Below are 115,343 nucleotides of genomic sequence, written 5' to 3'. Positions count from 1 at the left end.
AACTCGTGATGCGCGAGCTCAAGAAGCTCGACAAGGTGGCCTACGTGCGCTTTGCCTCCGTGTACCGGAGCTTCGAAGACGTGGACGAGTTCAGGCAGCTGCTGCGGGATATCTGAGCGGGACCGGTCCGCCGTTCGCGTTTGGCGGGTTCATTGGCCGTCCTTGCCGCAGGCGCCGCTCCCGCAATCACCCTTGAGGTCCGGGTTGCAGACTCTCGCGCGCCCCGAGGCCGACACCACGATGGAGGCCCTCCGGCCCGAATCCGCCTTCAAGGTCAGGCAGCCGGCGCCAAAGCCCGATCCGCCCGCCCGGCGCGAGAAGCCGTTGCTGTCGTAGTCCAGGCCCTGGACGAAACCGTCTCCAAGCCCCGCATCGATGCCGACGCCTGTCGGGAGCTTTTCGAATTTGCGCACCGTCTGCGGTGCGGCGTCCGTGCCCGCCCGCACCGCCCATCCGCTCGACCAGTCGCCTGCGGTCAGCGCCACGACGTGAACCCTCTGCGAACGTTGAATGGCTTCGGTGCGGGCGAGATTCAGCGCGGCCACGAAACCGCCGGATGCGGATGCAAGGCGCTGATTGAGCAGCAGGTCGCGAAATGCCGGAACGCCGAGCGAGCCGAGAATCACCGCGATGGCGATGACAGCCATCAACTCCACCAGCGTGAAGCCGCCGCGCGGCCTGCGCAACGGCCCGCAACGCTTCACTGCCAGCACCTGCTTGGCGCGGTGCCGTCACAGCCCTTGTCGCCCGTGCTGTCGAGCCAGAGCACCCCGACCTCCGGGTCGGAAAGGCTCTCGTTTGGCGTGGCGGTCAGGCGGATGCAGCGATCGATGCTTCCCTGCCCTTCGCAATTGCCGCTCTGAATGAGGTATTTGCCGCCTGCGCCGCCTTCGCCGGAGCCGCCTTCGTAGCGCTTGTACTGTCCGGCCAAGGTGTAGGTGCGCTCCTGCTGCTGCATCTGCTGCACCAGAGCCGACCGCGCCTCGGTGCGCCAACCCTTGCGCATGAAGCCTATGTATGACGGATAGGAAATGGCAGCCAGGATCGCGAGGATTGCAACCACGATCATCACCTCGATCAACGTGAAGCCACGCGTGGTCTCGGTACAGCTTTTCACGGCCGTCATGGTTTCGCGCTCCGGTAATCAGCGATCTGGCGCCAATTCAGGCGTCCAGACACCTGGGAGACTCGGCCGCCCTCCGTGGGCCGCACAGTCGAAATGCGGGCGGCACCCGCACCGCCCGGAACACCGACGTTGACGACGGACAGCTTCTTCGTTTCCGTTCGGCGTCCGAACGCATCGGTGGCCGAGTAGGCGCTCTCGCCCAACTCGACCAGCAATGGCGACGACAGCAGCCCAACTGTCGAAGAAACGCAAGTACCGCCTTGCGAGAGTCCGGTCATCGCATTGACCGCACAGCTGCGGCCGCCGGCGCTGGCGCCACACGCTTCGGCGCCTGGTATCAGCGTGTTGAAGAACAGGAGACCGTGGCGCAGCGCGAGCCGTGAGACCTGACGTTCGCCCGATTCGAGCGCGCCCGGAAAGTCGAAATACCAGCCGCGGCGGCTCGCGGCGGCGGTGGTTGCAGCGCCGTAGACGAAGGGCTCACCCACGATGGCCGGCAATGACTGGCCTGCGGCGGCAACAGCCCGGCGCGACTGGAGCTGCACACGTGTCTCGCCGGCCGGAATCGACGTGCCGCTGTCGTACACGCCGTACAAGGTCTGCACGCCGCGGCTGGCACGGCCCATGTCTTCGGCACTCACGAACTTGCCGGTACCGAACAGCACGATGGCACCGCCGTTCGGCCCGACGCCGACTTCGGGCGCCACGGTGATGGGCTGGCGCTTCGCATCCGAGCCGCCTGAAGTTGCTACCATCAATGGAACGCCTCCCAGCGCCAGCGCGTTGGTTTCGCTCCACGGCGCGTTGCCGGTGAAATCGAACTTCCAGAGGTTGCCTTGCGTGTCGCCGGCGTACAGCCAGCGCGCCCAGCCGTCCGCAGCGGCAAAGTCGCCGGGTGTGGCCAAGGCATTCACGAGCGCGCTGTCCGCCGGCGCGGGCAGCATGATCTTGTGATAGTTGAGGCCGCGCTTCCATGCGGCGCTGGCCGGCTTGTCGAGCGAGAGCAGGAACAGCGCGCTCCGCTTTTCGAGATTTGCGTTGTTGAAGCCGGAGGGAACAAGCGCGAACCAGGCGTACACCGCTGGCTGGGTGCGAGTCGCTGAGGACACACGGAACTTCATGACGCGCGGCGCCTGGAGCACATGGCCCATGTCCCCATCGTCCGCGCCGGTGAACTCCCACAACACCTTGTCGGCGGAAAACGCAGCGGGGTCCGTGACATCGAGCGCAAAAACGCCGGTCGCCCCTGCCCCGGTCCCAGAGACCAGCACGGTCTTCCAGGCACCGTTGGCCATTCGTGCCTCAGAGGCCGTGGGCGAGCCGTCGACATAGGCCTGATGCGCATAACCGGGCGAGGTGTAGCCGGGCAGCTTCGAAGACACCGCGCGGGGAACATAGGCGAATAGCTCGTTGCCCGTAGCGGTCGAGAACGCATGCAGCATGCCGTCGTTGGCGCCGACGTACACGGCATGCGGCCTTCCCTTGTACGTCGCGAGAAATTGCTCGTAGCCAACGCCCCGCAGGTTCAGGCTCGGCGCTCCGACGAAGAGCGGGTTCGAATTGGCCACGTCGCCCATCACCGAATCGCGCACGCGGAACACGCCGCCGGGCGCGGACAGCTCCTTGCGCCGGTCGCCGCGCAGGTAGCCCACCCGATCGGCGCCCAGGCCATCGGTTGCCGCTGGCACCGCATAGGGCACGGCGTTCAATTGGCTTTGCAATGGCTTGTCCAGCACGTCCCATTGAAAGGGCGTGCCGATGCCTGCGGCCGAGAGCGTGAAGATGCGCCGGTCCGGCGGGTCGCGCGCAGGCACCGCGGGCTGGGCCGATGCATTGCCGGTCAGCAAGGCTCCCGCGTCCCACATCGGTTCGTCGCTCTGGCGAACGGTGCCCGAACTCGCTTCGTACGCCAGCGGATAAGCCATCAGCGTGCCAGACCATCTGCGCCCGCTGAACCGGGCCACATAGAGACTGCTTCCCGCCGCCCCGATGCGGTTCGACGAAATGGCCGGGTCCGCCGTGCTTCCGCCCGTTGGCGCGGCGGCCGACTGGAACACCTTGCGGATTGCAGCCAGTTGCTGCTGAGGCTCGCCGGCCAGGAAGTAGTTGGACGGCTTCGGCTGGCCGTCGTCGTCGATGCCTTCGGCCCATTCGGCATTGCTGGCCATGCCCGCCCCGCCGCTGCCTCCCGATGCGCGGAACGGATTGCCGTCGGCGTTGCTGTCGACGAATCCGCCGTACTTCGATGCGAGGTACAAGGCGCTGCCGCGCTGGCGCTGTGTGATGGTGCCCTGCCCGCCGGCATCCAGATCGATGCCGAAGGTCTGGACTCGAACGTCGGGAAAATCGGCACGGATCTTCTGCGTGTTGGCCCAGTAGGCCAGCCCCGCCATGCCGAACGAGCCCCGGTCCGCGCCGGTTTCTGCATTGGCGATGTTGCTCGAGCCCAGTTGCGCGCCGCCCTTGTAGTTGAAGGCCGGAAGTCCGCGGTTGCCAGTGGTGGCAAGGCCGGTCTTGCCCGAGGGGTGCGTGTAAGAAAGCGACTCGCGGTTCTCGAACGCGCCGACGAGGCGTGTCCAGTAGGCGGTGTCGGGCACGAACGATGCGCTGCTGGATCCTGGGCCGGACATGCCAGGCAGCGAACGGTCATCGTGCGTTTCGAGATCTCCGATCGCAAGGATGTGGTTCTTGCGGCAGCTGGCCACCACCGGGTCCCAACTGCTCTTGCGGCTCTCGTCGCCCCACCGGGCAGTGCCGTTGAAGACCGGCAGCCCGTCCTTGCGCGGATCGTCCGATACGGCCACGCCCGCCATGGCTTCGGGCGTGGCCGCCTTGGCCTGCAAATAGCGCAAAGACTCGTAGTAGAGCTCGCCCGCAGGATCGAACTTCTTGTAGGCGCCGCGACGCCCGAAGCGGTTGAGGTAGCTGACGACGCCGCTGTAGCGGCCGCCCTGCGCAGCCGCATCGGGATCGTCGATGAAGACACCGGTCGTCGCGTTCCACTCGGCCTGGGGGTTCTCGACGCTGTCGAGGCCCGCGTCGAGCTTTCGAGGGCCGGTGTATTTCATGGGCGCGCGCAGCACACCACCATGCCGAGCCAGGTCGTTGTCGAGCAGGTAACCGAAAGCGGCGAAGCGCATGCGGCTCGAATGGCGCTGGATTTCGCCCACGGGCTTGAACTGCCCGCTGGGGTATTTGAAGCAGAGATCAGCGCGCGTCACGGCCTCTGCCGCCGTGCAAACCTCGACCCTCGCGAAGTAGGGTGCGCTCGCGGCGCCGGGGCCATATTGCTGGTCGGTGCCCGGGTTTGCGCAGCTGCCGCTGGCGCCTGGCCCGACGACCATGCGGTCTAGGCAATGGTTGATGTGAACAGTGGCCGCCGCGCCCACGCCCATGCGGCTATCCGCGACGAGCGGCGTGAGCTTGTCGAGGTTGCCGGTCACTGTCTTGTCGGGAAAGTAGCTGCTCCGGTAGAAATCTTCTTGCAGCACCGCGCGCTGGAGCACGGTGCGATCGGCCTGGTCGACCACGCGGTCTCCGCCCGTGAGCGCGAGCCGCAGCACGTCGATGGTGGAGGTGGCCGCCCAGTTCAACAGATTGCCGCTCCATTGATTGGCACATGCGATCTCGCCGCTCGCGAGCTTCACCGCAGGTGCAAGGCGCCTGAAATAACCATCGGCCGCCGCATAGCCGTAGCAGGCCATCGGGTCCCAGTAGCCGCGGTAGACCTTCTTCCAGTCGAAGCTGCCGCGGTAGGCGGCCCCGGCATTGGAGAACTCCAGCGCGAGGTCGATCACCAGGTTGGGATCGGTGCGCGATGCCATGGACGACAGCGCTTCAGCCGGAAGTTCGACCGCCTCTGCCGCCAATGCATGCGGAGCGACGCAGAGGCCCATCGCGGCGATGAGCACCATCGCGATTCCACGGTTATCAAGAGAACGCATTCGGTTTCCGTTTCCAGGTGAAGAAACTCAGGAGGGGCAGCCGGGACTCGCGCCAGCCTTGTACAGATTGGTCTGCAAAACCACTTGCGTGTCCTCTTGCATGCCGTAGCCGATGGCCGTGACGCGAAAGAGATGCGAGGCATTGCGCGCGCTCGCGCTTTGCAACTGGCCCGACTGCCAGCCGCCGAGATTGCGAACCGCCTCCACGATGTAGCGCGGCGCACGTACCGGCAACGTTCCGGCGCGCGCTTTCGTGGCTTCGCCGCCCGAGGCAAAGCTTTGTCCGGTGAAGGTGCCGTAGACGACGGATGTCGTGCTGTCGGCCGCGAAGTCGGCGGTCATCCAGGCTGGCTTGTCGCCGGCCTCGGCGGGCGCACACAGCCCTTGTCGCATGCCCGCGCCACCGCATCCGGGGACGAAGGCCGAGATATCGCTGCCGCTGAAAAGACAGAGGCGCTGAGCCGCGCTGGAATTGGGGCCGAGCACGTCGCGTTCGGCGTCGACGAGCGCGGCTTCCGCGGCCTGGAACGCAACCTCGGTGTCACGGTCGTTGCGCGCACTTCGCTCGCCCACCAAAGAAACCTGTGCCGCACCGATGCCCAGCACCATGGCAATGACCAGCATCAACAGCACCACGATCAACGAGAAGCCTCGCTGCGGCAAGCGATCCGCGCGGGTCACGGCACCGGCTCTTTCATGACGTTGCGCAGCATGACCGTTAAGGTCGAGGTGCGCCGCAGCCTGCCATCGGCCGGGGGCTTGAAACTTGTACTCGAGAACTCCGCGCCCAGCGGGTACAGCGGTTCGCCCTGCACACGAGCCCAGCTGTTGTTGCGGCCACTGCGCGCGACCATGCCGATGCGCAGGCCGACGACCTTGCGCCATTCGCCATTGATGGCCGCTACCGATCCCGCCTGCGCCTCCAGTTGCGCGGCGTCGAGCCAACGCTCGGGCACGCCATCGCCGTTGCCGTCGTAGGCGTAGATGACCTTGAACACCTCGATGCCGCGTGCGAGCGTCTCGGACCTGAACGTGTCCGCCGTTTCGCTGTGGTACTTGCAACAGAGCTCGGGCTCTTTGTCGGCCGCTTCGGCGACGTGGAAGAAGCTCCACGCACGATCGGCAAGCGCCGGCTTGCCGGTCGACGGCCCGGCCTGCGCGATTCCCATGCAGTCGACCATGGTGCCATCGGGCTCGGTACCGTCGCCCCCGGTGCGGCTGCGGCCGAAGAAGCGCACGCGAAGCGAGTCGCTTCCGTTCACGCCCTTGCTGTTGTGGGTGCCGTGGCTTTCGCCTGTGGCGCTGACCTTGGCATTGCTCGCGCCGACGATGTCGAGGTCGGACGGATCGTCCGCAGAAGCCGCCAGATTGGCACTGCTGGCAATGACCACGGTGCCGTCCGCGGCGGTGTGGTCGGGCGCGTAATCGGAATAGCCGGCCTGACGCACGACACCTCGGACGACGAAACCTGCGAACCTCAGCGAATCTTCTACCGCCTGCGCTTCCGCGTTGGCAACGAAGAGCTGCTTGCTGCCGAGGAAGGTTGCCGTGGCCGCAAGCACGACCAGCAGCCCGGCAGCCATGGCGACCAGCAGTTCGACGAGCGTCATGCCTTGCTCGCGGCAAGGCCGTGCGGCGTCAGGAGCCGTCATGGCCAGCCTGCGCCCAGCCAGAGACCAGCTGCATCACGAGACGCGGTGGAAGCTCCCGTTGCGATTCGCCCTTCTGCCTGCCGCTTGATGCATCGGCATGCGGTGTCCAGCCAAGCTTTGCGACCAGGCTGCGGCCGCTCTGGCTGCATGTCCAGGCGAATTCGCCGGCCGCCGCGTTCCAAGGCTTGTCGTCGAAGCACACGCGCACCCGGGCGCCAGGCAACGCCTTGGCGACTCGGCGTATCCATTCGTCCATGTCCCACGCGGCCAGACCCGCTGCGTCGCAGGTCGCACCTGGCGCCGCGCAGCCGCCGGTCGCGGGGCTCGAAGCGGCACCCTCGGCCGAGCGATCGACCAGATAGGTGTTGGCCGCGCCGTTGCCTGCCGCGACGCCCGGGTTCATGCGAACCTTTTCCGACAAGTCGCGCACGAGCCCAACCGCCGCATTGAACGTGGCGGCCTCCTTGCCCGCGCGCACCGCCGCCAGCAGCATGCCAATCGCGCCCAGCAGGCCGATGCTCAGCACGGCAACTGAAACGAGCACCTCCACGAGCGAAAAGCCCGCGCCGGACCGTCTTGTGGTCGTCATTTTTCGATGTCCTCCCGTCCTGCAACTTGTGTTGCTTCTTTATTCCTGCCATCGAATCCGGAGCGTAGGCATTGCCTTCAGCGGTGGATTTACCGTTCATCCGCTTTGGACTGCCGCTCGTATGATCCGGCGGCCCAGGTGTTAAATAATTCTTCTCGCAGTCCATGCCCTCTCCTGAACAAGACGCGCAGCACATGGCCACCGCCTTGCGGCTGGCTTCCGCCGCGCTGTTGCTGACCGACCCCAACCCGCGCGTCGGCTGCGTGCTGTGCGATGCAGAGGGCCGGGTGCTGGGCCAAGGCCATACCCAGCAGGCCGGTGGGCCGCATGCGGAAGTAATGGCGCTGCGCGATGCGACGGCCAAGGGCCATGCAGTCGAGGGCGCCACCGCGTACGTCACGCTCGAGCCCTGCTCGCACCACGGGCGCACCGGCCCCTGCTGCGACGCCCTCATTACGGCCGGCATCGGTCGGGTCGTGGCATCGTTGGCCGATCCGAATCCGCTGGTGGCCGGCCAGGGCTTCGCGCGTCTTCGCGCGGCCGGCGTCCAGGTGGAAACCGGCCCGGGCGCCGCCGAGTCGCGCGAGCTCAACATCGGCTTCTTCAGCCGCATGGTCCGCAAGCTGCCCTGGGTGCGCCTCAAGGTGGCGGCCTCGCTCGACGGCAAGACCGGCCTGGCCAACGGCGTGAGCCAATGGATCACCTCCGAAGCCGCCCGCGCCGACGGCCACGCCTGGCGCGCCCGTGCCAGCGCGGTACTGACCGGCGTGGGCACCGTGCTCGAAGACAACCCCCGCCTCGACGTGCGCCTGGTCGATACGCCGCGCCAACCGCATCTGGTGGTGGTCGACAGCCATTTGCAGACGCCGCCTGACGCTCATGTTTTCATAGCAGGCCGGCCGGTGTGGATCTATGCCGCAGCGCGCAACGAAGCCCGCGCCAAGGCGCTGGAGGCACGGGGTGCCACGATCACCTGCCTGCCCAACGCAAGCGGAAAGGTCGACCTGGCCGCCATGCTGCAAGACCTGGCTCAGCGCGGCGTCAACGAACTTCATGTCGAGGCCGGCCACAAGCTGAACGGCTCGTTGATTCGCGAAGGCTGTGTCGACGAACTGCTGATCTATCTGGCACCCAAGCTGATCGGCAGCGGCCTGGAGATGGCAAGCCACCTGCACGCCGAGGGCCCGCTCACCACGTTGGCGGCCGCGCTGCCGCTCGAATTCAAGTCGGTGGAGATGCTGGGACCAGATATTCGGATCGTGTCGCGGGTGAGCGGACGCGACAACTTCTAATCGCCTCGCGCTTTCAGGGGACGGATCACATCGCCCTAAAGCGCCATGAAAAGCCGGGGGGCTCACGCATCTGCGAAAATGCACGAATGTTCACCGGAATCATTACCGGCGTGGGGCGCATCGCCGCCATCCACGACCTCGGCCCCTCCTCCTCCTACGGCAAAAGACTCGGCATTTCGGTGCCCGACGGGTATCTCGACGATGTCGGGCTCGGCGACAGCATTGCGCTCAACGGCGCGTGCATGACCGTCACCACCCTCGATCCTGCGCAGCAGCAGTTCACCATCGACATTTCGGCCGAATCCCTCGACAAGACCGCGGGCCTCACTGAAGACGGCGCCCGCATCAACCTCGAGAAGGCGCTGCGCGCCAGCGACCGGCTGGGCGGCCACATCGTCTCGGGCCATGTGGACGGCATCGGCAGAGTGAGCCACTTTGCACCGGTCGGCGAAAGCTGGGAGCTGCGCGTGCTCGCACCGCACGCACTGGCGCGCTTTCTGGCCTACAAGGGCTCCATCACGATCAACGGCGTGAGCCTGACCGTCAACAGCGTGGACGACAGCGCCGATGGCAGCGAGATCAGCATCAACCTGATTCCGCACACCGTCGAGAACACCTCGCTGGGCGACCTGAAGTCGGGCTCCCAGGTCAATCTCGAAATCGATACCGTGGCGCGCTACGTGGAGCGGATGCTCCAGGCCGGCGTTCTTGCGCCCTCACCCATGGCCTCCACGCAATCCACGTATTCCAAGGACACTGCCGAATGAACGCTTCCGTCACACCCATCGGCGCGCCCCGCACTTCGCGGGCACCCGCGCCGATTTCCTCCGTCGAGGAGATCGTGGCCGAGCTCGCCGCCGGCCGCATGGTCATTCTGGTGGACGAGGAAGACCGCGAGAACGAAGGCGACATCGTCATTGCGGCCGACCACATCACGCCCGAATCCATCAACTTCATGGCCCGCCATGCGCGCGGCCTAATCTGCCTCACGCTCTCGCGCGAAATGTGCGAGCGGCTGCAACTGCCGCCCATGGTGTCCCGCAACGGCGCCAAGCATTCGACCGCCTTCACCGTCTCGATCGAAGCGGCCGAAGGCGTGACCACCGGCATCTCGGCCGCCGACCGTGCGCGCACCGTGCAGGCGGCCGTGGCGCGCAATGCCGTGGCCAGCGACCTGGTGCAGCCCGGCCACATCTTTCCGCTGCAGGCGGTGGACGGCGGCGTGCTCATGCGCGCCGGCCATACCGAAGCCGGCTGCGACCTCGCGGCCATGGCCGGCTGCTCGCCCGCCTCGGTGATCTGCGAGGTGATGAACGAAGACGGCACGATGGCGCGCCTGCCCGACCTGCAGGTTTTTGCGGCCGAGCACGGGCTCAAGATCGGCACCATCGCCGCGCTCATCGAGCATCGCAGCCGTACCGAATCGCTGGTTGAAAAAGTCGGCTGCCGCGACATCCAGACCGCCTGGGGCACCTTCACCGCCCACGCCTTCACCGACAAGCCGAGCCGCGGCGTGCACCTTGCACTGGTGCGCGGCAAGTGGGAACCCGAAGACACGGTGTCTGTGCGCGTGCACGAGCCGCTCTCGGTGCTCGACGCGCTCGAGATCAACCGCTCGCTGCACTCGTGGAGCTTGGACGCCAGCCTGGCGCACATCGCGAACGAAGGCAAGGGCGTGGCCGTGCTGCTCAATTGCGGCGAAACGGCCGGCGAGCTGCTCGCGCAGTTCGACGGCACCGCGCGCCCCGCGCAAGCCCCCGAGCGTGGCCGCATGGACCTGCGCAGCTACGGCATCGGTGCGCAAATCCTGCGCGAATGCGGCGTGCACAAGATGAACCTGCTCGGCACGCCCCGCCGCATGCCGAGCATGGCCGCAGGCTACGGCCTCGAAATTGCCGGCTACCTCACGAAAGACTGACACGACATGCAAGGTGCAAACAAGGGCGCGGATGCAAAGCCGCTCGACGGAAAAGGGCTGCGCATCGGTATCGTGCAAGCACGCTTCAACGCCGACATCACCGACGGGCTGGCCGCGGCCTGCCTCGCCGAACTCGAGAAGCTCGGCGTCGCCGCAGACGACATCCATCATGTACAGGTTCCCGGCGCGCTCGAAGTGCCCGTGGCCCTGCAAGCGATGGCCGTGCGCGGCGGCTACCACGCGCTGGTGGCGCTGGGCTGCATCATCCGCGGCGAGACCTACCACTTCGAACTGGTGGCCAACGAATCGGGCGCGAGTGTGAGCCGCGTTGCGCTCGACCACCGCCTTCCCGTCGCCAACGCGATCCTCACGACCGAAAACATGGAGCAAGCCATTGCCCGGCAGACCGACAAAGGCCGCGATGCGGCCCAGGTGGCTGTCGAGATGGCGCAATTGCTGGCCTCCCTCAAATGACCGAAGACAACAACAAGACAGCAGGCGCCAAGCCCCGCCAGGCGCGCACCGGACTCACCAGCACGGGCGCGCGCAAGGCGTCGGCCAAGTCGAACCGCAGCCGCGCGCGCGAATTCGCGCTGCAGGCGCTCTACCAACACCTGGTGGGCCGCAACGACCCGACCGAGATCGATCACTTCACGCGCGACCTCGCGGGTTTTCACAAGGCCGACGCTGCGCACTACGACGCGCTGCTGCACGGTTCCATCGAAGGCGCCGAGCAACTCGACGCACTGATCCGGCCGCTGCTCGATCGCAAGTTCGAAGAAATATCGCCCATCGAACATGCCGTCATGTGGATCGGCGTGTACGAGTTCCAGCACTGCCTGGACGTGCCATGGCGTGTGGTGCTGAATGAATGCATCGAGCTTGCCAAGGAATTCGGCGGCACCGACGGTCACAAGTACGTCAACGCCGTGCTCAACGGCCTGGCGCCTCAACTGCGCGCTGCCGAGGTCGAGGCCGACCGGGCCTCGGGCAAGGCCAGGACGTGAAGATTTCGGCGCGCGCACAGCGCATCGAACCCTTCTATGTGATGGAGGTCGCCAAGGCCGCCGGTGTGCTCGCGCGCGAGGTGGCCCACACCGACCGGCCGATGATCTTCCTGAACATCGGCGAGCCCGACTTCACCGCGCCACCGCTGGTGCAGGAAGCCGCCGCGCGCGCCGTGCGTGCCGGTGCCACTCAGTACACCCAGGCCACCGGCCTCGACCTGCTGCGCGAGCGCATCAGCGGCTGGTACGCGCAGCGCTTCGGCGTCGACGTGCCGGCCCGCCGCATCGTGGTGACCGCGGGGGCTTCGGCCGCATTGCAGCTGGCCTGCCTCGCACTCATCGAATCCGGCGACGAGATCCTGCTGCCCGACCCCAGCTACCCCTGCAACCGCCACTTCGTGAGCGCCGCGGACGGCAAGGCCGTGCTGATACCGACCACGGCCGAAGAGCGCTTCCAGCTCACCGCCGCCAAGGTGGAGGCCGCATGGACCGACAAGACGCGCGGCGTGCTGCTGGCCTCGCCCTCCAACCCCACGGGCACCTCGATCGCGCCCGACGAACTGCGCCGCATCCACGAAGTGGTGTCGCAGCGCGGCGGCATCACGCTGATCGACGAGATATACCTGGGCCTCTCGTACGACGAAACTTTCGGCCAGACGGCGCTGGCCATCGACGACAACGTCATCAGCATCAACAGCTTCAGCAAGTACTTCAACATGACCGGCTGGCGCCTGGGCTGGCTGGTGGTGCCGGAAGCACTGGTGCCCGTGATCGAACGGCTTGCGCAAAACCTCTTCATCTGCCCCAGCACGGTGTCGCAATACGCCGCGCTGGCCTGCTTCGAGGAACCGAGCATTGCCGAATACGAACGCCGCCGCGCGGAGTTCAAGGCGCGTCGCGACTGGTTTATTCCGCAGCTCAACGCACTGGGCCTCGACGTGCCGGTGGTGCCCGACGGTGCCTTCTACGCCTGGGCCGACTGCACCCGGATCGCCGAGAAGCTGGGCATTTCGGGCAGCTGGGATTTCGCTTTCGAAACCATGAAGCGCGCCCACGTCGCCGTCACGCCCGGGCGCGATTTCGGCACCGCCGAGACGGCCAAGTTCGTGCGCTTCTCCACCGCCAGTTCCATGGCGCATCTGCAGGAATCCGTCGAACGCCTGCGCGCCATGATCGCGAACCCCGCCCGATGAGCTACGCGTTTCCGATCCGCGTCTACTGGGAAGACACCGACGCCGGCGGCATCGTGTTCTACGCCAACTACCTCAAGTTCATGGAACGCGGCCGGACCGAATGGCTGCGCTCGCTGGGCGTGGAGCAGCGAAAGCTGCGCGAGGAAACCGGCGGCCAGTTCGTGGTGAGCGAAACGCAGCTCAAATATCATCGCCCTTCCCGCCTGGACGACGAACTGCTGGTTACAGCCGATCTTCAACAACTGGGCACTGCGTCGTTGATAATCGGTCAACGCGTGCTATCAAAAACAGAGCAAGAGCGTACAGGAGCCTCGGCACCCGTCCTGCTGTGCGAAGGCACGATCCGCATCGGCTGGGTGGATGCTTCCACGTTGCGCCCCGCGCGCATACCGAGCCAAGTTTCGGGAACCCTGGAGCGCTGCGGCGGCTCCATGACTCAACCTTTCAAGCCATGAACCAAGACCTCTCCATCATCAATCTCCTGCTCCATGCGAGCTTCGTGGTGCAACTGGTCGTGCTCTTGCTCGTGATCGTCTCGATCGCCAGCTGGGCCGCGATCATCCGCAAGTACTTTTCCCTGCGCCGCATGCGCGCGCTCAACGACGACTTCGAGCGCGAATTCTGGTCGGGCACCAGCCTGAACGAACTGTTTGCCTCGGCCGCGCAGAACGCCAAGTTCGCCGGCCCCATGGAGCGCATCTTCGCTTCGGGCATGCGCGAGTACCAGAAGCTGCGCGAGCGCCACGTGAGCGACGCCCCCACCCTGCTCGACGGCGCCCGCCGTGCCATGCGCGCGAGCTTCCAGCGCGAACTCGACGCGGCCGAGCAGAACCTGTCGTTCCTCGCGACCGTCGGTTCGGTGTCGCCCTACGTCGGCCTCTTTGGCACCGTCTGGGGGATCATGCATGCCTTCACCGGCCTGGCCGCGCTCGCGCAAGTGACGCTGGCCACCGTCGCGCCCGGCATTGCCGAAGCGCTGGTGGCCACCGCCATCGGCCTGTTCGCCGCCATCCCGGCCGTGGTGGGCTACAACCGCTTTGCGCGCGAGATCGACAAGATCGCCATTGCCCTGGAGACCTACATCGAGGAGTTCTCCAACATCCTGCAGCGCAACCTCTCGGCCAACCCGGCCGCGGTGGCGTCGGCAACTTCGGCGGCTCCGGCCAACCGCTGAACGGAGGTCCAGCGCATGCCCGCCGTTTCATCCCGGGGCCGAGGCCGCCGCACGATCAACGAGATCAACATGGTCCCGTTCATCGACGTGATGCTGGTGCTGTTGATCATCTTCATGGTCACGGCGCCGCTCATCACGCCGAGCGTGATCAACCTGCCCTCGGTCGACCGCGCCAACAAGCAGCCCGACAAGCCGATCGAGATCGTCATCAAGAGCGACGACGAAGTTCAGATCAAGAAAGACCCGTCCACCGGCAGCGGCGGCGCGTCGATTCCCATGACCCAGATCGGCTCCGCGGCCAAGACCGCCCAGGGCGGCGACGACCAGCGCCCCGTGGTCATCAGCGCCGACAAGTCCGTCAAGTACGAAACCGTCGTGAAGGCGATGAACCAGCTCAAGCGCAGCGGCATCGAGCGCGTGGGCCTGTCCGTCACCACCACGGGCGGCAAATAAGGCATGTCGCTCGCCCTGGATCGCCCCGAGTTCGCACCACCACCGCAGCGCGGCACGCCGCGCGCGGTGATGCTCGCACTGGTCGCGCATGCACTCCTGATCGCGGCGCTGACGTGGGGAGTGCGCTGGCGCAGCGAGGCCGACGACGGCGCTGTCGATGCGGAGCTGTGGTCTTCCACGGTGCAGCAGGCTGCGCCGCGCCTGTCCGCACCGCAAGCGCCCACGCCCGCCCCCGCACCACCGCCGCCTGCGCCCGCACCGCCCCCGCCGCCGCCGCCGCCGCAAGTGAAGGCCCCGGAGCCCGCGCCACCGCCGCGTGCACCTGACATCGCCCTGGAGCGCGAGAAAAAGCTCAAGGAAGAAAAAGAGCAAAAGGAACGCGAGCTCGAGCGCCAGCAACAGCAGCGCAAGAAAGAGCTCGAGGCCAAGCAGCGCGCCGAAGACGAAGCCGAGCGCAAGAAGGAACAGCAGAAAAAGCTGGCCGAGCAGCAGAAGAAGCAGCAGGAAGCCGAGGCCAAGCAGGCCGAAGCGAAAAAGCAGCAGGAAGCTGCCGCCAAGCAGGCGGCTGCCGACCGCGCCGCAACGCTCAAGCGCATGCAGGGCCTGGCCGGTGCGAGCGGCGCCGACGATTCAAAGGGCACGGCGCTGCGTTCGTCCGGGCCGTCGAGCGGCTATGCGGGACGCATTGCAGCGGCGGTGCGGCCGAACATCACCTTCCCCGATGCGGAGACGGTGAACGGCAACCCCGCGGCAGAGTTCGAAGTGAATCTCGCGCCAGACGGCACCATCGTCGGCGTCAAGCTCACCAAGTCGAGCGGGCTCCCTGCCTGGGACGAAGCCGCGGAACGCGGCCTGCACAAGACCGACAAGCTGCCGCGTGATACGGACGGGCGCATCTTCCCGTCCCTGATCGTCTCGCTGCGTCCCAAGCGCTGACGGCGCAGCATCGATTTGCGCATCGATTCCGGGCGGTTTCGGACCACCGCCCGGAACTCGTCCGATGCCCCGTTGTCTACCGGCGGACAACAACAGCCGGGTGCCATGCCCGCACAAGATGAATCCCAACGGCCGCATCCGCTACGGCAGCAGTCCGCTGCTTGCCAGTCCCACGCCCGTGTGGCGCAGCAAGTTCATCGTCGCCAGCATCGCCTTCGGCTTCGTGCTGCTGGCGGGCCGTGCGGCCTACATCGAGATCTTCGACAACGACTTCTTCCAGCACCAGGGCGATGTGCGCTACCTGCGCACGCTGGAACTGCCTGCGAACCGCGGCCGCATCCTCGACCGCAATGGGATGATCCTGGCCTCCGACGTTCCCGCGCCCAGCATCTGGGCCATTCCCGAGGACATCGAGCGCGACGACCCGGCGGTGCAGGCCAAGCTCAAGCAGGCGGCCAGGTTGCTTGGCATGCCGCAAAAGGATTTCGACAAGAAGCTCGAGGACGAGGACAAGAGCTTTGTCTGGATCAAGCGCCAGGTCGACCCGTCGCTCGGCCGGGAGATCGCGGCGCTCGGCATCAAGGGCATCTACCTGCGGCGCGACTACCGCCGCCAGTACCCCGAGGGCGAGGCGGCGGCGCACCTGGCCGGCTTCACCAACGTGGAGGACACCGGGCAGGAAGGCGTGGAGCTTGCCTTCAACCACGAACTGGCCGGCACATCCGGCTCGCGCCACGTCATCAAGGACCGGCTGGGGCACATCGTCGAGGACACCGAGGACCAGGTGCCGCCGACCGATGGCCACGACGTCCAGCTGAGCATCGACGACCGCGTGCAGTTCTTCGCCTACGAAAAGATCCGCGACGCCGTCATCGCCAACAAGGCGCACGCCGGCAGCGTGGTGGTGGTCGACGCCCGGACGGGCGAACTGCTGGCCATGGCCAATTACCCGAGCTACGACCCCAACGATCGCCGCAATCTCACCGGCGAGCAGCTGCGCAACCGCGCGATGACCGACGTGTTCGAGCCCGGCTCGACGATGAAGCCAATCACCGTTGCCACCGCGCTGCAACTGGGCCGCGTCACGCCCAAGACCATCATCGACACCAACCCGGGACGCATCACCGTGTCGGGCGCGACCATCCATGACGACGAGAACTTCGGCGTGCTCACGGTCGAGGGCGTGATCCAGAAGTCGAGCAACGTGGGAGCCACCAAGATATCGCAACGCATGTCGGCCGAGGAGATGTGGAACTCGCTCACGGCCGTCGGCCTCGGGCAGAAGCCGCAGACGCCCTTTCCCGGTGCGGTGACGGGGCGGCTGCGGCCATGGAAGTCATGGCGCCCGATCGAGCAGGCCACCATGTCCTATGGCTACGGCCTGTCGGCCTCGCTGTTCCAGATCGCGCATGCGTACACCGCCTTCGCCCACGACGGCGAGGTGATCCCGGTGAACCTGCTGAAGAACAACGGCGAGCAGCCGGCCGGCGTGCAGGTGTTCTCGCCGCTGGTGGCGAGCGAGGTGCGCCAGATGATGCACTTGGCGGCCGCGCCCGGCGGCACCGCGCCGCTGGCACAGACCGAGGGCTATTCGGTGGGCGGCAAGACAGGCACCGCGCATAAGCAGGTCGGCAAGGGTTACGCGGGCAACAAGTACCGCGCCTGGTACACGGGCATGTCGCCCATCGACAAGCCGCGCATCATCGTCGCGGTGATGGTCGACGAGCCGAGCGCCGGCAAGTACTTCGGCGGTCTGGTGGCGGCGCCGGTGTTCAGCCAGGTGGTGCAGCAGACGCTGCGCATCATGAACGTGATGCCCGATCTCGCCGTGGCGCCGATGGCGCACTGAGCACAGCCGCTCGTTTAGGATCGTCGGCAACTCATTGCCTGGCGCTCCTGACATGGTCGAAACCACTCCCGCCGTTCGCCTCGAAGACCTGACCCCGCTCCCCTACCAGCAAGCACTTGCCGCCCATCTGCAAGCGAACGAGCCCGAGGTCTGGCGCTGGGCTGCCTCGGCTGAAGCGCGCGAGGAGCATGCCGCGGCAGTGCGCGCCGACCTGCTGCGCAATTCGTACCGGCTCGATGCCGATGCCCATCCCGATCTGCACGCGCATTGCACCGCGGCCGCGCAGCGCATGGGCATCACGGCACGCGTCACGCTTTACCAGGCGGGCGACGGCACGATGAACGCCACGCTCTACTTCCTGCCTGGCGAGGCGCACATCGTGCTCTCGGGCCCGCTGCTGGAACGCCTGCAGGGCCCCGAGCTGCAGGCCGTGCTCGGCCATGAACTCGCGCACTACCTGCTGTGGGAGCGCGACGGCGGCAAGTACCACGTGGTCGACCGCATCCTGCAGGCCGCGGCCGCCGATTCGCGCGCCGACGCGAGCCACCTGCATGCGGCGCGCCGCTACGGCCTCTACACCGAGGCCTTTGCCGACCGCGGTGCCTGCATCGCCTGCGCGGCATTCGAACCCGCGGTCACCGCGCTGGTCAAGGTGCAGACCGGCCTCGCGCAGGTCAACGCGGCGAGCTACCTGCGGCAGGCCGACGAGATCTGCGCCGAGCCCGAACTCCAGACGCGCGGCACCAGCCACCCCGAGGTGTTCGTGCGAGCGCGAGCGTTGCGCCTGTGGACCGAGCGCCAGCCCGAAGCCGACGAATGGCTGGCGGGCGCGCTCGAAGGCCCGCTGGACATCGCCACGCTCGACCTGCTCGGCCAGCAGCGCGCCAATGCACTGACGCGCGAGACCATCGCCCAGTTGCTGCAGCGCCCGTTCCTGCAGTCCGAATCGCTGCTGGCCCACGCGCGCCGCTTCTTCCCGAACTTCGCGCCGCCCTCGGCGACCATGCCGCCGCCCGCGCCGGTGCCGGCTGGCGTGCACGACTACCTGGCCAGCGTGCTGGTCGATTTCGTCGCGGCCGACCCCGACCTCGACGACATCACGCTCGCCGCCGCGCTCGGTCTGGCCGAAGCCATGGGCTGCGCCGACCAGCTCGAACAGCGCGTCGTGAAAGACATTCGTTTTCCCAAGCGCAGCCTGACCCGCGTGAAGCGCGATGCCGCCAGCCTGCTTGAAAAGGCAGCGGCCCAACATCTTCAGGGCGCATCCGTATGACGACACCCGCCGTCTCTCCTCTGCTGCAGCTGCTGGACACCGCCGACGCCCACGGCGGCCTGCAGACCGACGACGTGCTGAGCCTCGCGCTGCCACTGCTGCGCGAAGTGTCCGCATTGCACGACCAAGGCAAGGTCGCTGCGCTCGGCAGCGCCTTCGCCTACCGTGTCGACGACGCACCCGCCCTCGCGCTCGCACAGCCCACAGGCGCAGAGCCGCGCCAGAACCGCGAAGCCATCGCACCGCTCGAACAGCCCGCGGCTTCCGTGCTGCGCGTGGTCGGCGAACACCGCGTGACGCTCGATGCCGACGAAGGCGTGTCGGTCGAAAACCTTGCGCTCATGGCCGACGCCTCGCCCGACGCCCTGCCGACGCGCCCCGTGTACCTGCCCGGCTACACCGCATGGGAGTTGCGCTTCGGGCATCACGACGCGCTGACCGACATCCTCTGCCTCGGCCAGGTGCTCGCCAGCCTCTCGTGCGGGCTCGACTTCACCGACACCGAGGACCTGAGCCGCTTTGTCGCGAGCCGCGGCAACCTGTTCGCACTCAACCGCCGCCTGCACCCGGTGGTGGCTGCGGTGATCGGCGAGATGACCGCGCTCGACCGCCACGAACGCGCGCGCGACCTGCCCTCGGTGATTCGCCGGCTCGAAACCTACCGTGACCAGCCCCTGGACCTCGGCCTCGACCGCATCGCGCCCGCCAGGGACGGCGCGGGCCAGCGCCGCCAAGCAATCCGCCTGCACCTGCGCGACCGCCTCTTCGACCTCTCGCGACGCAACCGCCTGCTGCATTTCAAACCCAGCCAGACGCACGTGAACCTCACGGTGGCGAGCGTGCCGCTGGTGGTCGACATCAAGAACATCCGCGTCGACCAGCTCTGCGTGTGGGACGGCCGCTTTGCGAGCGACATCGCCACCTGCGACCCCGTGCCGCTCGCGCGCTGGCTGCGCTTCGAAGACCAGCCCTACCTGCCGGGCGCGCTCGACCGCATCCTGCAGGAGGCGCGACGCGACCGCTCCGAGTACGGCTTCTCGCAGCTGTCGCTGGTGATCGCCTTCCTGCGCTGGCACAACCTGAAAGAAGGAGAGACCGAGCGGGCCGAGCGCATCGCGTCGCCGCTCCTGATGCTGTCGGTCGAACTCACGCGCAAGAAGGGCGTGAAAGACCAGTACCTGCTTGAAGCCGCCTCGAGCGAAGCCCAGGTCAACCCGACGCTGCGGCACCACCTGCGCCAGCTCTACGGCATCGTGCTGCCCGAGACGGTGGATCTGCGCGAAACCACCATCGAGCAGTTCCATGCCCAGCTCGCCGCACAGATCGCGGCCAGCGAGCCCGGCGTGCAGCTGCGGCTCGTGAAGCAGCCCGAAATCGAACTGATTCATCAGCGTGCCCGCCAGCGGCTCGAACAGTTCAAGCGCCGTGCCCGTGTGCGCAACCCCGGTGCGCAACCCGTCGCGGCGCAGGACTTCAGCTACGCGCGCGACGACTTCCGCCCGCTCGGCCTTCAGCTCTTTCACGCGAAGGTGCGGCCGGTCCCGCTGCCGTTGCGCGATGCGGTCGGCGCCCGGCCCGGGCCGCGCGCACCGCAGATGGCCTCCACCGCAGCCCAGACCGAGCGCGAGACTTTCACGCTGCGCGAAAGCACCGGCAACCCCTACCAGTGGGACGTCGACCTCACCTCGGTGACGCTCGGCAATTTCAACCATCGCAAGATGTCCCTGGTGCGCGACTACTCGGCCCTGAGCGAAACCGAAATCGCGAGCGAGGCCTTCGACCGCGTGTTCTCACTGCAGCCGCGCCAGGTCGATGCCGAACCGCCGGCCGCGCTGCCGCTGGCCGACCAGTGGCCCGTGGTGCAGGCCGACGCCACGCAGACCGCCGCCGTGGCGCTGGCGCGCACCGGCACCAGCTACATCATCCAGGGGCCACCCGGCACGGGGAAGTCGCAGACCATCACCAACCTCATCGCCGACTACGTGGGCCGCGGCCAGCGCGTGCTCTTCGTCTGCGAGAAGCGCGCCGCCATCGACGTGGTGTTCCACCGGCTGCGGCAGCAGGGGCTGGACGAACTCTGCTGCATGATTCATGACTCGCAGGGCGACAAGAAGGCCTTCGTGCAGAACCTCAAGAAGACCTACGAGCACTGGCTCGCGTCGCCCGAGGAACTGGAGGCCGAGACCCGCGAGCGCACGCAGCTCGTCGACACCATGGACGCCGACCTGAAGGCGCTGGAGCGGTTCGACGCCGCGATGCGCGAAGCACCCGAACACCTGGCCGTGACGGTGCGTACGCTGATGGCGCGGCTGATCGCGCTCAAGCCGCACGACCCGGCGCTCACGCCGTTGCAGGCCGAGGCCCTGCCCACCTTCGCGGCCTGGCGCCGCCATGCCGACCTGATCGCCCGCCTGCACCTCGCCGTGACCGAAAGCCTGGGCGTGCCGTATCTTGCGCAGCATGCCTTCGCGCAGCTCGCACCGGCGCTGCTGCGACAGGAGCGGCCGCTCGCGCGGCTGGTCGAACTCGGCGACCGCGCGGCGGAACAGATCGGCCCGCACCGCGATGCACTCATCGAAGCCTGGCCGCCGCTCGCCGACGCCCGTGCCCTCTGGGGCGACGCACTGGCCGTGGTGGCCGACGCACGCCGCGTGGCTGCGCTCGCCGCGCGCGGGCATCTCTCACTGCTCGACACCGCACACCCCACCAGCCTCGCTTTCGGCGAGGCGATGACGCAGCGCCGTGCGTTGCAGCAGGTGCTCAAGGAAGCCCTCGAGCGCACGATCCACTGGCGCGACAAGTTCTCGCCGGGCGACACCGAAGCCGGCCTCGCACAGGCCAAGGCGCAACAGGGCTCCTTGCTGCGCTGGCTCCAGCCCTCGTGGTGGCGGCTGTCGGGCGAGCTCAAGCGCCGCTATGAGTTCGCCAAGCACGCAGTCCGCCCGCTGCCCAGCCAGGTGCTCGAGGAACTGCTGGCCGAGCACACGGCCCGCTCGGCCGTCGGCAAGCAGGCGGCGCAGATCGAAGCCACCTACGGGTGCACCGACCCTGACGAATTCGTGCAGCAGCTCGACACCCTGCGCCGCGGCGATGGCACCGGCAACGGCGTGCGTGCAGCCTTCCATGCACACCTGCGCACCGAACCCGGCGCGAGCCGCAACGTCGAACGGCTGGCCGCCCTCGGCCAGCGCACGGACGCGCTCGATGCCCTGTGGCTCGACCTGTTGGCCGACCCTGCCGCCCAGCCGCTGGCGTCGCTCGAAGCGCTGGCCCGCACGATGCGCGAGCAGGCCGACACCCTGCCGACGGTGCTGCCCCACTTGCAGGAACTGGCCGATGCCGATCCGGCGGTGGCCAGGGCGCTGCGCACGCTGCCGCTCGCGCCCGACGCGGTCGAATACGCCGTGGCGCACGAAGGGCTGGAGCGGGTCTACCGCACCGAGCGCTGGCTGCCGCGTTTCGACAGTGCCGCGCTCGCGCGCCATGCGCAGCGCCTGGGCGAGGGGGAACGCAAGCTGCTCGACCGCAACGCCCGCACCCTTGCCGCCGCGGTGCGCCAGCGCTTTCGCGACCATGTGCAGAAGAGCGCCCTGCCCGCAAGCCAGCTCGACACCGGCGGCAAGCTCTTCAAGAAAAGCTACAGCGCGGGCCGGCGCGAACTCGAACACGAGTTCGGCAAGACCATGCGCTACAAGGCCATTCGGGAACTCGCCTCCGGCGACACCGGGCAGGTGGTGCGCGACATGAAACCGATCTGGCTCATGAGCCCGCTCTCGGTGTCGGACACGCTGCCACTCGCCGCCGATCTGTTCGACGTGGTGATCTTCGACGAGGCGAGCCAGATTCCGGTGGAAGAAGCCGTGCCCGCGCTCTACCGCGCGCCGCAGATCATCGTGGTGGGCGACGAGATGCAGCTCCCGCCGACGAGCTTCTTCTCCTCAGGCCGCGATCCGGAGGACGACACGGTGTCGGTGGAAGACGAGGGCGACCGCATCGCCGTGGTGCTCGATGCCGACAGCCTCTTGAACCAGGGCGCGCGCAACCTGCCGGCCACCCTGCTCGCCTGGCACTATCGCAGCCGCTACGAGTCGCTCATCGGTTTTTCGAACGCAGCCTTCTACGCGGGCAACCTGTTCACCATTCCGGACCGCAGCCTGCCCGCGGCCGCGCGCGACGAGATCCTCGTGCAGTCGCGCAACCCGACTGACGAATCGGTGGCGGCGCAGGTCGATGCCCTGCTCTCGCGCGCCATCAGCTTCCACCGCGTGAACGATGCGGTCTACGAAAACCGCATCAATGACGGCGAGGCACGCCACATTGCACAACTGGTGCGCGAACTACTCAAGCGCGAGACCGGGCGCAGCCTCGGCATCGTCGCGTTCTCGGAAGCGCAGCAGACCGAAATCGAGGCCGAGCTCGATGCGCTGGGGGCCACCGACAGCGACTTCGCCGCGCGGCTCGAGGCCGAGTACGTGCGCGAGGAAGACGACCAGTTCTGCGGTCTCTTCATCAAGAACCTGGAGAACGTGCAGGGCGACGAGCGCGACATCATCATTCTCAGCATCTGCTACGGCCCGAACCCCGACGGCCGCATGCTGATGAATTTCGGCCCGATCAACCAGCGCGGCGGCGAGAAGCGGCTGAACGTGATCTTCAGCCGCGCACGGCATCACATGGCGGTGGTCTCGACCATTCGCCACGAGGCGATCACCAACGATCACAACGAAGGCGCCGCGGCCCTCAAGCAGTTCCTGCGCTATGCGGAGTGCCTGTCGCGCGGCGACTCGGCCACCGCGCGGCGCGTGCTCGAGGGCATGAACCCACTCACGCGGGCCAGCAGCGCCCAGCATGCGCGTGCCGACGAGGTGACAGCGCAGCTCGCGGCCGCGCTGCGTGCGCGTGGCCACGAAATCGATGAACAGGTGGGCCAGTCGCGCTTCCGCTGCGACCTTGCGCTACGCGCGCCCGAGGCCGGCCACTATGCACTGGGCATCCTCGTGGACACCGCCACGCATTACGAGAACCGCAACGTGCTCGAACGCTACGTCTCGCGTCCGCGCGTGCTCGATGCGTTCGGCTGGCAGGTGGTGCAGGTGCTCGCCAAGGATTGGCTGCATGCGCCGGAGGCCGTGCTCGAACAAATCGAACTGGCTCTGCGCAAGAAGGGAGACAAGGCGGGCGAACTTGCCGCCGCCACTGCGACCAGCGCACCAGGCACAGCCGCTTGAGGTCGAGTTCGGCCTGCGAGCGCGCGCGGGTGCTACGCAACCGCGCGCCTTGCTTGCCTCTTTATTCGTAAACCACCGAGGCTTTTCCAGCTTCCGCCTGCGCCGTCCAGCTCGCGAGCGCTGCATCGGTCGGGAAGAACTTGGCGCGCTCGCCAAGTTGCAGTTCGACCTGCGCACCACCGCGCGCCATCGAGAGACGCACCGGTAGCCCCTGCACCAGATCGCCGTGCTCGCTTTGCTCGGTGCGCGGAGGAAAGTCTTTCACCAGGCGGGCGATGTCGGGCGCCTTGCCGTTCACGGCTACCCGCAGGAACTTGCCGAAGCGGCATCGCGCCGTGGCCAGGTCCCACACCTGCTGCACCTGAAAGCGCGCCTCGAATCCGCCGCGCCCCGGCTGCAGCCGGCCGCTCACGATCACCAGTTCGTCGTCCTTCAAGGTGTTGCGATTCGCGTTGATCAGCGCCTCGTCGGCGGTGGCGTCGATCGAGTCCGACTTGTCGTCGAGCTTGAAGATCGCCAGCCGGCCGCGCTGGCCGTTGATCACGCGGAAGTCGCTCACGATGCCCGCAATTACCTGCTGCTCGCGGGTGTCCATCAGGTCGCCGATCTCGCGCTTGCAGAAGCGCCGCACCTCGTGCGAGATCTCGTCGAACAGATGGCCCGAGAGATAGAAGCCCACGGCCGTTTTCTCGTAGGTGAGCCGCTCCTTCACGCCCCAGGGCGTCGCATCGACCAGCTCGGGCTCCTGCGTCGCCGAGCCGTGCTCGCTATCGCCGAAGATGTCGACCTGCGCGGCATTGGCCTCGGTGGCCGACGAGAACTCGAAGGCGCGGTCGACCGATGCAATGAGCGACGCGCGGTTCTGCTGGATCGCGTCGAAGGCGCCGGCCTTGATGAGCGCCTCGACCGTGCGCTTGTTGATGCGCTGGCGATCGATGCGCACGCAAAAATCGAACAGGCTCTTGAACGGCCCGCCTTCTTCGCGCGCCCGCACGATGGCCTCGACCGCCAGCTGGCCCGTGCCCTTGACGGCGCCCAGGCCGTAGCGAATCACCTTGTCCGTGACGGGCTCGAAGCGGTAGTTGCCGCGGTTCACGTCCGGCGGCTCGAAGGTGATGCCGAAGTTTTTCTGCGCGTCTTCGAACAACACCTTGAGCTTGTCGGTGTCGTCCATTTCCACGGTCATGTTGGCGCAGAAGAACTCGGCCGTGTAATGGACCTTGAGCCAACCCGTGTGGTACGCCAGCAGCGAGTACGCGGCGGCGTGCGACTTGTTGAAGCCGTAGCCCGCGAACTTCTCCATCAAGTCGAAGATCTCGTCGGCCTTGTCCTGGGGAATGCCGTGTGTCGAGAGTGCACCCGCGCGGAATTTCTCGCGGTGCTCGGCCATCTCCTCGAGCTTCTTCTTGCCCATTGCGCGGCGCAGCAGGTCGGCGCCGCCGAGCGAGTAGCCGCCCAGGATCTGCGCGGTCTGCATCACCTGCTCCTGGTAGACCATGATCCCGTAGGTCTCCGACAGCATCTCGGCCACGGCCGGGTGCGGATACTCCACCTCTTCGCGGCCGTGCTTGCGCGCCACGAAGCTCGGGATCAGGTCCATCGGGCCCGGACGGTACAGCGCGTTGAGCGCAATCAGGTCTTCCAGGCGCGTGGGCCGTGCGTCCTTCAGCATGCCCTGCATGCCGCGGCTTTCAAACTGGAACACCGCCTCCGTCTTGCCCTCGGAAAACAGCTTGTAGGTCTCGCGATCGTCCAGCTTGATGTTCTCGTACGCGAAGTTCTCCTGGCCCTTGTGGCGCTTGACGATGAACTCTTTCGCAATCTCGAGGATGGTGAGCGTGGCGAGGCCCAGAAAGTCGAACTTCACGAGGCCGATGGCCTCCACGTCGTCCTTGTCGTACTGGCTCACGGCCGAGTCGCTGCCGGGCTGCTGGTAGAGCGGACAAAAATCGGTGAGCTTGCCGGGCGCAATCAGCACGCCGCCCGCATGCATGCCGATGTTGCGCGTCATGCCTTCGAGCTTTTGCGCCAGCTCGACCAGCATGCGCACTTCTTCTTCCTTCTCAATGCGGGCCGCAAGCTGCGGCTCCATCTCGATGGCGTAGTTGTTCTTGTCGCCTTCGACCTTCGGATTCGGCGGGTACTGGATCGTGACGGGCTGGCCCGGCTTGTTGGGAATCAGCTTGCTGATGCCATCGCAGAACATGTAGCTCATGTCCAGCACGCGGCCCACGTCGCGGATGGCGGCGCGCGCGGCCATGGTTCCGAAGGTGGCGATCTGGCTCACCGCGTCGCGGCCGTACTTGTCCTTCACATAGTCGATCACGCGGTCGCGGTTGCCCTGGCAAAAGTCGATGTCGAAGTCGGGCATCGAGACGCGCTCGGGATTCAGGAAACGTTCGAACAGCAGCTTGTATTCGAGCGGATCGAGGTCGGTGATCTTCAGCGCATAGGCCACCAGCGAGCCCGCACCCGAGCCCCGGCCCGGGCCCACCGGACAGCCGTTGTTCTTGGCCCACTTGATGAAGTCGCCCACGATCAGGAAGTAGCCGGGGAAGCCCATGTTCAGGATCGTGTTGATCTCGAACTCGAGGCGCGCCACGTAGCGCTCGCGTTGGGCCTCGCGCTGCGTTGCGTCAGGATAGAGGTGCACCAGCCGCTCTTCAAGGCCCGCAAACGACTCCTGGCGGAAAAACTCGTCGATCGGCATGCGAACGCCTTCGCTGACGAAAGGCGTCGGGAAGTCGGGCAGCTGCGGCTTGCCGAGCACCAGCGTCAGGTTGCAGCGCTTGGCAATCTCGATCGTGTTGGCCAGCGCGCTCGGCACGTCGGCAAAGAGCGCTTCCATCTCGGCGCTCGACTTGAAATACTGTTCTTCGGTGAACTTGCGCACGCGGCGCGGGTTGCCGAGGATTTCGCCTTCCGAGATGCAGACGCGCGCCTCGTGCGCCTCATAGTCCTGGCGCTCGGCAAACTGCACCGGATGCGTGGCGACCACCGGCAGGCGCAGCCGGGCCGCGAGCTTCACGGCGGCAATCACATGCGGCTCGTCTTCGGGGCGGCCCGCGCGCTGCAGCTCGATGTAGAAGCGATGCGGGAACATGCCTGCCAGCTGGAGCGCCAGTTCGGCGGCGCGCTCCTCCTGCCCCTGCAGCAGCGGCGCGCCCAGCGGGCCGGCCTGCGCACCTGAGAGCGCAATCAGCCCGCCCTGCAGTTCCGCGAGCCATTCGAGCTTGCAGGCCGCCTGCGACTGGCCGCGGCCCACGTTCTGCGTCCAGGCCCGTGCCAGCAGTTCCGACAGGTGCAGGTAGCCTTCCATGTTCTGCACCAGCAGCACGATGCGCGTGAGCACGCCGGGCTCCTTGCCCAGCCCCTCGATGAAAATCTCGGCGCCGATGACCGGCTTGACGCCCTTGCCTCGCCCCTCTTTGTAGAACTTGACCGCGCCGAACAGGTTGTTCAGGTCGGTGATGGCGAGTGCGGGCTGCTTGTCGGCAGCGGCCGCCTTGACCACTTCGTCGATTCGGTTGGTGCCGTCGACGACGGAAAACTCGGTGTGCAGGCGCAGGTGAACAAACATCCTTCCATTGTAGAAAGCCGCACTCCACGATGTGGGTTGACGATCCCTACAATTGCGCCCCGTGCAAGAGATTTTGAATATTGCGGCTTACAAATTCGTAGCCATCGACGACAGCCCCGTGCTGCGTGAAGACCTGCGCGAGCGCGCCCAGGCTCTGGGCCTCATGGGCACCATCCTGCTGGCGCCCGAGGGCATCAACCTGTTCCTGGCGGGCCTTCCCGACGCCATCCGAAGCTTTGTGGCGGACCTCCGCACCGATTCGCGCTTTGCCGACCTTGAAACCAAGGAAAGCTGGTCCGCCGCGCAGCCCTTCCGCCGCATGCTGGTGAAGCTCAAGCGCGAGATCATCCGCATGGACCACCCGGCCATCCAGCCGTCCGCTGGGCGAGCGCCGGGCGTGGACGCCCCCACCCTCAAGCGCTGGCTCGACCAGGGGCACGACGACGAAGGCCGCGAAATCGCGCTGCTCGACACGCGCAATGCCTTCGAGGTCGACGAAGGCACCTTCGACGGTGCGATCGACTGGCGCATCACCAAGTTCACCGAATTCCCGCCCGCGCTGAAGGCGCATCGCGCCGACTTTGAAGGCAAGACGGTGGTGAGCTTCTGCACCGGCGGCATCCGCTGCGAAAAGGCGGCCATCCTGATGCGCGAGGAAGGCGTCGAGAACGTGCTGCAGCTCGAAGGCGGCATCCTGAAGTATTTCGAAGAGGTCGGCGGCGCGCACTACCACGGCGACTGCTTCGTGTTCGACGGCCGGCGTGCGCTGGCGCCCGACCTGAGCGCACGCGCGGCCGATGCCAGCGCGCGCGCCTCCGAAGATCCCGACCTGGCGCTAAAGCACTGAACCCCGCGGCGCGGGGCGTTCTTTACCGCGGGCGCGTCAGACTGGTGTGGTGCCCACGTCAGGCTCGCGCACGCCAAAAGGCTTGCCCGGCAGCGGAATGAATTCGGTCTCGCCGGGCACGTGGCCCATGCGCTGTGCGGCCCAGTCGGAGCCGGCTTCGAGGATGCGTTCGCGTCGGCTGGAGACGAAATTCCAGGTGATGTACCGCGGGCCATCGAGCGGCTCGCCGCCAATCACCATCAGGCGCACGGCGGTCGTCGAGCTGAGCACCGCGCCCTGGCCGTCCGGCAGCACCGCCATTGTGTGCACGGGAATCGGCTCGCCGTTGACGCTCGCATCGGCATCGACGGCATAGACCGCAAGCTCGGGCGCCAGCGCGGGCAACTCGAAGCGGCCACCCGCGGGCAGCGCGATGTCGACGTAGATCGTCTGCGACAGCGTCTTGACCGGCGAGCGCTTTCCGAAAGCTTCGCCCACCAGCACCCGCACCGCCACGCCCTGCTCCACCAGCTCCGGAATGGCACTGGCCGGCGTGTGCTCGAAGCTCGGCTCGGTTTCTTCATGCACCTGCGGCAAGGCAGCCCAGAGCTGCAGGCCGTGGTTCACGTAGGTGTCGGTCTTGAGACGCTCGGGCTTGCGCTCGGAGTGCACGATGCCGCGGCCCGCCGTCATCCAGTTGATGGCGCCAGGCAGGATCTCCTGCACGCTGCCAAGGCTGTCACGATGCATCATCGCGCCTTCGAAAAGGTAGGTGACGGTGGAAAGGCCGATATGCGGATGCGGCCGCACGTCGTGCTCGGCGCCGGGCTGCTCGGTGGCCGGCCCGAAGTGGTCGAAGAAGACGAAGGGCCCGACCGAACGGCGGTTCGCCGCCGGCAACAGGCGCCGCACCTTGAAGCCACCGCCCAGGTCCTTGTCGTGCGGTTGAAGCAGTTGGGTCTGTGCGGTGGTGTCGGTCATCGTGCGCTCCGTTGTTTATTTGTCAGCTTCGTCACTGTCTTTTCGTGGGACACCGTGGAACCGGCTTTGCCGGGCCACTGGTGTCGCCCCCTGGAAGGGGGTTGGCGAAAGCGACACGAAGTGCGCGAAGACTGGGGGTAAGTTCTAGACTCGTGATCTTGCCACTTCGGCGATGCGTTCTCCAAACGCGCGTGCGGTGTCGAGGTCGCCCTTGAACATCTCGGCCGGGCTCGCGTCCGAAGGCGATTGCGTCAGCAGGCCGCCGTAGCCGCCCACGTAGTTCATCGAGTCGCGCGTGGCCGCCTTGTTGTTGGTCGGCAGGATGCCCATGCTGACCCAGAGGCCGCTGTGCTGCATCGCAAGCGTCCACAGGTAGCCGATGGTCGCGACCTTGTCGCCGTTCATGGTGGCGCTGTTGGTAAAGCCCGCGAAGAGCTTGTCCTTCCAGCCCTGCGTGTACCAGACCTTGGACGAGGCATCGGCAAATTTCTTGAACTGCCAGCTCACGCCGCCCATGTAGGTCGGCGAGCCGAAGATGATCGCGTCGGCCGCGGCCAGCGTCTCCCAGCCGCCTTGGGGCAGGTTGCCATCGGCATCGATAGCGAGCAGTTGCGCGTCCGCACCATCGGCCACGGCTTGCGCCACGCGCTGGGTGTGGCCGTAACCGGAATGGAAGACGACGACGATGTTTGCCATTGGATGAATCTCCTGGGTGGACGCGATGGTCACTGTGCGAAGCCTTGGGGATCAGCTTACTTCTTGTCGATGCTGAAACGGCCGGCACCGAAGGCCACGAAAGCGAGCAGTCCACCGGCGACGGCAATGTTCTTGAAGAACATCAGCTGGTTCACGAAGGCCTTGTCGGCGGGCATGTTCCAGTAGTTGTGGAACAGCACCGATGCCACCACGGTGAAGATTGCCAGCACCACGGCCGACAGGCGCGTCTTGAAGCCGACGAGCAGCATCAAGCCCAGGCCCAGCTCCACGATGATGGCAATGACCGCCGCGACCTGCGGCAGCGGCGCGCCGACGGACGAGATATACCCGACCGTCCCGGCAAAGCCCATGAGCTTGCTGAAGCCTGCCGGTACGAACAAGAGTGCCAGCAGTACGCGGCCGACGAGGGACAGAGTGTCCTGTGCCGCATTGGGGGTGTTGGCTGCGGCTGCGTTGAAAGTGGTGGTTGCCATGATGAAGTAACTCCTTGGTTGTCGATTGATTGAATGAAAGAACGGGGAAAGCAAGACAGATGCCGGGCGGCGCGCGCCCGGCACGGGGATCAGGCGGCCAGGTCGAACACCAGCACTTCGGCGTCCTTGCCGGCGCCGAGCGTGAGCTGCGATTCGCCTTCGAGCATCGCGGCGTCTCCGCCTGCGAGCTTCTGGCCATTGACTTCGAGTTCGCCGCGCACCAGGTGCACGTAGCTCTTGCGCTTGGGATCGAGCGCCAGGCTGGCCTTCTCGTCGCCGTCGAGCAAGCCCGCGAAAAGACGCGCATCGGCATGCACGGTCACCGAACCGTCGGCCCCGTCGGGCGAGGCCACCAGGCGGAGCTTGCCGCGCTTCTCAGCGTCGCTGAATTTCTTCTGCTCATAGCCAGGCGCGATGCCGCGCACGTTCGGCTCGATCCAGATCTGCAGAAAGTGCGTGGTCTCGTCGGCCTTGTGGTTGAACTCGCTGTGCATCACGCCGCGGCCCGCGCTCATGCGCTGCACGTCGCCGGGCGGAATGGATTCCACATTGCCCATGCTGTCCTTGTGCGCCAGTTCGCCCGAGAGCACGTAGCTGATGATCTCCATGTCCTTGTGGCCATGGGTGCCGAAACCGGCGCCGGCGGCCACGCGGTCTTCGTTGATCACCCGCAGGTTGCCGAAACCCATGTAGGCGGGATCGTAATAACCGGCGAAAGAAAAGCTGTGGAACGAGCGCAGCCAGCCGTGGTCGGCATAACCGCGTTCCTGTGATTTACGGACTTGCAACATCGTCGAACTCCTTGGCCCTGCCCCGAGGGGATGCTCGGGCCTTCTTCGTATGCCGCGCCGGATGCGCAGCGGATGTGAAGAACTTTAGGCCCGCACCCCGGCTGAAAAAGCGCCGGGTTTTGATGGCATCATTCAAATTTTTTGATCAGTCAAACGACCACGGAACCGCCATGCCCAGCGCCAGAGACGTACTGACCCCCGACGCGCTCGCGATGCTGCAGACCGTGGCCAGCACCGGCAGCTTTGCGGGCGCGGCGCGTGAGCTCAACCTGGTGCCCAGCGCGCTCAGCTACCGCGTGCGCCAGATCGAGGACGCGCTCGACGTGCTGCTGTTCGACCGCAGCACGCGCCAGGCCCGCATCACCGAAGCCGGTGCCGAACTGCTGCGCGAGTCAACGCGGCTGCTGGGCGAGATCGATGCGGTCGCCAACCGCGTGAAGCGCGTGGCCACCGGCTGGGAGCCAATGCTCACCATTGCGGTCGACAGCGTGATCGCACGCGATCCGCTGCTCGACCTGGCCACCGCCTTCTTCGCGCTTGACCCGCCCACGCGGCTCAAGCTGCGCGACGAAACCCTGCTCGGCACCATCGAGGCGCTGACCAGCGGCGAGGCCGACCTGGCCGTGGGCGCCGTGCTCGACGCGGCAAGCCTGGCCTTCACCGCTACCGGCATTCGCAGCCGGCCGATCGGCGAGCTGTGTTTCGTCTATGCCGTGGCCCCGCACCATCCGCTGGCGCGCCTGCCCGAGCCGTTGACCGATGCGGTACTGCGCCAGCACCGCGCGGTGGCGGCCGCAGATTCCGTACGCAGCGGGCCGGGGATGACGGTCAACCTCGTCGGAGGACAAGACGTGCTCACGGTGCCGAGCATGCATGCCAAGCTGGCGGCGCAACTGCACGGCCTGGGCGGCGGCTTTCTGCCCGAGCCCATGGCGCGGCCTTACATCGAGGCCGGCCACCTGGTCGAACGCAAGACCGAACGCCAGCCGCCTCTCGCGACCATGCACTGCGCGTGGCGCGTGCGCAGCGCAGGCGGGCCCGGCCGCGCGCTCGAATGGTGGCTCGCGCAATTCGAGCACGAGGCCACGCGGCGCGCGCTGCTGGAGCGGCACCGGGGGCGCTGAGCCCAGCCGCCCCGGAACGCCTCTCTCAGACCGTTGTAGAGTCCGGACACATCCATCGTCTCCCCCGCACAAGAAAAGAACCCTCATGACCACTCGCGCAACCGCAAAGACGGCAAAGGCAGCAAAGGCGGCCGACCGCCACCGAACGCCCGCCACTCCACGCCACTACGCCGTCGTCGGCGCCGGCATTGCCGGCGTGGCCTGCGCCCGAACCCTGGTGCAAGCCGGCCACAAGGTCACGGTGTTCGAACGCGAAGCCGCGCCCGGCGGGCGCATGGCGAGCGTCGACACCGCCTTTGGCCGCTTCGACAGCGGCGCGCAGTACTTCACCGTGCGCGATCCCCGCTTTGCGCTGGCGCTCGAAGCCACGCCTAGTCTCTGCCGCCCATGGAGCGCCAACCTCGTGCGCGTGCTCGATGCGCATGGCCGCGTGGCCGAGGCGGCCCTGCCCGGCCGCGAATCGCACTGGGTGGCCCAGCCCGGCATGGATGCGCTGGTGAGCCACTGGGCTGCACCGCTCGGCGACAGCCTCGTCGCCAACACGCAGGTCACGCAGATCGAACCGGATGCGCTCGACCCCAAGCGCTGGCAGCTGCGCACCGCGGGCCAGGACGATTCGCAGCACGTGTACTCGGGCTTCGACGGCGTACTGCTGGCCGTGCCGCCTTCGCGCACGCGCGTGCTGCTGGGCGACGGCAAGCTCTCCGCCTCCGTCAGCCAGAAGATCGAGCCGGTGCGCATCGCGCCGTGCTGGACGCTGATGATCGCCTTCCCCCAGGCCAACCAGCCCACCATGTCGCACCTGGGCCCGCAATGGAATGCCGCGCGCAGCACCCACCACCGCGTGGCGTGGCTCGCGCGCGAGTCGTCCAAGCCCGGCCGCGAACGCATCGAGCGCTGGACGCTGCAGGCCAGCGCCGCGTGGTCGCAGGAACACCTGCGCGACGATGCCGCACGCGTCCAGGCCAAGCTGCTGCGTGCCTTCGCCGAGATCACCGGTATCCATGCCGCGCCCACGCATGCCGAGGCGCGCTGCTGGACCGAAGCCCAGACCCAGGTTCCCGTTGGCAAAAGCCACCTCTGGGACGCCAAGGCACGCATTGGCGTGGCCGGCGACTGGTGCACCGGGCACCGCGTGGAAGACGCGTTCCTTTCGGGCCTTTCACTGGCGCTGGCAGCGGCCTGATCCAACCAGGGATGCGGGAGACCGGCCGCTTCGCGCCCTCGCCCACCGGCCCGCTGCATGCCGGCTCGCTGGTGGCCGCACTTGCGAGCTGGCTCGACGTGCGCGCCCGCGGTCCGCAAGCGCGCTGGCTGATCCGCATCGAAGACGCCGACACCGAACGCTGCCTGCCCGGCATGGGCGAACACATCCTCCGGCAACTGGCCGACTGCAGCCTGCTGCCCGATGAAACGCCGGTGTGGCAGACGGGGCGCACCAAGCGCTATGACGCGGCGCTTGCCAGGCTGCAAGCCCTCGGCCTTGCCTACCCCTGCGGCTGTTCGCGCAAGGACATCGACGAGGCGCTGGCGCGCCTTGGCCGGCCGCACACGCGCCACGGAGAGCGCGTCTATCCCGGCACCTGCCGCAACGGCCTGCACGGCAAGCCCGCGCGGGCCTGGCGCTTTGCCACCGAGAAGTTCGAATCTGCCCAGCCGGCGCTGCCGGACGGTGAACTCTGCTGGACCGACCGCCGCCTCGGCCGCCAGTGCCAGCACGTCAGCCGCGAGGTCGGCGACTTCGTGCTGCGCCGTGCCGACGGCCCCTGGGCATACCAGCTCGCAGTGGTGGTCGACGATGCGGAACAGGACGTGACCGACGTCGTGCGCGGCGAAGACCTGGCCGACAACACCGCCCGCCAGATCCTGCTGCAACGCGCGCTCGGGCTGCCCACGCCCAGCTACCTGCACACACCGCTGGTGCGCGGCACCGACGGCGACAAGCTCTCCAAGCAGAACGGCGCCACCTCCATCGATACCGCGACGCCCGAAGCCGCGTTGAACTCGCTCGACGCCGCCGCTCGCGTGCTCGGCCTGGGCGCTGCGCAGGGGGGCACGTGTGCCGCGGCATTGGCCGGCTGGGTGCCCGAATGGCGCGATCTCTACAATTCGCGGCCGTAATGACCTCTTCCGACACCGTGCCCCACGACCTTCCACCCAGCGACGACGACAACAAGCCGCACCCGCTGCACCGCCGCCTCAAGAGCTTCGTGAAGCGCGCCGGCCGTACCACCGACGGACAGGCGCGCGCCTTTGCCGAGCTCGGTCCGCTGTTTCTCATTCCCTACAAGCCCGAGCCGCTCGACCTCACCGCCGCTTTCGGCGGCCGCGCCGCGCCGACCGTGCTCGAAATCGGCTTTGGCATGGGCGAGGCCACCGCGCACATCGCCACGGTGATGCCCGAGACCAACTTTCTCTGCTGCGAAGTGCACGAGCCCGGCGTGGGTGCACTGCTCAAGCGCATCGGCGAGCAGTCGATCACCAACATCCGCATCTGCGCGCACGATGCGGTGGACGTGCTCGACCATATGCTGAAGCCCGATTCGCTGGGCGGCGTGCACGTGTTCTTTCCCGATCCGTGGCACAAGAAGCGCCACAACAAGCGGCGGTTGATCCAGCCCGAGTTCGTGAAGAAGCTTGCCGGGCATCTGCGGCCGGGCGGCTACATCCATTGCGCCACCGACTGGCAACCCTATGCCGAGCAGATGCTCGAGGTGCTGTCCGCAGAGCCGCTGCTGCGCAACACGGCCGAAGACTACGCGCCCAAGCCGGGCTACCGGCCGCTGACCAAGTTCGAGAATCGCGGTCTCAAGCTGGGCCACGGGGTCTGGGACCTGGTGTTTCAGCGCGCCTGAGTGGCCGCCGTGTTCGCCAGCAGCCGCGGCTACCCTTCACCCGCGTTTTCGCGCTCTACGCCCGGGGAGCATTGAGCGACCACACCGGCGAGCGGTGTGCGGATACTGGGCATCAGCGCGGCCAACGCGTTGGCGCTGCGTCAAGCGTTGCCCTGAACGCGCATGTAGAGGTTCATGTCATTGCGATGTTCCTCGGCCAGCCGACCATGCTCGGCGAGGACGTCATCCATTCGCTCCATGGACAATTCCGCGTAAGTAACGGCTACCTGGTCTCGGATCATTGAAGCCATCCGGTGCAAGGCATGGGCAAACAGTCGCAACGCAATAGCCTCGACATACAGGGCATCCGATGCGCACCGAGCGGTACGGTATGCATGTGCAGCTTTGCGTTCCTCCTGTGAGCCACGCTCGCATTGCAGAAAGTTCATCAGTTCCTGTGCGGTGGTCTGTTCCGCGTTGGTAGCGGCCGCCAACACGGGGTGTACCCACTCGCCCATCCCTACCGCATCCGCACGTGCGCCAAGAGGTGGCCAAGCCGGCGCGCCCGCGTACCAGGGCGACTGAGCGCAATCCGACGCCAGTTGCTCGACCCGTTGACGAGCCTCCTTGTTCTCCGGCGCCACAGCCTGCCAGGCGGCAAAGCGCGTGCGTTGCGCGTCGAGAAGATTGCGCAAAGCGCCTGTCAACCTATCCCCACCCGGGTCGTCCAGCAAGTACACGATGTTCACGGCCAGATGAATCGCGTCCTGGGCCAGCGCCTGCGCACCGAAATCATGTTCCTGGAGTAGCGCGGATATTGCGACCGCATGCAGGTCTGCCAGTGCATTCAGCCCGTACCAGGCATAGAGATTGGTAGCGCTTCCCTGACTAACCTGGAGTTGTCCGACGCCGTGTGAGAGTTCTGTTTGACTGCGCTGCATGACCGGGAGGTGGCGGCGCAGTGCGTGCAGGCTGCTCGCCCACACCTCGTTTTGCGCCATGCGGCGCTTTTCTTTTTCGTTCATTGATTGCCCTTGTCGACGTGTCTCTTGGCGTGGGTTGCAGCATGTTCTTGGCGCTTTGGTCGCCGGTTTCACAGCATCGCCGCCCCGCCCAGCGCCGGCCCCTGCTGCTGGTTGGCTTGCGCGGCGTTCTGTGCCTGAGATTGGGCGCGATCGATCGCGCGCTGCTGGTCGAACTGCTGCACGTCCTGCATGGTCTGCTGCACTGTGCGCAAAGGCTGCGTGGCTTCAAGAGCGGCGTACTGGCCGAGCAACGAGGTCGACTTGAACAGAACCGTTCCGTTAATGCCGTGGACGTCGCCCAGATCGTCGGGCTTCCTGATGTTCGACATGTAGCAGGCAGCCGTCGCCTGTGCCACCCATCTCGGAGACGTACCCTCGGGAAGCACCTCTTTGAGGGTGTTGTACAGCGCATGCTGGGGATGACTCGGGTCGCTGAATTCGCGCAGCAACGGGCGGCTCGCATCAGCCACGGCAGTGGCTGATATCTGCTTGCGGTGCGTGCCAGCCTCCAAATCTTGCCGGGTGTCGCGGCCTTGCGCGAGTTGCGTCGTCCCAGGCTGACCGCGCTGATCCCTCTCATCGCGCTCATCACGCCGCGCCAGGCCGTCGTGTCCGCGCTCTGCGGCCATCTGCGCCATCTGCTGGTGCATCTGGGCCAATTCGGCCTGCGCCGCAACTGCCAGGGCCTGTGCCGCAGCCGCCTGGGCTTGCGCCGCCGCAATGGCTGCGGCATCGCCTTGAGGGTTCGAGTGCACCGGGGCAGCCATTGAGGCGTGGGTTGTCGGCGAGTGCATCGCCTCGGCACCAGCGGCCGGCCGCGCAGGGCTGACATGCGCCTGTGCCACAGGCGCCACCACAGGCGCTCCCCGGGTCGGCGCCGGCGCCTGCACTTCGGGTGCGGATGACAAGGACTGTTTCTGCACAGGCGCCTCCTCCAGCAAACGCCTTGGCGAATGGTCCTGTGCGCGTTCCTGCACGCGCTCCTGCGTGCGTTCCACCGAGGGCTGTGGCAGCTTGGGATCATTCTTGAACCGTTCCCTGTCCTGCGCCTGCGCAATCCCCAGGCTGCGCATCAGGGCCTGCTCCTGCGCCTGGTGCATCCGGTGCAACGGGCTGCCTTTGGCCCGGTGGATTTCATCGAGCTTGCCCACCGCCTGCAACGAACCCGCAGAAAGTTGCTCGGATTCGTCGCGGCGCCTGTGCGCCTCGGCAAAGCTCATGCCGCCGGGCGTGGGCACGACGCGCGATTCATGCGTGGTGATGCGCTCGATCTGCTGAGGTGTCAGATGGCCGCTCGCGGGCTGCGGCTGTGCAGGCACCTGCTGGCGCGTGGCATTGGGCTCCTCGCGCACATGGCCATGGATGGCGTTGGTGACGGCTGCCGATGCCAATGCGGGCGTCTCCGTTCGCGCAGGTGCGTTCTGCGACTGCCGCTGCGGCGCTGATTGCTGCAGCGCTTGCGGCTGTTGCTGCTGCACCGCCTCATAGGTCTGCGCTATGAACCGCGCCCCCTGCTGCGCATTGGCCTCACGCGCTTGCTGCTGTGTCTGCAGCAGGCGCGCCGCTTCCTGCGCATTCGGCTGCACTGTCACGTCGCGCGCGACCGCACCGTCGCCTTCCGGCACGTAAGTGCGCTCGGTGCGCTCAAAGCCTTTGGCTGTGGCGTCCCATACCTTGCCCGTGGCCGGGTCCTTGATGTGTGTTTCGCTCGACATGTTCAGTGCCTTGGCGGCGAACTCGGGCAACGTTCCGCTCTTGTCCCAACCCCGGCCGTAATAGTCCATCACGTAGGCCTTGGCGACGATCTGCGGGTAGTGGTCGTTGGCGCTTTGGCGCTGGGCGGCGATCTGGCTGAGTTGCGCGCTGGTGGCGGCATCGGCGGTGATGGTCTTGACGGGCGGCACGGACAGCGCCATCGGCGGCATGCCCGGCTTGCCGTCCAAGCCACCGCCCGGTCGCCGCATGGCATCGGACATGCGTGTGCTCATGTCGCGCGCAAAGGCTTCGGCATCGTAGGCCGGGTTGGTCACGGTGGCTGTCCACTGGCCTTTGCCGTCGCCGTGCCACGCAGTCTGCTTGCCTTGCGCATCGGCCAACGTGATGTTCCTGGTGTCCAGCACCTGCGGTTTGGCCACCGCCAGCGAGGTGACGGCCGTCGAGCGCTTGTATTCGAGGGCCTCGAGCTGGCTGGCCGGCGCCGGAGCGCTGCCGCGCATCCAGCCTTGCGCGGTGTGGGTGTAGGTGATGCCGTCGCTGCCGCTTTGGTGGTTGACCTTGTGCTGGGTGTGGGCCTTGGCGATGTAATCGCCACCCACGGCGCCGATGGCGCCGCCGACCAAGCCGGTGGCGAGTGCCCCGGGACCGCTCCAGGAGCCTGTCGCGGCACCGTAGGCGGCACCTGCCGCGAAACCGCCGGCCAGGCCCAGGGTGGCGCTCTCCATGTACTCGCGCAGCAGAGCGTCGGCGGCGTATTGGTTGCCTTGGGATTGCAGGGCGGTGTATTGCTCGCGGGTGCTGACCGCACCGTAGGCCATCAGGACGCCGCCACCCGCACCGCCGATTTTGGTGAAGGTTTTGAAACCCGAAGTGGCGCCGATGGCGGCATCGGCAGCGCCCAGGCGCGTGAGGCGGGTGCCCAAGGACCTGGCAGGTGCATGTCCAAGTTGCTCGGTGGCGATCGTCTCGGAGCGGGCGCGCAGTCGCTGGATCTCCTGGATCTCTTCTACGCCGGCAGCGCGGCCCGGACGGATGACGTTGCGGGTGATTTTGTCGAAGTTCTTGAGATGCTCATCCCATTGCGCAGGCGTGAGAGGCTTGCTGCGCTCGCCGGCCAAGGCGTCACGGGCTGCAGGCGCATGTTCCCATTGGCCGTTTTTGAGTTCGTTTTGATAAATGGCCTTGCCGTTGCGGTCGTAGATGCCGACGCGGTCGGCCAGCTTGCGGGCTTCGATGAGTTCGACGCTGTCCAGAACACCCTTGTAGGCGGAGTCGTGACCATCCTGGGGGACCCAGCGGCCGTAATCGTTCTTTTTATCTGACTCATATCGACTGTGCACGCTTTGCCAACTGGTGCGCTCATTGGTGGCGACCACGCGCACGTCGGTGGTGTAGCCGGCGGATTTGTATTGCTGCAACCGCGTCGCGGCATTCTCCGGGGTGCGCAGCGTGCCTTCGAGAATTACGTTGAGCTTGTGCTCTCGTGCGTACTTTTCGAGCTTTTCGGCCCAGATGCCGGCGTCCTCGTGGGTGAAGGTCGATGAGGTGCGGTCGTTGGCAATGTTCAACTTCTCGAACGCCGGATGGTGTTCCCGAAAATCGTCCGGTGAAATCTTGAGAGCACCGCCCTGATGCGTCAATTCGCGTTCGACACCACCCATCGTGCGGCTTTTTCCGGCCCCAGGCTGGCCGCCGATGATGACCATTTTGGGGTGTTCGACTGGATGAACGCGAGACCCGATATCTTTTAACTTTTCCGGAAGAATCTCTTCACGAAAAATCCGCTCGTTCTCCGCCGCCAAGAGTCGATAGGGATTAGAACCAGCCATGGAGGACTCCCTTGTTTCGCACATAAAGGAAGATTTGATTAAGGGTAACGTACTTCAAATCAATCGCTTGAACGGCATCATTGTCATCAATGTCGATTGAATTGAATTCGCGGTAAGCCATTACTCGCAGATCCATTAATCTGTTCTTGCGATCTTTATCTGGGAAGGTTAGTTTTTCTTCTTCATATCCTTCGGAGATAGACCGAGCCTTCCATGCCTTAACCGGGCCTTCCGCATTTTCATAGTTGTCGACAGCATCATCCGAGCGATCTTCTTCAATCAACTTCGCGATCTTCTTTATTTCCCTGCTGCTCAGATCAAATTCCTCATGAATCTGATCCAGCGTAAAGCTGCCGCCATTGTCTTTGGCGAGATTCAAAATCCGATCCCAGTAATCTCTCTCGGAGGCGGGGGGGTGATTCACGTGTTGTTCTCTTTCGAAGTGGTCATTTCAGAAAATATCGAGCATGACATGCGCCTATGACATTGCACTTCAACTGGCAATGCTGCAAATGGCGCTTGTCGAGGCATTATTTGATGTCTTTTGATTGCGTATAACGCTCAATTGGTGGATGCCTCCATTAATTTTTGCATGCACCTTTGATGTGCCTAATCAATCTCGTGTTCCCAGCATGAGTGTTCGCCAGAGCTTGGCAATATTTGCTGATTTTCCATTTTTTGCAAAATCCAATAATGAAGAAAATGCCTTGCATTGCTCCTGCGGTGGTGTTTTTTCATCAAGAGCATTTAGAAAATCTTTCTTTTTAAAAATGCCGCTGGATTTTTCTATTTCAGTTAAATATGAAAGGAGCTCTTTTGATGTAAAGGTCAATTTTGCATTGCGCCCATTTTTGAGTCCGCTGACACCGCTCGCAAGTAAGTTGCCTTCGGCATTTTGAAGATCTGAACGCATCTCGCTTGATAAATTCAAATTGGCGAACTTCGCATTGATCAAAGAGTCGCAATTGGCTGCATCTAATTTGCTGAGAAATTCAATTCTCTGCCTAGCAAATTCTGCAACAACTTCATCATCTGCAAATGGCAAATACTTGCCTGTCTTGGCGAAAAGAAGTCCCAGGAGCGGCTCCACATCATCGGCGTCTTTGAAATTATTGGACGACTTAATTATTGCATGTAGCTCGCTGCGAAATTGCGGGTCAACTTCAAGTAGCAGTTTATAGGTTGCGTTTTTATTTTCCAGTGCGATAATTGTTGCTTCTGCTAGCTCATCGGCTGATTTGGGCTGCGTAGCGATAATTAAAGGCATCTCCCCGACAGTGACGGGGCCGGAATAAATAGAACGACTCATAAAAAACGCACTCGCTATCCCAGTAAGGATGGCTATCAGTACCTTCGAGACTGGCTTGGCATCGCTGCTTGTAACATTTTGGGCTGAATTTGAAGGTTCTTCTGCACCTTCTTCCCATGATTTTTTATTCGACTCGTGATGCTCCGTGGGATGCATCGCGCGGCTTGCCAAATGGAGTGCCCACACGACAATGCAAGATCCAATAATGGCGCCCGCGTACCTGAATACGACGCGCATCAGAACCGATTGGCCGCCTATATAATTTTCTTGATCAAAAAGAAAATTGACTCTTTGGGATGTGGTCCATATTTCAAATAAAAGCATCGCTGCGATTGCAATCGTCGCGCCGAAATTGACTGGGTTTTCTATTTTTTTCATGACCATATTCTTCCGATGAAATAATGCAGTTCACGCTGGAATTGATGCCCGTGCGCACCCCAATCCACTCGTATCTTGTCGATCTGCTTAAGACCGTACTTTTCAACGTCCTTGGGGCTCAATGCTGTTTGGAGTGGAACTTGGCCTCACACTCGGTTTGAGTGATGTCATCCAGCGCAAAACTACTCACCGATGGCTGCCTGCCGGGTGCCATCGTCTTGATCTCCGCCGGCGCCATACTCGCCCGCTCCTTGAAAATCTTGTCCTTGAAGAACCAGTTCTTGTTGGCCCGGATGGGCTTGCAGCCTTCATAGAAGATCAATTCCTCGTCGGCGGGCAGTTCCTTGATCTCCTGCGGGAGAAACAGGGCCCGGCGCTCTTCGGTGTAGTTGGTCGAGACCTGGTTGGAGCCGCCGCCTCGGCTGGTGCTGCGGTGCTCCTTGCGGATGGTCTTGTAGCCCAGCATTTCGCTGTATTCAGCCGCATCGCTTTGCTCGCGTGGCGCAAACACGATCTGTGCGCCATGGTTGGTGATGAAGTTCTGTGCGTCGTTGTCGCCGTAGGCCGAGCGGAGCTGCGCGCGGCTTTGCACGATGCACAGGTCGCGCACACCGTAGCTGGCCGAGATCGAGATGCGCTTGGCCCACACATCCACGCGCCCCATGGCGGTGAATTCGTCCATCAGCATGAGCATCTGGTATTTCAGATCCGGCTCGTCACCCAGTTGCTTGGTGAGGTTGTTGCCAATCACGCTGCTGAAGAAGATGTTCAGCAGCTTGCCGCTTTCATCGAGCTTGTTGGTCGGGATATCGACGTACAGCGTGATCGGGCGTTTGCGGATGGCGGTAATGTCGAAGTCAGTCGCGTTGGTGGCGGCGGCCAGCACCGGACTGAGGAACTGCTGCAGTGGCGCCTGCATGGTGGCAATCACCGAGGAGAAGGTTTGCTCGGCCAGGCCGGCGAGGTTGCCAAAGACGGTGCGCGTTTGCGCGCTGATGAAGCCGAACTGTTGCGGGTTGTTCAATATCTCCTTCAGCAATGCCAAAGTGCCCTGACCCTCGGCGCCGCTGGACAGGCGCAGGATGCGTTCAAGACTGGGGAAGTTCTCGCTGGTGTTGGGGTCCTGGGCGCGCCCGAGAATCCGACTCCAGTTGTCCCACACCTCGAACATATATGAGGCGAAGGCGGTGAAGGCGGCGCGGCTCTGGCTCGTCCAGAAAGGGTCTTTGCCAGGCTCGTCCGGGTAAAGAATGGCGGCGATGGTCTGGATTTCGCCGATGCGCTTGCCCGCATCCATGCCCACCAGCAGGGTGAAGGCGTTGAAACGATGGGTCTTTCCCTGGTCGTCATAGGGGGCCCACACGTAGATGGTGTGACCCTGTGTCTCGCGCCAGCCGCTGGTGGCTTTGCGCAGTTCGCCTTTGAGGTCGAGCACGACCATCGAGTGCAAATACGACAACAGTACCGGGATGGCGATGCTGGTGGTCTTGCCTGAACGGGTCGGACTGACCGTGATGACGTGCTGAGCGCCGCCCAGCCACAGGTACTGGCCTTTGTACTTGCCGATGAGGATGCTTTGCGGGGTCTGCTTGAGCAGGCCGGCTTTCTTGAGATCGGAAAGTTCTGCGAAGCTGGCGTCCCCGTGCAGGGATTCGGCCTTGGCCCGAAAGAGCGGGATGAGCAATGCGGCCCAGCCCAGCAGTGGCACGCCGAAGCCTATGGCGCCGCTGAGCCTGATCTTGGTAGCGTAGGGTGCGTACTGCGGCAGGTTTGCCGCCTGAATATATTGCCACCACGTGTTCCAGGTCAGCGGTGCATTTCGCAGATCGAGGATGAGCAGAACAAGGTAATTGGAGAGAAACCAGCCACCTGCCAAGACCCCCAAAAGTGTCACCAACGCGAAAAGTACCTTGCTTTTGTTCATATCCTGCGCCATCTCCCTTTTAATAAGGAAATGCTTATACAAGGCAGGGCAGCATCAGCAGGTTGTGCAATAGGTCGCCGCACATAAGACTGCGGCGCAGTTGCCAAATTCTTCACGCATTCGAGGTGCCTGCGATCTGGTGGGCACCCATAAAGGCCGGAGCAATGAGGTTGAAGCTGACATGGCTGCAACCGGGCACGCTCACCAAGCGCATGGAAAACACGACGGACTGAGCCCTCCGGCCTTGAGGCCGGCGCTTCTTCAGGGCCTCAGGGCCTTCGGTCCAAGGCTGCCCGCAGCTCGGTTGCAAGCTGCTGCGCGTGCACGGCGGAGCCGACATTGGTGAAGCCCATCAGCAATCCTTCGCCCCGGAAAGCCTTTGTGCCTCGCCGTGACAGCGGCTGGCAGTTCAGCCCCGCAAGCTGCGCACGACGCGCCAGTTCCTCGTCGCTTTCGCCGCGCCGGTCGAAGCGCGCGATGAGGTGCATGCCGCCGCTCTGCAGATCGATGCGCACGTCTTCGCCAAAGGACTTTCGCAAGGCGGCCGCGAGCATCGCGCGACGGCGCGCATAGAGCAGGCGCATCTTCTTGAGATGCCGGGAGAAGTGGCCTTCGCGCATGAAGTCGGCCACCACGGCCTGCGTGATCTGCGGGCTTCCGTTGGACCACGTCGCCGCGGCTTCGCCGAAGGCATCGCGCAGTGAGTCGGGCGTCACCACGTAGCCCAACGCAAGGCCGGGATACAGCACCTTAGAGAAGCTGCCGGCATACAGCACGCGATCGTGCCCGTCGAGGCTTTTGAGCGCGGGGAGCGGTGGGCCGGCGTAGCGGTATTCGCCGTCATAGTCGTCCTCGACGATCCAGGCCTTTGCCCCGGAGGCCCAGTCGAGCAGTTGCAGCCGGCGCGCGAGCGACATCGAGACCCCCAACGGCGCCTGGTGCGAAGGCGTGACGATGGCCATCTTCGCCGTTGCTGCCTTGCGCATGCCGCGCGCAACGTCCATGCCTTCGTGGTCCACCGGGACGGGCACGGGGAGCTGGCCGGCGCCGCGCAGCACTTCGTGGGTTGGCGTGTAGCCCGGGTCTTCCACCCAAACGCGATCGTCCTTCGCAAGCAGCGTGTGCGAGATGAGCGCGAGGGATGCGCGGTAGCCGCCGGTCACGAAGACCTGCGACGGATGGCACGAGACGCCGCGCGACACCCGCAGATAGGCCGCAATGGCCGCGCGCAGCGCCGGGTGACCTGACGGGTCGCCATAGAACATGTCGGCCGCTGTCGTCGCCCTCACGCGCCGCGCAGCCAGGCGCGCCCAGAGCTTGCGCGGAAAGGCGTCGAGCGCCGGAATGCCCAGCTGCAATGGGAGCGGCGGGGCGGGTTCGGCAAGCGCCTCGCCGAAGGCCGCCGCCCCGCCTCGTTGAGGCCCGCGGCGCGCCGGCCGTCGCACGGGAAGCGAAGGGGAAACCACCGTGCCCGCCTGGCCCTGCGGAGAGAAATAGCCTTCGCCGGAAAGCTGGGTGTAGGCCGTCTCGATGGTGCCCCGCGCCACGCCCAGTTCGCTTGCCAGGCTGCGTGCGGACGCCACGCGATCGCCCGGGCGAAGCACCCCAAGTTCGATGGCCGCCCTGAAGCGCTCGTAAACCTGCCGGTACAGCGGGGCAGGCGCCGCGCGGTCGATCTCCAGGTCGGCGGCGGAAAAGGACTTCTTTTGAATCATGGCCTATTCATTTTGACGAATCTTGGCTCTTTCGAGTGTGGCATCGAGCACCTAAGCTGAAACCGTGGAGCAGCCAATCAGAGGAAAGGACATGCGATGAGCGAGAAGATATTCGTGGCGGGCGCGGCCGGTGCCATTGGCAGCATGCTGGTCCCGCTGTTGATCGACACGGGCTACACCGTGTATGGAAGCACCCGGCGCGCCGAGCGCGCGCATGCGCTGGAGGCGCGCGGCGCGCTGCCGGTGGTCGTCGACGTATTCGATGCCGAAGCTCTGCGAGTGGCACTGAAGCGCATTGCGCCGACGGCCGTGATCCACCAGCTCACCGACCTGCCGCCCGACCTCGATCCCAAGCTGATGGCCGATGCCGCCCATCGCAATGCTCGCGTGCGCACCGAAGGCACGCGAAACCTCGTGGCCGCTGCGCTGGCCGCCGGCAGCCGCCGGCTGGTGGCGCAGAGCATCGCCTGGATGTACGCACCGGGTCCGCTGCCCCACGTCGAAGAACACGCGCTCGATCTCGAGGCCGAAGGCCCCCGCCGCGTCAGCGTGGATGGGGTGGCTGCGCTCGAGCGCAGCGTGCTCGCCGCCGCGGGCCTCACGGCCACGGTGCTGCGCTACGGGCAGTTCTACGGGCCGGGCACATGGAATGCCGGCCCCAAGGGCACATGTCCCGTCCACGTGGAGGCCGCGGCTTGGGCGGCGGTGCTGGCGCTGCGGCATGCCGAAGGCGGCGGCATCTTCAACATCGCCGAGGACAGTCCCGACGTCAGCAGCGAAAAGGCGAAGCGCGAACTCGGTTGGCACGCATCGCTGCGGCTGCGCCAGCGGGAGCGGCAGCGCCAGGGAGTGGCATCGTGAAGCCGGCCCGGCTTCATCGCATCCCGCTGGGGAGCGGGATCGCGGCGCTTTCGCTCGTGCTGGCCGCAGGCTGGGCGCTGATGCCCAACGGCAACCGGCAGGAAGCGGCGCAATGGTTCGCCGACGTGTGCAGCAGCGTGGCCCGACCGATGTTCTCTTCCGCCCCGGCGCCCGCGGGCTCGGGCGCCGATGCCAGGCCCGCGATTTCATCCAAGGTTCTCTCTTGCGAATCGCTGCCCAACGTGCCGGGAAAGTCGGTCACCACGGTTCTCGTCGACTTTCCGCCGCTCGCCTATTCGCCGGCCCATCGGCATCCGGGCTCGGTGACCGCGATCATTCTCGAAGGCACGATCCGCTCCCAGTTGGGCGGCGGGCCGGTGGGCACCTACAAGACCGGCGAGACCTTCTTCGAGCCGCCACGCACGCTGCATATGTTTGCGGAAAACCCCGATCCCGTGCGTCCCGCCAAGCTGGTGGCCGTGTTCGTCACCGACGAGAACTGCGGACCGCTGGTGCTACCGCCTGACGCGGATTGAGAGGACACGTAAACCCACCTTCTCCGCAGGCACCGAACTTGCTACACTTTTTTACTAATTTGTACGAAAGGTGGCACATGAACGGCTCTCGAAGGAAAGTGATGAAGGCATGCGGGGCAGTGCTGTTGGGCGGCGGCCTTCCTCTTTCGGCGCTTTCTCAATCCACCAAGGCGGCAGCGGGCGCACGGGTGGTGCTGCTGGGTCAGTCGGTGCCCCTGACCGGCGCGGCCAGCGAGATCGGACTGGCTTTTGCGGCCGGCAGCCGGTTGGCGGTGGGTGAATTCAACGAGCGCAATGCCGCCAGCGGCCTCCAGCTCAAGCTGATGCAGCTGGACGACGGCTACGACGCGGCCCGCGCCGCAGCCAATGCCCGCACCCTGCTTGGCGCCGACAAGGCCGACATGCTGTTCGGCTTCGTGGGCACCGCCAGCAGCGCTGCCGGCGCAAGCGTGGCGACGCAGCAAGGCAGCCTGCTGTTTGCGCCCTTTGCCGCATCGGACACGCTGCGCGAGGCGAGCCACCCGAACGTGTTCCACGTCCGCCCGGGCATGATCGACGAAGCCCTGAAGATCGTGCGCCAGTGCGCCACCGTGGGGCAGACGCGCGTTGCGCTGGTGGGCGACGAAGACGCCATGGGCCGCGCCGGCTTGGCCGCCGTACAGCAGGCCATCACCGAACTGAAGCTGCCCGAGCTGGTGGCCACCGCCATGGTGCCCGTGGGCGGCGGCGACAAGCTCGACGCGGCGCTCAAGACGGTGTTGCAACAGACGCCCCAGGCCATCGTGCTGGTGTCGCTCTCAGGCACCACGGCCAACGCCATCCGCAAGCTGCGCAAGAGCGGCTATGCCGGCAGCTTCATGGCCTTTTCGATCGTGGGCATCGATCCGCTCTATGCCGAGCTGGGCAAGGACATCGGCGGCATCGTGATCTCGCAGGTGGTGCCGTCGCCGCGGCCCTCGGCCATTCCCATCGTCAAGGAGTACCGCGCCGCGGTCGACAATTCCGACCAAACGCCGTCGTATGAAGGCCTCGAAGGCTTCATTGCGGCCAAGGTGGTGGGCGAGGCCGTGCGCCGTGCGGGGCGCGCCTTCACCACCGCGAGCCTGCAGCGCGTGATGACCGCGATGACGGACTACGACGTGGGAGGCTTCCGCGTCAACTTGCGCCCGGGACTGCGCGACGCGTCGCGGAACATCGACCTGATCAGCATCTCGGCCGACGGGCGCGTGCTGCGCTGAACTATCCGCTCCTGACCAGCGCCTGCAGCGCCTCGACCGACAACAGGTCGATGCGCCCATAGCCGATCGAAATCACCTGGTCGCGCGCAAGTGCGTTGAGTTCTTTGGAGAGCGTCTGCCGGGTGATGCCGAGCATCATGGCCAGCGCCTCCTGCGGCAGCATCAGCGTGCGGCGCAGGTGCACCGACTGCGTGGCGTCGCCGCGCGCCAGCACCAGCAACCGGTGCGCAACGCGCGCACGCAGGCTGCGCAGCGTGGCATCTTCGGTCAGGCCGTAGAGCATGCGCACGCGTGCCGCCAGCATCGCGGCAATCGCGTTCGCGAAGACCACGTCGCGCATCTGGTGGGCAAAGGCCTCCGGCGGCACTACGAGCAGGTCGAGCGACTCCAACGCAGTGGCGTCGTGCGTGCGCGGCGAGCCGTCGATGAGCGTGATTTCGCCAAACCAGTTGCCGGGCTCGAGCACCGCGAGGATGGCCTCGCGCCCATCTTGCCGCAGCGACGAGATCTTGATGGCGCCCGCCGCCAGCCCATAGAAGCCGCCGCCGGCCGCATGGACCGGATCGCCCTGGCGAAACACCATGGCTCCTCGCCGCACGTGTAGCAGTTCGGCCGCGCCCACCAGCGCCTCGCGCTGTGCACGCGGCATGCTGGTGAACCACGGATTGCGCTCCATCGCGGCGCGGTGCGGAGCTGAAAGACGCAGCTTGGGAGCGGCCATACGGGAGAAATTGCCTCGAAGACGCCTTGGGGCGGGGTTTACCAGAGCCCCGCATTGTCAAATTCACGACAGTTGAACGTCAAGCACAGGTCTACAGTGGCCGGCATTCCCCGAGAACATGGAGACGACACGATGAGCGAACGGGCAAGTTTCAAGAGCATGCAGGAGAGCACGCGCGAAGACTGGCAACTGATCGGCGGCGAGTTCAGGCAGTTTGCGGGCGGCCTGCCCGCGCGCGTGATCAAGCACCTGCAGATCCTCGAAGGGGACTACGGCGGCTTTCCGGTCGACCGATACACCCATTCGCTGCAGACCGCGACGCGCGCACTGCGCGATGGCCGCGACGATGAGTACGTGGTGTGCGCGCTCTTGCACGACATCGGCGACACGCTCGGCAGCTTCAACCATCCCGACATTGCCGCGGCGATTCTCAAGCCCTTCGTGAGCGAAGCCAACCACTGGATGGTTCAGCACCACGGCATCTTCCAGGGCCACTATTTCTTTCATCACATCGGCCTGGACCGCGACATGCGCGACAACTTCAAGAGCCATCCGCACTACGAGCGCACGGCCGAGTTCTGCGCGCTGTACGACAACCCCGCCTTCGATCCGAAAGCCGAGACGCTGCCCATCAGCGAATTCACTCCGATGCTGCAACGCCTGATGGCGGAGCCGAAGCAGAGCATCTACAAGGCCGCCATGAAAGAGCCGGCGGCCGCCTGAAACCCCACTAGGAACCTCCACCATGAACGCCGCCTCCCAACCCGAAATCCAGAAACTCGTGTCCGCCGAAGAATGGCAGCTGCGCGTCGACCTTGCCGCCTGCTATCGCCTGGTGGCGCTCTACGGCTGGAGCGACCTGGTGTTCACGCACATCAGCGCGCGCATCCCCGGGCCCGAGCACCACTTCCTCATCAACCCCTATGGGCTCATGTTCGACGAGATCACCGCGTCGAGCCTGGTCAAGGTCGACCAGCAGTGCAACAAGATCATCGAGTCGCCCTACCCCGTGAACCCGGCCGGCTTCGTGATCCACAGCGCAGTGCACGCCGCGCGCGAAGACATCCAGTGCGTGCTGCACACCCACACCAAGGCCGGCATTGCCGTGAGCGCGCAGAAGAACGGCGTGCTGCCGATCAGCCAGCAATCGACCTTCGTGCTGGCCTCGCTCGCCTATCACGACTATGAAGGCGTGGCCTTCCGCGACGACGAGAAGCCGCGCCTGCAGGCCGACATGGGCAGCGCCAACTACCTCATGCTGCGCAACCATGGCCTGCTCACATGCGGCAAGACCATTTCGGACGCCTTCCTTTCAATGTATGTCTTCGAGACCACCTGCCAGATCCAGATTGCGGCACAGTCGGGCGGCACCGAACTCACGCACGTGAACCCGAAGATCGTCGAAGGCGTGGGCCAGGCCATGAAGGTGCAGACTGGCGGCCTGGGCGGGCAGTTCGTCTGGCCGTCGCTCATTCGCAAGCTCGACCGCATCGACGACAGCTACAAGCAATAAGCGCCGATCCCGGTTTACACGGCTGCCAGCGCCTGCGCGACAGGTGCCGGCAGCCATTTTTTTAAAAGAACCAGAAAGAGGAGACAACAAGGCATGGACGCTACGCTCATCGTGACCCGCTTCCTGTTCGGCGCGCTCGCGCTCGTGATGTTCGGGCTCGGGCTTTCACTTTCGCTGGACGACTTCCGGCGGCTCTTCAAGCACCCCAAGGCGGTGAGCATCGCGCTCGCGCTGCAGGTCGTCGGGCTGCCGCTGGCCTGCTACGCGATCATCGTCGGCTTCGGTCTGTCGCCGGTGTTCGCCATCGGGCTGATGCTGCTCGCGGCTTCGCCGGGCGGCATTTCGGCCAACCTGTTTTCGCACCTGTTCGGCGGCAACGTGGCCATGAATATCTCGCTCACGGCCGTCAACACGCTGCTGTCGATCGTCACCCTGCCGCTCATCGCCAACTGGGCCATCGGCCACTTCGCGCAAAGCGGCCAGGTGGTGCCGCTGCAAACGCGCAAGCTGGTGGAGGTGATCGCCATCGTGCTGGTGCCGGTGGCCATCGGCATGGTCGTGGCCTCGCGCCGGCCCGGCTTCGCCGCGCGCATGGAAAAGCCGACCAAGATCTTCAGCGCCGTGGTGCTCGCGGTGGTCACGGTGCTGGCCATCGCGAACGAGTGGAAGAACATCACCGCGACCTTTGCCGAGATCGGGCTGCCGGTGCTGCTGTTCAACCTCGTGAGCCTGCTCGCGGGCTACTACCTGAGCCGCGCCGCGGGCCTCGACAAGCCGTTGGCCACGGCCATCAGCTACGAGATCGGCATTCACAACTCCACGCTGGCCATCTTCATCGCGGTGAGCGTGCTGGGGAGCTTTCAGCTCGCGCTGCCGGCGGCCATCTACTCGGTGGTGATGTACATCACCGCACCGTTGTTCGGCTGGCTGGTATTGCGCCGGCGGCAACCGGTGGTCGTGTCGCGTCTGAACCAGATGTAACAGCGCCAAAGCCCGATCGGACCGACCGGTCCCGCTTTGGCGCGAGAATGGCGGGCCATGCACGTCCGTATTCCCGCCATGGCGGCCCTGCTGGGCCTGGCCAGTCTTCTCTTCTCCCCCGCCTCCCTTGCCGCCCCGGCCACCGCCGAGGATGCCGTGGTTGTTGGCGCCCGCATCGAGTCGCTCATTGCCCGCATGACGGTCGAGGAGAAGGTGGGCCAGCTCAGCCTCTACGGGCCCGCCGACACCAACATCCCCGGCAATCCCCAGGCCGCCCAGCGCAACGGGCAGCAAGAGATCGACGACGTGCGCGCAGGCCGCGTCACGGGCCTTTTCAACAACGAAGGACTCGAGCGCAAACGTGTGCTGCAGGAGGTGGCCGTGCGCGAATCGCGGCTGGGCATTCCGCTGCTCTACGGCGCCGACGTGATCCACGGCTTTCGCACCATCTTCCCGATGCCACTGGCCGAGGCCGCGAGCTGGGAGCCCGCGCTGGCCGAACGCACCGCGCGCGCGGCGGCTGTGGAGGCCAGTGCGGATGGCTTCCGATGGACCTTTGCGCCCATGGTGGACATTGCGCGCGATGCGCGATGGGGCCGCGGCATCGAGGGCGCGGGCGAAGACGTGTACTTGGCCAGCCAGTTCGCCGCCGCGCGCGTGCGCGGCTTCCAGGGCAGCGACCTTTCGCGCGCCGATGCGCTGCTGGCCACGCCCAAGCACTTCGCGGCCTACGGCGCCGCCGAGGGCGGGCTCGACTACGCGGCCACCGACATTTCCGAACGCACGCTGCGACAGGTGTACCTGCCGCCGTTCCGCGCCGCGCTGGACGCTGGCGCGCTGTCGATCATGAGCGCCTTCAACGAGATTTCCGGCATCCCGTCGATTGCCAATCCGGCGCTGTTGACGGGCGTGCTGCGAGACGAGTGGAAGTTCAAGGGCTTCGTGGTCTCAGACTACACGGCCGACGAAGAGCTGATCGCCCATGGCTATGCCGCCGACGGCCGACAGGCGGCCAAGCAGTCCTTCCTGGCTGGCACCGACGTCAGCATGCAGAGCGGTTTGTACATGCGCCACCTGCCTGAGCTGGTGGCCGCTGGCGAAGTGCCGATGGCGCGTCTGGACGAGGCCGTGCGCCGCGTGCTGTGGGTCAAGCAGAAGCTGGGGCTTTTCGACCAGCCGCTTCGCGGGCTCGATGCCGCGCCGGCAAAGGCCCGCGCCGAGAACCCCGAGCACCTCGCGCTCGCACGCGAGGACGCACGCCGCTCCATCGTGATGCTGAAGAACGAACGCGCGGTGCTGCCGCTGCCCAAGGCCGGCAAGAAGATCGCGCTCATCGGCCCCTTCGCCTCGGGCACGCAGGACCTGCTCGGCGCGTGGAGCCTGTTCCCGGGCCAGTCGGCCCCGGTGGGCATCGACGAAGGCTTGCGCGGCGCGCTGCGCGACGGCGGCGCACTGACCGTGGTGCGCGGCTCGAACATCGACACGCCATTGCCCGGAGGCGTCGAGGCTGCCGTAGCAGCCGCACGCGACGCCGACGTGGTGGTGCTCGCCATCGGCGAGAGCGAGCGCATGTCGGGCGAAGCGCGCTCGCGCACCGACATCGGCATTCCGCAAGCGCAGCAAGACCTCGCCGAAGCCGTGGCCGCCACCGGCAAGCCGGTGGTCGTGCTGTTGAGCAACGGCCGCGCCATGGCGCTCAGGGGCGCCGTGCGCAATGCCGACGCGATCCTCGTGACCTGGTTTCTCGGCGTGCAGACCGGCACTGCCATTGCCGACGTGGTGTTCGGCGACTTCAACCCCTCAGGACGGCTGCCGGTGAGCTTTCCGCAGGCGTCGGGCCAGGTGCCCTTCTACTACGGCCAGAAGCGCACGGGCCGGCCGCTGCCGGATAACGACCAGGCCATGGCGTTCAAGACGCGCTACGTGGACACCACGAACCAGGCGCTTTATCCATTCGGCCACGGCATCGGTTATGCACCGGTGCGCTACGACGGCGTGGAGATGAGCCAGGACCGCCTGCCGCTCGGCGGCACGCTGCGCGTGCGAGCCACAGTCACCAACACGGGCCAGCGCGAGGCCGAGGAAGTGGTGCAGCTCTATATTGCCGAACGCGCCGCGAGCGTGACGCGGCCGGTGCGCGAGCTCAAGAACTTCCGCAAGGTGCGCATCGAACCCGGCGCATCGAAAGTGGTCGAGTTCACGCTCGGTTCCGAAGACCTGCAGTTCATCGGCCGCGACATGAAGCCGACCGTGGAACCCGGTGAGTTCGACCTGTGGGTCGCGCCTTCGGCCACGGGCGGCCTGCGAAAGAGCTTTGCGCTGACGCGGGAGTGATGTCACATGACCACCACACCCGTACCCATAGACCAGCGCCTGGACCTCATCTCCGAGACGGAAATCGAGACCTACTGGTTTCAAGCGACCGGCACCGTCTCGGCAACACTGGGCGAATGGAACGGGCCTGTGTGCGCGCCGGTGTTTCAGTACAACGTACTGTCCAACGACAGCATCGAGATTGCCGACAGCGAGCGCGTGATCGCCATCTGGACGCGCATCGAAGTCGACGGCGATGTACTGCGCGCCGAGTGCAACGGACAGACCAAGGCTTTCCGCATCGGCTGACGGGACGACTGCTTCAATGAAAACGGGCCCGAGGGCCCGCTTCATCATCAGAGAACAATCGGCTTACAGGCCAGCTTGGCGCGTGAACGACACGGCGGGCTTCTTGTAGGCTTGCGGCACTTCGTCGCGGTAGAAGGCGCGGCGGTCGAGGCTGGCGAGCGGGTCGTGCGCCTTGGCAACGGCTTCGGCCTGGATCACCGAGCGGTCGGCGGTCGAGCTGAAGGCTTGTGCGCCGGCGCTGGCGCCATCGCTGTATTCGTTGCCGGCGCGGGCGGCTGCAACGGCTTGCGGTGCCACTTCGGCGCGTGAGATGCCGGAGTTCACGCTTTGCACGCCTTCATAGGTTTCAGCGTGTGCACCGGCAGCAGCTAGGAGCGAGAGAGCAGCGGCAGCGAGGATCTTCGAGGCATTCATTTCAATCTCCTAATGGGTTGGTTGGTGAGATGAAGTTTGAGCCCGAAGCCCCATGAAAAAACGCCGCAAAATGAATCACGGCGTTCACGGGATTGAAACAATCGAGCGCCACGCCCCCGTCGTGTCGCCCCATTGAATTAGCGCGGCATTAGTGCGAAATCATCCATGGCCGCTTGCTCGGAGCCGACTTCGCGCCGTTCGGCGCGGTCACAGTCGCACCGCGGCGGGAGGTCGTCGAACCCGAGCAGCAGCCGCAGCCCGCCGGATGCTTGAAGCGCGCGTAGTCCCGCGAGCTACCCGGCTCGTGCCGTGCGCGCTCGTTGGTCTCCATTGCCCGGCGCGTGCCCGACGCCATCAGCGCAAGCCGCGGCGCGGCGGAGAACACGCGCGGCGATGCGGCTCCGCAATCGGGGCATGCGGCCGGCTCGTCGCGCTGGACCGAAGGGCGCAGCGCATCGAACCCGCCGCATTGGCCGCACGCGTAGTCGTAGGTCGGCATGGGCGCGTCAAGCCAGGTCGTGCGACAGCGGCATGTCGATGCTGCCGTCGATCATCTTCACCGGTCCCGATGCATTCGGGTTGATGTCGAAGTCGAAGATCTGCGTGGGCAGCCAGAGCGTGGCGCAAGAGTTGGGCACGTCGACCACGCCGCTGATATGGCCCTGCACGGGCGCGGTGCCCAAGATCGAATAGGCCTGCGCGCCCGAGTAGCCGAACTTCTTCAGGTACTCGATGGCATTGAGGCAGGCCTGGCGGTAGGCCACGTTCACGTCGAGGTAGTACTGCTTGCCGGTCTCGTCGACCGAGATGCCTTCGAAGATAAGGTAGTCGTTGTACTGCGGCGTGATCACGCTCGGCTTGAAGATCGGATTCTTGATGCCGTACTTGGCCATGCCGCCCTTGATGAGCGTGACCTTCATGTGCACCCAGCCGGCCATTTCGATGGCGCCGCAGAACGTGATTTCGCCATCGCCCTGGCTGAAATGCAGGTCGCCCACCGAAAGGCCCGCACCATCGACGTACACCGGGAAGAACACCTTCGAGCCACGCGACAAATCCTTGATGTCGCAGTTGCCGCCGTGCTCGCGCGGCGGCACGGTGCGGGCGCCCTCGGCCGCCGCCTTGGCGCGCGCTTCGCCACTCATCTTGCCCATGTGGGCCGTGCCGGCCGAGGGGGGATTGGCGAGGCCAGGCACGCGGTCCGGGTCGGTGTCGATGAGCTTCTGCTCGCGCTCGTTCCACATGTCGAGCATCGGCTTGTCGGGCAGGCAGCCGATGAGGCCGGGATGGATCAGGCCCGCGAAGTTGACGCCCGGCACGTGGCGCGAGTTGGTGAACATGCCCTTGAAGTCCCAGATGGATTTTTGCGCCTCGGGAAAGTGGTCGGTCAAGAAGCCGCCGCCGTTCTTCTTCGAGAAAAATCCGTTGAAGCCCCAGAGGCTGTCCTGCTTGGCGCCGATGTCGAGCAGGTCGACCACCAGCAGATCGCCTGGCTCGGCGCCCTTCACGCCCACGGGGCCGGAGAGGTAATGCACCGTGCTCAGGTCGATGTCGCGCACATCGTCGGCGCTGTCGTTGTTCTTGATGAAGCCACCGGTCCAGTCGAAGGTCTCGAGGATGAAGTCGTCGCCCGGATTGACCCAGCAGGCCATCGGAATGTCCGGATGCCAGCGGTTGTGGATCATCTCGTTCTCGGTGGGCGACTTGGTCAGATCGACCTTGATCAGCGTGTCCGTCATTTGCAGTGGCTCCTGGGTTGTGGTTAAACAGAGAGGTAAGCTTTGATGTGATTCACATCGGTCTTGTCGCGCGCGGTCTCGTGCACCAGCCGGCCGCCCTCAATGACGAAGAGCCGGTCGGCCACGTCCATCGCAAAACTCAGCACCTGCTCGGACACGACGATGGTGATGCCGCGCAGCTTGCGGATCTCGTTGAGCGCCTTGGCGATGTCCTTGATGATCGAAGGCTGGATACCCTCGGTGGGCTCGTCGAGCAGCAGCACCTTGGGATCGGTGACGAGGGCGCGTGCGATGGCCAGTTGTTGTTGCTGGCCGCCGGAGAGGTTGCCGCCCTTGCGGCGCTTCATGTCCCACAGCACGGGAAAGAGCGCATAGATCTCTTCGGGTATGCGGCGCGTCTTGGAGTTCTCGAGGCCGGTCTGGATGTTTTCCTCGACGGTCAGCGTCGGAAAGATCATCCGGCCCTGCGGAACGTAGGCGATGCCCTTGGCCACACGTTTGAAGCTTTCGTCGCGCGACACGTCCTGTCCCGCCACTTCGATGCGCCCACTCTTCAGCGGCAGCACGCCCATGAGGCTCTTGAACAGCGTGGTCTTGCCCATGCCGTTGCGGCCCATGATGGCGATGGTTTCGTTGGCGTGCCCCTCGAACGAGATTCCATGAAGGGCCTCGCTCTGGCCGTAGGCTGTGTGCAGGTCATCGACCTTCAGCATGATGTTGCTCATTCAGTGGCTCCTTGAGTGCTTTTGTTCGGGGCGCGTGCAAAGGACACCGGGTACTCCCCTCCGCGAATGTCCCCCGCCTTCGGCTCCTCCTTTATTTCGCTGCGGGGAGCACCCGGCGCCCTGTGCACATGGAAGCGCTGCTGGTGTGCCGCTGATCAACCACTGCTCTGTCCGACGCTCCCGCTGGCGGGGTGCCTTGCGCAGCGAAATAAAGGAGGAGGCCGTAGGCCGGGGGACATTCGCGGAGAAAGGTACCCCGTCGGCGGGAGCGCGCCCCGAACGAACTCGACCAATAGAACAACAGTTCATCTAGTGCCCCAGATAAACATCGATGACCTTGGGATCCGCCTGAACCTTCTCCATCGGCCCTTCGGCCAGGATCTTTCCCTGGTGCATCACCGTCACCTTGTGCGCGATCTGCTTCACGAAGGCCATGTCGTGCTCGATGACGATCACCGCGCGGTTCTGGCAGATGCGCTTGAGCAGTTCGGCCGTGAGCTCGCGTTCGCGGGCGCTCATGCCGGCAATGGGCTCGTCGAGCATCAGGAGTTCGGGCTCCTGCATCAACAGCATGCCGATCTCGAGCCACTGCTTCTGGCCGTGGCTCAGCAGGCCCGCCTCGGTGCGCAGCTTGTCGGCCAGGCCGATGTCTTCGGCCACCGCCTGCACCTTGGCCTTGACCTCGTCGTCGCACTTGAAAGCCAGCGCGCCGAACACAGAACGGCCCTTCGGAAAGGACACCTCCAGGTTCTGAAAAACACTCAGGTTCTCGTAAATCGATGGGGTCTGGAACTTGCGGCCGATGCCCAGCCGCACGCGCTTGTGCTCGGCCATCTTCGTGAGCTCGGTGTTCTTGAACTTGATGCTGCCGCCGCTGGCGCGCGTCTTGCCGCAGATCAGGTCGAGCAGTGTGGTCTTGCCGGCGCCGTTGGGGCCGATGATCACGCGCAGCTCGTTCTTGTCGATGTAGAGCGTCAGGTCGTCGATGGCCTTGAAGCCGTCGAAGGAGACGGTCAGGTCTTCCACCGCAAGGGCGAAGTCGGTATTGCTCATGAGTGGCTAGCTCCGGGTTCAGGCGCGCTGGCTGCCGACGCCTTCGGGCAACGGCATGTTGGGCAAAGGCGTCGGGGCAAGGGAAACCGGTGCGGGCGGCGGCGTCATCATCATGGGTGCGGGAGGCTGCACCGCCGCCTCCCGCAGCGCCTTGCGACGATCCTTCCACCAGGGCCTGATCTTCTCGTCCCACAGCCCCGCAAGTCCCATCGGGAAAGCCATGGTCACGCCGATGAAGAGCCCCGCCATCAGGAACAGCCACATGTCCGGAAAACTCTCCGAGAAAAGCGTCTTGCCCGCATTCACCAGCAGCGCGCCATACACCGCGCCCACCAGGCTCATGCGGCCGCCCACGGCGCAGAAGATCACCATCTCGATGGACGGCACGATGCCGACGAAGCTGGGCGACATGAAGCCCACCTGCAGCGCGAACATCGCGCCGCCAATGCCCGAGAGCCCGGCCGCCAGGCAGAAGATGAAGACCTTGAAGTTCGACACGTCATAGCCCGAGAAGCGCACGCGGTCTTCCTTGTCGCGCATCGCGAGCAGCAGCGTGCCAAGCTTGCTGGTCTGGATCCAGCGGCACAGCACGATGCTGCAGACCAGCAGCCCGACGCAGACGTAGTAGAGAACGTACTTGGCGCCGTCGGTGCGCGTGTCCCAGCCCAGCATCGTCTTCAGGTCGGTCATGCCGTTGACACCGCCGGTATAGCCCTGCTGGCCGATGATGAGCACGGTGCAAATGAGCGCCACCGCCTGCGTGATGATCGCAAAGTACACGCCGCCCACGCGGCGCTTGAACATCGCAAAGCTCACGAGCCAGGCCAGCGCCATCGGTGCCAGCACCACCAGCATGAGGCTCAGCGGCAGGCTCTTGAACGGCAGCCAAAGCATGGGCAGCTCGGTGATCTGGTTCCAGTCCATGAAGTCCGGAATGCCCGGGGTGGATTGGATCTTGGTCGTGATGGGATCGGAGGCTTCGAGCTTGAGAAACATCGCCATCGCATAGCCGCCAATGCCGAAGAACACGCCCTGCCCCAGGCTCAGCACGCCGCCGTAGCCCCACACCATCACCAGGCCCACGGCCACGAATGCGTAGGTCAGGTACTTGCCCACGAGGTTCAGGCGAAAGATGTCGAGCGACAGCGGCAGCACGACCGCGAGCAGCAGCACCAGCAGCAGCAGGCTGCCCAGCTGGTAGCGCAGGATCGAGGCCTTGATGAAATTCATCATCGAAACGTTCTCCAGAAGGGAATCGGGTTCATCAACGGCGGACCTTGACTGCGAAAAGTCCCTGAGGGCGCATCATCAGAATCAGCACGATCAGCGAGAGTGTCAGCACCTTGGCCATCGAGCCGGTCATGAAGAATTCCGAAATCGACTGCGTTTGCGCAATGCCGAAGGCCGAGACCACCGTGCCCAGCAGGCTGGCCGCGCCGCCGAAGGTGACGACCAAAAACGCATCCACGATGTAGAGCGAGCCCGAGGTCGGCCCGGTCGAGCCGATGGTGGTGAAGGCTGCGCCCGCCATGCCGGCGATGCCGCAGCCGATCGCAAAGGTCAGCCGGTCGGTCTTCATGGTGTCGATGCCGGTCGCGTTGGCCATGGTGCGATTGGCCACGGTGGCGCGCACGCGCAGGCCCCAGCGGCTCTTGTGCAGCGCGACCAGCACGCTGCCGGTGACCAACGCGGTGAGCGCGAGCACGAACAAGCCGTTGATCGGGATGTCGAGGCCTTCGTGCGGCGTCCATGAACCCATGAGCCACTCGGGCAACGTGGGGCTCACCTCCTTCGGGCCGATGAAGGTGCGGAAGATCTGCTGCAGCCCCAGGCTCACGCCCCAGGTGGCCAGCAGCGTGTCGAGCGGCCGCTTGTAGAGATGCCGAATCAGCACCCACTCCACGATCCAGCCGACGATGAAGGCGAATACGAAGGCCAGGCCGATGGCGATCGGAAAGTAATACGGCATGAAAGCCGGCGCCAGGCTTTCGGTGACGCGCGCGGCCAGGTAGATCGAGTAGGCGCCGATGGTCATGAACTCGCCATGCGCCATGTTGATCACGCCCATCTGGCCGAAGATGATCGCGAGCCCCAGGCCCATGAGCAGCAGCACCGCGAAGAGGCTCAGCCCCGCGAAGCCCTGCATCAGGCCGATGTTCATCATGTCCGACAGAGTCATGGAGGATTCCTGTATTGGCTGTTGGCTCCTTCCCCCTCTGGGGGAAGGTTGGGATGGGGGCAGGCAGAGCGTGCCCACTGGCAACGCCGCTTGCCCCCACCCCTGCCCTCCCCCAGAGGGGGAGGGAGAAAGTCATCAGGGGTTTATTGATAGCCCTTGGGAAACGGGTCCGGCTTGATCAACTCAGCCGACTCCGCCACCACCTTGAACGTCCCGTCCAGCTGCCCCTGCCCGATGCGCGCCTTGCTCCACAGGTGGTGGTTCGCATCCAGCTTCACGTAGCCTTCGGGCGCGGTCTTCAGCTCGATGCCCGGCGAGCCGGCCACCACCTTGTCGACGTCGAAGCTGCCGGCCTTCTCCACTGCCGCCTTCCACAGCCACGGACCGAGATAGCCCGCCTGCGTCACGTCGCCGATCACCGCGTCCTTGCCGTACTTGGCCTTGAAGGCGGCCACGAACTTCTTGTTGTTCTCGTTGTCGAGCGACTGGAAGTACTTCATCGACGAATAGAAGCCAGCGAAGTTCTCGCCGCCTACGCCGGTCATTTCGTCTTCAGTGACGGCCAGCGTGAGCAGGAACTGCTTGTCGCCCGTGATGCCCGCGGCCTTGAGCTGCTTGTAGAAGGCCACGTTCGAGCCGCCCACCACCGCCGCGAAGATGCAGTCGGGCTTGGCGACCTTGATCTTGTTGATCAGCGAGTTGAAGTTGGTGTGGCCCAGCGGGTAGTACTCCTCGCCCTTGACCGAACCCTTCTGGAAATTTTCGATGTGCTTGCGCGCTATCTTCATCGAGGTGCGCGGCCAGATGTAGTCGGAGCCGACAAGGAAGAAGGTCTTGGCCTTCTTCTCCTTCGCGCCCCAGTCCAGGCCCCAGATGATCTGCTGCGTGGCCTCCTGGCCCGTGTAGATCACGTTCTTGCTCTGCTCCAGGCCTTCGTAGAAGGTCGGGTAGTACAAGAGGCCGTTCTCCTTCTCGAACACCGGCAGCACGGCCTTGCGCGAGGCGCTGGTCCAGCAGCCGAAGACGGCGGCGCAGTGGTCGTTGACCAGCAGCTTCTTCGACTTCTCGGCAAAGGTCGGCCAGTCGGAGGCGCCGTCTTCCTTGATGACCTTGATCTTGCGGCCGAGGATGCCGCCCATCGCGTTGATCTGGTCGATGGCGAGCTGCTCGGCCTGGATGGAGCCGGTTTCCGAAATGGCCATGGTGCCGGAGGACGAGTGCAGCTGGCCCACGGTCACTTCGGTGTCGGTCACCGCGAGCTTGGTGGTGTTGACCTTGGCCGTGGGGAACTGCGACTGGCCGAAGCTCAGGCCGGGGAGGCCCATCACGGGCAACGCGGCGGCGCCCTGCAGCAGTCGTCGGCGGCGCAATGCCAGGGCATCGAGGGAAGGATCGGAATCACGCGACATCAGGAACTCCAGGCAGGTTGAAGAAAAGAAAACATGGGTTGGCCGCGCACCATCGCTGTGCATCGGACGGTGCCCCGAGCACCATGGCTGGTACTTTAGAAATCACTCGCTGTGCCGCGAATACGTCATTCAACGTAGCGGCCGGAGGCGCCCGGGCACGCAGACTTGCAAGCCGCGCAAAGGGCGCACAAGGGCGCAAAGCACGCAGGGAGCGCTTCTTGCTCTGCTGCCTTCCATGCCGCCACCCTCGCCCTTGCCGCTAGACCCCACCATGCAACCCGTCACCGGCCAGAAGATCTTTCGCATCCGCCGCGACTACAACGCATGGGTCGCGAACGAAACGCTGGAGGACTACGCGCTGCGCTACACGCCGCGCAGCTTTCGCAAGTGGTCGGAGTTCCGCGTCGCCAACGCGGCCTTCGGCGCCACCTCGTTCCTGGCGCTGGAGGCCATTGGCGGGGCCATCGCGCTGAACTACGGCTTCTCGAATGCGCTGTGGGCCATCCTGGTGGTGGGGCTCATCACGTTCCTCACGGGTTTGCCGATTTCCTACTACGCGGCAAAGCACGGCGTGGACATGGACCTGCTCACGCGCGGCGCGGGCTTCGGCTACCTGGGCTCCACGCTCACCTCGCTCATCTATGCGAGCTTCACCTTCATCTTCTTCGCGCTGGAGGCGGCCATCCTCGCGCTGGCACTGCAGCTGTACCTCGACTGGCCATTGCCGCTCCTTTACCTGCTGTCGTCGATCGTGATCGTGCCGCTGGTGATGCGCGGCATCACGCTCATCTCGGGCCTGCAGTTGTGGACGCAGCCGATCTGGATCGTTCTTTTCATCTGCCCCTTCATGGCGGTGCTGGTGAAAAAGCCCGAGCTGTATGCCGACTTCACTGGCCTCGCGGGCCGCACCTCCGGCAGCAATAGCTTCGATCCACTGATGTTCGGCGCCGCTGCCACGGTGGCGTTCTCGCTGGTGGTGCAGATTGGCGAGCAGGTCGACTACCTGCGCTTCCTGCCCGAGAAAACAGCCGCCAACCGGGGCCGCTGGTGGGCCGCTGTGCTGGTGTCGGGGCCGGGGTGGATCGTGCCGGGCATGCTCAAGATGATGGGCGGCGCCTTCCTGGCGTTTCTGGCGCTCCAGCACGAGATCCCGGGCAAGCACGCCATCGAGCCCACGCTGATGTACCTCACGGGCTTTTCATACGTGCTGCGCGACCCGGCCTGGGTGCTGGCGATCACCACGCTCTTCGTGGTGGTCTCGCAGATGAAGATCAACCTCACCAACGCCTACGCGGGTTCGCTGGCGTGGTCGAACTTCTTCGCGCGGCTCACGCACAGCCACCCGGGGCGAGTGGTGTGGCTGGTGTTCAACGTGGTCATTGCCATCCTGCTGATGACGCTGGGCGTGTTCGCCGCACTCGAACACGTGCTGGGCTTCTATAGCAATATCGCCATTGCATGGGTCGGCGCTCTGGTGGCCGACCTGGTCATCAACAAGCCGCTGGGCTGGAGCCCACGCACCATCGAGTTCAAGCGCGCGCACCTCTATGACATCAACCCGGTCGGCCTGGGCGCCATGCTGGTGGCGGCCGCGTTGGCCATGCTGGCCTACTCCGGCGTGCTGGGGCAATGGGCGCGGGCGTTTTCGCCCTTCATCGCGCTCGTCACGGCACTGTTGGTTTCGCCGCTCCTGGCCTGGCGCACGCGCGGGCGCTACTACCTGGCGCGCACCGACATCCAACGCTGGACGCCCGGGCAAATGGTCAAGTGCTCCGTGTGCGACAACAGCTTCGAGTCGGAAGACATGGCTCACTGTCCGGCTTACAGCGCCCCAATCTGCTCGCTGTGCTGCACCTTGGAATCGCGCTGCCACGACCGCTGCAAGACTGACTCGCGCGCCGCCGAGCAGATGAGCGGGTGGCTCAAGGCGCTGCTGCCGCCCGCACTTTCTGCCCGACTCAACTTTCGCGTGGCGCACTACCTGATGGTGGCCACCTCGCTCGTGGCGCTTGTGGCCACGGTGATGGGCGTGGTGTATGCGCAAGAGACCATCGTGGGCTCGGACCTCGTGGACCCGGCCCTCCGCAGCGCCTTTCTCAAGGTGTTTGCGCTGCTCTCGCTGGTGGCGGCCGTGGCCGCGTGGTGGATCGTGCTGGGCAGCGAAAGCCGGCAGATGGCGCAGGAGGAATCGAACCGGCACAACCACCTGCTCACCGTCGAGATCGAGGCGCATCAGCGCACCGACGCCGCTCTGCAGACCGCCAAGGAAGCCGCCGAGGCCGCCAACCAAGCCAAGACCCGCTACGTGGCTGGCATGACGCACGAGCTGCGCACGCCGTTGAACAGCATCCTCGGCTATTCGCAGATCCTGCTCAAGGGCGAGGCCGCGGCGCCCCCGCGCGAGGCGGTGCAGACCATCCAGCGCAGCGGCGAGCACATGCTGGGCCTGATCGACGGGCTGCTCGACCTGGCGCGCATCGAGGCCGGCCGGCTGCAGCTGGAGCCCGCTCCGCTCGCGCTGCCCGCCTTTCTCGACGAGCTCGTGCACATGGTGCGGCCGCAGGCGGAGAGCAAGGGCCTGGCGTTCGTGTACACGCACAGCGGGCGGCTGCCGCCCTGGGTGCATGCCGATGCCAAGCGGCTGCGCCAGATTCTCATCAACCTGCTGGCCAATGCGGTGCGCTTCACAGACAGCGGCACGGTCACTCTGCATGTCGATGCGCGCCGCGAGGTGCTGCGTTTCGACGTGGTCGACACCGGCATTGGCGTGGCGCCGCAGGACCACCAACGCATCTTTCTTCCATTCGAGCGCGGGGCCGCCGGTCGCCGGCGCGGCGAGCCAGGCACGGGCCTGGGCCTCACCATCACCGGCCTTCTCACGTCGCTGATGGGCGGCGAGCTGCGGCTGGCCGACACCTCACCCGCGGGCAGTACCTTCGGCGTGCGGGTGTACCTGCGCGAAGTGGCCGAGCCGGGGCCCGAAGCACAAGCCGGCGCATTGCGGCGGCCGGTGTCGGGCTACATCGGCGCACGCCGCACGCTGCTGGTGGTCGACGACCAGCCGGTGCAGCGACAGATGCTGGCCGGAATGCTCGCGCCGCTGGGCTTCGAGGTGCGCGAGGCCGCGAGCGGCACCGAGTGCCTCGACAGCCTGCGCGAAAACCTGCCCTCCGCCATCTTGCTGGATCTCACCATGGACGACATGGACGGCTGGCAGACCGCGGCCCTGGTGCGCTCGTCGGGCTTCGACCGCATTCCGATCATCATCGTCTCAGCCAACATGTTCGAGAACCAGAGCGAGCTGCTGCGCGCGGCGGGCTGCCAGGCGTTCGTCGGCAAGCCGGTTATCGAGTCACAGCTGATCGCCACGCTGGAGCGCCACCTGGGGCTCGAATGGCTGGCGCTGAACGACCCCATGCCGCCCAGCGCCGAGGTCGCAGCCAAGCCGGAGCAGCTAGCGCTGTCCGAAGACGACCGCGCCGAACTCATGCGGCTGGTGCAGATGGGCCACGTGCGCGGCCTGCACCAGGTGCTCGACCGACTGGCCGCCGCTTCGCCGCCAGCGGCCGTCACCTGCACGTGGCTGCGCGGCATGGTCAACCGCTTCGATCTCGACAATCTCCGCAAGGCACTCGCAGAAGAAGATGCAGACACTCTCGCTCCCTGATGAAACCGAACGCCCCGTGGTGCTGGTGGTCGACGACGCCCCCAGCAGCCTGGGCATGCTGTGCGACACGCTCGAGGCCAGCGGCTACACCGTGCTGGTGGCCGCCGATGGCGAGGCCGCGCTGCAGCGCCTCGAACTGGTGGTGCCCGACGCCATCCTTCTGGACGGCATGATGCCAGGCCTCTCGGGGTTCGAGACCTGCCGGCGCATCAAGGCAGATGCGGCACTCGCGCACATTCCGGTGCTGTTCATGACCGGGCTCTCGGAAACCGCGCACGTGGTCGAGGGCTTTGCGTGCGGCGGCGTCGACTATGTGGTGAAGCCGATTCGCGCGCAGGAGGTGCTGGCGCGGCTGCACACCCACACGCGCAACGCACGCATCACGCGCATGGCGCGCGATGCCGTCGACGTGGCCGGCATGGGCGTGGTGTTCGTCGATGCGCAGGGGCGCATCGCATGGCGTTCACCGCAGGCCGCACTGTGGCTTCAGGCGCTTGAGGCCCCATCGGCGGCGGGGCTGCTGCCAGCCTCGCTCGAACCCGCGCTTGCACCCGGCGCGGCCATGGTCCTGATCACGGCGGCGGGCACGCGGCTGTCGGTGCGCAACCTGGGCGCCGCCGCGCTCGGGGAGACCATGCTGCTTTTCGCCACGCAGCGAGACGGCGCGGCGGGCTCCGGCTCCTCTTCTGCGGCGCGGCTCGCCGATGCGGCGCTCACGCCGCGCGAGACCGAAGTGCTTTCATGGCTTGCCAAGGGCAAGACCAATCGCGACATCGGAGAGATTCTCGGCACCAGTCCGCGCACGGTGAACAAGCACCTCGAACACATCTTCGAGAAGCTCGGCGTGGAAACGCGCGCCGCCGCAGCGGCACTGGCCAGCGGACAGCTGGCCTGATTGCGGGATAAAGGGCCGGCAGCACCACGCTGCCCGGCCCTTCGACTGTCTTCTTGCCTACCTCTTCGTCGCCGGCGTTGCAGGCACCGCAGGGATGGTCGTGTTGGTGTCCGACTTGGAAGCCGGCACCGCGGGCGTCGCCGGGGTTGCAGACATCGTGGACGATGAAGATTGCGCCGACGGCGTGGCCGGGGTCGCCGGCGTGGCCGGCGTTGCAGGCGATGTGGCCGTGGCTGGCGTTGCAGGCGTGGCCGGTGTGGCCGGCGTTGCTGCATTGGCCGAGGCGTTGGATCCGCTCGTCGCGCCCGCGCCGCTAGCATTCGCGCCTGCGGCTGCGCCTACCCCGGCACTTCCGCCGCCGCTGCCGCCGCCGCTACCGCCACCGCTACCGCCACCACCGCCGGAGCCTCCCCCGCCACCACCTCCCCCGCCGCCACCTGCAGCCAAGGCAAGGGGTGCAACGCAGGCGCCCATGAGGACCGCGACCAGGGTCGGTGCAATACGCTGTTTCAGCTTCATCGAATTCTCCTTGTTGATGTTTCGACAGGTGCAACCTAGTCGAGGGAGAAAACCGACCTTGTAGTCCAAAGTCATCACGGCAGGCCGGCCTAGTCGGTCGGGGTGATGTTGGTACGCAATGGATAGCGGGGCAGCCGTGGTGCTAGGGCCCGCAGGGACTACGGCCATCGGCCGCCCGTGCAGGGCGAGCCTTGCTATTTCTCGCCGCGAGGCAGATGAACGGTGAATGCCGTGCCTTCTGCCGCGGACGACGTCACCGTGATGGTGCCGCCGTGGCCCGTCACGATCTCCCGCGCAATGTAGAGGCCGAGCCCCAGGCTCGTGGCGGGCCGCTCGTGCGGCGCCGATTCGCGGGTCGCAACCTGCACCAGCGGGTTGAAGATCACCTGCATCGCGTCGGGAGGAATCGGCCTTCCCCGGTTCTTGACGACCAGGGTGGCATGTGCCCCGTCGTCCCTGATCAGCAGCACCACGGGATAGGCGGGGTCGCCGTGCTGCACGGCATTGCTCAGCAGATTCGTCAGGACCTGGCGCATGCGGGCCGCGTCGAACATCAGGACCACGTCGCCTGGCAAATCGGCAACCAGTGCCCGCTGGGGATACGCCGCGCACACTTCGTCGAAGGCCTCCTGGCACAGGGCGCCCAGGTTGCCTTCCTGCGGAACCACTTCGATGCCGCGGCCGAGCCGGGTGCGCGTGTACTCGAGAAGGTCGGTCACCATGTCGTTGATCGACGCAATGCTTCGTCTGGCGATCTGGAGTGTCCGCTCCTTGGGCTTGGCATCACCTGTCAGGCTGAGGAGTTGAATGCAGGAACTGAGCGCGCTCAGGGGGTTTCTCAGGTCGTGCCCCAGCACGGCAAGGAAGGTGTCCCTCGAATTGGCAACATGGTCGGAATACGTGGCCATGGCCTCTGCAAGGCCCTGGTCGATGCCCTCGTTGAACCGCACCACTTCTTCGAGCACCGCGGCGTCGACGACCCCCACCTTCCCCATCCACAAGCGAAGAACCGTGGCCCGCAGCGCGCGATATTCCGCACCCAGCTGAGACAGATCGAAGCCCACCCGCTGGCGCAAGCCTCCATGTTCGGCGGCAAAAGTCTCTTTTGGGAACGGTACCGCGAGCCCCTTGGATTTGGCTTCGCGCTCCTTTTCGGATTGCGTGGAATCCATTTCGCTTGCAATGGCCAGCAGGATCTCATGCGCATGGTCCCGAAGCTCGACGACGGACATGGTCTCCGCCGGCGGGATCATCGTTCGTGCAAAGGATTCCCACTCGACAAGAATGGGTTCGATGTTGTCTTTGATGAATTGGCTCAGGCGCATGCTGGACCGAGTATGCACTCGTGTAGGACAACAGGCGGTCCGGTGAACAGCGCTGGCATGCCGGAAGCGACGGAAGAAGGGGTACTCGGCGAAGCGTATCCTGAGGCTCCTCGTACCGGAAACACACACCATGACTGAACAGCCGCTTTCCGGGACGAACCCCGTCGCCCCGCCCTTCTTCCACGAGGCCTCCGGCACGGTGCGCTTCTGGGTGCAGATCGATGGCCACCCCATGGGTGCGAGCATTGGCCGGGAGGTCCTGCACTACCGCTACCACTCCGGCGCCCAGGGCGACGATCCGCTCGAAACCTACACGCAGAACGCCGACCAGATGGAAGCGGCCGTGCGCCGCCGGGTCGCGCAAGGCTCCATCGAGCCCGTGATGCTGCGCGAGTACGACTTACCCCGCAGTTGATTTCGCCTGGGCACCGCGCGTCCAGGTACCGCTTGCCAACACCACGCCCACCACTGCGCTGATGATGGCCAAGAGGTCGACACCCGTGATGGGTTCGGCCAGCCACCACCATCCGCCTCCCGCGGAAAAAACGGGCACCAGTCCGCCGAAAGCCGACGGCCGAGGCGCGCCAAGGCGCGAGACGGCGGCGCTGAAGATCCACAGCCCCAGCAATCCGGCAATCACTCCTTGCATCAACGCCTGCCAAAGCACGTCGCGCACGGGGGCGTCGACCAGGCCCGTTTCTCCCCGCCACAGCAACCATGGAACGAGCAGGATCGCCGACCATGCGTTGACGATCGCTGCGCCTTGCCATCCGCTGAGCCCGGACCGCCTGAACGACAGCGTGAACCCGGCCCACAGCGCGGCCGCGAGAAGAAAGAGCAGATCGCCCCGCCAAGCATCGATATCGATGCCTCGAAAGCTTCCTGCGCCCAAGACTGCCATGCCTGCCACGAGAAATGCCAACCCCCACGCGCGCGAGCGGGCCGGACGGTCGTTCCAGAGCATCCACGCGAACCCCGTGGCAAAGAGCGGTGATGCGCCCGCCATGAAAACGCCCATGTGCGCTGATGGAGCGAACTTTGTTCCGGTCATGGCGACGAGCCCGGACGGCAGTCCGGCGCCAAGGACCATTCCCAACAGCGAGCGCAACGGCACCCCGCGAGGCAACAGCCCCACGCGCAGCCACACAGGCGCAAGAACCATGGCCGGTATGGCATAGCGCAGGATGGCCAGGTCGGCCGGAGCGATCGTTGTGATCGTCGAGTGGCGCGTAGCCACCTGCCAGGCGCCCCCAATGAGCGCCGAGGCAACACCGGCAGCCAAGCCTACCCAAACTCGAAAATCGGCCAACTGCATGCTCCGTTGAGATGAAGCACGCAGTGTTCAATCAATGCAAATGGGGCGCTTCCAAATTCGTGCGCATCTGGCTCGGAGCCATTCCGAAGGCGCGCCCGAATGCCACCGTGAAGTGCGCGTGGCTTGCAAAGCCCAGGTCAAGGGCGAGCGCGCTGATGCTCCGCTCGCCTTCGCGCAGGCGATCGAGCGCGAGCGTCATCCGCAGCTGATTGCGAAAGCCGTGCAGGCTCATTCCCGTGTGCACGCGAAACCGGCGCGCCAGGTGAAACGCCGAACAATGCACCGCCCTGGCAATGTCGTCGAGCGTGTCACCGCGTTCCGGCGCAGCGGCAATGTAGTCGCGCGCGCGTTCGACCGCATGATGGAACTTCGATGGGCCGAGCCGGTCGGCCGGCCGCACGCTCTGGACCAATCCAAGAAGGCGCTCCTGCATCTCCAGTGGGTCAATCGCCAGTGCCGCATTCGCTTGCAAGCATCGACGCAGCTTCGCTTGGCCGCTCAACGGCAAATAAGACCGGCCCGCCGGCTCGACCTCTTCCGCGAGTGTGAGGACCACGCTCCGCTGCCCGCCCATCGGACGCTTCAGCTGGTACGGATCATCGGGCGACAACCACAATGCGGCCGCCGGATCACATACGAAGGCGTTGAGGCCAAGACGGCATTCGAAGCGCTGCGTCAGCGGCAGCAACAGGCGAGGCCCTTGTACGCGGTAAGGTGCACTCCACGTTGGCTCGGCGGCATCCAGCGTGGCCAGCTGGCAGCCAATGGATTCGCTTTCGAAAAGAACGCTGCGAAGATAGGTCATGGATCCCGACAAGGAGCGACTAGCAAACGGCCGCTTTCCCCATTCTGGCAGCCAAGCTGCCCGCCTTGGTACTTACCCCAAAAATGCTGAAGGCTGATTGACAGCCTCGCTGCCTACGATGGATGCAAACCACTCAGGAGACGCCATGAAATCCCAGCCCTTCTCGATGAATCGCCTGACCCGCCGCACCGCTTTGCTGGCCGCCGCAGCCGTGCTTGCCGGATGCGGCAGCTTCGGCAGCCCGCCGCGCGCCGGCGGCGACATCCACGTGATGACCTCTGGCGGTTTCACCGCAGCCTACAACGACCTGCGCCCAGGCTTCGAGCGCAGCAGCGGACGCACGGTCAAGACGGCCTATGGCGCTTCGATGGGCAATGCCGAGGATTCGATTCCGAGCCGGCTGTCGCGCAACGAGGCGGCCGACGTGGTGATCCTTGCGCGACCGGCGCTCGACGCGCTGGTGGCACAGGGCAAGGTGGTGCCGGGAAGCCAGGTCGACCTGGTGAAATCCTCCATCGGCTTTGCGGTGCGCAAAGGTGCGCCCAAGCCCGACATCGCAACGGTCGATGCGCTCAAGCGCACGCTTTTGGCCGCGCCTTCCATCGCCTACTCGGCCAGCGCCAGCGGCACTTATTACGAAACCGAACTGCTCAAGAAACTCGGCATCGAAGACCAGGTCAAGCCCAAGAGCAAACGCATCCTGAGCGAGCGCGTGGGCACGGTGGTGGCGCGCGGCGACGCGGCGCTGGGGCTGCAACAGGTGAGCGAACTGCTGCCGATCGAAGGCATCGACTACATCGGGCCCTTGCCTGCCGAGGTGCAGCGGGTGACGGTGTTCTCGGCCGGCGTTGCCACCGCCTCGAAGCAGCCCGATGCGGCACGCCAGCTGATCCGCTATCTCAACTCGCCCGAAGCTGCGCCGACCATCGCGAAGACCGGGCTCGAGCCGCTGACGGCACGTTGATGCGCTGATACGGCCGGTCAGTAAACTGGCGCCCATCTTTTCCCTGAAACGATGGACGCCATGACCCAGCCACAGCCCATTGCCCCCGCCCTCGTCTCCGCCTTCGCGACCAGCGGCACGCTGCGCGCATCGATCAATCTCGGCAACCCGATCCTCGCGAACAAGGATGCGGCCACCGGCGAGCCGGTGGGCCTGTCGATCGACCTCGCGCGCGAGTTCGCACGCCGGCTCGGCGTGGGCATCGAGCTCGTCGTGTTCGAGAAAGCGGCGGCATCGGTCGAGGCGGTCAAGAACGAGAAGGCCGACATCGGCTTCTTTGCCATCGACCCGGCGCGCAGCGAAGGGCTTCGCTTCACCGCGCCCTACGTGCTGATCGAAGGCAGCTACCTCGTGCGCGAGGCTTCGGAGCTCACGGACAACGCGCAGGTCGACCGCGCGGGCCAGCGGATCTCGGTCGGCGCGGGCAGCGCCTACGACCTGTTCCTCACGCGCGAAATCAGGCAGGCCGAGATCGTTCGCCTCCAGGGCGCAGCAGCGGCGCTGGCGGCGCTGCGTTCGGGCCAGGTCGAGGTGGCCGCCGGCATTCGCCAGCTGCTCGAAGGCGAAGCGCAGCGCGAGCCGGGCGTGCGCCTGCTACCCGGCCGCTTCATGGTGATCCAGCAAGCCATGGGCACGCCGGCCAGCCGCGGCGCCGAGGCACAGGCAATGCTCGCGGCCTTCGTCGAGGAGATGAAGGCCAGCGGCTTCGTGGCCGATGCACTCGAGCGCCACGGCATCGAAGGCGCCATCGTCGCGCCCGCGGCTCATTAGGCAACGCAAGATGCGGTGCAGCGCCGCTCTTGATCAGCTTGCGCCGTAGCGCGCCACCGTCAGCCCTTCCATGTCGATCGCAGGCTGCCTGCCGTCGATCAGGTCGGCCATCACGCGGCCCGTGCCGGCCGCCATGGTCCAGCCGAGCGTGCCGTGGCCGGTACAGAGCATCAGCTTGGGAATGCGCGTGGCGCCGATCACCGGCGTGCCGTCCGGCGTCATGGGACGCAGGCCGGTCCAGAAGGACGCCTCCCGCACGTCGCCGCCTTTTGGAAAAAGATCGGTCACGACATGCTCGAGCGTGTCGCGCCGCCCGGCATCGAGCCGCAGGTCGAAGCCTGAAAGCTGCGCGGTGCCACCCACGCGGATGCGGTCGCCCAGCCGGGTGACGGCGACCTTGAAGGTCTCGTCCATCACGGTGGATTCGGGCGCGCCGCTGGCATCGGAAATGGGCACCGTGATCGAGAAGCCCTTGACCGGATACACCGGCAGGTCGATGCCCAGCGGCTTGACCATGGCCGGCGAGTAGCTGCCCAGCGCCACCGCGTAGCGGTCCGCAGTGAAGCGGCCGGCATCGGTTCTTACGCCTGTCACGCCGCCGGCATCGTGCTCGATGGCCTCGATGCTCACGCCGAAGCGGAACTTCACGCCGGCGGCCTCGGCCAGCACGGCCAGTGCCTGCGTGAACTTGAAGCAGTCGCCAGTCTCGTCGCCCGGCAGGCGCAGGCCTCCAACAAACTTGCTCTTCACCACTGCAAGCGCAGGTTCGTACTGAACGCAGCCTTCGCGGTCGAGCACCTGGTAGGGCACGCCGGAGGCCTTGAGCACTTCCACGTCCTTGACGATGCCGTCGAGCTGCTTCTGAGTTCGAAACAGCTGCAAGGTGCCAAGCGCGCGTTCGTCATAACTGATGCCCGTGTCGGCGCGCAGGGCCTTGAGGCAATCGCGGCTGTATTCGGCGAGCCGTACCATGCGGCCCTTGTTGAGCTCGTAGCGCGCCTGCGTGCAGTTGCGCAGCATTGAAAGGCCCCAGCGCCACATGGCCGGATCCAGCATGGGCTTGATCACCAGCGGGCTGTGCCGCATGAGCATCCACTTGACGGCCTTGAGCGGCACGCCCGGCCCGGCCCATGGCGCGGAGTAGCCAGGCGACACTTCGCCGGCATTGCCGAAGCTGGTTTCGAGCGCCGGCGCGGGCTGGCGTTCGAGCACCGTCACGTCGTGGCCGGCACGCGCCAGGTAGTACGCCACCGAGGTGCCGATGACACCGCTGCCGAGAATCAGAACCTGCATGAGAACTCCCCTTGAATGCCACGCACGGCAATGGCCCGAGAGGGTACAGGTTCCTCCACGCTAAAGGCCGAGTGCGTCTTGCAATTGCCGTGCCGTCCAGCGCCTGGGCTGCTTCGGCCAGTCTTCGAGCAGCGCGAACATTCGTGCGTTGCGCGGAGCCTCCAGCTCGTGGTCTCGCGCGAGCCGCACGACCTCGCCGCTGAGCGCATCGATCTCGGTACGGCGTCCGAGCGCCAGGTCGTCCGCCATGCTGGAACGGGCCTTGGCGTCGATGCGCAGCATGCGCGCCGCGACGATTCGAAAGAGCCAGTCGGGCAGCCGCAGCACCGCGGACAGGCGCTGCGCCGGCACCGCGGCCACCTGGGCAGGCGCGATGCCGGCACGGCCGAGCACGCCCAGCGCCTCGTCGATCAGCGCGGCAAAGCATTGCCGAAAGCCACGCTGCAGCAGTTCTTCGCGCAGCGGCAGGCCAGACAGTGCATTGACGGGGTTGTTGAGGTTGAGCAGCAGCTTGCCCCATTGCACCGGCAGCAGGTCCGCGTACAGGTCGAGCGGGATGCCCGCGCCTTCGAACACTGGCAGCCACGGTCGCAGAGCCGCATCGTCTTGTGCGGCAAGCCGTCCGGACGTACCGCGGTGAAAGGCACCCGGGCCAGTCTCGGCCACGTTGTACGGCACCATGCCCGGCAGAACGTTGAGGGTGGGCCCCGCCTGCGAAGCCGCGGCACAGTTGGAAATTCCGTTCTGGAACGAGACCACCGTGGTGCCCGCGGGCAGTGCGAAGGCCAACTCGGCCGCCGCCTCTGCCGTGGCGCCACTCTTCACGCACAGGAGAACCAAAGCTGGCGTTGCGCCCACCGGCACCTGCTCGCTCACCCGCAGGCTGGCGGCAGGCAGGCGATGCGCACCGCCTTCGATGTCGCTCAGTGAGAGGCCATGGTCCGCAAGATTGCGCAGCACGCGCGGTCGGCCGACGAAGGTGACGGGGACACCCGCCGCCGCCAGGCTGCCGCCGATGAAGCAACCGATGGTGCCCGCCCCCATCACCAGCACTTCGCCGGGCGGGGGGCCGAGCACCTCGGTGCCGGCCATCAGGTGCGTTCCGCCACCCAGGCTTCCACCGATCGGAGTGCGGCCGGCACGCCCGCGGGGTCGGTACCGCCGGCCATGGCCATGTCGGCCTTGCCGCCGCCCTTGCCGCCCACCTGCTGCGCGACGAAGTTGACCAGCTCGCCCGCCTTGACCTTGCCCACCGTGTCGCTCGTGACGCCCGCGGCCACCTGCACCTTGGCGCCGTCGACCGCGGCCAGCACGACCACTGCCGTCTTGAGCTTGTCCTTGAGCTTGTCCATGGTGTCGCGCAGCGTCTTGGCGTCAGCACCGTCGAGCTTGGCGGCCAGCACCTTGATGCCGTTGACGTCCACTGCCTGCGCCAGGAGTTCGTCGCCCTTGGACGATGCGAGCTTGCCCTTGAGCGAGCCCACTTCGCGCTCCAGCGCCCTCACCTGCTCCAGCACCTGCGTGAGCCGGCCCTGCAGTTCGGCGGCTGGCGACTTGAGCGTGGCGGCCACGCTCTGCACCGTGGATTCGAGGTCTTGCAAGTAGCTGAGTGCGTTGGCGCCCGTAACCGCTTCGATACGGCGCACGCCGGCAGCCACGCCGCCTTCGCTCACGATCTTGAACAGGCCGATGTCGCCCGTGCGGCCCACGTGGGTGCCGCCGCAGAGTTCGCGGCTGGTGCCGATGTCGAGCACCCGCACGCTCTCGCCGTACTTTTCGCCGAACAGCATCATGGCGCCGGTCTTCTGGGCCGACTCCATGTCCATCACGCGCGCGTGCGTCTCGGTGTTGGCAAGGATCTCGGCGTTCACGCGCTTTTCGATTTCGAGAATCTGGTCGTGCGTGACGGCCGCGTTGTGCGCGAAGTCGAAGCGCGTCTTGTCGGCGTCGACCAGCGAGCCCTTCTGCTGCACGTGGCCGCCCAGCACTTCGCGCAGGGCCTTGTGCATCAGGTGGGTGACCGAGTGGTTGCGCATGGTCGCGTCGCGGCGCGCGGTGTCGACGGCGGCCTTGACCGTGTCGCCCACCTTCAACGTGCCTTGCGTTTGCGTGCCGTGGTGGCCGAACACGTCGGCCTTGATCTTCTGCGTGTCTTCCACGCCGAACTGCACGCCTTCAGCCACGAGCACGCCCTGGTCGCCGACCTGGCCGCCGCTCTCCGAATAGAACGGCGTGGTGTCGAGCACCACGATGCCGGGCTGGCCTTCCTTCAGTTCGTTGACGGCCGCGCCTTCGAAGTACAGCGCCACGACCTTGGCGCTTTCTTCGAGGTGCTCATAGCCGGTGAAGACGTTGCCCGCGCCGCCGTATTCGACGTTGCGGTCCATCTTGAACTTGCCGGCAGCGCGGCCCGCGGCCTTCTGCTTTTCCATGGCGGCGGTGAAGCCGGCTTCGTCGACGCTCACGCTGCGCTCGCGGCACACGTCGGCCGACAGGTCGAGCGGGAAGCCGTAGGTGTCGTGCAGCTTGAAAGCGACCTCGCCCGGCAGCGTCTTGGCATTGCCGGCCAAGGCCGCATCGAGAATCTCCATGCCGTTGGCCAGCGTTTCGAAGAAGCGTTCTTCCTCGGCCTTCAGCGTTTCGATGATGCGTTTTTCATCGGCCACGAGCTTGGGGTAGGCATCGCCCATCAGCTTCACGAGGTCAGGCACCAGCTTGTGGAAGAAGGGCTTCTTCTGGCCCAGCTTGTAGCCGTGGCGAATGGCGCGGCGCACGATGCGGCGCTGCACGTAGCCGCGGCCTTCGTTCGAAGGAATGACGCCGTCGGCCACCAGGAAAGAGGTGGCACGGATGTGGTCGGCAATCACGCGCAGCGAGTTGTTGCCCAGGTCTTTCTCGCCGGTTTCGCGCGACGCGGCCTTGATGAGCGCGTCGAAGATGTCGATCTCGTAGTTGCTGTGCACGTGCTGCAGGATGGCCGCCAGCCGCTCCAGGCCCATGCCGGTGTCGACGCAGGGGGCGGGCAGCTTCTTGACCGAGCCATCGGGCTGCATGTCGAACTGCATGAACACGTTGTTCCAGATCTCGATGTAGCGGTCGCCGTCTTCATCGGGGCTTCCGGGCGGGCCGCCCGGGATTTCGGGGCCGTGGTCGTAGAAGATTTCGGAGCACGGGCCGCAAGGTCCGGTGTCGGCCATCATCCAGAAGTTGTCGGACATGTAGCGGCCGCCCTTGTTGTCGCCGATGCGCACCACGCGCTCCGGCGGCAGGCCGATTTCCTTGGTCCAGATGTCGTAGGCCTCGTCGTCCTCGATGTAGACCGTGGCCCAGAGTTTTTCAGCCGGCAGCTTGTAGACCTCGGTCAGCAGCTCGAAGGCCCACTTGAGCGATTCGCGCTTGAAGTAGTCGCCAAAGCTCCAGTTGCCCAGCATCTCGAAGAAGGTGTGGTGGCGCGCGGTGTAGCCCACGTTCTCCAGGTCGTTGTGCTTGCCGCCGGCGCGCAGGCAGGCCTGGACCGAGGCGGCGCGAACGTACGGGCGCTTGTCTTCGCCCAGGAACACGTCCTTGAACTGCACCATGCCCGAGTTGGTGAACATGAGCGTGGGGTCGTTGCCCGGCACCAGCGAGCTGGAGGCCACCACCGTGTGGCCTTTGGAAGCGAAGAAGTCGAGAAAGGTCTTGCGAATGTCCGCGACCGTGAATGTGGGCTGGCTCATCTTTGGATTTCGTCTGCTGTCGAGGGCGGCCTGGCGATGGCGACCCTCTCGTCGAAACCACGGCGTCGAACCGACCTGACTGCTTGATTTGCTTGAACAAACGATTATAGGTTTGGCCACCGGACACGCGCCCAGAGGCCAAAGCGGCGCGGGCGCCCCGGGGAGCGCCAAAGCTGACATGGGAATTAGCGTGCAGAACCAAACGCGCCGGCCTTCGTCCTATTCATTCATTTCAAACGTGAATCAAGGAGCATGCATGGCAGGTCATGAGGCGGCACACTGGAAAATCGAGGATTTGGACTTTTCGCGCATTGCACGAGCGGAGGTCCGCCAGGACGACAATCTTTTTTACCTCGTTGCTTGCGCCTCGTTCATCGAAAGCGGCTCAGACCTGTATACCCAGAACCTGGTCGACTTTTTCCAAGGCGACGAGGAGGTTACCGCCTGGCTCACCCGCTATTGGGAAGCAGAGGAACTGCAGCACGGCCAAGCCTTGCGAGCCTATGTGTCCCACGTCTGGCCCGAGTTCGACTGGGAGACCGCCTACCGCGGGTTTCTGGAGGAATACGCCACCTTGTGCAAGGTGGAACTGCTCTCCCCAACCCGCGGGCTCGAACTGGCCGCGCGCTGCGTGGTCGAGACCGGCACCGCCACCTACTACCGTGCCCTGGCCCGCGCCACGGACGAGCCCGTGCTGCGCGACCTTGCAAGACGCATCGCGGCCGACGAGGTCAGTCATTACAAGCACTTCTACCGCTTCTTCCGCCGCTATCGGCAAGAGGAGCGGCTGGGCCGTTTTCGCGTGCTGGGCATCATCGGTCGGCGCACACTGGAGCTCAAGAGCGAGGATGCCGAATGCGCCGTCCGCCACGTGGTGCGCGCCCGATCACCCGGGCGTGCCGGCGATGCGGCTTACATCCGGCAATTGAGCGCGCGCATCAACGGCACCGTGCGCACCAACCTGAGCCCAGGTGCCACGCTCAAGATGCTGATGCGACCGCTGGAACTGCCGGCCAGGGTGGAAACCGTGATCCAGTACCCGATCAGGCAGTTCATGGAGCATGTGTTCCTACGCTGAATGGTCTACCCATGGGAGATGGGGGCTGCGATCCCAAGCCAGACTACACGGGCGATCGACTTTTTCTGACGTGGTGAGTTCGGCAAATGGGAAAAATTCACATGAAACAAGCCAAAACACCAGAGTTCAGAACAGCAACCAGCGGTCCCGAGGGATCAAAATGCCACTCTCATTTCTTTCGAGGCTGCACCGGGTGCAGCTGCCTGTCCGCGTCACCCATCCTGATGAAGTTCGAATGATCTCGGTGCTTCTCGCTACAGGCTTGGTTGAGGCTGAGTTCAGCACCATCCCATCGCATATCAGGCACGCTGAAGAGCGCGTGGCCACCGTGACCCGCATCACGGAGGACGGCTTGGCCGAACTTGGGGCGATCACCAGCTCGGCCATGTTCGCAACGCCTTTGATCCGGTTTTCAGGTGGATTGCGTTTGATGTGACTTCGCGCATGACTCGGCCGCGTGATCCAGAGCGGCGTAGTTGGTCGAGATCGCCTTGAGGACCGCCAGCACCATCGGGTCGTTCCTGCCGATCGGCATTCCGCAAATCTCGTCGCAGATCCGTTTTGCCTGCTTGTATTGAAGCTCTGTGACTTTGGCAGCGTACGCGATCCGGCGTCTCGCCATTTCGGAAAGGTCGACCGGCGAGTCGTCGCTTGTTTTCTTCTCTGCGTTGCCACTGCGGCACATGACTGATGCACAAGGCGAGTCGGATGCACCAGCCAGAGGACCGCAGCACTGGCGAGGATCCGTGACGCGTCGAATAGAGAGGCGCGCCCCGATGTTTTCGCTGAGGCTGTAGCTCAGTGTGTCGCTCCCCGATTCCCCGTTGAGCTGATCGGTGGTCATGTGCTTCCTTAGGTGAACGCCGGAGGGCCGGCCCGTATCGTCTCGACGCTGTATTTGATTGCGCCGGCGACATAAGCACATGGAAGGAATGCCCTTTCCTTCTCGTTCGGTAAGTCCTGGATCGGCACTGAAGAGTTGGGGCTTTTGTCCCCGGGCATTTGTCTCCATGGAGAAGGTGCGTACCGCTCATGCGCGGGTGCGGCGCAATTTCTACAGTGGCTTCACGACGAAACGCTTTGTCCAGGACGGGCAAAAGCAGCGCCAGTCGACCACCTCACTGGAGAACGCACATGGCCAAACAGTTCGCTCAGCTCTTGGTGTCTTCGTATTTGCTTGTGTTGCTCGCTTTGTGGTTCATCATCTGAACCATGGACCTATACTCCCGCATTCGTCTCCCGCAGGCATGCGGCCGACGTCGACAAAATGCGGGTGTAGTTCAATGGTAGAACGGCAGCTTCCCAAGCTTCATACGAGGGTTCGATTCCCTTCACCCGCTCCATCAGCCCAGGCGTCCGCGCGCCTCTCACAGGCGGCGCAAACGCCTCGACGGCTGCTTGAACCTGCAGGTTGGCTTCTTGCCCGACCTCGCCGCGGCCCCTGACGAATCGCCACGCTGCCTGGCCACGCACATCAACAGCGCGCTGGCCGGCGACGACTGCCGGCGCCCGGACAGCGCCGATATTTCCACTTCGCAGCCCCCGGCACACCGGACAGCGCCTCGGCGCCGATTTGATGGTTGTGCGGATCGCCATGTCGTCGCAGTGATGCAGCGACGCATTGTTGGCGGCGATATCGGCCACGTTCAGATATTTCTGCGCCATTGCGCGTTGCCGAAATAAGTGGCATTGGCAATTATTGCCTCGGGGCCCATTCGAGCTTCGAAGGAAAATAACTGCCGGAATGCTCAAGGCCACATTGGGCAACAAAATATCACCCATCATTTCGTGTCCTTCAACAAAAACCCCAGACTATCAAGCGAAGTTGTTGCAGAGAATCACACGACTTCAGGATTCATTGCCGGAATTTTTAAAACTCTTACAGGCCGCGGGTAGATCACAACAAATCTACTACCCGATTGATTCCCAAATTGCATAGGCCATAGGTACTAAGCCTCGGCACCCGGATCCGCTTCGGTTCCCGAGTGAGAACCGCGGATACCCAATTGACTGGCAGGCGCCTCGCATGCCCCGCATATCCCAAATGCGGACCTAGCCATCCCCAGCCTTTCCTACCGAATTTGAGCCGCGGCCTCCGGCCTGGGTCACGCCCTTGGAACGTCCCGCGCAGGCCGAAGCGCCCAGTGGCAGGCGCTTTGTCATGGTTGCGAACCCAGGAAAGGGGGCGATTGTCTCCTCCAAAAGGGGGCGCATCGCTCATGCGGGCGGAGGGCTCAATTTTTACAGTGAGTCCCATGGCTAAAAACTTATCTGTGAAAAGACACCGCTACGCAGACAGGAACCCTGACCAGGGACCGACGGCGTTCGCGGCTTCGAACTCAGCAGTAGGCACATGGCTACCCAATTCACGCGACCCAAGGTAGTACGGTTATGTAACGAGCGTTTCCGGATTGCAACGTGACAACTTATCACCTACTCCCGCCCTTGCAAAGACTCTACGATTGCCAGCGAAAAATACAAACCTACGTACTACATCCCTACTCCCCAGTTACATGTAAATCGCTGCCAATCTATTGCATGCATCTTTTATTACATCTCCCCCATGAAACCCCCACCCGTTTTGCCGGTGCAATTGGCGCCTCTCCATCTTTCATTGGATGACGTATTTGCATTGCGATTGAATTCGAAAGAATCGGGTGGTCGAGTTGCCGGTGTTTTGGAGATGGAACCGGAAAATGCAGGGTGCTGGAGGCAGTGGGTCGATACCTCGGGCCAGCTGAGTGACACCCCTTTTGCAGCAGCCTGGCTCCTGTTGCAAGCCCGCTGGCTCGGCACGCCAGAGACCGTTCTCCACGAGGCGGCGGGCAACGATTCGGCGGCAACCCGCCGCACCGACATCGCGGCGGCCTTCGATCCCGTCCAGACGGCCAGCAACTGGCTGGCCACGATCGACGCCAAGCGCCGCACCGCCGACGCGGCCTTCTCGGAAGCGACACCAAACTCCCTCTGGCTGAGCGGCAACGCCAGCGCCGCCGGCGCCCAGGCCCCCCTTCACCTTTGGCTGTCCACCGCATCGGGTGAGCCCCGCCTCCATGCCGACGCGGCTGCGAACCTGCTCGATGCGGCCACGGCAGCGCAATTGCTCGCGGCCATCGCCGACACCGCCGCCGACCTGATGGACCGTGCCAATACACCACTGGGCGAGATTCGCACTCTCTCGCCGGTCGACCGCGCGCAGCAGTTGTCCACCTGGAACGCCCCCCTGTCTCCGCTGGACCGCCGCCTCACGGTGGTCGGCATGTTCGCGCGCCAGGCCGCCGCCGCGCCCGACGCCATGGCCCTTGTCGAAGGCGATGCGCGTATGAACTATGGCGAGCTCGACCGGCAGTCGGACCGCCTCGCGCACCGTTTGCAGCACCTCGGCGTGCGCGCGGGCGACAGCGTCGGCCTGGTGTTCGAACGTTCGATGGCCGCCGTGGTCGCGCAGCTTGGCATCCTCAAGGCGGGCGCCGCCTATGTGCCGGTGCCCGCGGATTTTCCGGCCGAGCGCCTCGCCTACATGCTCGACGAGGCGGACGCACGCCACGTAATCGCCTCGTCGGCGCATCGCCACCTCGTGCCGGCGTCGCGGACTTTGGTGCTGCTCGACGAAGCCGAGGCTGCGGAGCTCTCGCCCTGGCGCGAGCCGGCCATCGACGGCGAATCGGTGGCGTACGTGATGTACACGTCGGGCTCCACGGGCACACCCAAGGGCATCGAGATCTGCCACCGCGCGATCCTTCGCCTCGTGGTCGGTGTCGACTACGCCGACCTGGGGCCGGGACGCGCCGTGCTGCACGCCGCCCCGCTCGGCTTCGATGCCGCGACGCTCGAGATCTGGGGCCCGCTGCTCAATGGCGGCTGCTGCGTCATTCACGACGAGCGCGTGCCCACGGGCGCAGGCCTTGCCGCCACCATTGCGCGGCACGACGTGCACACCGCCTGGCTCACGGCCGCGCTGTTCAACGCCGTGATCGACGACGACCCGGCGCATCTCTCCGGTCTACGGCATTTGATCACCGGCGGCGAAGCGCTCTCGGTGCCGCACGTGCGGCGCGCGCTGGCGGCGCTGCCGGAGCTCACGCTCAGCAACGGCTACGGACCGACCGAATGCACGACCTTCGCGGCCACCTACCGCATTCCGCGCGCGTTGCCGACAGACCTGCGCTCGGTGCCGCTCGGCCGGCCGATCAAGGACACCGTGCTGCGCGTGCTGAGCCCCTCGATGGCGCTGCTGCCGACGGGCTTGATCGGTGAGCTCTGCATCGGTGGCCATGGCCTCGCGCGCGGCTATCTGCGGCAACCAGAGCTCACGGAAGAACGCTTCGTGCCCGATCCGTTCGGCGAAGGGGGCGAGCGCCTCTACCGCACAGGTGACCTTGCGCGCTGGCTGCCCGACGGCACGATCGAATTCATCGGGCGCCGCGACGGCCAGGTCAAGATCCACGGCCACCGCATCGAGACTGGCGAGGTCGAGGCGGCCATCCTGGCCCACCCCGCCGTGCAGGCTTGCGCAGTGATGGCACGGCCCGATGCCGACGGCCAGCTGCGCCTGGTGGCTTACCTTGTCGCGCGCTCGCACAAGATCTCGTGGGACGCGCTGCGCTCCCACTTGGCCGCACGCCTGCCGGCGGCGCTGCTGCCCTCCGCGCAAGTCTGGCTCGACCAGCTCCCCGTCACGCCCAACGGCAAGCTCGACCGCAGGGCTCTGCCCGAACCGGTGGGCGACCGCCCCGAGCTCGCACAGCCGTTCGAGGAGGCGCGCAACGCCACCGAGCAGCGCGTGTGCGAAGCCTTTGCGCGCGCGCTGCACATCGGCAAGGTCGGGCGCCACGACAACTTCTTCGATCTTGGCGGCGATTCGCTGCGGGTGCTGCAGGTGCTGGCCGAATTGCAGCGAGACAGCGCGCAGCCGCTGTCGACCACGCTCTTCTTCCGGCATCCCACGCCGAGCGCCATGGCGGCCGAGCTGGCGCCTGCAGCGGCCGATGCGGAGCCTGTGCCGGCCACCGCGCCGCGCGCGCCGCTGTCGCGCCACGAGAGCGCAGACCTGTCGGACGCCGTCGCCCTGATCGCCACCGCGGGCCGCTTCCCTGGCGCGGCGGACGTCGAGCAGTTCTGGGACAACCTCGTCGCCGGCCGCGACACCATCAGCTTCTTCGACGACCAGACGCTCGACGCCGGCGTCAGCGAAGCCTTGCGCAGCGACCCCGCCTACGTAAGGGCTCGCGGCGTGATCGAAGGCATCGAGAACTTCGACGCCGCCTTCTTCGGCATCGGCCCGAAGGAAGCCGCGCTGATGGATCCGCAGCAGCGCGTGTTCCTCGAGATCTGCTGGGAATGCCTCGAGCGCGCGGGCTATGTGCCCGACGCCGCGCCCGGCCCCGTCGGCGTGTATGCCGGCATGTACAACGCCAGCTACTTCCAGCGCCACGTCAGCACGCGCCCCGACCTCATCGAAGCGGTCGGCGAGTTCCAGGTGATGCTGGCCAACGAGAAGGACTACATCACCACGCGGGTGGCCAACCGGCTCAACCTCACCGGACCGGCGGTCAGCGTGCACACCGCCTGCTCGACCTCGCTCGTGGCCGTGGCCCACGCCTTCCATGCATTGCGCACCGGCCAGTGCTACATGGCGCTGGCTGGCGGCGCCTCGGTCACCTGCCCGACGCGCAGCGGCTACCTCTACCAAGAGGGTTCGATGCTCTCGCCTGACGGCCACACGCGCAGCTTCGACGCGCAGGCCCAGGGCACGGTGTTCAGCGACGGTGCCGCGGTGGTCCTGCTGAAGCGCCTGTCCGACGCGCTGGCCGACGGCGACACCATCTATGCCGTGCTGCGCAGCGCCTGCGTCAACAACGACGGCGGCAGCAAGGCCAGCTTTACCGCGCCCAGCGTGGACGGCCAGGCGGCGGTGATCCGCGCGGCGCTGGCAGCGGCCAACTTGGATGCGCGCAGCATCTCGTACGTGGAGGCGCACGGCACCGCCACGCCAATGGGCGACCCGGTCGAAGTCGAGGCGCTGACCTGCGCCTACGGCGAGCACACCGACGCGCTGGGCTATTGCACGCTCGGCTCGCTCAAGAGCAACGTGGGCCACATGGTGACCGCCGCGGGCGCCGCCGGGCTCATCAAGACCGCCCTCTCGCTGCACCATGAAGTGATTCCGCCGACCGCGCATTTCAGCGCGCCCAACCCGGCCATCGACTTCGCGCGCACGCCCTTCTACGTGTCGCCCAGCCTGCAGCCATGGCCGCGCGCCAGCGAGCCGCGCCGTGCCGGTGTCAGCTCTTTCGGTGTCGGCGGAACCAACGCGCACGTCATCGTCGAAGAGGCCCCCGTGCGGCCCGCATCGACCTGTGCGAAGGGCCCGCAGGTGCTGCCGCTGTCGGCCCGCTCGGAGGCGGCGCTGGCCGTGGCCACCGAGCAGCTCGCCGCGCACCTCGAAGCGACGCCGGGCCTGCCGCTGCCCGACGTCGCCTACACGCTGGGCGTCGGCCGCAAGGCCCACCCATTCCGCCGCGCCGTGGTGGCCAGCGATGCCGCGGAGGCCGTGGCCGCGCTGCGCGGCAACGACGGTCCGGGGCGCGTCAGCGGCCGCATCGATGCGCGCGCGCCGCAGCCGGTGCTGATGTTCCCGGGCCAGGGCGCCCAGTACGCGGGCATGGGCAAGAACCTGCATGCGAACGACCCGGTGTTCGCCGCCGCATTCGACACCTGCATCAAAGCCTTCGGCGATGCTGTGGACTACGATCTGCGCGCGCTGATGTTCGGCTCCGACGCGCAGGCGCTGGTGCCCACGGCCGTCACGCAGCCCGCAATCTTCACGCTCGAATACGCATTGGCACGCCGGCTGTTGTCGCTCGGTGCGCGGCCGCATGCGCTCATCGGCCATAGCGTCGGCGAATTCGTCGCCGCGGTGCTTGCGGGCGTGATGCGCCTGGAAGACGCCGCCCGGCTCGTCGCCCGCCGCGGCGCGCTCATGCAGGCGCAACCACCGGGCGCGATGCTGTCGGTGCGCATGGGCGCGACCGAGCTCGCGGCCAGACTCGGCCCGTCGCTGTCGCTCGCCGGGGACAACGGGCCCACGGCCTGCGTGGTTGCAGGACCGTTCGATGCCATCGAAGCCCTGCAGGCCGAGCTGCAGAAGGACGACATCGCGGCCCGCCCACTGCAGACCTCGCACGCCTTTCACTCGTCCATGATGGACGGCGCCGTCGCACCCTTCGAAGCGCTGGTCAGCGAAGTGGCGCTGCATGCCCCGACGATCCCGATCTTCTCGACGCTCACCGGCCGACTGCTCGAAGACGCGGAAGCCACCAGCGCGGCCTACTGGGCGCGCCACCTGCGCAGCACCGTGCAGTTTTCGCCGGCGGTGCGCAGCGCCATGGCGCATGCGTCGCGGCCGCTCTTCGTGGAAGTCGGCCCGCGCAACACGCTTGCCACGCTGGTGCGCCAGCACGGCGCGAGCGAAGTGATGTCGCTCCTGCACTGCGAGCCGGGCGACGAGGCCCGCACGCTGCGGCTCGCCCTGGCCCGCCTCTGGACTTGCGGCGCCGACGTCGAGCTGTCGCGACTCGCCGTTCGCGCTGGCGCACAGCGCGTGCGCCTGCCCACCTATCCCTTCGAGCGCAAGCGCTTCTGGGTCGACATCGCTACCCCCGCGGCGAGCCCGGCCGCCGCGCCGCTCGCCTTGCCTATCGACGTGCCGGCTGTCGCACAGCCTGCGCCCACGCCTTTCGTTCCACCTCTTTTCCTGGAGCCGACCGTGACTGCTGCAGTGCCCCCGCCAGTTCTTTCTTCCGCCTCCACGCCGGCCGGCGAGCCCATGGGCGCGCGGCTGCGGTCCTTGTTCGAGGACATCTCCGGCATCGACATGGCGCAGGCTGAGGGCCACGCCGCTTTCGGCGAGCTCGGCCTGGATTCGCTCACGCTGACCCAGGTTGCCACGCAGATCAAGAAGCGCTTCAAGGTCAATTTGAGCTTCCGGCAGCTGATGGAGAACTACCGCTGCTTCGACACGCTCGCCGCGTTCCTGCAGGAAAGCCTGCCGCCCGAAGCCGTGGCTGCGGTGGCCGCGCCTGCAGTGCCGGCCACCCCCGTGGCCGTGCCGGCCTCGGTGCCAATGGCCATGCCAGCGGCCGTGCACGCCGGCACCCCGGTGCAACAACCGGCCGCGTACCTGCCTTCGATGAACGCAGCGGCCACCATCAACGCCATCGGGGCCACGCCGCTTGCGCAGCTGGTGGCGCAGCAGATGGAACTGATGCGGCACCAGCTCGCGCTGCTGTCGGGCATGGCAGCGGACACCGTGCCCGCCATGTCCACCCTGCCCCTGCAGCCGGCCCCGATGAGCGTCGCACCGGCACCGGTACAGGCCGCCGTCGCGCCCGCCGTGCAGCCCTTGGCCGATGAAGCCGGCGCCACGAAGGAGCCGGTGCGCTACGACGTGGCCAAGGCGTTCGGCGCCATCGCACGCATCCATACCCAGCGCACCGCCGAGCCGAGCGGCCGCCAGAAGGCCCGCTTGGCCACCTTCATGCGGCGCTATGTGGAGCGCACCCGCAAGAGCAAGGAGTTCACCGCCGCCAACCGCCCCCACATGGCCGACCCGCGCGTGGTGAATGGCTTCCGGCCGCTGACCAAGGAGATCACCTACCAGATCGTCATCGAGCGCTCCAAGGGCTCCAAGCTCTGGGACCTGGACGGCAACGAATACGTCGATGCCCTCAACGGCTTCGGCATGAACATGTTCGGCTGGCAGCCCGACTTCGTGCAGGAAGCGGTGAAGAAGCAACTCGACGCCGGCTACGAGATCGGGCCGCAGCATCCGCTGGCCGCCGACGTGACGCGGCTGATCTGCGAGCTCACCGGCTGCGACCGGGCCGGCTTGTGCAACACCGGCTCCGAAGCGGTGATGGCCGCGCTGCGCATCGCGCGCACGGTCACGGGGCGCAGCACCGTGGTGGTGTTCACCGGCTCCTACCATGGCACCTTCGACGAAGTGCTGGTGCGCGCCGGCAAGGGCGGCAAGGGCCTCTCGGCCGCGCCGGGCGTGATGAGCGGCATGTTCGGCGACATCCGCGTGCTGGACTACGGCACGCCCGAAGCATTGGCCTTCATCCGCGAGAACGCCGAGGACCTTGCCGCCGTGCTGGTCGAGCCGGTGCAGAGCCGCCGCCCCGACTTCCAGCCGCGCGAGTTCCTGCAGGAGGTGCGCGCCATCACCGAGCAGCAAGGTGCAGCACTCATCTTCGACGAGGTCATCACCGGCTTTCGCACCGCGCTGGGCGGCGCCCAGGAGCTGTTCGGCGTTCGCGCCGACCTCGCCACCTACGGCAAGGTGATCGGCGGCGGCTTCCCGGTCGGCGTGATCGCCGGCAAGCGCGCCTTCATGGATGCGCTCGACGGCGGCGCCTGGCAGTACGGCGACGACTCGATCCCTGGCGTCGGCGTCACCTATTTCGCCGGCACCTTCGTGCGGCATCCGCTCGCGCTGGCCGCGGCCAAGGCCTCGCTCGAACATCTGAAGGAAGCCGGTCCCGCGTTGCAGGCAGACCTGACGACGAGCACCGCCGAAATGGCCGGCGACCTCACTGCCTGGTGCGTCGAGGTGGGTGCGCCCATCGCTGTGCGCCACTTCGCCTCGCTCTGGCGCGTGAGCTGGCTCGAAGACCATCCGCTGCAGGACCTTCTGTTCGCCATGATGCGCAGCCGCGGCGTCCACATCCTCGACAACTTCCCCTGCTTCCTGACCAGCGCGCACAGCGCGGAAGACATCGCGACCATCTGCCGCGTGTTCAAGGAATCGGTGGCCGAGATGCAGGAGTCCGGCTTCCTGCCGCGCAGGGCCACCGTCGTCACGGGCTTCGACTACCGCCAGGTGCATGAAGAAGACGGCTCGGTGCTGGCTCGCGACATCGACGGCCAGCCCTTCTGGTACGTGCCCGACACCTCATCCCCCAATCAACAACACATCAACGGAAAGGCTGCAGCATGAACGCCGTTCTTCGTCCTCCCGCCGCGAGCGGTTTCATCGAATGCGTGATTCCCACGACGGAATCGCAACGCGAGATCTGGCTCGGCGCCTCGCTGAGCACCGAGGCCTCGATGGCTTACAACGAATCGGTGCTGCTGCGCCTCCGCGGGCCGCTGGATCGGCAAGCCATGGCGCGTGCCGTGGCCCGGCTGGTCGCACGCCATCAGTCGCTGCGCGCCACCATCACGCCCGACGGCACATGCATGCTGGTGAGCCAGCCCGGCGAAGATCCGATGGAGCAGAGGGACCTGAGCGGCTTCGCGCCCGATGCGCGCGAGCAGGCGCTCGAGGCAGCGCACACCGAAGCGGTGTGCACGCCTTTCTCGCTGGAACACGGCCCGCTGTTCCGTGCCGTGCTGTGCCGGCTCGCCGGTGACGAGCATGAGCTCATCATGTCGGCTCACCACGTGGTCTGCGACGGCTGGTCCTGGGTGGTCATCACCGAACAGCTCGGCCACCTGTATGCCGAGCAGACGGGCGGCGGACACCAGCTCCATCCCGCCCCCTCGTATTCCGACTTTGTCGCGGTGGAAGCGGCCGAAGCCCTGCACCCGGACATGCAGCCGCACGTGGACTACTGGCTCGAACGCTTCTCCGGCAGCAGCCTGCCCGTGCTCGAACTCCCCCTGGACCATCCCCGTCCGGCCACCCGCACCTTCGGATCGCGGCGGGTGGAACGACTGCTCGACCGCCGCCTCATCAACGCCCTGCGCACGGTGAGCTCAAAAGCCGGCGCCAGTCTCTTCGCGGGCCTGCTCAGCGGTTTCGTCGCCACGCTGCATCGCCTCACCGGCCAAGACGACATCGTGGTCGGAATCCCGGCCTCGGGTCAGCTCGCACGCGACATGCCCGACCTCGTCGGCCACTGCGTGAACCTGCTGCCGCTGCGCATCGCGGCGCCCGCCCAGCTGCGCTTCGATGCCCTGATGAGCGAATGCAGCACCGCCGTGCTCGACGCCTTCGAGCACCAGGCACTCACCTATGGCGCGTTGCTCGGCAAGCTTTCCCTCGAGCGCGACCCGAGCCGCCTGCCGCTGGTGAGCGTGATGTTCAACGTCGACCCCGACGTCGCGAGCAGCGCGCAGGCCTTCCCGAGGCTCGCGGTCACGCAAGACACGATCGCGCGCCAGTACGAAAACTCCGAGATGTTCCTGAACCTGCGGCCGCTCGACGGCGGCTTGCAGATCGAGGCGCAGTACAACACCAGCCTGTTCGACGAGGCGACGGTACAGCGCTGGCTCGACATCTTCGAGTGCGTGCTGCGCTCCGGCGCGCGCACGCCCGATGAAGCGATCGGCCGCCTCGAGGTGCTGTCGGCCCAAGGCGCGCAGGCGCTGGTCGCGCTGCAGCCGCCGCCCATTGCGCTGATGGGAGCGCCGATCGCGCATGCCGGCTTCCTGGCACGCGTGCCGCTGCAGCCCGAACGCCCCGCGGTGCGCGACGGCGGGCGCGTCTGCAGCTATGCGGAGCTCGATGCGAGGTCCAACCGCCTGGCCCGTGCACTGCGCGCGCGCGGCGTGCGGCGCGGCCAGCGCGTGGGGCTGTGCCTGGAGCGCAGCCTCGAGATGGTCGTTTCGCTGCTGGCCGTGCTGAAGGCGGGTGCCGCCTATGTGCCGCTCGATCCCGCGTTTCCGCAAGCCCGGCTCGAGCACTACGCCAAGGACTCCTCGATCAGCCTGCTGCTGACCTCGTCGGACGTGGTGGGCGCGCCGCGCAACTGGCGCGCCGACCCCGGCGACCGCCTGTTCGAGATCGACCGCGACACTGCGTGGCAGCAGGAGTCCGCGGACGCCTTGCCCCCCAGCGAAGACGATGCGGGCCCGGAGGACGGCGCCTACGTGATCTACACCTCCGGCTCGACCGGCCTGCCCAAGGGCGTGTACGCGCAGCATCGCAGCGTGGCCAACCTGCTCCAGTGGATGCACAGGGTGTCGGGCCTGCACGCCGGCGACCGGATCGCCGCAGTCACGACGCTGTCGTTCGACATGGCGGTGCCTGACCTCCTGCTGCCGCTGGCGACGGGCGCCGAGATCGTGATGGTGCAGCGCGACACGGCCATGGACGGCAATCGCCTGAGCAAACTGCTGGAGCAGGAACAGATCACCTTCTTGCAGGCCACGCCCGGCATGTGGCAGCTGCTGCTCGACGCCCAGTGGCCTGGCGCACCCGGCTTCAGGGGCTGGACCGGCGGAGAACCGCTGCGGCCCAGTCTCGCGCTCGCGCTGTGCGAGCGCCTCGCGGAGATCTGGAATGGCTACGGGCCGACCGAGACCACGGTGTATTCCACCGCCTGGTGCGTCGACCCCGACCTGGTCGTCTCGCGCGGGGTCTCCATCGGCCATCCGGTCGACAACACCGAGATCTGGATCCTCGACGCCGACCTGCAGCCCTGCCCTATCGGCGTGCCGGGAGAGATCTGCATCGCCGGCGAGGGCCTCGGGCTGGGCTACCTGGAGCGCCCCGAACTCACCGCCGAGCGCTTCGTCACGGCCCGCATCTTCGGCACCCCCAAGCAGGTGTACCGCAGCGGCGACCGCGGCCGCTGGCGCAACGACGGGCTGATCGAACACCTCGGCCGGCTCGACTTCCAGGTCAAGGTGCGCGGCTACCGCATTGAACCCGGCGAGATTGAAGCCCGCTGCTGCGAAGTCGCCGGCGTCTCGCGCAGCGTGGTCGTGGCGCGCGAAGACCATCCGGGCGATGTCCGGCTGGTGGCCTACCTTGCGCTGACTCCTGGCGCCAATTTTGATCTCGACGCGCTGATGGCGCACCTGCGCGAGTTCCTGCCGGCCTTCATGCTGCCGCAGCACGTAGTCACGCTCAAGGAAATGCCCACCCTGGCGAATGGCAAGGTCGACCGGGTGTCGCTGCCGCCGCCGCAGGCAGTCTCGCGTGACGAGGTGAAGCGCGGCGCGGGGCCTCGCAATGAACGCGAACGCAAGGTGCTGGCGGCCATGGAGAAAGTGCTGAGCCTGCCCGGCCTCGACATGGAGGACGACTTCTTCATGATGGGCGGCCACTCGCTGCTGGCCGCGCGCCTCACCACCATCCTGAGCCGCGAGTTCCAGATCACGCTGCCGCTGCGCTCGCTGTTCGAGGCACCCACGGCCGAGCGGCTGTCCACGGTGGTCGAAGGGCTGCAGGGTGCGGGCGTGGGCGCACAAGCGCCGCTTCCATGCAGCTTCGATCGCAAGACGGCGCCGATGACGCCCTCGCAGGAGCGCATCCGCTTCATGGAAGAGCTGCATCCCGGCCGCTCGGTCTACAACGCGCCATCGGTGCGACGCCTGATCGGCGATTTCGACGCTGCGCGCTTCGAGGCCACGCTGAAGGAAATCATCCGCCGCCAGCCGTCCCTGCGCACCAGCATGGGCACCGACCCGGCCTCGGGCGAGCTCGTCCAGGTCATCGCCGAGCAGGTGGAGTTTTCATTGCCCGTGATCGACCTACGCAGCCTGCCGGCAGACCAGCGCGAAGCCGAACTCATGGAGCGCGTGCAGGAAATGGCCGACGAGCCCTTCGATATCCATCGCGCGCCGATGGCGCACATGGCGCTCTACCAGCTGGCTGAGAAGGACCATGCCTTCATCTTCGTGCCGCACCACCTGGTGTGGGACGGTTGGTCCTTCGACCTGCTGCAGCGCGAGCTCTCGGCCATCTACGAAGCGGCGGAGCGCGGGCGCCCGCACGGCCTGGCGCCCATCGCCACCACGCACGGCGACTATGCCGAATGGCTCCAGAAATGGATGGACGAACCGGCTTGCAAGCAACAGCTGGAGTTCTGGCGCCAGCGCTTTTCGAGCGCACCGCTGCCTCGCCTCCCCAACACCGACATGCCGCGGCGCTCCGGCAAGAGCGGCCAGGGCGGTGCGCACTGGATCCACATCACGCCTGCCATGACGCAGCAGCTGCGCGAAATTGCGCGCGGCATGGACGTGACGCTCAGCATGCTGACCTTCGGCGTCTATGCGCTGACGATGAGTCAGGTCATCGGATCCAAGTCGATCGTGATCGCGAATCCGATCCGCGGCCGGCAGCAACCCGAAACCGAAGACGTGATGGGCTGCTTCAACAACGTGCTGCCGGTTTCTCTGGAGGTCGACTTCAACCTGTCCCTGCCGGCGTTCATGCGCTACGTGAAGCAGGAACTGCTCACGATGATGAACTTCCAGCAGGTGCCGTTCGAACGCCTGATGGGGCAGTCGGGACTCGAGAGCCACATCCGCGCGGTCGGCCCCTACCAGGCGATGTTCTCGTTCCAGGATGCGCGCGAGCGTCCGCGCTCAATCGGCAGCCTGCAGAACCAGCAGATGCACGTGATGCAACGCGGCGCCACCGATGACATCGGCGTCTGGCTGCTCGACAAGCCGCAGGGCATGGAAGGCGCGCTGATCTACAACGCCGACATCTACCTGCGCGAGACCGGGGCGCAACTGCGCGACCGCTATCTCGAGGTGCTGTACCGCGTGGTCGACCATTCCAAGGAAACGCTGGCGGAGCTTGCCACCACCGAAGGCTCTCCGACCGCCGCCTACCTGCGCAAGCTCGCCGCCATCGATCCGATCAAGACCTTGGCGCCGGGCAACGGAGCGGCTGGCGCGCAGAAGAACGACGACGTCCTCTTGAACCCCGAGCACGCCAAGCTCGCGCAGATCTGGGCCTCGGTGATCGGGATCGACGTCAACGAGATCCGCGCCACCGACAACTTCTTCGACCTGGGCGGGGATTCGCTGCTCGTGCTGCGGGCCATCCAGCAGACCGAGCGGACGCTGGGCTACCGCGTCAACTCGCGCCGGTACCTGTTCGAGAACCTCGCCCAGATCGCGACCTCGGGCCACCAGGCGCCGGACGGCTCCGATCTGTCGGACCCCGACAAGTTGCCGCTCGGGAACCTGAAGAGCTCGCCGCGCGGCGAAGGGTTGCTGAGCACCCTTGGCAACTGGCTGCGCAAGGAGTAACGCACCATGGGACACGCTGGTTTCTTTGGCCTTTGTTCCGTCGAGGCGCCGGTATGCCGGTACCTCGACCTGGACGAAGATGCCGGCCCCGAGGCCGAGGCCATCCTTTGCGATGAGGAACGCAAACGCGCTGCGCGTCTGCAGTTCGAAGCCGATCGCCGGCACTACGTGGCTGCGCATGCCGCGCTGCGCCGTGCGCTGGCCGCGCACACGGGCGAGCGCGCCGAGACGCTGCGCTTCAACCACAGTGCGTTCGGCAAGCCATCCCTGTCGGGCTGGCACCGGGTGCGGTTCTCGCTGAGCCACAGCCGTGCGCTGGGCCTGATTGCCATCGGCGAGCGCGGGCCGCTGGGCGTGGACGTTGAGCAGCTGCGCGAGGTGCCCGATGCGCTCGAGCTTGCCGGGCAGCACTTCACGCGCTCCGAATGCGAAGCGTTGGCGGCTTTGCCCGCCGTGGAGCGCCACCGCGCCTTCCTCACCTGCTGGACCCGCAAGGAGGCCTGCCTCAAGGCCGTCGGCCTCGGACTGATCGTGCCGCCCGAATCCTTCGAGGTCGGGCTGGAGTCCGACTGCCGCAGCGTCGAAGTGCCGGTCGCGGGCCGCATCCTGTGGCTCGCATTGCAGCCGACGCCCTTCCGCTCGGACAGCGTGGGCGCGCTGGCGGAATGGCGCCAGACGCATGTTCACGCCAGCGAGCCTCCCACGGCAACGGAGCTGTGCCTGTGACCGCACACCCCTTCATGTTCGGACCGGCTTCGCGCCAGATCTTCGGCATCTTCCATGCCGCCGAGGACGCGCAGCCCGGCGACACCGCGGTGCTCGTCTGCCCGCCTTTCGGGCAGGAGGGGATGCGAACGCATCGCCTGTTCAAGGTGCTGGCCGAACGCCTTGCACGGGCGGGCGTCGCGACGCTGCGATTCGACTTTCGTGGTTCGGGCGATTCGCCGGGAGACGAAACCGAGGGCGACCTCGACGGTTGGCGGCGCGACCTGTGCTCGGCGCACGAGGAGCTGCGCCGGCGAGCGCCGTCGAGCCGCATTGTCTGGGTCGGTGCGCGGCTCGGCGCGACCATTGCCGTGATGGCGGCGCGCAACGGGCGCTGCGACCCGGCGCGGCTGGTGCTGTGGGAGCCGGTGATCGACGGGCGGCGCTACGCGCGCTCCTTGCGCGAAGACCATGTCGCCGCCATCGACACGACCTTCTGCATTCCAGATCTCGCCTGGCGCCGCGGCTTGGCGCGCGAGCCCGACGCCATGCCGGAAGAGGTCCTCGGCACCGTGCTCTCGCCCAAGCTGCGCGCGCAGCTCGGTGCGCTGGTGGCCGAATCGCTCACGCTCACTGCGCTGCACGACACCCTGGTCCTGACGCCGGCCGGCGACGAACACACGGCGCAATGGGCGGCCGAACAGCAGTCGCGGCACATGCCGGTGCGGCTCGCCTACTTCCAGCACCGGCTCGACTGGACGTCGGATCCCTACCCCAACAGCGCCATGGTTCCGGCCGGTGCGCTCAATCGCTTGCAGGGGGCCCTCTATGAATGACGCGATGCAAAGCCCGGTGCGGTTCGGAGCCGGCAACTCGCTGGTGGGCATGGTCACCACGCCTGCGCACCAGGTGCCCGCCACCACCGCCTGCCTGATGTTCAACATGGGTGCCAACCACCGCGTGGGGCCGCGCCGCATCAACGTCAAGCTGGCGCATTCGCTTGCCGCGCGCGGCATGGCCAGCCTGCGATTCGACCTGGGCGGCGTCGGCGACAGCGATGCAATCGAATCGGCGCACGACCTGCAGACCCGCTCGGTGCACGACTTGCAGGCTGCCATGGACCTCATCGAGCGCATGATGGGCATCCGGCAATTCGTGATCGTCGGCATGTGTTCGGGCGTGGAGCACGCCGTGTCGGTGGCCGCCGTGGACACCCGCGTGCTGGCGCTCTCTCTGTTCGACGGCTTCGCTTTTCCGGAGCGACGTGCCCGCTGGGAACGCACGCTGCGGCGCGCGCTGGCGGCGCCCGCGCACCCATCTTTTCCCGGCAAGGCCAAGCGCTGGCTGCTGCGCCACCTGACAGGCAATCCGTCGGCAAAGCCGCTGCCCGGCTTCCTCACGGAAAAGCAGCCGCCCGAAATCAGGATCGCTTGGTTCGGCGCCATCTTGAAGCGCCTGGTCGAGCGCAAGGTCGACTTGCAGCTGCTGTATTCGGGATCGCTGCATGTATGTGACCGCGATCGCGACCAGCTTGGCGCACTCGGCCGCGAGCCGTTCGCCAAAGCCCTGAAATACCAGTTCATGCGCAACGTGGACCACACCTTCTGCACGGCCGAGGGGCAGCAGATCTACGTGCAAACCGTTGGCGACTGGGCGCTGGCATGCGCCCGCAGCGCCAGCGCGGAGCGCCGCAGCCAGACCTCCGGCACGAGCGCAAGTCCCGCCACGGCGGCCGCCGAACGCCCGTTGTGCGGTGCCTACGTACCCCAGTAAATCAGTTTTTTTCAAGAGCAAAGGACACACCATGGCACACCTCGATCAAGCCGGTTCCTTGCGCGTTGCACGCGTCCCGTCCGATACGGCTCCGCCGCTCGCCCGCGTGCGCATGCGAACCCGGATCGGACTCGCGGCCGTGCTTCTGCCGCTGTGCCTGGCGGGGTGCGGGATACCGGGCTTCAGCGATCCCGGCCGCGGGAGCTGGACCGGCTCCGAGACGAGTGGGCAGCCGAAGATCGTGGCCATCACGCCCGACCTGGTCCGCACCATGGCAGCGCAGAAACCGCAGGCCTTGCCAGGCGAGGTACAGCAGCTCTTCGGCAAGGCGCCGGCCTACACCATCGGGCCGGGCGACGTAGTGGGCATCGTCGTCTACCGACACCCGGAGCTGATGCCCAATGCGGGCGCGGTCATCTCGCAGCAGTCGGATCCGACCGGGGTGAGCGTGGCGCCGGGCTTCATCGTCGATGGCCAGGGCGAGATCAGCTTTCCCTACATCGGCCGCACGAAGGTCGAGGGCCTGACGGAAGCCGCTGCTTCCGACCTCATCTCGCGCCGGATCGCACCCTTCGTGAAGGATCCGCTGGTGAGCGTCAGGGTCCAGTCGTACCGCAGCCGTCGCGTGTACGTGGAGGGCGAGGTCCGCACCCCGGGCCTGCAGATCTTTACCGACGTACCGATGACGCTGGCCGAGGCGATCAACCGCGCCGGCAGCTTCAACGCGGGAGGCGACCGCTCGCGAGTGACCCTGACACGCGGTGAGCGCACCTATGCGCTCGACCTGCCGATGCTCCAGCGCTTCGGCTACGACGCGAGCCGCATCCCGATGCAGAGCGGCGACATCGTGAACGTCGGCACCCGCGAGGACAGCCGCGTGTATGTGATGGGCGAGATCCGCAATCCATCGCCCCTGCTGATGCGCAACGGCCGGCTGACCCTGAACGAGGCGCTGGGCGATGCTGGCGGCCCCGAGCTGAACACCTCGCAACCGGGTCAGATCTACGTCATCCGCAATTCCACCGGCGACGTGCCGGAGGTGTTCCATCTCGATGCGAAGAACCCTGTGGCGCTGGCCCTGGCCGACCGCTTCGAGCTGCGGCCACGCGACGTGGTCTACATCGATCCCGTGCCGCTGGTGCGATGGAACCGGGTCATCAGCCTGATTCTTCCCGCCGCGCAGGTTGTGAACCTCGGAGGCACCGCCAGCCGTCGCTGAGCGAGCCCCGCACCCATCCACTCCGCCCCATCTGTCCAGGCAACACACAAAAGGTGATCCTATGAATGCGCACTGGCAACCCCTGATTCCCGCTCCTTCCGAACCGGTGGCCGCGGACCGTCCCCCATCGAGGCTCAGGGAGCATATGGATCTGCTGCTCGACAGCCGATGGAGGATCGCGAAGATCACCGCCGTTGCGTTGCTGATCGGTGCGGCCTACACGATGTTCGGCCCGCGCATGTACGAATCCAACGTGCTGATCCAGGTCGAGGATTCCGATCGCTCGGGCGGCACGCTGGTCGGAGACTCCGCCAGCAGCGCCCTGAACGCCAAGACACCGACTGCGGGCGAGGCCGAGATCCTGAAATCGCGCCTGGTGCTCGAACAGGCAATCGAGGACACCAAGCTGTACATCGAGGCCGAGCCGCACTACATCCCGGTGGTTGGCGCCTGGCTGGCGCGTCATTCGAAGACGCTGTCCGAGCCCGGCTTCGCGGGCCTCTCAGGCTACGTCAGCGGCACCGAGAAGATCGTGGTGGCGCAGATGGACGTGCCGGCCGATCTCGAAGGCACGCGCTTCCTCTTGACCGCAAAGGCGGACGGCGCCTACACCCTCACCCACCCCAAACTTGACGCGGCGCTCGAGGGCAAGGTCGGCACGCCGCTCGAAGCGACGACGCCGCACGGGCCAATCCGCCTCTTGGTGGGCTCCATCGCGGGCCGGCCGGGCGCAGCCTTCGAGCTGGTGCGCCAATCGAAGCAGCTCACCCTGCTCGAACTACAGAAGGACCTTCGCGTGGTCGAGAAAGGCAAGCAGTCCTCGATCATGGACGTGAGCTGGCGCGACGGCAACCAGCAGCAGCTGGCCAACCTGCTCAACGAGGTGGCGCGCCTTTACGTGCGGACCAACATCGATCAGAAGACCGGGCAGGCCCAGCGCGCGCTCAACTTCCTCGGCACGGAGTTGCCAAAGCTCAAGCAACAGCTGGAGCATTCCGAGGAAACCTACAACGAGTACCGCAACCAGAACGGAACGATCAGCCTGGATGACGAGGCTCGCAACGCGCTGTCGCAAAACGTCGAGCTGCAGGCGAAGCTCTTCGACGCGACCCAGAAGCGGCTCGAGCTCACCGAGCGCTTCACGGCCCGCGACCCGAGCGTGCAGACGATCGATGCGCAGATCGCCTCGCTCAAGAAGGCGCTGGGTTCGGTGGAGCAGCGCATCCGCCGCATGCCGCAGCTGCAGCAGAACGCGCTGCGCATGCAGCGCGACATCAAGGTGAACACCGACCTGTACGTCTCGCTTCTGAACAGCTCGCTGCAGATGCGTCTTGCGAAGGAAGGAAAGATCGGCAACGTCCGCGTGCTCGACCAGGCGGTGGTGCCCGAGAAGCCGATCCGCCCCAAGGCCGTGATCACGATGGCGCTCGCGCTGCTCGCGGGCCTGTTCGCAGGAGCAGCCTCGGCCTTCATGCGCAGGTCGTGGCGCAACACCATCGCCAGCCCGGCCGAGATCGAGGCCTACACCGGCCTCACCGTCTACAGCACCGTTCCGCTGAGCCCCCGGCAGCGCCTGCTGGACCGCGCCGTGCACAGCGGCGAGCCCGGGGTGCATCTGCTGGCTGCGATCCAACCGGACGACCCGGCCCTGGAGGGACTGCGGCGGCTGCGCACAGCGCTGAAGTTCGCCGTGCCCGCTGCGCCGAACAACCGGATCATGATCTCGAGCGCCACGCCGGGCGCCGGCAAGACCTTCGTGTCGGCCAACCTCGCGGCCGTGCTCGCCTCCAGCGGCCGGCGCGTGCTGCTCGTCGACGCCGACCTGCGGCGCAGCAGCCTGGCACCCCATTTCGGCCTCAAGCGCCGCGGCGGGCTGTCGGAGCTGATCCTGGGCTCGGTCGAACTCGACGAAGCCATCCACCGGAGCGTCCTGCCCAACCTGGACGTCATCACCACCGGCGCGCTGCACCTGGACCCGACGGCCCTGCTTACGTGCAACGCCTTCGTGAAGTTGCTCGATCGGATTTCGGGGCGCTACGACACAGTGATCATCGACACGCCGCCCATGCTGCTCGCGTCGGAAACCGCAGAGATGGCCACGTCCATGGGCACGCTGCTGATGGTGGCGCGCGCTGGCGAGAACGAGCTGGGCGACCTGTCCGAAAGCGCGAAGGTGCTGCGGAACGTGGGCGCGCGTTTCCAGGGCGTGGTGCTGAATGCACTGGATACGCGCCGCCGCTACTACGGCAGCCTGGGCTACCGGTTCGGCGGCTATCGGCTGAGGATGCATGACTACCCGGGCGCGCCGGCCGAGCTCCCCGCGCCTGCGCAAGCAAAAGCGAAGGCACCATCATGACCACGATCCGAACTGACGCCCACGTGCAGCTGCGCGGCAACTCGCGGCTGCTGACGGGTACCAAGCGCCTCGCGGACATCGTGATGGCGAGCGGGTTCTTCCTGTTCTTCGGGTGGCTCTATGCGCTGATATGGATCGGCGTGATGCTGACCTCCGGCAGCCCGGCGATCTACAAGCAGCCGCGCTACGGCCGCGGCGGACACGTGTTCAGCTTCTACAAGTTCCGCTCGATGGTGCCGGATGCCGACATGGTCCTGGAGCGCTACCTGCGCGAGAACGAAGCGGCACGCCGGCAATGGGAGATGTACCAGAAGCTCGACCATGACCCGCGCATCACGCCCTTCGGCGCATTCCTGCGCAAGTACAGCCTCGACGAGCTGCCGCAGTTCTGGAACGTGCTCAAGGGCGACATGAGCATGGTCGGCCCGCGCCCCTGCATGTTCGCGCAGAAGGAGCTGTACGGCGAGTACTGGGGCCACTACTGCTCCGTGCGCCCCGGCATCACGGGCCTGTGGCAGATCTCCGGCCGCAACGAGGTCAGCTATCGGCGCCGGGTGGCCATGGACGTGGACTACGTGACCACGCTTTCCATCTCCCAGGACATCGTGATCTTGCTGAAGACCTTTCGCGTGGTGGCCGGCGGGCACGGCTCCAGCTAGGCACGGCGCCGCGGATCGCGTTTGCTTTTTTTCGACATCTCAACCCTCAACCGAAAGAACAGTATGCGTATCTACGTAGCAGGCCATCGCGGCATGGTGGGCCAGTCGTTGCTGAAGCGGTTGCGCGGCCTTGGGCACGAGGTCGTCACGCGCAGCCACCAAGAACTCGATCTGCTAAACCAGGAGGCGGTCCGCCAGTTCTTCGCCACCGAACACATCGATCAAATCTATCTTGCGGCGGCCAAGGTTGGCGGCATCCACGCCAACATGACCTATCCAGCGGAGTTCATCTACCAGAACCTGCTGATTGCCGCCAATGTCACGCACCAGGCGTTCCTTGCGGGCGTCAGGCGTCTCCTGTTCCTCGGCTCGAGCTGCATCTACCCGCGGCTTACCGAGCAGCCCATCCACGAACATGCGCTGCTTAGTGGCAAGCTCGAGCCGACGAACGAACCTTACGCGATCGCCAAGATCGCTGGCATCAAGCTGTGCGAAAGCTACAACCGGCAGTACGGCGCCTCCCACGGCGTCGATTACCGCAGCGTGATGCCGTGCAACCTGTACGGCCCGGGCGACAACTATCACATCGAAAACAGCCATGTCGTGCCGGCGCTGATCCGGCGCTTTCATGCCGCCAAGATGGAAGACGCGCCCGAGGTGCTCATCTGGGGCACCGGCCGGGCCCAGCGCGAGTTCCTCTATGTGGACGACATGACCGACGGCTGTCTCATGGTGATGGACCTGACGCGGGCCGAGTACGAGCAGCACACCACGCCGATGTGCGCCCACATCAACCTGGGCGCGGGCCAGGACCAGTCGATCGCCGAGCTGGCGGAACTGATCCGCGAGGTTGTCGGCTACCGCGGCCGGATCCGGTTCGACACCTCGCAGCCGGACGGCGCGCCGAGAAAGCTGCTCGAGGTGTCGTGCGCCGCCAGCCTCGGATGGCGTGCCACGGTGCCGCTGGCCGAAGGGCTTCGCCGCACCTATGCCGACTACCAGGAGGCGCTGCGGCCCGTGCAGGAGATTGCGCACGCCTGAGCCCCGCGCCTGCCCTTCCACCCAAACGACTTGCAAGGCACGCCATGAGAACACTCTGCTTCTGGTTCGGCATCGCGGCTGCGTTCCTGTGCGGCTGGGCCGACCCAGCCTGGGGCTACGCGGTCTTGTGCGTGCTGTCGGTCGTGCAGCTTGCGCTGCTTCGGGCGCCGGGCGCCAGCGTATTCCTGCTGCTGCACTACGCCACGGTGCTCACCTACTTCTCGCTCGCACCGGCGATGCAGATTGCCGACGACGTCTTCTTCTGGGACGCAGGCGTGATCGGCGCGCCCGCGCACTCGCAGGCGCTGGCACTTCTGCTGCTGTACATGGCGGGTGTGGAACTGGCCCGGCTCGGCATGCCCGAGCCGCTGGTGAAGTCCTTCCCTACGCGGACGCCGACGCCCGAACCGCAGATGGCCGGCGTAGCGCACCCACTGCTGCTGCTGTTGAGCGGCATCCTCGCGGCCTTCGCGTCGCTGTTCATCCGCCCGGACTTGAACTTCATTGCGCGCGGCGACGTGGGGAACGAACAAAGCGTTCCGGTCGATTTCATCGTCTATTCGACGCTGCCCAAACTCATCGTGCTGATGTGCTTCGTGGCGCTGGCTATCCATGCCCTTCGCCAACGCACGATCTGGTCCTGGAGCGCCGCGGGCTTCGCGCTGGTGCTGTCCGCCATTGCGGCGAACCCGGTCAACACACCCAGGCAGATCCTGTTGATCGGCTTGCTGCCGCTTCTCATCCATCTCTTTGGGCGCGGGCGGCGCTGGACGCTGGCACTGCTGCTTTTCGGCGCCATCGCGGGCCTGGGGCCGGTGCTGAACCTGGTGTCACGCGGGAGCTTCTGGGGCGAAACGCTCACCACCTTTCCCTACAGCCAGGACTTCGATGCGATGTTCATCATTGCCGGCATCCTGGAGCGCGCGCCAGACCCCGAGCTCGGATGGGGGCGCTACCTGCTGTCGGCCTTCTCGTTCTTCCTGCCGCGCGACCTGAAGCTGTATCCGGATTTCGATCCGCTCGGATGGCCCTCCATCCTGGGCAACTTCTCGCAGGCCAACCTGTCGCTGCCGCCGTTCACCACCGCGTTCTTCGACTTCGGCCTGGCGGGTCCGGTGCTGCTCGGCCTCCTGATCTCGGCCGGCGCCCGCTACCTGGACAAGCTGGTCGATCCGCGCGGCGTGGTGTCGGGCAGCTATCTCTGCGCGCTGGTACTTCTGGCCGCGTACGTGCCCTTCATGCGCGGCCCGATTCTGGGTTGGGGACCTTTCGCGGCGACGGGGTTGATGGCGGCAGCGTTCGCGGGGGTCCTGAGTTCGCGCTTCCGCCGGCCACGCCCCGCCGCATCGCCCTACGTCCCTCGCACAACCTGAGGTTCGCCATGTACAAATACCTGTTCTACGACACGATCCGGCTCAACAGAAGCGCAGGCGGCGTGCTGAACGTGGCCGATCTTCTGCTCAAGAGAATGCAGCTTTGCAAGGGCGATCGGATCCTTCCGGTCAGCGAGCTGCATCCGCGCCTTTTTGCCGCGGCGCGGCGCCTGAAGGTGAGCCGGTTCGTGGTGGAGGTACTGCTCTACAACTACCACCGCCTGCGGGCGCTCGTGACCGGGGAGCAGGTGTTCTCGCTGTTTCCGAACTACTTCCTGCCGTTCACGCTGTTCGGGCGCCACCGCGACTCGATCGTGATCGTCCACGATCTGCAATACAAGGTCTATCCCGAGAATTTCAGCCGCACCAAGCGCCTGTGGCTCGACTGGTGCCTCTGGCGCGCCGCGCACAGCCAGGCCGACGTGGTCTTCATCAGCCGGAGCAGCCAGCACGATTTCGAACGCCACTTCAAGCACTGCGAACACGCGACGGTGATCTTCAACCCGGTGGATGCCACGCGCATGCCGGCTCCGGCCGCGCCCGCTACGCCCACTACGTCCGCTACGCCCGCTGCGCCGAAGGGCACGGCGTCCGCCGGCGAACGCTACCTGATCGCGTCCTACCACTACTACCCGCACAAGAACTTCATCGGCACCCTCAAGCTCTTCGAACGCATGAAGCGCGCGGGCCTCGTCGATTGGCTGGACATCACCGGCAACGGCGCGGTCGAAGTGAAACGGATGGCCGCCTCCATGGGGCCCGAAATCAGCAGCTGCGTCCGGCACCGGGGGCTGGTTCCGCGCAAGGAACTGACCCAGCTCTATTGCGGCGCGGAGGCTTTCATCTCGCTGTCCGCCTTCGAGGGGTTCAATCTCTCCGCCGCCGAAGCGGCCACGCTGGGCGTGCCGCTCCTGCTCTCTGACATCCCGGTGCACCGGGAGCTGTTCGGCGGCTACGCATTCTTCGTCGGCAGCGAGCACTGCGATCTTGACGAGCTGTCGCAGTACCTGGCCGACCATCGCGAGATGAAGCCAGCCTGGTTGCATGCCGAAGCCTGCGCGCCCGGCACCGTGGCCCGGCGCTATCTCACGCTCAAGCGCGAGGCCGTCTCGCTTGCCGGGGCGGTGCAATGACGAAGAATCGCTTGCACGTTCTTCGCCGGCTGCTCTCGGCATGGCTGCTGCCGTGTTCGGTCCTGGCGGCGTCCGCGGCATCGGCCAACACCGCGCCCGGCTTCGGCGTGATGGTGCACTACCTGCCCGACAAGCATTCGATTGCCGACGTCGCACGCTTCGACGTCGATGCCTTCGCCGACTCACTGGGCCAGATGCGCGCGTCCCATCTCATCCTCACGCTCGGGCAGAACAATGGCCAGTACATCGCTCCCAATGCCGCGTTGGAGCGGATGTGCCCGCAAAGCGCAGCGAACCGGCCGCCGCGCGACCTGCCGCTCGAGATCGGCCGCGCGCTGCGCGCCCGCGGCATTGCGATGGTGCTGTACCTGCCGTTTCGCGCACCGCAGTCAGACCCCTACCTGATGGACTGCCTGGGCGACATCTCGGAGCAGAAGCCGCCGCCCGCAGCCTTTATCGCGCGTTGGTCGGCGGTGATCCGCGACTGGTCGGAACGCTACGGTCCGCTGGCCAGCGGCTGGTGGTTCGACGGTGTCTACAACACCACGGGCGTGTCGGCCGAAGGCTGGAACGCACTGTGCGGCGCCGCGCTCAGCGGGGCCACAAAACGCTGGCTGGCCTTCAATGCCGGCGAAGGCCCCGAGCGCTTCAGCGTCAAGGCGGCGCCGTGCCAGAACCTCATGGCCGGCGAGTTCATGCAGCCTCCGGCGCATCCCGCGGGAGCGCAAACCGGGTTGACCTTCCATCTGCTGACGCCCCTTGGCGCCTCGTGGGGCCGGCCGACGCCGCCGCGCTTCACGGCCGATCAGGTGCGCGGCTGGATCGCCAACGCGAACGCGCGCGGCGGCCTGTTCACGCTCGACCTGCCGCTGGACGCCGATTTCCGCTTTCTCCCCTCGCACGTGGCGCTGATCCGCAGCGCCACGGCGCCTCGCAACCGAGCCTTGGCACTCACTACCAACCTTCGCCAACCATGACCATCAACAACCCCCTTCTCTTCATCGTGGTGGAAGACCGCCAGAACAAGACGCTGTCGCTGTGCCGCGAATCCGCGGCTCGGGCCAGCGAATCACTTGTCGTGCTGTCCGGCACCGACGGCGGCCCCGGCTACGAGCGCCTGTGCAGCAGCTACGTGCACATGTCGAGCAATACGCCGGAGTTCGAGAAGGTCTGCTTCCGGCGCTACTTCCTCCTGGCCGAATATCTGGAGGGCCATCCCGAATGCCAGGAATTCGTGCTGATCGACAGCGACGTGCTGCTGTTCCGCGGCATCGGCGCACACATCCGCCGCGTGGCCGGCAAGGCGGATTTCTGCGGCTCGCTGATGCACCCCGACGATGGCTGGGACCCGTGCCAGATATCGCCCCACGTGAGCTACTGGACCGCGGCGGGCCTGCAGCGCTTCATCGCGTTCGTGCTCAACACCTATGCAACGCATTCCGGTCGCCGAAAGCTGCGCGCCATTGCGATGCGGTTCGCCAACCGCGGCGAACGCGGCGGCGTGTCGGACATGACCCTGCTCCATCTCTGGGCGCAAGCCAGCGGCCACATGGCGCCCATCAACCGGGTGTTCGGCGGGCGCGTGATCGACCACAACATCAACGGCGGACGCAACCTGCGGCACCACGAGTTCCAGGTCCGCGGGGGCGCCAAGCGCCTGGAGTTCGTCGACGGGCAGCCCTGCCTCGTCACGCCCGCGGGCGAGATGGTGACTGCGCTGGCGCTGCACTTCCAGGGCAGCGCGAAGATCGCGATGCCGCTCGTGCTGGGCGGCCGAGTGCGCCTGGTGGGGGTGATCACGTATCTGGTTCACATGGCGCGCCGCTTCAAGAACTGGGCTTTCGGCCGCGGCCTGATCGCATCGCGCGCGCCGGGCGACGGCCGCCTTGCGGACGCTACGGCGCCCAAATGACACCCGGCTGAACGCAACCACGCACACCCATGAACCCGCTCCACCGCACCTTCAGCCTCGCAGGCATGCGCACCGTGCAGTTTCGGGGGCTGGGCGCGCTGGCTTCGCGGCTCTACGTGTACCTGTCGGGGTTCCTGGCCGTCTTTCTGATGGCGGCGTATGTCTCGCCAGCGGACTTTGGCCAATACTCGATCTACCAGTCGTTGCTGGAGGTGGCGCTGGTGGTGGCAACGCTGGGCAGCGGGCTGCTTTTCTCGCGCAACGCGGCCAGCGTGCCGCCAGGCGTGCGCCGCGGCGACGTGGTGCGCACGCTGGCCATCGGTCTTCCGCTGGCCACGCTGCTGGTGGCTGCCATCCTGACGCTCCAGCGCGCGGCCGTGGGCGACCTGCCGTTCCTGCTGATCGTGGCAACCCTCTCGGTGTTCGCCTTCATCAGCCTTCGCCTTTCCTACAGCCGGGGCCTGGGCTTCTCGGGCCTGCTCAACCTGGAGGCCGGCATCCGCTCGACCATTCTGGTGCTCGGTGTCGCGGCCCTTGCCACCCTGGGTTTCGAGTTGCGCGTGGCGGACCTGCTGCTCATCAACCTGCTGGCCTTCCTGGTGGTGGGCGCTGCCTGCATGCATGTGGGCTGGGCCGCGGGGCCGCCGCGAGGAAGCGCCGTGCTCGGCTTGGCATCGCAGGGCAGCGCTACCGTCTATTCGCTCCTGATGTTCCTGCTTCGCAAGTCGGACCTTCTGGTGGTGGCCTTCTTCATGCCGCTCGGCTATGTGGGCGCATTCAAGATCGCCTTCTTGCTGGCGGAGGCGCCGTCGCAGTTCGTGCAGGCTTTTCTCTATACCAAGACGCGGGCCATGCTGGGCAGCGATGCCAGCAAGTTCGACCACTCGCAACTGCAGCTGGCGAAGCACTCGTTCTTGCTTGGCTGCGTTCTCTTTGCAGTGCTCGCAGTGCTGATCACGGTCGCCGCGCCGCTGCTGAAGGTCGGCCGCGAAGCGCTCGAGATCTTCCTGTGCATCGCACCCTACTTCCTGCTGCGCACCTACACGGTCCACCACGAGATGCTGCTCGCGCTCAAGACGCCGGTGAGCACGCTCGGGTACTGGGCGATGGCCGAGGTGGCGCTGCGGCTGCTGTCGTACGCCGTCGTCGTCGCTGTGTTTCCGGGCAAGCCGCACTATGTGTTCTTCATTGCCGCTTTTTCCGATCTCGCGCTCTACGAGGTGCGGATGCGTGCATTGCTCGGCTTCTTTCCCCTCGTGCGGCTGGTTCGCGGTTCTCCCACAAAGCAGTCATGAAAATTCTTCTCTATTCCATGAACTTCACGCCCGAGCTGGTGGGCATTGGAAAGTATTCGGGCGAGATGGCGCAGTGGCTGCACGCCAAGGGCCACGATGTCCGCGTGATTGCCTCGCCGCCCTTCTTTCCGAACTGGGCGCCGTTCGAAGGACATTCGGCCTGGGCCTACCGCAAGACTGTCTGCGACGGCATCACGGTCTGGCGCGCACCGACCTGGGTGCCGGCGCGGCCGCGTGCGCTGGCACGCATGGCCCACCTCTTCTCTTTCATGCTGTCGAGCATGCCGCTGCTCTTCGCGCAGATCCGCTGGCGGCCTGACGTGGTCTTCGTGGTCGAGCCGCCGCTCTTCTGCGCGCCGACCGTGCTCTTCTTCTCTCGCATGCTCGGCATCAAGTCGTGGCTGCACATCCAGGACTACGAGGTGGACGCCGCCTTCGGCCTGGGCCTGGTGCGCGGTGCGCGGGTGCGCCGTTTCGCGCTCTCGGTCGAGCGCTGGCTGCTCGGCCGCTTCAACCGGGTCTCGACCATTTCCGCAGCGATGCTGGACAAGGCCAGGGACAAGGGCATCGACGAAACACGGCTGGTGCTGCTTCCCAACTGGGTGGACGTGCGCTCGATCTACCCGCATACGGCCGGCGCATCGGACACGTGCGAGCCCGTGAACGGCTACCGCACCATGCTCGGTATTCCGGCCGACGCGGTGGTGGTGCTCTATGCGGGCAGCCTGGGCAACAAGCAGGGCATCGAGCTGCTGGCCGATGCGGCGCGGCAGCTGGCTGCGGCCAGCCACATTCACTTCGTGCTCTGCGGCAACGGGCCGAGCCGCGAGGGGTTGAAGACCGCCTGCGCCAACCTGGAGCGTGTGCATTTTCTGGATCTGCAACCGGCCGAGCGGCTCAACGAACTGCTGGGCATGGCCGACATCCACGTGCTGCCGCAGCGCGCCGACGCGGCCGACCTGGTGATGCCCTCGAAGCTGGGCGGCATGCTCGCGAGCGGCAAGGCGGTGATCGTCACGGCCCATGAGGGCACCGAACTGAGCAACGTGGTGGCCGGCCGCGGCCTGGTGGTTGCGCCTGGCGATGCGGATGCGCTGTCCGATGCCATCGCCAAGCTCGCAGCCTCGCGCTCGCAGCGCGAAACCATGGGCGCTGCCGGCCGGTCATTTGCCGAATCGGAGCTGGATCGAAACGCCATCCTGCTGCGCCTCGAGAAGGAGCTGCTGCGCTGTCTCGCGGACTGAGAGCGCAACTTCCAAACGACAACACCACCACGTCGACACATACGCAGCAGCCCTCTCATAACTCCAACCTGGGTATTCCACATGTCCGACACCACTTCGAATTCCTCCGGCGTTTCGGATTTCGGCCGCGCGCCCGAACGCCGCACGAACTACTCGTCTGGCGTCTGCCCGCCGCCGGAGCCGTTGTGGCCGCACTTCCTGACCGGGCAGGAAGATTCGCCGGTGCGCGTGCTGCTCGTCGACGACGATGAATTCATGCGGCGAGTGATCGCGCAGGAGCTGCTGTCCGACCTGCGCATCCAGCTCGAAGGGCAAGCCGGCAGCGTCCGCGACGGCCGCCGCCTTTTGGCGACCCACGAGTTCGATGTGCTGATGGTCGACCTGCGGCTGGGCGACGGGTCGGGTTTCGACCTCATCCGAGAGGCGCGCAAGCTGCAGCGCCACTGCGAAATCATCGTGATCTCGGCCCTGGAGGACGATGCCCACGTGATTCATGCGCTGGAGCTCGGCGCCACCGGCTACCTGCTCAAGCATGCATGGCTCCAGAGCTTTGCCCAGGCCGTGTTGCAAGTGGTCAACGGCGGCGCAGCCATCACGCCGAAGCTGGCGCGCCGGCTGCTTACGCGCATGACCCAAGGCGGCGGAGTCGAACCGCCGGCCATGGAAATCCCGGTGCGCGAGGCGACGCTGACCGCGCGGGAACGCGAGGTGCTGCGATGCGTGGCGCGCGGCTACGTCTCCAAGGAGATCAGCCTGCGGCTCGGCATCTCGGGGCAGACGGTCAATGCCCACATAAAGAACATCTACAAGAAGCTGCACGTGCATTCGCGCGCGCAGGCGGTCAGCCTGGCCACGCACACGGGCCAGCTCTGACCGAGCGCCATCACTTCAAACAAGGAAGGACGGACACCGTGAACGACACCCCCACCATCCATCCCGTAGTGCTCTGCGGCGGCAGCGGCACACGCCTGTGGCCGCTCTCGCGCAAGACGCTGCCCAAGCAGTTCGCGCCGCTCATCGGCGACAAGAGCCTGCTGCAACTGACGCTGGAGCGTCTGGGCAGCTTGAACAAGAACATCACCTGCATCGCATCGGAGGAGCATCGCTTCCTGGTGCGGGAGGCAGTGGACAAGGCTGGCGCCACGGGCCGGCAGATCCTGGAGCCGGTGGCGCGCAACACGGCCGCCGCCATGGCCGCGGCCGCACTGCTTGCGGGCGAGGACGACCTGCTGCTGTTTGCGCCGGCCGACCATCACATTCCTGACACGGCGCTCTTTGCGCAGACCATACGCAGCGGCGTCGAGGCCGCGCTGGCTGGGCAGATCGTCACCTTTGGCGTGTCGCCCACCTTTGCCAGCACGGCTTACGGCTACATCGAGGCGGGCGCGCCATCGGACGATGGCCACAGCCGCGCCGTGGTGCGCTTCGTCGAGAAGCCGACGGCGGACGTGGCCGAACTGCTGATCCTGCACGGCGGCTACTGCTGGAACGCCGGCATCTTCCTGGCCAAGGCCAGCGTGCTCATTGGGGCGCTGCGCACGCACGCCCCTGACATCCTGGAGGCCTGCGAGCGCGCCACCGCCGCCGCCTCGTGCGACGGGAGTTTCGACCGGCTGGACCGCGAGGCCTTCGAGGCTTGCCGCAGCGACAGCATCGACTATGCGGTGCTCGAAAAGCACCCGGACATCGCAGTCGTGAAGTTCAACGGCAACTGGAGCGACGTCGGCAGCTGGAACGCGGTCGCCGCACTGCATCCGGCGGACAGCGCCGGCAACCGGCTGAGTGGCCGGGCCAGCACCCTGCGTTCGAAAAATACCTTCATCCATGCGCCCTACCGGCCGGTGGTGGCCCTGGGCACCGACAACCTGATCATCGTGGACACGCCGGATGCCGTGCTGGTGGCCAGCGCGGACTGTGCCCAGCAGGTCGGCGACGTGGTGCGCATGCTCACGCAGGACGGCAAGGCCGAAGCGACCGAACACAGGCGCGTGGTCAGGCCATGGGGCGCATACGACCGCCTCGACTTTGGCGACCGCTTCCAGGTTAAGCGGCTCACCGTCAAGCCCGGCGGCAAGCTGTCGCTGCAAATGCATCACCACCGCGCCGAACACTGGATCGTGGTGCAGGGCACGGCCAAGGCCACCTGCGACGGGCAGGTCACCCTTGTGCGGGAGAACGAATCCATCTACCTGCCCCTGGGCGCCATCCACCGGCTGGAGAACCCCGGCAAGACGATGCTGGAGGTGATCGAGGTGCAGACCGGCGGCTACCTGGGCGAGGACGACATCGTGCGCTTCGACGACACCTACGGCCGGTGTGCTGCCATCAGGACGCGCGGTGAAGCGGAGCCGGCGCCGCTGCCCGCCGTGGTTCATGCGGATGTGAATGCGGGTGCCGGCGCCGAAGCCATGCAACCCGCGATGGCGGCAGGCCCCATCGCCATCACGTAGCATCCGCGCCATGAGCTATACAGTGAACCTGATCGACTTTCCCGATGCGCCGGCCGAAGTCATTTCCGCGGCGCAGGCGCGTTTTCGGCGCGAACTCGACAAGCTGCTGGGCGATGGCGTGGAGCCGGCGCTGAAAGCCTTCGAGAACGCCAGCGAGTCGAGCGCCGACGAGCTCACGAAAGACGAGATCGCCCTGGCGGCGAGCTGGGCCAAGGCCTACCAAGCCGCCAAGACAGCAGGCTTTCGCGCGCTGGGCGAAGCCGACGAAGCATATTTCGAGGTCCGGCTCGACTGACGGGCCGAGGCCGCGAACCTCCCGCCCGCAGGCAGACCCTCCATGACGAAGCTCTGGCCTGCCTTGTTGATTGCGGCCACCCTGCTCTGGGGCTGCACCGCGCCGCCGGGCGCAAAGTCGACCATGCCGGTACCGGCGGCTCCGGGCACAGGCACGGTGCATTGGCAGTACATGCGCTCGACCTCCTACGAGGCGCGGCAACCGGGGTTGGGCATCAGCCACCGCTACGAAAGCCGCGTAGGCTGGGTCGACGTGTATGTTTACGACCTGAAGCAAAGCAGCTGGATGTCCGGCGTGGACGATCCACGATTCGATGAACACTTCAAGGCCACCGTCAACGAGATCCGGGTCGCCGGCGCAAACGGCGTGTATGCCAAGGTGGAGGTCGGCCCTGTGAGCGACGTGCGCATCGAGGAACAGACCCTTCGCCGCGTGAGCTTTCGCTTGCTGCACGCCGCCACCGGAAGGAGCTACGAGTCGTTCACCTTTTTAACGGCGCGCGACGGGCGGCTGCTGAAATACCGCATGTCTTTTGCTACGCCGGCACCCTCCGACGTCGATGCGATTGCCCGCGAGTTCGTCGCGCAAAACCTGCGCCGCGGACCCGACATGCCGAGAGCGTTGCCACCCTTCTTGAACATCTGATCCGGGCGCAAATAGACTGTACGTTCATACAGTGTTTCCTCTAGAATGACTCGTCTCCCAGAGCAACATTCGAGGCGACACCATGACTACCGCCAGCCCGCCCGCGCCCTCCGCGCGCATCCTTTTTTTGTCCCCATTGCGACGTTCGCAACCGCGCCAGCTGGCGGGCCGTATTTCGACCTGGCCCTTTCGCGTGGCTTCCGACAAGGACCGCGAGGGCGGCGACATCCGCCTTCAGGCGGCGCGCGTCATTCGCACCACCGCCGATCAATGGTGGCCGCCGGCCGAGTGAGCGGAAGACGCGGCTATTGCAAGGCCAAGGTGCCCAGTTCGCCGAGCATGTCCTGCGCATCGTCGTCGAAGCCCGCAATGGGCTGGGCCTTGGCAAGCGCCATCCACACGCCGAACGGAATGCGCTCGAAGGCGCGGTGCACGGCGGCGCGCGCCACCACCAGGCGTTCACCTTCGAGCACGAGCACTCCGCACTCGGGCGGGATTTCATCGGGTGATGCAATGCATCGGCCGCGCGCATCGTTGCCCAGCACGTACCAGCACTCGCCGCCGAGGTCGAGGTAGGCGGCGCGCTTGTCGGGCTTTCGCAGGTCGCCCAGCAAGTCGGCGCGGCTCACCTTCACCTCATGCACGATGGGATGCGCATAGGCTTCGACGCTGGTGTTGCGGATCGAGAACACATCGGGTCTCGCTATGCACCAGCGCGCCTTGCCGCCTTCTTCGAGCGGCGGCAGGCGTGCCCGCAAGCCGAGCCCGCGCCAGGCGATGCGGCCGCCGCGCGTCATCTCGCGCGCCACGCGTTCAACCAGCGCTTCATGCGGCGAAAGCGCCGCGCGATTGACGGTAAGCGTGGTGGCAATGCGTGCGATGCCGGCATCGGTCACGCGCAGGGTTTCGTGGCCTTGCAAAGTGCGCACGCGTTCGAGGAACCCGCCCGCCAGCAGTTCGACCTCGATGGCATCGCAGCAGGGCCAGCCCGCCGATCGATAGATTTCGCGCAGCCGCCGCGCATGCAGCTTTCCGAACGGCACCGCGCCGGCCCGCTGCATGGGCGGCTCCACCACGGGCGGCGGAAATCCCGGGTCGGTGAACGGCGGCTCGACGGGCGGTGGATCGCCCTCGGGCGGAGGGCCGATCGGCGGTGGCGGCGGCATGGGAATCGGCACGTCGGGCGCGGGCGGCGGCGGACCGATCGGACCGGCGGCGACATGATCAATGGCGAGTGCGGACATGGGAGAAACAGGTTAGCGAAAAGTCGTGGTACGCGCGAGACATGGAACGATCGGTTGCATTCATCCCGGTGTCTCTCAGTGGAAATCGCGGCTGGTGTTGCTCTGCGCCAGCCGGCCCATGAGCGGCGTCAGGTCCTTGAAGCCGGTGGCGATCAGGTGCTGCACCTTGCCGCCGCTGTCGTCGTCGCGCTGCCAGGTGCCTTGTACCGCGAGCAGGTGCGACTTGAGAAGCGGCTCGCGCCAGGCCTCGATGACATGGCTCCAGACAATGACGTTGACGTTGCCGGTCTCGTCCTCGAGTGTGACGAAGATGGTGCCGTTGGCGGTGCCGGGGCGCTGCCGTCCCTTGACGATGCCGCAGGCGCGCACGGTGCGGCCGGTGGGCTGCGCGCGCAGCTCTTCGGCGCTCATGAGGTTCATGCGCGCCAGGCGCGACCGCAGCAGCGCGAGCGGATGGCGGCGCAGCGTGAGGCCGAGCGCGGCGTAGTCGCCAACGATCTCCTCGCCTTCGGGCGCGGCCGGCAGCTGCAGGGCCTCTTCGTTGATGGGCACGCCGCGCAGCAAGGCGGGTGCGCGGCGCTGCGCGGTGGCGTCCCACACCTGCTGGCGCCGATGGCCCGAGAGCGACATCAGCGCATCGGCCGCGGCCAGCGCCGCCATGTCCTTGCCGTCGAGCTCGGCGCGCAAGGCAAGGTCTTCGGTGCTGGTGAACGGCGCTTGCGCGCGCGCTTCGAGCAGGCGCTTGGCACCGGCTTCGCTCAAGGTGGAAATCCGGCGCAGGCCGAGCCGCACCGCGGGCTGGTTCTCGTTGCCCAGGCGCTGCCCGGTATAGCGTGCGTCGGTGCCGGGCGGCACGCGCGGCGCATCGGGGGCACGCGCTTCGAGCGTGGTGTCCATGTCGCTGCACGTGACGTCGACCGGCCGCACCTCGACGCCATGGCGGCGCGCGTCCTGCACAAGCTGCGAGGGGCTGTAGAAACCCATGGGCTGCGAGTCGAGCAGCGCCGCCAAAAAGCAGGCGGGCTCGTAGTTCTTGAGCCAGCTGCTCACGGTGACCAGCAAGGCAAAGCTCGCGGCGTGGCTTTCGGGAAAGCCGTAGTCGCCAAAGCCGAGGATCTGCTTGAAGATGGCTTCGGCGAACGACTCCTTGTAGCCCTTGCGGACCATGCCTTGCACGAGCTTGTCGTGGAACTTGTCGAGGCCGCCCTTGCGCTTCCATGCCGCCATGGCGCGGCGCAGCTGGTCGGCCTCGTCGGCGGTGAAATCGGCCGCGATCATCGCGATCTGCATCACCTGCTCCTGGAAGATCGGCACGCCCAGCGTGCGCTCCAGTGCGGGCCGCAGTTCTTCTTTCTCGTAGTGGATTGGCAAGCCCTTGTCCACGCGCTCGCGCTGCTTGAGGTAGGGATGCACCATGCCGCCCTGAATGGGCCCGGGCCGCACGATGGCGACCTCGATCACCAGGTCTTCGTAGCAGCGCGGCTTCAGGCGCGGCAGCATCGACATCTGCGCGCGGCTCTCGATCTGGAACACGCCGACGGTGTCGGCGTCGCAGATCATGTCGAACACCTTCTGGTCGTCGTTGGGAACGTGGTGCATCTCAACCGCCGAGCCGCGCCAGCGGTTCATGTGGTCGAGCCCGCGGCGGATGGCGCTGAGCATGCCGAGCGCGAGCACGTCGACCTTGAGCATGCCCATGGCCTCGAGATCGTCTTTTTCCCACTGGATGACGGAGCGGTCTTTCATCGACGCCTTCTCGACCGGCACCAGCCGCGTGAGCCTGGTGTGCGTGAGCACGAAGCCGCCCACGTGCTGGCTCAGGTGGCGCGGAAAGCCCTTGAGCCGCTGCGTCATCTCGATCCATTGCACCAGCTTGAGCTCGTCTTCCTCCACGCCCACGCGGGCGGCCGCCTTGAACAACTGCTCGCCCAGCACGGTGTCGTCGAACCAGTAATGGTCCTTGGCGAATTCGTCGATCAGGCGTTCGTCGATGCCCATTGCCTTGCCCACGTCGCGCAATGCGCTGCGTGCGCGGTAGCAGATGACGACAGCCGCAATGGCGGCGCGCTCGCGGCCGTATTTTTCGTAGATGTACTGGATGACCTCCTCGCGCCGCTGGTGTTCGAAATCGACGTCGATGTCGGGCGGCTCATGGCGGTGGCGACTCAGGAAGCGCTCGAACAGCAGGTGGCCTTTTTCAGGGTCGATGGCGGTGATGCCGAGGCAGAAGCAGACCGCCGAATTGGCCGAGGAGCCGCGGCCCTGGCAGAGGATGTGCTGCGAGCGCGCGAAGCGCACGATGTCTTCCACCGTGAGAAAGAACATCTCGTACTTGAGCTCGAGAATCAGGTCGAGCTCTTTCTGCACCTGCTCGCGCACCTTGGCGGGAACACCGCCCGGATAGCGCTCCTGCGCGCCCTCCCATGTCTTGCGCACCAGCGTCTGGGCCGGCGTCTCGTGGCTGCCCACGGTTTCGAGCGGGTACTGGTAGTTCTCGCGGATGACTTCCGGATCGAACCTGCAGCGCGCGGCCACCACCAGCGTGTTCGACAGCATGTCGGGAAGATAGAGCTCGGCCAGCCGGACCCGCTGCCGCAGATGGCGCTCGGCATTCGACTGCAGCGCAAAGCCGCACTCGGCCACGGTCCTGCCTTCGCGCACGGCCGTGAGCACGTCGTGCAGCGGCTTGCTCGATCGTGCATGCATGTGCACGTCGCCGGCCGCCACCAGCGGCACGCCGGCGTGCTCGCTCGCCTGCAAGAGCGCGGCAAACCACAGGTCGTCGTCGAGCTCGTTGAGCATCTCGACCGCCAGCCACAGGTTCTCTCCGTAGAGCGCCTTGGCGGCCAGCAGGTCTTCATGCAGCGTGGCGGCATCCATGGCGCCGCCTGGCGCCCGATGCGGCACGAAAAGAACCTGGCAGTCCTGCAGCGAAGCCACGTCGCTGCTCTCCCAGCTCACGCGGTATTCGCCCTTGGGCAGCTCGGTGTTGCGCGCGGCGGTGATGAACTCGCAGAGGTTGCCCCAGCCCTCGATGCCGTTCGCGATGACCACGAGCCTGAAGCGCTCGAAGCGGAACTCGCTGCCGAACAGCAGCCTGAAGCCGGGGTTGCGCGGAATCGGCGGCTCTTCGGGGTGCTTGTGCTCGTATTCGTCGAGCTTGGCCGGCAGCTCGCGCAGGCAGACGTGCGCGCGCACGATGCCCGCCACCGAGCATTCATCGGTGATGGCCAGGGCCGTGTAGCCGAGCTGGTAGGCACGCTCGACCAGTTCCTCGGGCGTCGAGGCGCCGCGCTGAAAGCTGAAGTGGGTGAGGCAGTGCAGCTCGGCGTAGTCCGGCAACGCCGGTGCGGTCTTCCTGCGCAAAGGCAAGGGCAGCGCATGCACCTCGGCCGAGTTGCGCCCGCGCAGCTGCTTTTCGCTCAGGTCAGGCATAGAGCCCCTGCAGGTACCAGCGCACTTCGCCTGGAGAAAAGCGCGCGGAGGGCCGCTCGCGAAAGATCCACACCAGGCCGGCTCCGGGGCTTTCGGCCACGTAATAGTCGCGCATCGCGGGCTGGCCGCCGTCTTCCTTGCCGCCCCACCAACCCGCCTCGATGCGCTGCGGCCCGACCAGCTTGCTGAGCGGACCGCGGTAGCAGGGGCGCTCGCCGTCCATCTCGAGCAGCAGGGGTTCGGGCAACAGCCATGGCGGGTAGATGGCATCGGGCTGCGAGGCCGCGGCCTTCGCTTCTTTTCGAACCTTGGCCGGCAGCGCCTTGTCCTTCT

The 115,343-nt window shown here is 66.0% G+C and carries 92 protein-coding genes and 1 tRNA gene (2 of these 93 cut by a window edge); 56 read left to right on the top strand and 37 right to left on the bottom strand.

Features of this window, described 5'->3' with window-relative positions; translation table 11 throughout:
• Nucleotides 1–116, top strand: the 3' end of a protein-coding gene (gene nrdR, locus ASC78_RS21710) for a transcriptional regulator NrdR (RefSeq protein WP_055806121.1). It extends 328 nt beyond the left edge of the window; the window shows 116 of its 444 coding nt (coding positions 329–444); its start codon lies off the left edge, out of view; it ends in the stop codon at nucleotides 114–116.
• A gap of 33 nt (nucleotides 117–149) precedes the next feature.
• On the opposite strand, the gene ASC78_RS21705 is transcribed toward nrdR, so the two are convergent.
• The 6 genes from ASC78_RS21705 to pilV are packed head-to-tail and all read right to left on the bottom strand — an operon-like array spanning nucleotide 150 to nucleotide 7,311.
• A complete protein-coding gene (locus ASC78_RS21705; RefSeq protein ID WP_157634509.1) occupies nucleotides 150–713 on the bottom strand; it encodes a GspH/FimT family pseudopilin in 564 nt (187 codons plus the stop codon).
• Complete coding sequence (locus ASC78_RS28125; protein WP_055806115.1) at nucleotides 701–1,126, bottom strand: type IV pilin protein; 426 nt, start codon at nucleotides 1,124–1,126, stop codon at nucleotides 701–703. The genes ASC78_RS21705 and ASC78_RS28125 overlap by 13 nt, the downstream gene beginning before the upstream one ends.
• A complete protein-coding gene (locus tag ASC78_RS21695; protein WP_082517623.1) occupies nucleotides 1,123–5,070 on the bottom strand; it encodes a pilus assembly protein in 3,948 nt (1,315 codons plus the stop codon). Before ASC78_RS21695 ends, ASC78_RS28125 begins: the two co-directional genes overlap by 4 nt.
• A 27-nt stretch (nucleotides 5,071–5,097) precedes the next feature.
• Nucleotides 5,098–5,751: a pilus assembly PilX family protein gene (locus ASC78_RS21690; RefSeq protein ID WP_157634508.1), complete on the bottom strand. Its 654-nt coding sequence runs from the start codon at nucleotides 5,749–5,751 to the stop codon at nucleotides 5,098–5,100.
• On the bottom strand, nucleotides 5,748–6,722 hold the full coding sequence (locus ASC78_RS21685; protein WP_082517633.1) for a PilW family protein: 975 nt from the start codon (nucleotides 6,720–6,722) through the stop codon (nucleotides 5,748–5,750). The genes ASC78_RS21690 and ASC78_RS21685 overlap by 4 nt, the downstream gene beginning before the upstream one ends.
• Nucleotides 6,709–7,311, bottom strand: a complete 603-nt coding sequence (gene pilV, locus ASC78_RS21680) for a type IV pilus modification protein PilV (protein ID WP_082517622.1) — start codon at nucleotides 7,309–7,311, stop codon at nucleotides 6,709–6,711. The genes ASC78_RS21685 and pilV overlap by 14 nt, the downstream gene beginning before the upstream one ends.
• A 164-nt stretch (nucleotides 7,312–7,475) precedes the next feature.
• Here pilV and ribD point away from each other — a divergent pair, with 164 nt between their 5' ends.
• From ribD to ASC78_RS21615, 13 genes are all read left to right on the top strand, one after another.
• A complete protein-coding gene (gene ribD, locus ASC78_RS21675; protein ID WP_055806099.1) occupies nucleotides 7,476–8,603 on the top strand; it encodes a bifunctional diaminohydroxyphosphoribosylaminopyrimidine deaminase/5-amino-6-(5-phosphoribosylamino)uracil reductase RibD in 1,128 nt (375 codons plus the stop codon).
• An 86-nt stretch (nucleotides 8,604–8,689) separates the two neighbouring features.
• The gene (locus ASC78_RS21670) at nucleotides 8,690–9,370 is read left to right on the top strand and encodes a riboflavin synthase (RefSeq protein WP_055806095.1); all 681 of its coding nucleotides are present in this window, start codon (nucleotides 8,690–8,692) and stop codon (nucleotides 9,368–9,370) included.
• The gene (gene ribBA, locus ASC78_RS21665; protein ID WP_055806092.1) at nucleotides 9,367–10,521 is read left to right on the top strand and encodes a bifunctional 3,4-dihydroxy-2-butanone-4-phosphate synthase/GTP cyclohydrolase II; all 1,155 of its coding nucleotides are present in this window, start codon (nucleotides 9,367–9,369) and stop codon (nucleotides 10,519–10,521) included. Before ASC78_RS21670 ends, ribBA begins: the two co-directional genes overlap by 4 nt.
• A gap of 6 nt (nucleotides 10,522–10,527) precedes the next feature.
• Nucleotides 10,528–10,995, top strand: coding sequence for a 6,7-dimethyl-8-ribityllumazine synthase (gene ribH, locus ASC78_RS21660; RefSeq protein WP_055806089.1), 468 nt, complete (start codon nucleotides 10,528–10,530; stop codon nucleotides 10,993–10,995).
• Entirely contained in the window at nucleotides 10,992–11,528 is a 537-nt protein-coding gene (gene nusB, locus ASC78_RS21655; protein WP_055806086.1) for a transcription antitermination factor NusB, read from the top strand. Before ribH ends, nusB begins: the two co-directional genes overlap by 4 nt.
• A complete protein-coding gene (locus tag ASC78_RS21650) occupies nucleotides 11,525–12,721 on the top strand; it encodes a pyridoxal phosphate-dependent aminotransferase (RefSeq protein ID WP_055806083.1) in 1,197 nt (398 codons plus the stop codon). Before nusB ends, ASC78_RS21650 begins: the two co-directional genes overlap by 4 nt.
• Nucleotides 12,718–13,176 carry a YbgC/FadM family acyl-CoA thioesterase gene (locus ASC78_RS21645; RefSeq protein WP_055806080.1) on the top strand — a complete coding sequence of 153 codons (459 nt, stop codon included), beginning with the start codon at nucleotides 12,718–12,720 and terminating at the stop codon, nucleotides 13,174–13,176. The genes ASC78_RS21650 and ASC78_RS21645 overlap by 4 nt, the downstream gene beginning before the upstream one ends.
• Entirely contained in the window at nucleotides 13,173–13,895 is a 723-nt protein-coding gene (gene tolQ / locus ASC78_RS21640) for a protein TolQ (RefSeq protein WP_055806079.1), read from the top strand. The genes ASC78_RS21645 and tolQ overlap by 4 nt, the downstream gene beginning before the upstream one ends.
• 15 nt (nucleotides 13,896–13,910) lie before the next feature.
• Entirely contained in the window at nucleotides 13,911–14,348 is a 438-nt protein-coding gene (locus tag ASC78_RS21635) for an ExbD/TolR family protein (protein ID WP_055806077.1), read from the top strand.
• Nucleotides 14,349–14,351: 3 nt separating this feature from the next.
• Nucleotides 14,352–15,284, top strand: coding sequence for a cell envelope integrity protein TolA (tolA, locus tag ASC78_RS21630; RefSeq protein WP_055806075.1), 933 nt, complete (start codon nucleotides 14,352–14,354; stop codon nucleotides 15,282–15,284).
• Between the two features lie 118 nt (nucleotides 15,285–15,402).
• Nucleotides 15,403–17,133: a peptidoglycan D,D-transpeptidase FtsI family protein gene (locus ASC78_RS21625; protein ID WP_055806073.1), complete on the top strand. Its 1,731-nt coding sequence runs from the start codon at nucleotides 15,403–15,405 to the stop codon at nucleotides 17,131–17,133.
• A gap of 52 nt (nucleotides 17,134–17,185) precedes the next feature.
• On the top strand, nucleotides 17,186–18,406 hold the full coding sequence (locus tag ASC78_RS21620) for a SprT-like domain-containing protein (protein ID WP_055806070.1): 1,221 nt from the start codon (nucleotides 17,186–17,188) through the stop codon (nucleotides 18,404–18,406).
• The gene (locus tag ASC78_RS21615; RefSeq protein ID WP_055806067.1) at nucleotides 18,403–23,634 is read left to right on the top strand and encodes an AAA domain-containing protein; all 5,232 of its coding nucleotides are present in this window, start codon (nucleotides 18,403–18,405) and stop codon (nucleotides 23,632–23,634) included. Before ASC78_RS21620 ends, ASC78_RS21615 begins: the two co-directional genes overlap by 4 nt.
• Before the next feature lie 61 nt (nucleotides 23,635–23,695).
• Here ASC78_RS21615 and dnaE read toward each other — a convergent pair whose 3' ends face one another.
• Complete coding sequence (dnaE, locus tag ASC78_RS21610) at nucleotides 23,696–27,214, bottom strand: DNA polymerase III subunit alpha (protein WP_055806065.1); 3,519 nt, start codon at nucleotides 27,212–27,214, stop codon at nucleotides 23,696–23,698.
• Between the two features lie 61 nt (nucleotides 27,215–27,275).
• Here dnaE and ASC78_RS21605 point away from each other — a divergent pair, with 61 nt between their 5' ends.
• A complete protein-coding gene (locus ASC78_RS21605; protein WP_055806062.1) occupies nucleotides 27,276–28,061 on the top strand; it encodes a sulfurtransferase in 786 nt (261 codons plus the stop codon).
• Between the two features lie 36 nt (nucleotides 28,062–28,097).
• On the opposite strand, the gene ASC78_RS21600 is transcribed toward ASC78_RS21605, so the two are convergent.
• The 4 genes from ASC78_RS21600 to ASC78_RS21585 all read right to left on the bottom strand — a co-directional run bounded on the left by ASC78_RS21600 (nucleotide 28,098) and on the right by ASC78_RS21585 (nucleotide 31,002).
• On the bottom strand, nucleotides 28,098–29,021 hold the full coding sequence (locus tag ASC78_RS21600; protein WP_055806059.1) for a pirin family protein: 924 nt from the start codon (nucleotides 29,019–29,021) through the stop codon (nucleotides 28,098–28,100).
• Between the two features lie 144 nt (nucleotides 29,022–29,165).
• Entirely contained in the window at nucleotides 29,166–29,717 is a 552-nt protein-coding gene (locus tag ASC78_RS21595) for a flavodoxin family protein (RefSeq protein ID WP_055806056.1), read from the bottom strand.
• Nucleotides 29,718–29,773: 56 nt separating this feature from the next.
• Nucleotides 29,774–30,211 (bottom strand): DoxX family protein, encoded by a 438-nt coding sequence (locus ASC78_RS21590; RefSeq protein WP_055806053.1) that lies wholly within the window; start codon nucleotides 30,209–30,211, stop codon nucleotides 29,774–29,776.
• Between the two features lie 89 nt (nucleotides 30,212–30,300).
• Complete coding sequence (locus tag ASC78_RS21585) at nucleotides 30,301–31,002, bottom strand: pirin family protein (RefSeq protein WP_055806050.1); 702 nt, start codon at nucleotides 31,000–31,002, stop codon at nucleotides 30,301–30,303.
• Between the two features lie 170 nt (nucleotides 31,003–31,172).
• Here ASC78_RS21585 and ASC78_RS21580 point away from each other — a divergent pair, with 170 nt between their 5' ends.
• From ASC78_RS21580 to trmB, 4 genes are all read left to right on the top strand, one after another.
• Nucleotides 31,173–32,126 (top strand): LysR family transcriptional regulator, encoded by a 954-nt coding sequence (locus ASC78_RS21580; protein WP_055806744.1) that lies wholly within the window; start codon nucleotides 31,173–31,175, stop codon nucleotides 32,124–32,126.
• A gap of 85 nt (nucleotides 32,127–32,211) precedes the next feature.
• The gene (locus tag ASC78_RS21575; RefSeq protein ID WP_055806047.1) at nucleotides 32,212–33,312 is read left to right on the top strand and encodes an NAD(P)/FAD-dependent oxidoreductase; all 1,101 of its coding nucleotides are present in this window, start codon (nucleotides 32,212–32,214) and stop codon (nucleotides 33,310–33,312) included.
• 11 nt (nucleotides 33,313–33,323) lie between these two features.
• Nucleotides 33,324–34,247, top strand: a complete 924-nt coding sequence (gluQRS, locus tag ASC78_RS21570; RefSeq protein ID WP_055806042.1) for a tRNA glutamyl-Q(34) synthetase GluQRS — start codon at nucleotides 33,324–33,326, stop codon at nucleotides 34,245–34,247.
• Nucleotides 34,247–34,981, top strand: a complete 735-nt coding sequence (trmB, locus tag ASC78_RS21565; RefSeq protein ID WP_055806040.1) for a tRNA (guanosine(46)-N7)-methyltransferase TrmB — start codon at nucleotides 34,247–34,249, stop codon at nucleotides 34,979–34,981. Before gluQRS ends, trmB begins: the two co-directional genes overlap by 1 nt.
• A 140-nt stretch (nucleotides 34,982–35,121) precedes the next feature.
• Here trmB and ASC78_RS21560 read toward each other — a convergent pair whose 3' ends face one another.
• The 6 genes from ASC78_RS21560 to pdxR form a co-directional block, all read right to left on the bottom strand.
• A complete protein-coding gene (locus ASC78_RS21560; protein WP_157634507.1) occupies nucleotides 35,122–35,985 on the bottom strand; it encodes a hypothetical protein in 864 nt (287 codons plus the stop codon).
• Nucleotides 35,986–36,053: 68 nt separating this feature from the next.
• Nucleotides 36,054–39,503 carry a zeta toxin family protein gene (locus ASC78_RS21555; protein WP_162246111.1) on the bottom strand — a complete coding sequence of 1,150 codons (3,450 nt, stop codon included), beginning with the start codon at nucleotides 39,501–39,503 and terminating at the stop codon, nucleotides 36,054–36,056.
• 13 nt (nucleotides 39,504–39,516) lie between these two features.
• The gene (locus ASC78_RS21550) at nucleotides 39,517–39,954 is read right to left on the bottom strand and encodes a hypothetical protein (RefSeq protein WP_055806031.1); all 438 of its coding nucleotides are present in this window, start codon (nucleotides 39,952–39,954) and stop codon (nucleotides 39,517–39,519) included.
• A 189-nt stretch (nucleotides 39,955–40,143) separates the two neighbouring features.
• Nucleotides 40,144–41,217 (bottom strand): hypothetical protein, encoded by a 1,074-nt coding sequence (locus tag ASC78_RS27555; protein WP_157634506.1) that lies wholly within the window; start codon nucleotides 41,215–41,217, stop codon nucleotides 40,144–40,146.
• A 118-nt stretch (nucleotides 41,218–41,335) separates the two neighbouring features.
• Complete coding sequence (locus ASC78_RS21545) at nucleotides 41,336–43,141, bottom strand: type IV secretory system conjugative DNA transfer family protein (RefSeq protein ID WP_082517620.1); 1,806 nt, start codon at nucleotides 43,139–43,141, stop codon at nucleotides 41,336–41,338.
• Between the two features lie 269 nt (nucleotides 43,142–43,410).
• Nucleotides 43,411–44,856 carry a MocR-like pyridoxine biosynthesis transcription factor PdxR gene (gene pdxR, locus ASC78_RS21540; RefSeq protein WP_055806028.1) on the bottom strand — a complete coding sequence of 482 codons (1,446 nt, stop codon included), beginning with the start codon at nucleotides 44,854–44,856 and terminating at the stop codon, nucleotides 43,411–43,413.
• 96 nt (nucleotides 44,857–44,952) lie between these two features.
• Here pdxR and ASC78_RS21535 point away from each other — a divergent pair, with 96 nt between their 5' ends.
• The 3 genes from ASC78_RS21535 (at nucleotide 44,953) to ASC78_RS21525 (ending at nucleotide 47,491) form a co-directional block, all read left to right on the top strand.
• The gene (locus tag ASC78_RS21535) at nucleotides 44,953–45,717 is read left to right on the top strand and encodes an NAD-dependent epimerase/dehydratase family protein (RefSeq protein ID WP_055806025.1); all 765 of its coding nucleotides are present in this window, start codon (nucleotides 44,953–44,955) and stop codon (nucleotides 45,715–45,717) included.
• Entirely contained in the window at nucleotides 45,714–46,253 is a 540-nt protein-coding gene (locus tag ASC78_RS21530) for a cupin domain-containing protein (RefSeq protein WP_055806022.1), read from the top strand. The genes ASC78_RS21535 and ASC78_RS21530 overlap by 4 nt, the downstream gene beginning before the upstream one ends.
• Nucleotides 46,254–46,330: 77 nt before the next feature.
• Entirely contained in the window at nucleotides 46,331–47,491 is a 1,161-nt protein-coding gene (locus ASC78_RS21525; protein ID WP_055806019.1) for an ABC transporter substrate-binding protein, read from the top strand.
• Nucleotide 47,492: 1 nt separating this feature from the next.
• Here the strand turns inward: ASC78_RS21525 and ASC78_RS21520 are convergent, their stop codons facing one another.
• Complete coding sequence (locus ASC78_RS21520) at nucleotides 47,493–48,212, bottom strand: Crp/Fnr family transcriptional regulator (RefSeq protein WP_055806016.1); 720 nt, start codon at nucleotides 48,210–48,212, stop codon at nucleotides 47,493–47,495.
• 132 nt (nucleotides 48,213–48,344) lie between these two features.
• Here ASC78_RS21520 and ASC78_RS21515 point away from each other — a divergent pair, with 132 nt between their 5' ends.
• The 5 genes from ASC78_RS21515 to ASC78_RS21495 all read left to right on the top strand — a co-directional run bounded on the left by ASC78_RS21515 (nucleotide 48,345) and on the right by ASC78_RS21495 (nucleotide 53,328).
• Nucleotides 48,345–48,935, top strand: a complete 591-nt coding sequence (locus ASC78_RS21515; RefSeq protein WP_055806013.1) for an HD domain-containing protein — start codon at nucleotides 48,345–48,347, stop codon at nucleotides 48,933–48,935.
• A gap of 22 nt (nucleotides 48,936–48,957) precedes the next feature.
• Nucleotides 48,958–49,725, top strand: coding sequence for a class II aldolase/adducin family protein (locus ASC78_RS21510; RefSeq protein WP_055806012.1), 768 nt, complete (start codon nucleotides 48,958–48,960; stop codon nucleotides 49,723–49,725).
• A gap of 93 nt (nucleotides 49,726–49,818) precedes the next feature.
• Entirely contained in the window at nucleotides 49,819–50,706 is an 888-nt protein-coding gene (locus ASC78_RS21505; RefSeq protein ID WP_055806009.1) for a bile acid:sodium symporter family protein, read from the top strand.
• Between the two features lie 57 nt (nucleotides 50,707–50,763).
• Nucleotides 50,764–53,040 carry a glycoside hydrolase family 3 N-terminal domain-containing protein gene (locus ASC78_RS21500; RefSeq protein WP_055806005.1) on the top strand — a complete coding sequence of 759 codons (2,277 nt, stop codon included), beginning with the start codon at nucleotides 50,764–50,766 and terminating at the stop codon, nucleotides 53,038–53,040.
• A gap of 6 nt (nucleotides 53,041–53,046) precedes the next feature.
• Entirely contained in the window at nucleotides 53,047–53,328 is a 282-nt protein-coding gene (locus ASC78_RS21495; RefSeq protein ID WP_055806002.1) for a hypothetical protein, read from the top strand.
• A 63-nt stretch (nucleotides 53,329–53,391) separates the two neighbouring features.
• Here ASC78_RS21495 and ASC78_RS21490 read toward each other — a convergent pair whose 3' ends face one another.
• From ASC78_RS21490 to urtA, 8 genes are all read right to left on the bottom strand, one after another.
• On the bottom strand, nucleotides 53,392–53,742 hold the full coding sequence (locus ASC78_RS21490) for a hypothetical protein (RefSeq protein WP_055805999.1): 351 nt from the start codon (nucleotides 53,740–53,742) through the stop codon (nucleotides 53,392–53,394).
• A 148-nt stretch (nucleotides 53,743–53,890) separates the two neighbouring features.
• Nucleotides 53,891–54,241 (bottom strand): FmdB family zinc ribbon protein, encoded by a 351-nt coding sequence (locus ASC78_RS21485; protein ID WP_055805996.1) that lies wholly within the window; start codon nucleotides 54,239–54,241, stop codon nucleotides 53,891–53,893.
• Between the two features lie 7 nt (nucleotides 54,242–54,248).
• Complete coding sequence (fmdA, locus tag ASC78_RS21480) at nucleotides 54,249–55,481, bottom strand: formamidase (RefSeq protein WP_055805994.1); 1,233 nt, start codon at nucleotides 55,479–55,481, stop codon at nucleotides 54,249–54,251.
• 23 nt (nucleotides 55,482–55,504) lie between these two features.
• A complete protein-coding gene (urtE, locus tag ASC78_RS21475; RefSeq protein ID WP_055806740.1) occupies nucleotides 55,505–56,194 on the bottom strand; it encodes an urea ABC transporter ATP-binding subunit UrtE in 690 nt (229 codons plus the stop codon).
• A gap of 321 nt (nucleotides 56,195–56,515) precedes the next feature.
• Complete coding sequence (gene urtD / locus ASC78_RS21470; RefSeq protein ID WP_055805991.1) at nucleotides 56,516–57,259, bottom strand: urea ABC transporter ATP-binding protein UrtD; 744 nt, start codon at nucleotides 57,257–57,259, stop codon at nucleotides 56,516–56,518.
• Nucleotides 57,260–57,277: 18 nt separating this feature from the next.
• Entirely contained in the window at nucleotides 57,278–58,489 is a 1,212-nt protein-coding gene (gene urtC, locus ASC78_RS21465; protein ID WP_055806737.1) for an urea ABC transporter permease subunit UrtC, read from the bottom strand.
• 34 nt (nucleotides 58,490–58,523) lie between these two features.
• Nucleotides 58,524–59,438 (bottom strand): urea ABC transporter permease subunit UrtB, encoded by a 915-nt coding sequence (urtB, locus tag ASC78_RS21460; RefSeq protein WP_055805987.1) that lies wholly within the window; start codon nucleotides 59,436–59,438, stop codon nucleotides 58,524–58,526.
• 143 nt (nucleotides 59,439–59,581) lie between these two features.
• Nucleotides 59,582–60,847: an urea ABC transporter substrate-binding protein gene (urtA, locus tag ASC78_RS21455; RefSeq protein ID WP_055805984.1), complete on the bottom strand. Its 1,266-nt coding sequence runs from the start codon at nucleotides 60,845–60,847 to the stop codon at nucleotides 59,582–59,584.
• A 271-nt stretch (nucleotides 60,848–61,118) separates the two neighbouring features.
• On the opposite strand from urtA, the gene ASC78_RS21450 reads away from it, so the two are divergent.
• Entirely contained in the window at nucleotides 61,119–64,514 is a 3,396-nt protein-coding gene (locus ASC78_RS21450; protein WP_235505169.1) for a hybrid sensor histidine kinase/response regulator, read from the top strand.
• Nucleotides 64,492–65,409: a response regulator gene (locus tag ASC78_RS21445; RefSeq protein ID WP_055805980.1), complete on the top strand. Its 918-nt coding sequence runs from the start codon at nucleotides 64,492–64,494 to the stop codon at nucleotides 65,407–65,409. Before ASC78_RS21450 ends, ASC78_RS21445 begins: the two co-directional genes overlap by 23 nt.
• Nucleotides 65,410–65,466: 57 nt before the next feature.
• Here ASC78_RS21445 and ASC78_RS27760 read toward each other — a convergent pair whose 3' ends face one another.
• Both ASC78_RS27760 and ASC78_RS21440 read right to left on the bottom strand, forming a co-directional pair.
• Nucleotides 65,467–65,928, bottom strand: a complete 462-nt coding sequence (locus ASC78_RS27760; protein ID WP_200934356.1) for a hypothetical protein — start codon at nucleotides 65,926–65,928, stop codon at nucleotides 65,467–65,469.
• 194 nt (nucleotides 65,929–66,122) lie between these two features.
• Nucleotides 66,123–67,499 carry a sensor histidine kinase gene (locus tag ASC78_RS21440; RefSeq protein ID WP_235505168.1) on the bottom strand — a complete coding sequence of 459 codons (1,377 nt, stop codon included), beginning with the start codon at nucleotides 67,497–67,499 and terminating at the stop codon, nucleotides 66,123–66,125.
• Between ASC78_RS21440 and ASC78_RS28120 the strand changes: the two genes are divergently transcribed.
• Nucleotides 67,486–67,668, top strand: a complete 183-nt coding sequence (locus ASC78_RS28120) for a hypothetical protein (protein ID WP_235505167.1) — start codon at nucleotides 67,486–67,488, stop codon at nucleotides 67,666–67,668. The genes ASC78_RS21440 and ASC78_RS28120 overlap by 14 nt on opposite strands.
• Here the strand turns inward: ASC78_RS28120 and ASC78_RS21430 are convergent.
• Complete coding sequence (locus ASC78_RS21430) at nucleotides 67,654–68,568, bottom strand: DMT family transporter (protein WP_055805970.1); 915 nt, start codon at nucleotides 68,566–68,568, stop codon at nucleotides 67,654–67,656. The two genes, ASC78_RS28120 and ASC78_RS21430, sit on opposite strands and share 15 nt — an antisense overlap.
• Before the next feature lie 31 nt (nucleotides 68,569–68,599).
• A complete protein-coding gene (locus ASC78_RS21425) occupies nucleotides 68,600–69,373 on the bottom strand; it encodes a helix-turn-helix transcriptional regulator (RefSeq protein ID WP_055805968.1) in 774 nt (257 codons plus the stop codon).
• Nucleotides 69,374–69,518: 145 nt separating this feature from the next.
• On the opposite strand from ASC78_RS21425, the gene ASC78_RS21420 reads away from it, so the two are divergent.
• A complete protein-coding gene (locus ASC78_RS21420) occupies nucleotides 69,519–70,337 on the top strand; it encodes a substrate-binding domain-containing protein (protein WP_055806734.1) in 819 nt (272 codons plus the stop codon).
• Nucleotides 70,338–70,397: 60 nt separating this feature from the next.
• Nucleotides 70,398–71,147 carry a transporter substrate-binding domain-containing protein gene (locus tag ASC78_RS21415; protein WP_055806731.1) on the top strand — a complete coding sequence of 250 codons (750 nt, stop codon included), beginning with the start codon at nucleotides 70,398–70,400 and terminating at the stop codon, nucleotides 71,145–71,147.
• A 33-nt stretch (nucleotides 71,148–71,180) separates the two neighbouring features.
• Here the strand turns inward: ASC78_RS21415 and ASC78_RS21410 are convergent, their stop codons facing one another.
• The 3 genes from ASC78_RS21410 to alaS are packed head-to-tail and all read right to left on the bottom strand — an operon-like array spanning nucleotide 71,181 to nucleotide 76,156.
• Nucleotides 71,181–72,440 (bottom strand): D-amino acid dehydrogenase, encoded by a 1,260-nt coding sequence (locus ASC78_RS21410; protein WP_055805965.1) that lies wholly within the window; start codon nucleotides 72,438–72,440, stop codon nucleotides 71,181–71,183.
• Between the two features lie 60 nt (nucleotides 72,441–72,500).
• Nucleotides 72,501–73,532: a 2-dehydropantoate 2-reductase gene (locus ASC78_RS21405; protein ID WP_055805962.1), complete on the bottom strand. Its 1,032-nt coding sequence runs from the start codon at nucleotides 73,530–73,532 to the stop codon at nucleotides 72,501–72,503.
• Nucleotides 73,532–76,156, bottom strand: coding sequence for an alanine--tRNA ligase (alaS, locus tag ASC78_RS21400; protein ID WP_055805959.1), 2,625 nt, complete (start codon nucleotides 76,154–76,156; stop codon nucleotides 73,532–73,534). The genes ASC78_RS21405 and alaS overlap by 1 nt, the downstream gene beginning before the upstream one ends.
• Nucleotides 76,157–76,412: 256 nt before the next feature.
• On the opposite strand from alaS, the gene ASC78_RS21395 reads away from it, so the two are divergent.
• Nucleotides 76,413–77,234, top strand: a complete 822-nt coding sequence (locus ASC78_RS21395; RefSeq protein ID WP_055805956.1) for a ferritin-like domain-containing protein — start codon at nucleotides 76,413–76,415, stop codon at nucleotides 77,232–77,234.
• A 160-nt stretch (nucleotides 77,235–77,394) separates the two neighbouring features.
• Nucleotides 77,395–77,670, top strand: a complete 276-nt coding sequence (locus ASC78_RS21390) for a hypothetical protein (RefSeq protein WP_055805952.1) — start codon at nucleotides 77,395–77,397, stop codon at nucleotides 77,668–77,670.
• Here ASC78_RS21390 and ASC78_RS27545 read toward each other — a convergent pair.
• Entirely contained in the window at nucleotides 77,647–78,078 is a 432-nt protein-coding gene (locus ASC78_RS27545; protein ID WP_157634505.1) for a hypothetical protein, read from the bottom strand. The genes ASC78_RS21390 and ASC78_RS27545 overlap by 24 nt on opposite strands.
• A gap of 425 nt (nucleotides 78,079–78,503) precedes the next feature.
• On the opposite strand from ASC78_RS27545, the gene ASC78_RS21380 reads away from it, so the two are divergent.
• From ASC78_RS21380 to ASC78_RS21280, 22 genes are all read left to right on the top strand, one after another.
• Nucleotides 78,504–78,577, top strand: a tRNA-Gly gene (locus ASC78_RS21380).
• A 55-nt stretch (nucleotides 78,578–78,632) separates the two neighbouring features.
• Nucleotides 78,633–78,917, top strand: a complete 285-nt coding sequence (locus ASC78_RS27755; RefSeq protein ID WP_157634504.1) for a hypothetical protein — start codon at nucleotides 78,633–78,635, stop codon at nucleotides 78,915–78,917.
• 880 nt (nucleotides 78,918–79,797) lie between these two features.
• A complete protein-coding gene (locus ASC78_RS21375) occupies nucleotides 79,798–87,234 on the top strand; it encodes a type I polyketide synthase (RefSeq protein WP_055805947.1) in 7,437 nt (2,478 codons plus the stop codon).
• Complete coding sequence (locus tag ASC78_RS21370) at nucleotides 87,231–92,231, top strand: non-ribosomal peptide synthetase (protein ID WP_055805944.1); 5,001 nt, start codon at nucleotides 87,231–87,233, stop codon at nucleotides 92,229–92,231. Before ASC78_RS21375 ends, ASC78_RS21370 begins: the two co-directional genes overlap by 4 nt.
• A gap of 6 nt (nucleotides 92,232–92,237) precedes the next feature.
• Nucleotides 92,238–92,957, top strand: coding sequence for a 4'-phosphopantetheinyl transferase family protein (locus ASC78_RS21365; protein ID WP_055805941.1), 720 nt, complete (start codon nucleotides 92,238–92,240; stop codon nucleotides 92,955–92,957).
• Nucleotides 92,954–93,772, top strand: coding sequence for a serine aminopeptidase domain-containing protein (locus ASC78_RS21360; protein WP_055806728.1), 819 nt, complete (start codon nucleotides 92,954–92,956; stop codon nucleotides 93,770–93,772). Before ASC78_RS21365 ends, ASC78_RS21360 begins: the two co-directional genes overlap by 4 nt.
• Nucleotides 93,773–93,776: 4 nt before the next feature.
• Complete coding sequence (locus ASC78_RS21355) at nucleotides 93,777–94,709, top strand: hypothetical protein (RefSeq protein WP_235505165.1); 933 nt, start codon at nucleotides 93,777–93,779, stop codon at nucleotides 94,707–94,709.
• A gap of 31 nt (nucleotides 94,710–94,740) precedes the next feature.
• Nucleotides 94,741–95,928 carry a polysaccharide biosynthesis/export family protein gene (locus ASC78_RS21350; protein ID WP_055805938.1) on the top strand — a complete coding sequence of 396 codons (1,188 nt, stop codon included), beginning with the start codon at nucleotides 94,741–94,743 and terminating at the stop codon, nucleotides 95,926–95,928.
• 61 nt (nucleotides 95,929–95,989) lie between these two features.
• Nucleotides 95,990–98,284, top strand: coding sequence for a polysaccharide biosynthesis tyrosine autokinase (locus ASC78_RS21345; RefSeq protein WP_055805935.1), 2,295 nt, complete (start codon nucleotides 95,990–95,992; stop codon nucleotides 98,282–98,284).
• On the top strand, nucleotides 98,281–98,943 hold the full coding sequence (locus ASC78_RS21340) for a sugar transferase (protein WP_055805933.1): 663 nt from the start codon (nucleotides 98,281–98,283) through the stop codon (nucleotides 98,941–98,943). The genes ASC78_RS21345 and ASC78_RS21340 overlap by 4 nt, the downstream gene beginning before the upstream one ends.
• Nucleotides 98,944–99,006: 63 nt before the next feature.
• Complete coding sequence (locus ASC78_RS21335) at nucleotides 99,007–99,984, top strand: GDP-L-fucose synthase family protein (RefSeq protein ID WP_055805930.1); 978 nt, start codon at nucleotides 99,007–99,009, stop codon at nucleotides 99,982–99,984.
• Between the two features lie 44 nt (nucleotides 99,985–100,028).
• Nucleotides 100,029–101,357, top strand: coding sequence for a hypothetical protein (locus ASC78_RS21330; protein WP_055805927.1), 1,329 nt, complete (start codon nucleotides 100,029–100,031; stop codon nucleotides 101,355–101,357).
• 8 nt (nucleotides 101,358–101,365) lie between these two features.
• Entirely contained in the window at nucleotides 101,366–102,490 is a 1,125-nt protein-coding gene (locus tag ASC78_RS21325) for a glycosyltransferase (RefSeq protein ID WP_055805925.1), read from the top strand.
• Nucleotides 102,487–103,467, top strand: coding sequence for a hypothetical protein (locus ASC78_RS21320; protein WP_055805922.1), 981 nt, complete (start codon nucleotides 102,487–102,489; stop codon nucleotides 103,465–103,467). Before ASC78_RS21325 ends, ASC78_RS21320 begins: the two co-directional genes overlap by 4 nt.
• A complete protein-coding gene (locus tag ASC78_RS21315; protein WP_055805920.1) occupies nucleotides 103,464–104,402 on the top strand; it encodes a hypothetical protein in 939 nt (312 codons plus the stop codon). The genes ASC78_RS21320 and ASC78_RS21315 overlap by 4 nt, the downstream gene beginning before the upstream one ends.
• A gap of 29 nt (nucleotides 104,403–104,431) precedes the next feature.
• A complete protein-coding gene (locus tag ASC78_RS21310) occupies nucleotides 104,432–105,697 on the top strand; it encodes a lipopolysaccharide biosynthesis protein (RefSeq protein WP_055805918.1) in 1,266 nt (421 codons plus the stop codon).
• Complete coding sequence (locus ASC78_RS21305; RefSeq protein WP_055805916.1) at nucleotides 105,694–106,941, top strand: glycosyltransferase WbuB; 1,248 nt, start codon at nucleotides 105,694–105,696, stop codon at nucleotides 106,939–106,941. Before ASC78_RS21310 ends, ASC78_RS21305 begins: the two co-directional genes overlap by 4 nt.
• 81 nt (nucleotides 106,942–107,022) lie before the next feature.
• On the top strand, nucleotides 107,023–107,814 hold the full coding sequence (locus ASC78_RS21300) for a LuxR C-terminal-related transcriptional regulator (protein WP_055805914.1): 792 nt from the start codon (nucleotides 107,023–107,025) through the stop codon (nucleotides 107,812–107,814).
• Between the two features lie 38 nt (nucleotides 107,815–107,852).
• Nucleotides 107,853–109,391, top strand: a complete 1,539-nt coding sequence (locus ASC78_RS21295) for a mannose-1-phosphate guanylyltransferase/mannose-6-phosphate isomerase (protein WP_055805912.1) — start codon at nucleotides 107,853–107,855, stop codon at nucleotides 109,389–109,391.
• A 10-nt stretch (nucleotides 109,392–109,401) separates the two neighbouring features.
• Nucleotides 109,402–109,686, top strand: a complete 285-nt coding sequence (locus ASC78_RS21290; protein WP_055805909.1) for a hypothetical protein — start codon at nucleotides 109,402–109,404, stop codon at nucleotides 109,684–109,686.
• A 42-nt stretch (nucleotides 109,687–109,728) separates the two neighbouring features.
• A complete protein-coding gene (locus tag ASC78_RS21285) occupies nucleotides 109,729–110,331 on the top strand; it encodes a hypothetical protein (protein ID WP_055805907.1) in 603 nt (200 codons plus the stop codon).
• An 82-nt stretch (nucleotides 110,332–110,413) separates the two neighbouring features.
• Nucleotides 110,414–110,623 carry a hypothetical protein gene (locus tag ASC78_RS21280; RefSeq protein WP_055805904.1) on the top strand — a complete coding sequence of 70 codons (210 nt, stop codon included), beginning with the start codon at nucleotides 110,414–110,416 and terminating at the stop codon, nucleotides 110,621–110,623.
• 13 nt (nucleotides 110,624–110,636) lie between these two features.
• Here the strand turns inward: ASC78_RS21280 and ASC78_RS21275 are convergent, their stop codons facing one another.
• The 3 genes from ASC78_RS21275 to ASC78_RS21265 form a co-directional block, all read right to left on the bottom strand.
• Nucleotides 110,637–111,575, bottom strand: coding sequence for a hypothetical protein (locus ASC78_RS21275; RefSeq protein ID WP_055805900.1), 939 nt, complete (start codon nucleotides 111,573–111,575; stop codon nucleotides 110,637–110,639).
• 75 nt (nucleotides 111,576–111,650) lie between these two features.
• Nucleotides 111,651–115,010 (bottom strand): error-prone DNA polymerase, encoded by a 3,360-nt coding sequence (locus tag ASC78_RS21270; RefSeq protein WP_055805898.1) that lies wholly within the window; start codon nucleotides 115,008–115,010, stop codon nucleotides 111,651–111,653.
• Nucleotides 115,003–115,343, bottom strand: the final stretch of a protein-coding gene (locus ASC78_RS21265; RefSeq protein WP_055805895.1) for a Y-family DNA polymerase. It continues 1,009 nt past the right edge of the window; 341 of the gene's 1,350 nt are visible here — the last part of the coding sequence; its start codon lies off the right edge, out of view; its stop codon occupies nucleotides 115,003–115,005. Before ASC78_RS21265 ends, ASC78_RS21270 begins: the two co-directional genes overlap by 8 nt.

Source organism: Variovorax sp. Root318D1 (assembly GCF_001424835.1).
Lineage (GTDB): Bacteria > Pseudomonadota > Gammaproteobacteria > Burkholderiales > Burkholderiaceae_C > Variovorax.
The sequence above is the reverse complement of the archived record's forward strand: the minus strand, read 5'-3'. Positions and strand labels throughout refer to the sequence as shown.

Excerpts from the sequence above, each read along its gene's own strand:
- ASC78_RS21410 (WP_055805965.1), bottom strand. The coding sequence starts at position 72,440 with ATGCAGGTTCTGATTCTCGGCAGCGGTGTCATCGGCACCTCGGTGGCG.
- ASC78_RS21350 (WP_055805938.1), top strand. The coding sequence starts at position 94,741 with ATGGCACACCTCGATCAAGCCGGTTCCTTGCGCGTTGCACGCGTCCCG.
- ASC78_RS27545 (WP_157634505.1), bottom strand. The coding sequence starts at position 78,078 with ATGACCACCGATCAGCTCAACGGGGAATCGGGGAGCGACACACTGAGC.
- ASC78_RS21370 (WP_055805944.1), top strand. The coding sequence starts at position 87,231 with ATGAACGCCGTTCTTCGTCCTCCCGCCGCGAGCGGTTTCATCGAATGC.
- ASC78_RS21420 (WP_055806734.1), top strand. The coding sequence starts at position 69,519 with ATGAAATCCCAGCCCTTCTCGATGAATCGCCTGACCCGCCGCACCGCT.
- tolQ (WP_055806079.1), top strand. The coding sequence starts at position 13,173 with ATGAACCAAGACCTCTCCATCATCAATCTCCTGCTCCATGCGAGCTTC.
- ASC78_RS21285 (WP_055805907.1), top strand. The coding sequence starts at position 109,729 with ATGACGAAGCTCTGGCCTGCCTTGTTGATTGCGGCCACCCTGCTCTGG.
- ASC78_RS21645 (WP_055806080.1), top strand. The coding sequence starts at position 12,718 with ATGAGCTACGCGTTTCCGATCCGCGTCTACTGGGAAGACACCGACGCC.
- ASC78_RS21345 (WP_055805935.1), top strand. The coding sequence starts at position 95,990 with ATGAATGCGCACTGGCAACCCCTGATTCCCGCTCCTTCCGAACCGGTG.
- urtE (WP_055806740.1), bottom strand. The coding sequence starts at position 56,194 with ATGCTGAAGGTCGATGACCTGCACACAGCCTACGGCCAGAGCGAGGCC.
- ASC78_RS21330 (WP_055805927.1), top strand. The coding sequence starts at position 100,029 with ATGAGAACACTCTGCTTCTGGTTCGGCATCGCGGCTGCGTTCCTGTGC.
- ASC78_RS21585 (WP_055806050.1), bottom strand. The coding sequence starts at position 31,002 with ATGTTGCAAGTCCGTAAATCACAGGAACGCGGTTATGCCGACCACGGC.
- ASC78_RS21510 (WP_055806012.1), top strand. The coding sequence starts at position 48,958 with ATGAACGCCGCCTCCCAACCCGAAATCCAGAAACTCGTGTCCGCCGAA.
- ASC78_RS21545 (WP_082517620.1), bottom strand. The coding sequence starts at position 43,141 with ATGAACAAAAGCAAGGTACTTTTCGCGTTGGTGACACTTTTGGGGGTC.
- ASC78_RS21490 (WP_055805999.1), bottom strand. The coding sequence starts at position 53,742 with ATGAATGCCTCGAAGATCCTCGCTGCCGCTGCTCTCTCGCTCCTAGCT.
- ASC78_RS21535 (WP_055806025.1), top strand. The coding sequence starts at position 44,953 with ATGAGCGAGAAGATATTCGTGGCGGGCGCGGCCGGTGCCATTGGCAGC.
- ASC78_RS21685 (WP_082517633.1), bottom strand. The coding sequence starts at position 6,722 with ATGACGGCTCCTGACGCCGCACGGCCTTGCCGCGAGCAAGGCATGACG.
- ASC78_RS28120 (WP_235505167.1), top strand. The coding sequence starts at position 67,486 with ATGGGTGCGAGCATTGGCCGGGAGGTCCTGCACTACCGCTACCACTCC.
- ASC78_RS21315 (WP_055805920.1), top strand. The coding sequence starts at position 103,464 with ATGACCATCAACAACCCCCTTCTCTTCATCGTGGTGGAAGACCGCCAG.
- ASC78_RS21495 (WP_055806002.1), top strand. The coding sequence starts at position 53,047 with ATGACCACCACACCCGTACCCATAGACCAGCGCCTGGACCTCATCTCC.
- pdxR (WP_055806028.1), bottom strand. The coding sequence starts at position 44,856 with ATGATTCAAAAGAAGTCCTTTTCCGCCGCCGACCTGGAGATCGACCGC.
- ASC78_RS21515 (WP_055806013.1), top strand. The coding sequence starts at position 48,345 with ATGAGCGAACGGGCAAGTTTCAAGAGCATGCAGGAGAGCACGCGCGAA.
- ribH (WP_055806089.1), top strand. The coding sequence starts at position 10,528 with ATGCAAGGTGCAAACAAGGGCGCGGATGCAAAGCCGCTCGACGGAAAA.
- ASC78_RS21275 (WP_055805900.1), bottom strand. The coding sequence starts at position 111,575 with ATGTCCGCACTCGCCATTGATCATGTCGCCGCCGGTCCGATCGGTCCG.
- urtA (WP_055805984.1), bottom strand. The coding sequence starts at position 60,847 with ATGTCGCGTGATTCCGATCCTTCCCTCGATGCCCTGGCATTGCGCCGC.
- ASC78_RS28125 (WP_055806115.1), bottom strand. The coding sequence starts at position 1,126 with ATGACGGCCGTGAAAAGCTGTACCGAGACCACGCGTGGCTTCACGTTG.
- urtC (WP_055806737.1), bottom strand. The coding sequence starts at position 58,489 with ATGAATTTCATCAAGGCCTCGATCCTGCGCTACCAGCTGGGCAGCCTG.
- ASC78_RS21300 (WP_055805914.1), top strand. The coding sequence starts at position 107,023 with ATGTCCGACACCACTTCGAATTCCTCCGGCGTTTCGGATTTCGGCCGC.
- ASC78_RS21615 (WP_055806067.1), top strand. The coding sequence starts at position 18,403 with ATGACGACACCCGCCGTCTCTCCTCTGCTGCAGCTGCTGGACACCGCC.
- ASC78_RS21500 (WP_055806005.1), top strand. The coding sequence starts at position 50,764 with ATGCACGTCCGTATTCCCGCCATGGCGGCCCTGCTGGGCCTGGCCAGT.
- ASC78_RS21505 (WP_055806009.1), top strand. The coding sequence starts at position 49,819 with ATGGACGCTACGCTCATCGTGACCCGCTTCCTGTTCGGCGCGCTCGCG.
- ASC78_RS21310 (WP_055805918.1), top strand. The coding sequence starts at position 104,432 with ATGAACCCGCTCCACCGCACCTTCAGCCTCGCAGGCATGCGCACCGTG.
- ASC78_RS21580 (WP_055806744.1), top strand. The coding sequence starts at position 31,173 with ATGCCCAGCGCCAGAGACGTACTGACCCCCGACGCGCTCGCGATGCTG.
- ASC78_RS21430 (WP_055805970.1), bottom strand. The coding sequence starts at position 68,568 with ATGCAGTTGGCCGATTTTCGAGTTTGGGTAGGCTTGGCTGCCGGTGTT.
- ASC78_RS21595 (WP_055806056.1), bottom strand. The coding sequence starts at position 29,717 with ATGGCAAACATCGTCGTCGTCTTCCATTCCGGTTACGGCCACACCCAG.
- urtB (WP_055805987.1), bottom strand. The coding sequence starts at position 59,438 with ATGACTCTGTCGGACATGATGAACATCGGCCTGATGCAGGGCTTCGCG.
- ASC78_RS21575 (WP_055806047.1), top strand. The coding sequence starts at position 32,212 with ATGACCACTCGCGCAACCGCAAAGACGGCAAAGGCAGCAAAGGCGGCC.
- ASC78_RS21280 (WP_055805904.1), top strand. The coding sequence starts at position 110,414 with ATGACTACCGCCAGCCCGCCCGCGCCCTCCGCGCGCATCCTTTTTTTG.
- tolA (WP_055806075.1), top strand. The coding sequence starts at position 14,352 with ATGTCGCTCGCCCTGGATCGCCCCGAGTTCGCACCACCACCGCAGCGC.
- ASC78_RS21325 (WP_055805925.1), top strand. The coding sequence starts at position 101,366 with ATGTACAAATACCTGTTCTACGACACGATCCGGCTCAACAGAAGCGCA.
- ASC78_RS21395 (WP_055805956.1), top strand. The coding sequence starts at position 76,413 with ATGGCAGGTCATGAGGCGGCACACTGGAAAATCGAGGATTTGGACTTT.
- ASC78_RS21340 (WP_055805933.1), top strand. The coding sequence starts at position 98,281 with ATGACCACGATCCGAACTGACGCCCACGTGCAGCTGCGCGGCAACTCG.
- ASC78_RS21355 (WP_235505165.1), top strand. The coding sequence starts at position 93,777 with ATGCAAAGCCCGGTGCGGTTCGGAGCCGGCAACTCGCTGGTGGGCATG.
- ribBA (WP_055806092.1), top strand. The coding sequence starts at position 9,367 with ATGAACGCTTCCGTCACACCCATCGGCGCGCCCCGCACTTCGCGGGCA.
- urtD (WP_055805991.1), bottom strand. The coding sequence starts at position 57,259 with ATGAGCAATACCGACTTCGCCCTTGCGGTGGAAGACCTGACCGTCTCC.
- dnaE (WP_055806065.1), bottom strand. The coding sequence starts at position 27,214 with ATGTTTGTTCACCTGCGCCTGCACACCGAGTTTTCCGTCGTCGACGGC.
- ASC78_RS21525 (WP_055806019.1), top strand. The coding sequence starts at position 46,331 with ATGAACGGCTCTCGAAGGAAAGTGATGAAGGCATGCGGGGCAGTGCTG.
- ASC78_RS21520 (WP_055806016.1), bottom strand. The coding sequence starts at position 48,212 with ATGGCCGCTCCCAAGCTGCGTCTTTCAGCTCCGCACCGCGCCGCGATG.
- ASC78_RS21695 (WP_082517623.1), bottom strand. The coding sequence starts at position 5,070 with ATGCGTTCTCTTGATAACCGTGGAATCGCGATGGTGCTCATCGCCGCG.
- ASC78_RS21485 (WP_055805996.1), bottom strand. The coding sequence starts at position 54,241 with ATGCCGACCTACGACTACGCGTGCGGCCAATGCGGCGGGTTCGATGCG.
- ASC78_RS21365 (WP_055805941.1), top strand. The coding sequence starts at position 92,238 with ATGGGACACGCTGGTTTCTTTGGCCTTTGTTCCGTCGAGGCGCCGGTA.
- alaS (WP_055805959.1), bottom strand. The coding sequence starts at position 76,156 with ATGAGCCAGCCCACATTCACGGTCGCGGACATTCGCAAGACCTTTCTC.
- ASC78_RS21590 (WP_055806053.1), bottom strand. The coding sequence starts at position 30,211 with ATGGCAACCACCACTTTCAACGCAGCCGCAGCCAACACCCCCAATGCG.
- ASC78_RS21445 (WP_055805980.1), top strand. The coding sequence starts at position 64,492 with ATGCAGACACTCTCGCTCCCTGATGAAACCGAACGCCCCGTGGTGCTG.
- ASC78_RS21415 (WP_055806731.1), top strand. The coding sequence starts at position 70,398 with ATGACCCAGCCACAGCCCATTGCCCCCGCCCTCGTCTCCGCCTTCGCG.
- ASC78_RS21375 (WP_055805947.1), top strand. The coding sequence starts at position 79,798 with ATGAAACCCCCACCCGTTTTGCCGGTGCAATTGGCGCCTCTCCATCTT.
- ASC78_RS21335 (WP_055805930.1), top strand. The coding sequence starts at position 99,007 with ATGCGTATCTACGTAGCAGGCCATCGCGGCATGGTGGGCCAGTCGTTG.
- ASC78_RS21450 (WP_235505169.1), top strand. The coding sequence starts at position 61,119 with ATGCAACCCGTCACCGGCCAGAAGATCTTTCGCATCCGCCGCGACTAC.
- ASC78_RS21625 (WP_055806073.1), top strand. The coding sequence starts at position 15,403 with ATGAATCCCAACGGCCGCATCCGCTACGGCAGCAGTCCGCTGCTTGCC.
- pilV (WP_082517622.1), bottom strand. The coding sequence starts at position 7,311 with ATGACGACCACAAGACGGTCCGGCGCGGGCTTTTCGCTCGTGGAGGTG.
- ASC78_RS21405 (WP_055805962.1), bottom strand. The coding sequence starts at position 73,532 with ATGGCCGGCACCGAGGTGCTCGGCCCCCCGCCCGGCGAAGTGCTGGTG.
- ASC78_RS21670 (WP_055806095.1), top strand. The coding sequence starts at position 8,690 with ATGTTCACCGGAATCATTACCGGCGTGGGGCGCATCGCCGCCATCCAC.
- ASC78_RS21440 (WP_235505168.1), bottom strand. The coding sequence starts at position 67,499 with ATGCTCGCACCCATGGGGTGGCCATCGATCTGCACCCAGAAGCGCACC.
- ASC78_RS21305 (WP_055805916.1), top strand. The coding sequence starts at position 105,694 with ATGAAAATTCTTCTCTATTCCATGAACTTCACGCCCGAGCTGGTGGGC.
- ASC78_RS21390 (WP_055805952.1), top strand. The coding sequence starts at position 77,395 with ATGCCACTCTCATTTCTTTCGAGGCTGCACCGGGTGCAGCTGCCTGTC.
- ASC78_RS21560 (WP_157634507.1), bottom strand. The coding sequence starts at position 35,985 with ATGAACGAAAAAGAAAAGCGCCGCATGGCGCAAAACGAGGTGTGGGCG.
- ASC78_RS27555 (WP_157634506.1), bottom strand. The coding sequence starts at position 41,217 with ATGAAAAAAATAGAAAACCCAGTCAATTTCGGCGCGACGATTGCAATC.
- ASC78_RS21290 (WP_055805909.1), top strand. The coding sequence starts at position 109,402 with ATGAGCTATACAGTGAACCTGATCGACTTTCCCGATGCGCCGGCCGAA.
- ASC78_RS21635 (WP_055806077.1), top strand. The coding sequence starts at position 13,911 with ATGCCCGCCGTTTCATCCCGGGGCCGAGGCCGCCGCACGATCAACGAG.
- trmB (WP_055806040.1), top strand. The coding sequence starts at position 34,247 with ATGACCTCTTCCGACACCGTGCCCCACGACCTTCCACCCAGCGACGAC.
- ASC78_RS27760 (WP_200934356.1), bottom strand. The coding sequence starts at position 65,928 with ATGAAGCTGAAACAGCGTATTGCACCGACCCTGGTCGCGGTCCTCATG.
- ASC78_RS21600 (WP_055806059.1), bottom strand. The coding sequence starts at position 29,021 with ATGACCGACACCACCGCACAGACCCAACTGCTTCAACCGCACGACAAG.
- ASC78_RS21320 (WP_055805922.1), top strand. The coding sequence starts at position 102,487 with ATGACGAAGAATCGCTTGCACGTTCTTCGCCGGCTGCTCTCGGCATGG.
- ASC78_RS21620 (WP_055806070.1), top strand. The coding sequence starts at position 17,186 with ATGGTCGAAACCACTCCCGCCGTTCGCCTCGAAGACCTGACCCCGCTC.
- ASC78_RS21270 (WP_055805898.1), bottom strand. The coding sequence starts at position 115,010 with ATGCCTGACCTGAGCGAAAAGCAGCTGCGCGGGCGCAACTCGGCCGAG.
- ASC78_RS21425 (WP_055805968.1), bottom strand. The coding sequence starts at position 69,373 with ATGACCTATCTTCGCAGCGTTCTTTTCGAAAGCGAATCCATTGGCTGC.
- gluQRS (WP_055806042.1), top strand. The coding sequence starts at position 33,324 with ATGCGGGAGACCGGCCGCTTCGCGCCCTCGCCCACCGGCCCGCTGCAT.
- nusB (WP_055806086.1), top strand. The coding sequence starts at position 10,992 with ATGACCGAAGACAACAACAAGACAGCAGGCGCCAAGCCCCGCCAGGCG.
- ribD (WP_055806099.1), top strand. The coding sequence starts at position 7,476 with ATGCCCTCTCCTGAACAAGACGCGCAGCACATGGCCACCGCCTTGCGG.
- fmdA (WP_055805994.1), bottom strand. The coding sequence starts at position 55,481 with ATGACGGACACGCTGATCAAGGTCGATCTGACCAAGTCGCCCACCGAG.